Genomic DNA, 115,343 nt, shown 5'->3' on the forward strand with positions numbered 1-115,343 from the left:
TGTTGAGGCCGAGCTGCGGGCAGCGTTAGGTGTGAGCGTGGCCCCGTTCGGCTCTGACCCGGCCCTGGGGCGGTTGAGGCCCGCGTGCTCACCAAGATCTACTGCGCCGGCGCTCCGGCCAGGGTGGCCAGCACGCTAGAGAGTACCGGCCCCGGCCCGCCCCCTGGAGCTCGCGCTCCGCGGTCGTGACGAGCACGTCAATGTCGATCGACCAGTATCCGTGGATGATCCGGTTGCGCAGGCCGATCGGTCGATGCCAGACAATCTCTGGATGGGCGTTGCGAAACTCCCGGGAGACTTTGTTTGCCGCTTCGCCGAGTACGGTGTAGTTCCACATCAGCGCGTCGGTCCGCAGCGGATCCGCGGCGATCCCCTCGGTGCTCAAGTTTCCGATGACTTGGTGTATCCGTGACACGGCGTCCCGCATCTCATGAAGGAAGAGATTGTCAGGCCGCGGCATAGAGAGTTTCTGCGTCATTGAGGACCTGTTCTCGGATTAACGGGTGCAGGGAGCGGCGGGAGACCAGGTCCACCGGCCGTCCGAAGAGGGCGGCGAGTTCATCGGACAGGTCTTCGATCTCCCAACCGAGGCTCCGGCCGGGCTGAAGCTGGTAAAGCAGGTCGATGTCGCTGGAAGAACTGGCCTGGCCGCGCGCAACCGACCCGAAAACATCCAGGGTCGCGATGCCGAAGCGCTGACACAACTCGCCAAGACGCTTCAGATCACCGTCGGAAAACTCAACGATTGTAATGCATCCAGTCTACGAAGTACTCCATCAAACTGTCATTGCGCATCCGACACCGTTTTCACCTCGCGCAGCACCCGGGCGGGCACGCCGCCCACTACAACGCCCGCGGGCACATCCCGGGTTACCACCGCTCCGGCGGCCACGATCGCACCGGCCCCGATGCTCACGCCGGGGCAGACGACGGCGCCCGCCCCGATCCACACGTCGTCGCCGATGCTGATGGGGGCCGGCAGCAGCGTGCCGCGCTCGGCGACCGGCTCGGCGTGATTGAGGGTCGCCAGCACCACGCGGTGGCCGATCAGCACACGGTCTCCGATGGTGATGCCGCCCTGATCTTGGAAGCAGCAGCCGGCGTTGATGAAGACGTTGCGTCCGATATGAATGTTGCGGCCGAAATCCGTGTGGAAGGGCGGCACCAGGCCCAGTGTCCGGTTCACCGGCGTACCGGTCAGGCGCGCGAAGAGCTCCTGAACCTCGGCAGGGGAGTGGTAGGGCCCGTTGAGTTCGGCCGTCACCCGCAGAGCCTCCTGCGTCGCCCGTCCGGCGACCGTGGCGAGCGGCGAGCCACTGGGGATCGGCAGTCCTGCGGCCGTGTGGGCCACAAGGTCCTGCGGGCCGAGGGCGGCGCCGTCGCCCGGCGCGTGTTCCGGCGACGCCGCCGCCCCCTGCGGTTGACCCGTGGATGCCATCCGCTCAGACCTCGAGCAGGACCTTGATCTCGCGGCGCTCGTCCATGGCCTTGTAGCCCTCGGCGGCGTCGTCCAGCGGGATGCGGGTGGTGAAGACCTTGCCGGGGTGGATCTCGTCGGCCTGGATGCGCTTGATCAGGTCGGGCAGGAAGCGGCGCACGGGTGCGGGCCCGCCGTGCAGGTGCACCTGGGAGAAGAACAGGCCCAGGCCCTCGATCTGCTGATCGTGGCTCACGCCGACGAAGCCGACGTAGCCGCCGGGCCGGCAGGAGGCGATGGCCTGGTCCATGGAGACCTGGTTACCGACGGCCTCCACCACGCCGTGGGCGCCGTAGCCGTCGGTCAGCTCCTTGACTTTGGCGGCGCCCTCCTCGCCGCGCTCCGCGATGACGACGTCGGCGCCGAACTCGCGGGCCAGGGCGGCGCGGTCCTCGTGCCGGGAGAAGACGATGACCTTCTCGGCACCGAGCGTCTTGGCGGCCAGCACCGCGGAAAGGCCCACGGCGCCGTCACCGACGACGGCGATGGTCTTGCCGGGCCCGGCCTCGGCGGCTACCGCGCCGAACCAGCCGGTGCCCAGCACGTCGGAGGCGGCCAGGTAGTCGGCCAGGCGGTCGGGGTCGTCGGGCTCGCCGCCGGGCACGGCCACCAGCGAGCCGTCGGCCAGTTCCACACGCATGTACTGCGCCTGGGAGCCGGTGTAGTGGCCCGCGTTGGCGCAGCGGGACGGGTAGCCGGCCTGGCAGATCTCGCAGGTGCCGTCCGACAGCATGAAGGAGCCGATCACGAAGTCGCCGACCTTAAGGGTCTTCACCTCGTCACCGGCCTCCACGATGGTGCCCACGTACTCGTGTCCCATGGGGCGGTTCTCCACGGGCTCCAGGCCGCGGTAGGGCCACAGGTCGGAGCCGCAGATGCAGGCGGCGGCCAGCTTGATGACGACGTCGGTCGGCTTGACCACGCGGGGCACCTCCACGTCCTCGACGACGACGTCGCCGGGGCCGCGCATGATCACGGCGCGCATGGTCTCGGGCAGGGCAGTGGCAGTCACGAAAACTCCTCGATTCGGGATGATGCGGGGCGAACAGCCCACGCCGGTTGTCCGTTGCAGCCCAGACTAAAACCGAGGGCTCCAAGACGCCAGGTATTGGCAGGGCCGGGCAACACGCCATGCCGACTTGCCGGCTGTTTTCGTGCGCGGAGCGGCCCGGCGCCCTCAAGGACGGCGCGCTGCCCGCCGTCAGCGCGGCAGCGGCAGCACCAGGGGAGTGCCGGTGACCGGATCCGGGCTCACGTGCACCGCCAGGCCGAACACATCCTCAACCAGCTGCGGTGTGATCACCTCCCGCGGGGCCCCATTGGCCAGGATGCGGCCCGCACGCATGGCAATGATCCGATCGGCGTAACGGCACGCCTGATTCAGATCGTGCAGCACCGCCACGATCGTGGTGCCCAGCTCGGTGTTCAGTTCCCGGCACAGCTCCAACACGTCCACCTGGTGGGCCAGGTCCAGGTAGGTGGTGGGCTCGTCCAGCAGCAGCACGTCGGTGCGCTGGGCCAGCGCCATGGCGATCCACACCCGCTGTCGCTGTCCGCCCGACAGGGAGGCGACCCGCCTGCGGGCCAGAGTGGTCACATGCGTGCGCTCCATCGCCGCCGTCACCGCCTCGTCGTCCTGCCCCGACCACTGGTGCAGTAGGGACTGGTAGGGGTAGCGGCCGCGGGCGACCAGCTCATGCACGGTGATCCCCGTCGGCGCGATCGAGGACTGCGCCAGCATGCCCACTCTCCGGGCGAAGGACTTGGGGCGGATGTCCGTGGCGTCCTTCCCGTCGAGCAGCACCTGCCCGGAGTCGGGGGCCAGCACCCGGCTGAGTGCGCGCAGCAGCGTGGACTTCCCGCAGGCGTTCGGCCCCACAATCATGGTTACCGCGCCCGGCTCGACGCGCACACTCAGGTCGGATATGACCGGGTGCTCGGGGTGGTAGGACAGGCACAGGCCCCGGGCCCGGAGCTCGCCCCGGCGCGGGGCGGGCTCAGCGGCGGCGAACCCGGTGGTCGCGGCGGGAGCTCCGCCGCTCGCGGTCGGAGTCACTTCACCGTGGTGCTGACGGAGTCCAGGACGAAGCGGGCCGCCGTCGGGCCGGCGTTGAGGAAGAAGGGTTCTTCCTCCACCTGCACGACCTGGTCGGCCTGCACCGCCGAAAGCGTCGGCCACAGCGACATGCCCGTCAGCTCGGCGGGGTCCCCGCCCTGCACGCCGAACAGGATCCAGTCGGCGTCGGCCTGGTCGAGCTGCTCCTCGGAGATGTCGACGGAGGTGTCGTCGGTGAAGGTCTGGGTATCCGGGCGGGCCACGCCCATGTCGGCCAGCACCGAGCCGGCGAAGGAGACGGCGCCGAAGATGCGGGTGCGGTCGCCGTTCTTGCGCAGCAGAGACACGGTCACGTCGTCGGTGATGTCCTGGCCGGCGGAGGCGGCGTCGGCATGGAAGGCGTCCAACCAGGCCTGTGCCGTCTCCGGCTTACCCAGGGCGTCGGCCAGCAGCAGGAAGTCCTGCTTCCAGTACTGGCCGGTGCCCTGCGTGGCCACGGTCGGGGCGATCTCGGTCAGGGAGCCGTACAGGGACTCGGCGTCCTTGCCGGCGATGTTCATCAGGACCAGGTCGGGGGACAGGTCCGCGATCGCCTCCACGCTCGGCTCGGTGCGCGAGCCGACGTCGGTGACTGCCTCCAGGGCGTCGACGTGGTCGGGGAAGGCGGCGGGCAGGTAGTCGGGGACGGTGCCGGCCCCGTCGCCGGAGGTGGCGCCTACCGGCACGATCCCCAGCGTCAGGGCTGCGTCCAGCTGGCCGGTGGAGATGATCACCACGCGCTCGGGGGCGGCGTCAATGGTGGTCTCGCCCAGGAAGTGGGTGACGGTGCGGGGAAAGACGTCGTCGCCCTGACTGGAGCCCATGCCCTGGGGAATGGTGGTGGGGACGGCGGCGTCGGCCGCGGAGGAGGAGGCCGTATCCGTGGCCCCGGCCGCGGCGGAGGCAGATCCGGTGGCGGTGGAGGTAGTGGCGCCGGAGCAGGCGGTGATGACGGGGATGGCGACGGCGGCGCCGAGCGCGCCCAGGGCGGTGCGGCGCGAAAGCAGAGAACTCATATGCTGAGGCTATCCTAAGGTGTGCTTCTTTTTTCAAGCCGTGTCCGCTCCGCGGCGCCTCGGGCCGTCCTGGAACTCGGCCTGGTGCTGGCCGGTGCCGGAACGCTCGTTGCCCTGTGCCTGCTCAGCCTCGTCGTCGGCTCCCGGCCGCTGGGGGTGGCCGAGGCGTGGGACGGGCTGCGCGCCCACGACGACACAGTCGCCTCCCTGATCGTCTGGCGCCTGCGCCTGCCCCGCACCGCCCTCGCCGTCGCCACCGGCGCCGCCCTGGCCGTCGCCGGGGTAGTGATGCAGGCCCTGACCCGCAACCCGCTGGCCGAGCCCGGCATCCTCGGGGTGAACGCCGGCGCCTCCCTAGCAGTGGTGCTGTCCGTCTGGCTGGGCGGCATCACCACCGTCTCCGGCTACCTCTGGTTCGCCTTCGCCGGCGCGGCACTCGCAGCCGGGCTGGTTCAGCTCATGGCCCACCGCAGCCGTGAGGCCGGCCCGACCCGCCTGGTGCTGGCCGGAATCGCCCTGGGCGCCAGCCTGAACGCCATCACCGGCACCATCACCATGTATGACACCAGCGCCTTCGACTCCTACCGCTTCTGGGTGGTGGGTGCCCTCGAGGGCCGCGACGCCGCCCTGCTGGCCTGGGTGGCCCCATTCCTGGCGGTGGGGCTCGCCCTTGCCCTGGCCTCCGGGCACACTCTCAACATCCTGGCGCTGGGCGAGGAGCAGGCCACTGCGCTCGGCGCCAGGCCGGGGCGGGCCCGACTGCTCGCCCTGACCGCGATCACCCTGCTGTGCGGGGCGGCGACGGCGGCGGTCGGCCCCATCTCCTTCATCGGGCTGGTGGTGCCCCATGCGCTACGGCTGATTCTGGGCGCCGACCAGCGTCGCCTGCTGGCCGCCTCTCTGCTTGCCGGGCCGATCCTGCTGCTGACCGCGGACATCGTGGGGCGCGTCCTGATCCGGCCCGACGAGCTGGAGGCGGGGGTGGTCACCGCCTTCATCGGCGGACCCGTGCTGCTGGCCATGGTGCTGCGACGCGGTGAGGTGACCCGGTGAGTGCGGCCCCGCGTTGGGCGGATCGCTCCGAATCCCCGGATGGGGCGGCCGCGCCGCCCGACGGCGTCGCCGCCAAGCGCTCCAAATCCCCGTACGCAGCCGGGCCGCCGGCCGACCGCCTCCTGCTGCGCCCGGGTGCGGGCAGCCTGCTGGTGCGCCGCCGCGCCCTGGCTGTGGCGGCGGTGCTGGTGGCGGTGGCCGCAGCGGCCGGCGTCTACACGCTGCTCACCGGCGCCTACACCCTGTCCGCTGCCGACGCGCTGCGCGTCCTGGCCGGCGGCGGCAGCGACCTGGACCGGTTCATCGTGCTGGGCCAGCGGCTGCCCCGCGTCATCGCGGCCGTCCTGATCGGTGCCATGCTGGCCATCTCCGGCGCCGTCTTCCAAAGCCTGTCGCGCAATCCGCTGGGCAGCCCCGACATCGTCGGCTTCACCACCGGCGCCACCACCGGCGGCCTGCTCGTCATCCTGGTCTCCGCCGCCTCCTCCACTGCGACCATCGCCCTGGGCACCACCGCCGGCGGCTTCGCCACCGCTGCCGTCGTAGTCGCGGTGGCCATGCGCCGTGGGGGCGCCGGCGAGAACCTGGTGCTCGCCGGCGTCGCCCTGTCCCAGACGCTCTCCGCGCTCAACGACTACCTGCTCTCGCGCGCCACCATCCAGGAGGCCGAGGTCGCCCGCGCCTGGCAGTACGGCTCCCTGAACGCCATCACCTGGACACAGGTGCGGCCCCTGGCAGCGGCGGCCGCCGTGCTAATCCCATTGGCGGCCTGGGTAGGGCGGCCCGCCGCCGTCATGGAGCTGGGTGACGACGCCGCCGCCTCCCTCGGGATCGGCGTGGGGCGGGTGCGCGCCGCCATAGTCGGCTACGGGGTCGTGCTCGCGGCCCTATGCGTTTCCGTGGCCGGGCCCATCGGATTCCTGGCGCTGGCCGCGCCCCAGCTGGCGCAGCGGTTGGCCCGGACGGCGGGGCTGACACTGTCCGTCTCCGCCGCCATGGGTGCCGCGCTGCTTGTGGTCGCCGATCTGCTGGCGCAGCGACTGCTGGCCCCCTTCCAGATTCCGGTAGGGCTGCTGGCGGCCGCATGCGGCGGGCTCTACCTCATGTGGCTGCTGGGGCTGCGGGCACCAGGCGGACCTGGGCGGCCTTGATCACGGCCGTCACCTGGCGGCCCGGGCGCAGTCCCAGCTCCGCGACCGCCGCCGCCGTAAGCAGGCCGCGCAGGAGCTGCCCGTCGCCCAGTTCCAGCACCACCGCCATCAACCCGCCGTTGCCGCTCACCTCGCGCACCGTGGCGCGCAGGGTGTTGCGGGGGCTGCCCGCCGTCGCCCGGCTGATTTCGGGGCCGTCTGCGGGGCTGGGGTAGACCGCGACCGCCTCGGGCGGCAGCAGTGCCGCCGCCGACCGGTCGAGGTGGAAGCCCGCACGGTCTGCAGCCTCTTCCAAGGGGGCGGCCACCACCTCGGTACCGTCGCCCAGGCGAAGGACCGGCTGATCCGGGGTGCCGGTGAGTGTGCCGCGCAGCAGCGTCGTCCCGGTCAGCCGGGCGGTGAAGGCGGTCGCCGGGGCCGCCAGCACCCGGGCGGCGGGGCCGGACTCGACCACCCGCCCGCGGTCCAGGACGGCTACGTCGTCGGCCAGGGCGGCCACCTCCACCACGTCATGCGTGACCAGCAGGACCGTCAGCGCGGACTGGGCAGCGCGGCGGGCCACCAGACAGCGCAGTTCCTGACGGGCGGCGACGTCGATCGCGGCGGTCGGTTCATCCAGCACTAGCACCGCCGGTCGGGTGGCCAGGGCACGGGCCAGGGCTACCCGGGCCGCCTGCCCGCCGGACAGCTCATCCCCGCGTCGCGCCGCCAAGTGCGTGGCACCGACCGCGGCCAGCTCCGCCGCCGCCAGGTCCCGGGCGGCAGCGCGAGAGGCGCCCTGGCACCGTGGGCCGAAGGCGACGTTGTCCAGCACCGACAGGTGGGGAAACAGGCCCGGTGCCTGGGCCAACAGGGCTACCCCGCGCCGCCCGGCGGGCACGAACCCGTCCGGGCCGTCCACCACCCGCTCACCCAGGCGGACCTCCCCGCCGGTGGCGTCCAGCAGGCCAGCGAGCACCTCGCATACGGTCGACTTGCCCGAGCCGTTGGGGCCGATCAGGGCCAGGGTGCGGCCCGCCGGGATATACAGGTCCACGGCGACCTGGCGGGCGGCGGAGGTGAAGTGCACGTGCACGGCCCTCCCGCGCGGGGAGGCAGCCGCGGCGGATGCGCTCGGAGCCGACGCCCGGGGCGAGTCGCTGCCAGTAGCGTTGCCTGCCCGGGGGGCGGCGGGGGTGCCGTCTGGGAGGTGGGCGGCTGTGCTGGTGGGGCCGGCACCTTGGGGGTGGGACGGCGTCGTGCCTGGCGGACCTTGCAGACGCTGACGAAGGCGCCGGCCAAGCACATCCCAGCGCACGCCGGTGGCGCCCACCACCAGGAACGATGCGGCGATCAGCACCACCGCCAGCGCCAGGGCGGTCGGGGCGTCGGACTCCCGCTCCAGGTAGATCGCCAGCGGCACGGTCCGGGTGACGCCCTCACGCGAGCCGGCGAAGGCGATGGTGGCGCCGAACTCGCCCAGGCTGCGCCCCAGTGCCAATGCGGTGCCGCGCGCTAGGGCCGGGGCGGCCAGCGGCAGGGTGATGCGGGTGAGCACCGTCGTCGGGCCGGCTCCGAGCGTGCGGGCGATCGTCTCGGGGCGGGTGTCGCGCGAGCGCAGGGCCGCCTCCAACGTGACCACCAGGTAGGGCATGGAGACGAACACCTGGGCGATCACCACGGCGGTCGTGGTGAAGGAGACCTGTATGCCGAGCCCGCCCAGGAGCGGGCCGAGTAGGCCCCGCTTGCCCAGCGTGGCCAGCAGGGCCGTGCCGGCCACCACCGGCGGCATGGACATGGGCAGCACCGCCAGCACCCGGGCCACACGCACGCCGGGCCACTCGTGGGCGAGCACGACCGCCAGCGGCACCCCCAGGAGTACCGAGACGAGTGTGGCCAGGACACAGGTGCGCAGCGACAGGCCCAGCGCCAGGCGGGCGGACTGCGAGCCGAGCAGGGTGGGCAACTGGGCCCAGTCCACCCGGGTTCCCAGGCCGACAAGGGGCAGCAGGGTGGCGCAGGCACCGATTAATGCCAGGAGCACAACGGTCGTCGGCAGGCGGGTGCGGGCGGCCCGGGACCGGGCGGTAGCACTTCCCCATGCGGTCCTGGTGCCGGATGCGGTTCCGAGCCGGGTCACTTGGCCGCGGGGGCGCCGAAGCCGTACTTGGCCAGCACCGCCTGCCCGGCGTCGGACAGGACCAGGTCGACGAATGCCTGGGCGGTATCTGGGACCGCGGTATCCCGCGTGAGCGCTATCGGGTAGTGGTTGACGACGTCGTTGTCGGGAAGGGCGATGACCTCGACGGCGTTGCCCGCATCGGCGGCGTCGGTGGTGTAGACGATGCCGGCGTCGGCCTCCCCTGAGGCGACCTTGCCGCGCACGTCGGTGACCTTCTGCTCCTCGGAAACCGGGTCCAGCGTCACGCCTAGCCGGGTGGCGAGCGTTCGGGTGGCCTCCCCGCAGGGCACTTCCGGTGCGCAGATGACCAGGTCGGCCCCGTCCAGGGTACCGTCGTCAATGCCGGTGACGCCGGCGGGGTTGCCAGCCGGGACAATGAGCGTAAGCACGTTGGTGGTGAACTCCGACTGGTCCGCGACCAGGGACTGGGCGGCGGCGTCGTCCATGGTGGAGTTGTTGGCGGTGGCGAGCACGTCGGCTGCCGCGCCCTCGGACAGGGCGGATACCAGGTCTTGCGAGCCCTGGAAGTCGAAGACTACGGAGACGCCTGGGTTGGCCCGCTGGAAGTTATCGGCTATCTCCTCGAAGGCGTCCTGGAGCGAGGCTGCGGCGAAGACCACGACCTGGTCGTTAGCGCCCGCGTTGGTTGCGGTGGCGTTGGGGGACTCCGTGCTGGAGGACGGCGAGCCGATGGCGCCGCAGGCCGTGAGCGACAGGGCTGCGGTAAGCACGGCGGTGGCCAGGGCGGTGCGGCGTGTGGCTGAGGCCGAGGCTCTGCGACGTGACAGGTGCATGTGGGCGTCTCCTTCGAATCGTGGTGCGAGGCCTGGGCCCCACCGGCGAGGCTACCGGCAACCGCTGCGTCCCACCTTCACCGAGACCGGCACTTGTTACATGCCGAGACCGGTAGATATAACCGCCGAGGTCGGTAGACGTAACGTCTACCGACCTCGGCGTAGGAGACAGACACAGACGACTAGGCACCCTGGGAGGGGGTGAGGTCGTCGGCGCCCTGGTTACCGGTGCCCTGCGTGCGCACCGGCTGCCAGCCGCGGCGCGGCCGCACGGTTGCGGTGGCGCCCGGGCGGGAGCGGTAGACCACGTATGGCCGGGTCACGTAGCCCAGCGGCGCGGAGACCACGTGGACGAGCCGGGTGAAGGGCCAGACGGCGAACAGCAGCAGGCCCGCCACAATGTGCAGCTTGAACACCATGGGCACGTCCGCCATCAGCTCCGGGGCCGGGTGCAGGGCGAAGACCGACCGGAACCAGGGGCTGATCGTCTCCCGGTAGTCGTAGCCGCCGTCGGCGCCGCCCAGCAACTGCGTGGACAGCGTCGCCCACGCGCCCAGGCACACGGGCACCGCCAGCAGCACGTACATGAAGATGTCGTTCCGCGTGGTCGCCAGGCGCACCGACTTGACCACGATGCGCCGGTAGAGCAGTCCCGCCAGCCCCACCAGGGTCATCAGCCCGGTAATCGAGCCGGGGATCCCGGCCATGAGGTGGTAGACGTGCTCGGGGATACCGGCCGCCTCGGTCCAGCTCTTGGGTATCACCAGGCCCATGAAGTGGCCCAGCGCTACCAGCAGGATCCCGAAGTGGAACAGGGGAGACGCCCAGCGCAGGATGGCCGACTCCTGCCACTGGGAGGAGCGGCTGGTCCACCCGAACTGGTCGGTGCGGTATCGCCATATCAGCCCCGCCACCAGCAGGATGAAGGACACATAGGGCAGAGCGGTCCACAGGACCGCGGACTCGAAGGTGCTCATGACTGCTCCTGTGTGGTGAATGCAGACGGGAAGCCGACGGGCGTCGTCGGCGGCATGGTCGGGAAGGGCAGCGTGTCGGTGACACCCACCGTCTCGGTGGGTGGGCCGGCGGCGACCAGGGCACGCACCCGCTGCGCGGTGGCCTCATCCACCGGCTCCAGGGTGGCGACGACGGCGTCGAGCAGGCGGGCGTAGGGGGAGGCTGCGTCGGCCAGGGCCCGGCGCAGCACCTCCAGGCCGTCCCGGTGCGAGGACAGCAGCACGTCGGCTATCTCATCCCCGCTGCGGGCGCTCAGCTCCAGCACCACCGGCAGGTAGTCGGGCAGTTCGTCGCGTTCGAGCTCGTAGCCCGCAGCGGCCAGGGCCTGCTTGAACGCCAGTAGCGCGGCGCCCCGGTAGCGGGTGTCGCCGACGGCGTAATAGCTCAGGTACAGGCAGCAGCGCCGGCGCCTGTCGAATACCTCCACATAGTGCTCGGCCAAGGCGCGGGTGCCCCGGCTGCGCGCCTGCGCCACGAACGCCTCCAGTGGCGCGCGGACCGCCTCCGGCAGCCCAGGGGCGTCGGTCACGGCTGCGGCGACGGCGTCGAGCCGCTCGGTGAAAATGCCCTCAGCCGGGTAGTCGAGCAGCAGGGAGACGCTCATATGGACGATCGCCCGCGTGGCGGCGTCGACCCTCACCGCGGCCACCGGCGGCGCCACGTCTTCACCGGTCTTCATCGCCATGTCAGCTGCCCTCGGCTCGGCCGGCCTGGCCCACCCCGACGCCGGGGCCGGCGGACGGAACCGGGGAACGGCGCACGGTCGGCAGCGGCAGGCTCACCGGGCCGCCGACGCCCTGGGATGTGGCGGCGGAGCCGCAGGCGGCGGGGGCGCCCTCACCCAGCAGCGTGCGCACATCCTCACCCATGGCGGTCATGCCGCGCGGCACCTCCGGGCTGGCGGTGGGGATGACGTAGCGGTCGTCGTACTTGGCGATGGCCAGCAGCCGGTACATGGCCTCCAGCTCCTGTCCGCTCATGCCGACGGCGGCGGCGATGGCTGGGTCGGCCTCACGTCCCAGGCGCACCTGCCGCATGTGGGAGCGCATGGCGGCGAGTCGGCGCAGCACCAGCTCCACCGCGTTGGTGTCCCCGGCGGTGAACAGGCCCGCCAGGTACTCCAGGGGGATGCGCATCTCGGACACGGCGGTCAGCAGTACCCGGTGGTCCTCCCCGTCCAGGCCGGCGGCGGCGACCTCGTCCACTACCGGCGACAGCGGCGGTATGTACCAGACCATTGGCATGGTGCGGTACTCCGGGTGCAGCGGCAGTGCCACCCGGTAGGTGGAGATCAGGTCCCACACGGGGGAGTTCTGGGCGGCCTGCACCCAGGAGGCGGGCACGCCCGCATCCCGGGCCGCCCGCACCACCTCCGGATCGTGGGGGTCCAGCAGGATCTCCCGCTGTGCCGGGTACAGGTCCCGCGGGTCGGCGACGGCGGCCGCCTGGGAGACCCGGTCGGCGTCGTACAGGAGCACCCCCAGATACCGCAGCCGCCCCACGCAGGTCTCGGAGCAGACGGTGGGCTGGCCGGCCTCCAGGCGCGGGTAGCACAGGGTGCACTTCTCGGCCTTGCCGGTGGCGTGGTTGAAGTAGACCTTCTTGTACGGGCAGGCGGACACGCACATGCGCCAGCCGCGGCAGGCGTCCTGGTCCACCAGCACGATGCCGTCCTCGCTGCGCTTGTACATGGCCCCGGAGGGGCAGGCGGACACGCAGGTCGGGTTCAGGCAGTGCTCGCAGATGCGCGGCAGGTAGAACATGAAGGTCTGGTCGATTTCGGTGGCGACCTTCCGGCTCATGCCCGCCACGATCGGGTCCTCGGGCAGCGTCTGGGTGGAGCCGCCCAGGTCGTCGTCCCAGTTGGGGCCCCACTGGATCGTGGGCAGGTACTCGCCGGTCAGCTGGCTCTTGGCGCGCGCCACCGGAATGTTGGGGGAGTCCTTCGGGGCGGACAGCAGCCGGTCGTACTCGTAGGTCCACGGCTCGTAGTAGTCCTGAACGCCCGGCATGTCCGGGTTGGCGAAGATCTGCGCGAGCCGGCGCAGGCGCCCGCCGGAGCGGGGCCGCAGCCGACCGGCGGCGGTGCGCTCCCAGCCGCCGCGCCAGCGCTCCTGGTCCTCCCAGCCCTTGGGGTAGCCGACGCCGGGGCGCGTCTCGACGTTGTTGAACCACATGTACTCGGTGCCCTCGCGGTTGGTCCACGCCTGCTTGCAGGTGACCGAGCACGTGTGGCAGCCGATGCACTTGTCCAGGTTCATCACCATGGCGATCTGGGCCATCACCTTCATCAGAAGGTCACCTCCTGGTTGGTGCGACGACGAATGAGGGTGACCTCGTCGCGGTTGTTGCCGGTGGGGCCGATGTAGTTGAAGGCGTAGGAGAGCTGGGCGTAGCCGCCCGCGAAGTGGCTGGGCTTGAGCACGATGCGGGTCAGCGAGTTGTGGGTGCCGCCGCGGCGCCCCGAGGTCTCGGTCAGCGGCGTGTTCATGGTGCGCTCCTGGGCGTGGTGCATGAACACTGTGCCCTCGGGGATGCGGTGGGAGACGACCGCGCGGGCGGCCACGATCCCGTTGCGGTTGTAGGCCTCGACCCACTCGTTGTCCCGCACACCGATCTTCTCCGCGTCCGCCGGGCTCATCCAGATGGTCTGCCCGCCCCGGCCCAGGGTGAGCATGTGCAGGTTGTCGTAGTACTGGGAGTGAATCGCCCACTTGTTGTGGATCGTCAGGTAGCGCACGGCCACCTGCACTGCGCCGTCGGGGGTGGTGCCCACCTGCCCGGGTGCGGCCTCCCCGTAAAGGGCGGCGAAGTCCAGTGGCGGGCGGAAGGTCGGCAGCGACTCACCCATGTCCCGCATCCAGTCGTGGTCCAGGTAGTAGTGCATGCGGCCGGTGAGCGTGTGCCAGGGCTTGGCGTGCTCCACATTGACCACGAAGGCCGAGTAGCGCCTGCCCCGTGCTCCGAGCCGGACCACTCCGGGGTGGTGATCACGGGCTGCGGCTTGACCTGGGTGTCGGCGAAGGTGACCTGCTTGCCGGCCTCCTCCTCGCTCAGCTCCACCAGGGGAGTGCCGGTGCGCCGGGACAGGGTCTGCCAGCCCTGGGTGGCCAGGTGCCCGTTGGTGGCGCCGGACATGTGCATGACGGCGTCGCCGGCCCGGATGGGGGTATTGATCAGTGGGCGGCCCGCCGCCGCGCCGACGCCGGTGCCATGGGCACGCCGCAGTCGCTCCATCTCCCGCTCCGGGTGCAGCATGATGCCCTTGATGGGGATGCCGGGGGACTCCACGAGGGGGCCGACGGCGTCGAACTTGTTGCGGATCTGGGTGTAGTCCCGCTCGATCGGCACCAGCTTGGGCATGGTCACGCCCGGCACCCACGCCTGCGGCAGGGCGGAGGTGTCCCCGTGCGGCATGGTCATGGCGTCGGGGGTGTCGTGGGTCAGCGGGGCGGCGACGACGTCGGTCTGGGTGCCCAGGTACTTGGGCGCCCAGGCGCTGACCAGCTCGGCCAGCTGCTGGTAGATGTCGAAGTCGCTGCGTGCCTCCCACGGCGGGTCGATCGCCAGGTTGAAGGAGTGGATGAAGGGGTGCATGTCCGTGGTGGACAGGTCGTACTTCTCATACCAGGTGGCCGCCGGCAGTACGACGTCGGAGTGCAGCGTCGTGGAGGTGTTGCGGAAGTCCGCCGTCCACATCAGGTCCAACTTGCCCTGGGGCGCCTCCTCCCGCCAGGTCATGGACACCGGGCGGCGTCCGGCGGGGGTCTCGACGGCGTTCACGTCGCCACCGGAGCCGACCATGTGGCGCAGGAAGAACTCGGTGCCCTTGGCGGAGGAGCCGAGCAGGTTGGTGCGCCAGGAGGCCAGGATGCGGGGGAAGTTCTCCGGGGCGTCCGGGTCCTCGCAGGCGAAGCGCAGCTCGCCCCGGGTCAGCTGGTCGACGACGTAGTCCTTGGGGTCCATGCCCGCGGCGGCGGCCTGCTGCCCAGCAGCAGCGGGTTGCGGTCGAAGGTCGGATAGGAGGGCGTCCAGCCGCGCCGCATCGCCTCCACCAGGGTGTCCGAGGCGGTCTTGCCCGCCAGGGTGCCGGCGCCCAGCGGAGAGGCCAGCCGGTCCGCCGGGGTATCGTCGTAGCGCCACTGGTCGGTGGTCAGGTACCAGAAGCCGGTGGAGATCATCTGCCGCGCGGGCCGGTGCCAGTCCAGGGCGAAGGCGAACTGCGACCAGCCGGCGATGGGGCGGACCTTCTCCTGGCCGACGTAGTGGGCCCAGCCGCCGCCGTTGACGCCCTGGGTGGCGCACATGGAGGTCAGCGCCAGCAGGGTCCGGTAGATCTGGTCGGCGTGGTAGTAGTGGTTGATGCCGGCCCCCATGACGATCTGGGAGCGGCCGCCGGACTCGATGGCGTTGACGGCGAAGTCCCGCGCCACCCGGATGGTGGCCGGGCCCGGCACGCCGGTCAGCTCGGCGGCCCAGGCGGGCGTGCCCGGGACGGTGGCGTCGTGGTAGTCGGCCGGCCACTGGCCGGGCAGGCCGGGACGGGCCACCGCGTAGTCGGCCAGCAGCAGGTCGTAGACGGTGGTGACCAGCCGCCCGTCGGGCAGGCGGGTGGCGGGTACGCCCCGCCGGGCTACGCCGCCGCCGACGCTGCCGGTGGGGGTCTGCGAGCCGGGCAGGTCGAAGCGGGGCAGCAGGATCTCCGTCGGCTCGACGACGACGCTGCTTGCCGGGGCGGGCGAGCCCGCGGCGTCGGCGGCCTGGGAGGATGGGCCCGCCGCGCCGTCGTCGGCGAGGTCGGCGATGGACATGATCGGGTCCACGCCCTCCATGAGCAGGTTCCACTTGCCCTCGCCCTCGGGGGTGAAGCGGTCGGCCAGCGTGCCGCCGGGGTCGGCGGGGCCGCGCTCGCGGTCCCACACTAGCGGCCGGAACTCGCCGCGGGGCAGGTCGTCGGCCACCCCGGCCACGCCGTCGGCGGTGACGAAGCGGCCCGGAACCGTCCCGGAGCCGTCGGGGGCGGGCACCAGCTCCACCAGGAACGGGGCGTCGGTGTGACGGCGCATGTACTCCAGGAAGAAGGGCTCGCGCCGCCCGACGTGGAACTCGGACAGGATCACGTGCCCCATGGCCATGCCCAGCGCCCCGTCGGTGCCGGGGGCCACCCGCAGCCACTGGTCGGCGAACTTGGTGTTGTCGGCGTAGTCGGGGGAGACGGCCACCACCTTCTGCCCGTGGTAGCGGGCCTCAGTCATGAAGTGCGCGTCCGGGGTGCGGGTCAGCGGCAGGTTCGACCCCCACATGATCAGGTACTGGGCGTTGTACCAGTCGCCCGCCTCCGGGACGTCGGTCTGGTCTCCGAACACCTGCGGGGAGGCCGGCGGCAGGTCCGCGTACCAGTCGTAGAAGGACAGCATGGTGCCGCCGATCAGCTCGTGGAAGCGGGCGCCGGCCCCGTAGGAGATCATCGACATGGCCGGGATGACGGAGAACCCGGCGCACCGGTCCGGCCCCCAGGTGCGGATGGTGTGCACGTAGGCGGCGGCGATGAGCTCCATCGCCTCGTCCCAGCCGACCCGCACCATTCCGCCCCGCCCGCGCGCCGACTTGTAGGCGCGGGAGGTCTCCGGATCTCCAGTGACCTCCGCCCAGGCGGCCACGGCATCGCCGTCGTGGCGCTGCCGGGCGGCGCGGAAGGCGTCCAGCAGGACGCTGCGCACATACGGGTAGCGGATGCGCGTGGGGGAGTAGGTGTACCAGGAGAAGGCGGCACCGCGCGGGCAGCCGCGGGGCTCGTACTCGGGCATGTCCGGCCCGGTGGTGGGGTAGTCGGTGATCTGCTTCTCCCAGGTGATCACGCCGTCGGTGACGTACACCTCCCAGGCGCACGAGCCGGTGCAGTTCACCCCGTGGGTGGAGTGGACCATCTTGTCGTGGCTCCACCGGTGCCGGTAGAAGGAGTCGGCGTCGCGCCCGCCTTCGAGGAACAGCCGGCGGGCGTCTGCGGATGGTTCTCCCCGGCGCAGGTAGGAGCCCAGGGCGAACAGTCCCGGGGCGTTCTCAACCCTGGCGTCGGGTCCGGGGACGATCGGGGCGGTGGGTGTACTCATCGCGGGTCCTTGGCGGGGTGGCTGGAGGTATGGGCGGAACTTGAAGCGGTGTGATGAGTCGGCCGGGCCGCCGATCCGGTGCGGCCGCGGCGGTGACACGGCGTCGTCGTCGGGAGTGTCAGCCGGGCCGCTTGGCGGAGGGTCGGGCGTAGCGGATCCAGCAGATGACGGCGCACACCACGCAGAAGACGGCGCAGCCGTAGAAGAATGTGGAGGTGGACATCAGAGTCAGGGCGATGCCGACCAGGAACGGCCCGAGTGCGGCCACGGCGGCGGTGAAGCCGATCGCCCCGCCCGCCTGGCGCTTGGGCATGATCATGGGCATCTGCTTGAAGGTGGAGGCGTTGCCCACCCCGGCGAAGAAGAACATGGCCAGCAGGCCGATCATGAATACGGGGAAGTCGCCGGCGTCGTCGGCGGTGGCGACCTGCCAGCCGCAGAAGGTCATGGTGACGGCCATGCCGACGGCGGAAACGAAGGTCCAGATGGCGCCGCCGAAGCGGTCGCACAGGGGACCCCAGGCGAAGCGCAGGAAGGATCCCAGCAGTGTGCCGATGAAGGCGTAGGAGGCGCCCTTGGGCAGCTCGGCGGCGGCCAGTGTCTGGGCCAGCGGGGAGGAGGCGCCGTAGTTGTTGTTGATGATGTTGGCGGTCTGCGCGGCGAAGCCGGAGAAGATGCCGAAGGTCATGATGTACAGGACCGTCATCAGCCAGGTGTCGATGTTGCCGAAGATGTCCAGTTGCTGGCTGATATTGGCCTTGACCGGCACGTCCTTGATGTAGGCGAAGGCCAGGGCGGCGGCGATCAGGGACCACGGCAGGAAGAAGACGGTGGCGTTGAAGACCCGCGGGGCGCCGTCGGCGTAGGGGGCCACCCAGGTGAGCCCGAGCAGGCTCGTGCTCATCAGGAACGGGGCGGCCAGCTGGATGACGCTCATGCCCATGTTGCCCAGTCCGCCCTGCAGGCCCAGCGCCGTGCCGGACAGGCGCTTGGGGAAGAAGAAGCCGGTGGAGGGCATGTAGCCGGAGAACGTGGCGGCACCGATGCCGCAGGTGAAGGACAGCGCCAGCAGGGTGGCGAAGGAGGTGGCGGGGTTCTGCACGGCGAAGAACCAGCCGAGCATCGGTAGGACGTACAGCAGGGAGGACCAGCCGATCATCTTGCGCGAGCCGATGGTCGCGGGGAGGAACATGTAGATCAGGCGCAGCCCCGCGCAGGACAGGCCCGGCATGGAGGTGATCCAGTAGATCTGGTTCGTGGTCAGCTCGAAGCCGATCTCGTTCAGGCGCGGGGCGACGGCGCTGGGCAGGAACCACACCGTGAAGCCGAGCATGAGGGAGAAGGTGGTGATGGCCAGGGTGCGCCAGGCGATGGACGCCGACCAGCCGTCCGGCTCCTCCGGGTTCCAACCGGTCAGGACGCGGCCGGAGGTATCGAGCTGACTCATGGTGCTGTAACTCCTGTGGGTAGGGGGTGAGTAACCGTGAGCTGTTCCGGGTGAACCGGTTTGCGCGTGGGCGGGGCGTCCCTGCCTGCGCGGTCAGGACATGATCGCCTGAACTGGGCGTTCCTCATTCGTCGGGGTCGTGGCTGGCTTGATTTCGCGGTTCTCCGACCTCATGTTTTTTCCGGAGAGGACCGTAATAAGCAAGTCTGATGTGAGCTAATAGGCATCCGGTGCGAGGCGGGTGTGGGAGTATCCGTGCTGGTCGAAGGGGTTTTGGCCGGGTTCTCGGGCTACCGTGTCCGGCATGAGTCAGCAGACAGCGCCCACTTCCTCCGGCATGCCCACGGCGTCGGCCTCAGCCGCCCCCGCAGATGCTCCCGTGCCTCAAAAGGGGCTGCATCCGCTGCCCGCACCTGTCAAGGGCGCCGTGATTACCGTCTCCGACCGTTGCGTGAGCGGTGAGCGGGAGGATGTCTCCGGTCCCCTGGCCGCGCGGCTGCTGCGAAAGCACGACGTCTTGGTCGACGCCGTGAAGGTGGTGCCCGACGGGGTGGAACCGGTGCGCGCCGCCATTGAGGAGGCCATTGCTGCCGGTGCGCGCGTGGTGCTGACTGCCGGCGGCACCGGCGTCACCCCGCGTGACCTGACCCCGGAGGCCACCGCCCCACTGCTGGCGGTGCGCTTGGAGGGCGTCGAGGCGCAGGTCCGCGCCTATGGGTTGACCCAGACTCCACTGTCAAGTCTCTCCCGCGGGCTCGTGGGGGTCACCGGTCGCGACGCCGACGGCGTGCTGGTGGTCAACGCGCCCGGCTCGCGCGGAGGAGTCAAGGACACCATCGCCGTGGTGGGGCCCCTGGTTCCGCACGTCCTGGAGCAGCTCGGCGGCGGCGACCACTGACCGCCCCACCCCTCCTGTCCCTGCCCCGCCCCGCCCCGCCGAGACCGGCACCAGTAACACACCGAGACCGGCACCTGTGACGTGCCGAGACCGGCACTTGTGACGTGCCGAGAGCGGCACTAATGACCTGTGCGTTTGAGGTGCGCGATCCGGGCGGCCGACTGCACATGGCGGGAGAACTGCATGGGCTGCCTGACAATCATTCCGCGGCGCGCGTGCGCTCGCGTTTGGTTCGAAGCCCACTGACCGGGCGGCTCTCGCATGCGGTGCGGGGCAGCAGGGCGCGGAGCCTTTCTAGCGCTCGATCGGTATCGCGCACCTCGTCTGGCGAGAAATGCGCGATTTCGAACCCCTGATCGATGAAGGCGTCATCGCGTGCGGCTTGGCGGGCGCGGACGGCGTCCGGATCGTGACGTAGCTTTATCAGCCCATCCACTTCCGCCGCTCTCCGCAGGCTCTGCCAGCCGAGATCTGCGAAGAAGGTGGTTGTCTCGGTGTGCAGCGGCATCTGTGGAGTCGGTGCTGTGAGTCCATTCGCCAGGCAGATTCTGCGCAGCTCTGTCTCATAGGGCGATTGGCTCCAGGGAGTGGCGGCTTCAATGACGGCCCTGGCCCTCCGCACCCCGCGTTCGCCGCGGCGACGACTCAACCGATCCATGATTCGCGTTCGCAGCATACTCGCTTCCCGGTTGATCTCGGCGGCGCGATCCCAGGGACGGTTGATGGTGCGGTACCCCGGCTGTTTCGTGTCAGTAGGGGGAGTTAGAGCTCCGGTGGCGATCGCCATCAAGGAGTCGACGGCCACCAGGGCAGCATCCGGTTGGAGGTACCGGGCGCAGTCCTCGATGGTTCGTTCGAGTCCGGTCACACGTATTCCATCGATAGTGATGACGTCGGTGTCAGGAATCTGGAAATGGTGACGATGGAGCGCGCGGCTGGCGAGAGCGCGTCGACGGTCGAGCGGGCTCAGATCGCGGCTGGGTGGACGCGTAGGGTCGCGGCGTGTCGGCGGACGACGTAGTCCGTGGACATGAAAGGGAACTGCGAGGTGCAACGCGTCCGGGGCGTGCCAGGTATTTCCTCCGTGCATCAGTACGGCGCTTTCCAGAACTACCACACCGCTGAGTTCGTCAGTGCGCACCGTTTCCAGCATCACGGCGTGCATCGCGGTCTGTCGTTCCCAGGCTGCGGCGTCGGGAGGGAGATGGATGTACGCGTCGCGTCGAATCTGGGTGAGCTGCCCGGAGCGGACTTCGCTCTCCAGTAGGTTTCGCCCGACAATGGAGCGACGAATGAGTGTGGTAGGGATCACGGGGGACTCGTTGGTGGGGGTGGCGCCATTGCTCATGACGGAAGCGTGCACTAGATGTGCCTATTAACGCCATCTATCTCCGCGCGCCCTGTGGATAGGTATTTTTGAGGATGTCTTGAAACGTGTCTGTGGGCGGCGGTGCGGCTTCCTCGGCACGTTACTGGTGCCGGTTTCGGCACGTTACTGGTGCCGGTTTCGGCACGTTACTGGTGCCGGTTTCGGTGTGTTACGAGTGCCGGTCTCGGCGGGGAGGGGAGGAGGAGTAGGTGCGGATGTCCTCCCAGGTGTCCAGGTCGCGCGCGGCGCGGGCGAGGGCCTCTCCCCGTGCGGACAGGTCTACCCGAACCAGATCCATCCCGCCCAGCACCTGCCGCACCGCGACATCGCGCAGCGCCGCGCCCCCGGGTGCCACACGCCCCACCAGCGCGGCGGTCCGGTACACGCCCAGTAGGTACTGGACATGATCACCGTCGACCGCGCAGGCGCCGTCGGCTCCGGCACGTCCCTCCAGCGCCTCCCGCAGCAGCGGCAGGGCCCGCCAGGAATCCGGAGCATCACAGGTGACGACGGCGCTAAAGTGCTCGTCGACGACGGCGCCCGTCGGCCCGGACGGATCGCTTGCCGCTGCCTGCTCGACGGCGGCGAGCCGCGCCAGCCCGGCCGCGATTCCCGCCACCGGCCCGCCCAGCGGCGGCTCCTCCAGGGCCCGCAGAACTCCGGTCGGCACCGCCACCGCCGGCGGCGCCACCACAACCACTTGACCTGACGGCAGTTGCTCGCGCACGCGTTCAACCCCGCCCAGCACATGGTCGAGCAGGCGGGCACCGCGAACCATCACGTCCGGTTTCAACGCCCCTCCCAGGCGTCGCCCTGTCCCGCCGGCGAGCACGACAACATCCAGCCGTCCCCTCTCCGTCACCTGTTCTCCTGCCCGGCGTCCTCCGAACGCACCCAGTCGCCGGAGCGGCCCCCGGACTTTGACAGCACCTTCGCCTCGCGCAGCGCCACGGTCCGGTCCACGCCCTTGACCATGTCCACCAGCGCGAGTCCAGCGACCGTGGCCGCGGTCAGCGCCTCCATCTCCACACCCGTGCGGTCGGCGGTGCGCACCAGCGTCTGGATGCGCACGCCATCCTCCTCAATGCGCAGGTCCACAGCGCAGGCGTGCACCCCGATCACATGCGCCAGCGGCAGTAGTTCCGGAACCCGCTTGGCGGCTGCGATCCCGGCGATGCGCGCCACCGCCAGCGCGTCGCCCTTGGGGACGGCGTCTTCGCGCAGAGCCGTGATGATCGCGGGGGAGCAAGCCACGAAGGCGGTCGCGGTGGCCGTGCGGACGGTGGGCTGCTTGGCGGATACGTCGACCATGCGGGCGGCCCCGGAGTCGTCCAGGTGCGTCAGGCGGATGGGCTGGCCGTCCGCCGCTCCGCCGGGCGCGGCACCCGCAGCGGGCTCGGGAGGCGCGGTAGGGGCCGCGGCGTCGTCGGCGGTGGTGGACGTCTGCGCCCGGACAGGGGCGGGCTTGCGGCGGAACAGGTGCATGGGTCTCCTCGGCACGGTTGGAATCAGGCGGTTTTGTGCAGGGGCACGCGGTTACTGGGCCGGGTGCGGCAGCGGCCCGGCGGGCGCCGACAGCGCGAGCAGGCGCAACTGGTCACCGACGTCTACGCCATCGGCATCGGCCTCCACAACCGCCAACGCCTGTGCGGCGGGCAGCGAGGCGACCAGGTGGGACCCCGATCCCAGCCGGTGCGACGGCGCCACCCAGACGTCGCCGTTCTCCACGCCCGCGGGCCGCTGCTGCGGCGGCGCAACGAAGCGCACCGGCACATGCTGGCGGCGCCCCCGCGGGCTGTGCCAGCCGACGGCGGCACGGGCTGTCGCCATCGGCGCGCCGCCGTCCCGGGAGACGTTCAACTCGTGCCCGGCCAGGCGCGCCAGGGCGGGGGCGACGATCGTCGTGAAGGACACCAGTACGCTCACCGGGTTCCCGGGCAAACCGATCACCGGCACCCGGCGCCCATCCTGCGCGCGCACGGTGCCGTAGCCCTGCGGCTTGCCCGGCTGCATCGCCACCTTGACCGTAGCCAGTTCGACGTGGTCCCCGGCGGGGCCGTCTGCCTGCCCGCGGGCCGCGGCCAGGGCGGTGAATGGGTCGAAGGCCCCCACCGAAACGCCCCCGGAGGTGACCAGCAGATCGGCGTCGGCGGCCGCCGCGCGCAGGGTAGCGGCCAGCGCCGCGGGAGTGTCGGCGGCACGGGAGACGGTGCCGAGCCGGGCACCGTGCTCGGCCACCAGCCCCGCCAGCAGCAGGCTGTTGGAGTCCGGGATGGTGCCGGCGGCCAGGTCACGCCCCGCATCAGCCAACTCCGCCCCGGTGACCACGACGCCGACGCGCGGCCGCGGCACCACGCGCACCGTCGACCGGCCCACGGAGGCGGCGGCCGACACCGCGGTCGCCTTGAGCACGGTGCCCGCCCGCAGCACCTGGTCGCCCACGCCCACGTCCTCACCGGCACGTCGCACGTTATCCCCCGGGACGACGGCGGCGCGCACCTCTACGCGGGCCGGCAGCGGACCCGCGCCCGGCGCCTGGTCGGTGTCCTCCACCCTGACCACCGCGTCTGCGCCCTCGGGCAGCATGGCGCCGGTCATGATCCGCTGGGCCGTCCTAGCGGTCAGCGGCCCGGGCACCGTCCCCGCCGGCACGTCGCCCGCCACCGGCAGGGCAACGGGGGCGGTCGCGGCCCCGGCGACGTCCGCGGCGCGCACGACGTAGCCGTCCATGGCCGAGTTCGTCCAGGGCGGCACCGGTACTGCGGCCCGCACGTCCTCGGCCAGGACCAGGCCGTGGGCCCGCCCCAGCGGTACCTCGACCGGGGTCGGCGGCGTCAGTGCGGCGAGCACCCGGGCGAGGTATTCATCGGGCGGCAGCATGGGTTCGGTCATGACAAGATCCTTGAGGCGTGAGCGTGCAGTTGTGGGTCCGGGCTATGGGGCGGGGTTGCCAGGTGCGGGCGCCGACGCGTCGGGCGGAGGCGATGCCCCGACCGGAACATCATGCCCTGTCTGCGCGGCGGGGCAGGACTGCGCCGACCCGTAGGGCCTGTAACCTCCACAGGAGCCGTTCTCGCCGCCGCAATGCCAGGGGAAATGCCAGGGGAGCGGCGGGCAGGGCCGGCGACGCGAGTGACAGCGAAGAGGAGAAGAAGGTGTCCCAGGAGATCCATACCAATCCGACCCCAGAGCGCTCTGCCGCCTCCGGCGCCGGGGCCGCGGCGAGGGTGTCGACGTCCCGTCCTGCCCGGGTCGCGGGCACTGGGATCACCTCTGACCCGCTCGACACCGCCCGGCTTGCAGCCGCAGTGGCGGATCCGGCCGCCGGAGCCGTGGCCACCTTTGACGGCAGGGTACGTAACCATGACGGCGGGCGTGGGGTGAGGGCTATCCGCTACTCGGCCCACCCCAGCGCGAACGAGGTGATTACGGCAATCGCCACTGAGATCGCCGACCGGGAGGGACTGCGCGCGCTCGCGGTCGCGCACCGCGTGGGCGAGCTTGCCGTGGGGGAGACCGCGCTCGCCGTGGCGGTCAGTGCCGATCACCGCGCTGCCGCCTTCGGAGCGGTGCACGACATCGTCGAGGAGGTCAAGGCCCGGCTGCCCGTCTGGAAGCAGCAGATCTTCTCCGACGGCTCTAGCGCTTGGTCCAATCTGCCCTGAGGGGTGGGGCCTGCCCTATGCGCCGACTGAGGAAGCGAGGTGGGCTAACCCCCGCCGGCGAGGCTGCAGTCAGCCACCCGCGAAGGGCGGCAGCACGTCGACCCGGTCACGGTCGTGTAGCTCGGACAGTGAGTCGGCCGGAGCGGAGAGGGAATTGACCAGGTAGCTGGACACGCCGATTACCTTGGCCATCTCCAGTCCGCGCCCGGCAAGTAGTTCTCGCAGGCCCGCCAGCGTTGTGCCTGGGGGCAGCTCCAGCCGTTCCTCGGTACGCCCCGCCGCCTGCGCGGCGGCGGCGAAGTAGTGCACCTCAATGGCAATGGTGCCGACAGTGCTCGCGGAGGCGTTGGACAAGCTCATCTCCTTGTTGTTGCTGCTTGCGGCGTTGGCCGGGTCAACCGCCGATCGCTGACATCGTACGGGCGGGCAGCGTGAATCCGCTGTCACCTGCCTGCGGATCATCGGAGCCGTGCGCGCGGGGCTTGGCCCACGTGGCGGCCGCCCAGATGCGTATCAGCTCCTCGTCGTCGGCCCCGGCGCGCATGGGGCCGCGCAAATCGGTCTCCGTGCTCGAGAACAGGCAGGAAAGCAGGCGGCCGTCGGCCGTCAGCCGGGTGCGGTCACAGTCGGTGCAGAAGGGCGCGGTCACCGAGGCGATCACTCCTACCTGCCCAGCCGGGTACTCCTGCCCGTCCGGACCGACCCCCGCGGCAACTTCCCAAAGCGCTGCCGGACGCCGGTCTGGACGGCCCAGGGGGGTGAGGGAGAAGCCGGCCCGCTTCAGCACGTCAAGCACGTGAGCCGCGTCAACAACGTCCTCGGCACGCCAGGAACCACGTGGACCCAGTGGCATGTGCTCGATGAACCGCAGCCTCCACCCGCGCCGCAGGCACTGCGCCAGCAACTGCGGGGCACGCTCGGCGAGATCCGCAGGCAGAGCCACCGCGTTGACCTTGATCGGGTCCAGTCCGGCCGCCTGCGCCCCGGCGACGCCGCGCAGCACGTCCTCCAGCCGGTCCCGGCGGGTCACCGCCGCGTACTGCTCCGGAGCGAGGGCATCGATGGAGACGTTGACCCTGTCCAGGCCAGCCGCCCGCAGGCCGGCGGCCCGCTTGTCCAGGCCCAGGCCGTTGGTGGTCAGGCCGATGTCCGGTTTGGTACCGGTGCGGCGCGTACGCAGGGTGGACACCGCCGCGACGATCTCCTCCAGATCCCGGCGCAGCAGCGGCTCCCCGCCGGTCAGCCGAATTCGCTCCACCCCCAGTCGCTCCACGGCCAGGCGGGCCAGGCGGGCGATCTCGGCCGCGCTGAGCAGCTGCGGGGAGGGCAGCCACTGCAGGCCGTGTGCCGGCATGCAGTAGGTACAGCGCAGATTGCAGCGGTCGGTCACCGAAATCCTCAGATCGCGCACGGTGCGCCCGAAACGGTCCACCAACTGTGTGGGGACGGCTTCGGGCGCGAGGGTGACGGGCGGCGCGCTCATGCGGGGGATGGTAGTCAGCCGACGCGTACGATCTCCACGCGGGCGAAGCCGTTCTCCGCCTCCAGCAGCGTGTGCTTGACGGCCATGGGCAGCTGGTCGATCTGCGCCAGCAGCGGTGTGGGCACATGTGGTGCGAGCAGGTCGAAGCCCTCACCCACTCCCAGGGAGGAGACCGCGCCGAGGACCGCCGGATGACGCAGCCGGTGGGGGATGGGGCGCACGTCCAGGCACATGCGCTCGGCCTCCACTGCCCCGCAGCCGCAGCTGCTGTGGGAGTGGGTCTCCTGGATCGGGATCAGCTTTGGGTCTTCGCTCACGGATACCTCCTGATTAGTTCTTCAATCGTGCTGGCAGACGCCTTTGCGCCTTAGGCCACGGTGTGCGCGCGGACTTCGGTCGCGCTCCCGGAACCGCGCGCGGCACGACCGATTGCCGGGAGCCCATACATTTTATTACGGTGTGCCACGTGGAAAACAAGGTGGCCTTAGCCGGTGGCACCGATAGCCGCCTAGGAGACGGGCGGCAGGCTCGCTCCGGACCGGGTGGGGCGTCCCGCCGAAACCGTCGGCGTAGTACCCAGATCCGGCGCAATGGCGTAGTGCTGGCCTGGTTCCTTGCTACGGCCGCACTCGCGGTAGGCGTCATCGGCGGGCCGCTGGCGGCATGGGGCACCTGGCTACCGCTGCATGCCTTGCTGCTCGGCGGCGTCGGCTCGGCCATCACCGTGTGGTCGGCCCACTTCGCCGACACCCTGCTGCACCGCCCCGCCCTCGGCGGCGCGGCCCTGCTGGACGCGCGCCTATACGCCCACAGCCTCGGCGCCATTGCGGTGCTGGTCGGCATCGCTGCCGGCCGTACCGCGGTGGCCCTGGCGGGCGTGAGCGTGGTGGTGGCCGCGGCCGCAGTCGGCGTGGTGGCGCTCGGTGTGCAGTACCGGCGTGCGCTCGCCCCCGCGATGGCGCCGTTGACCTTTCACTATCTCGCCGCCTTGACGGCCCTGGCCGCGGGCGCGGCGCTGGGGTACCTGGTCCACTGGGCGGACGGTCGCGGCGAGCTTCATCTGGCCGACGTCCTCTACCTCGCCCACACCACCACCATGCTGCTGGGCTTTGTGGGCATCACCGTGCTGGGCACGCTCACGGTACTGTGGCCGACCATGCTGCGCACCAGGATGGAGCCGACGGCGGCCCGCCTGGCCAGCCGGGGCCTGCCGGCGCTCGTGGTCGGCACCGCCACCACCGGCTGCGCGGGCCTGTGGCGCCCGGCGGCGGGCATTGGCGTGGCCGTGTACCTCGTCGGCGCCCTTACCGTGATCCTGCCGGCAACGGTGACGGCACGGCGTGTTAGGCCCACCTCCTTTGCCACCATGAGCGCGGCGGCCGCCGTCGGCTGGCTGCTGGCCTGTGCGGGCTTCATCGGCACCGGTGTCACCCTGGCCGCTGACGTAGCCGCCGCCCGCGATGTCATACACGACGCCCGCCTTGCCTTGGGCGGAGGACTCGCCCTGCAGATCGTGGCTGCCGCCCTGAGCTACCTGACCCCGGTCATGCTGGGCGGCGGACCGGCAGCCGCACGCGCAGCCAATGCGCTCATGGACCGTGGCGCCGCCTGGCGAGTGACGACGGCGAACCTGTGCCTCCTAGCGGCGGTCGCGGAGTCGCTGCCGTGGAGCGTGCGGCTAGCCGGAGGCGTGGCGGCGGGGCTCACGGTTGCCTACGTGCCGGTGGGGATCGTCCTGAGCGTGCGGCGGGCTGCTTACCGACGTACGGAAGGCGGCCGTGTGAGTGGCGCTGAATCACGCCCGACCAAGAATCCCGCCGTCGGACTGGACGGGAACCGGCGCAGCACGCAGGAGGACGCATGAGTAACGTTAGTGACGCTTACAGCCGGGAGGACCGCGCCGGGAACGCCGGGTCAAGAGCGGACCGGGCGGCCGTCACCGCCGGCACCGCCCCCGCTGTCGGCCGGGGCGGGCGCCTCCGGGCAGGCAGTGCGGACCCGGGCGCGACGCGCCTGGATCGCCGCGGGGCGCTTGTAGGCCTGCTGACGGTCGGCGGCACCGTGGCGGCAGGCGCAGCCGCTGCCGTCTGGCGGGAAGGCGGGGCGAGCCGGCGGCGCGATGACTCCGTTGCGGCCACCGGCCGGACCACGCGCGTGACCGTGGGTGTCGAGGGTATGCGCTTCGTGCCTGACACAGTGGAGGTTCCCGTAGGCGACCGGCTGGAGGTCACGCTGGACAACACCGGCGACCAGGTCCACGACTTGGTGCTCCGGCTCGCTGACGGCACCACCGCCTCCACCGGGCGGGTGGCTGCGGGGGAGCGCGGCAGCCTTGAGGCCGGCGTGGTCACAGGCCCGCTGGAGGGCTGGTGCTCCATCGCCGGGCACCGCGCCCAGGGCATGGTCCTGCAGGTCACTGCCTCGGGGCGGAGCACCTCGTCTCCGTCGGCTGCCTCCGCGGCTCGCGGGGCCGTCCCCGACTATGCCGCCACCCTGCCCGACGACGTGGCCGCCTTCGATGCCGCCCTGGCACCGGCCGAGCCGGTCACCGTCCACGAGCACACCTTCACCGTCACCGAGCAGAGCATGTACGTGGGCGGCGGTGTCACCCAGCGGCGCATGACGTACAACGGGCAGGTGCCCGGCCCGGTGCTGCGCGGAAAAGTCGGTGACACCTTCCGTATCACCCTGGTCAACGACGGCTCCATGAGCCACTCCATCGACTTCCACGCCGGCGTGGTCCCGCCGGATGAGGTGATGCGCTCCGTCGGCCCCGGTGAGTCCCTCGTCTACGAGTTCGAGGCGCAGCGCTCCGGAATCTGGTTGTACCACTGCTCCACCGCACCGATGAGTGTGCACCTGGCTTCCGGCATGTATGGCGCCGTCATCATTGACCCGCCCGGGCTCGCCGAGGTCGACCGCGAGTACCTGCTGATCCAGTCGGAGATCTACCTCGGCCCCGAGGGAGGCGAGACCGACGCGGACAAGGTGAGCACCAAGACCCCCGATCTGCTGGCCTTCAACGGCACCGCCTTCCAGTACCGCGACCGGCCGCTCGTGGCGGCTCCGGGGGAGCGGGTGCGCATTTGGGTGCTGGATGCAGGGCCTTCGCTGCCGACGGCGTTTCACGCCGTCGGGTTACAGTTCGACCAGGTCTTCAGCGAGGGGGCCTGGACACTCGGAGGACCCGAGGAGATCGGTGCCGCCTGGTCCGGTGGCGGGCAGGCACTGGGGCTTCAGCCCGCACAGGGCGGATTCGTCGAATGCGTTCCCCCCGCCCCGGGTACCTACACGCTCGTCAGCCACGCCTTCGCCGATATGGAGAAGGGCGCCATGGGGTATCTGAGGGTTACCGCTTGAGCGTGTGGTCTCCGGTGTGTCCGCAGGAGGGACCTCCGTGGGCTGCGAACGATACGTGGCAGCCGTCGGGGCGCAGCGGGGACAGCGTGAGGTGGGCGGCGGCACCCTTTGCCCGGGGCGCGGCCTCGGACTCGGCGCCTGCCCGGCAGCGGGCGTAGCGCTCGTTGAGGAAGCTCTCGTGCATGACGCACACCAGTGGGTGGGGCGGGCGCGAGGAGGTCACCAGGGGGCAGGCCTTGAGCACTAGCTGCTCGCCGTCGAAGTCGGGGGCGAAGCCCATAAGTGACAGGTGCTGCGCCAGGGCCGTCAGCTGCGTCTCGGGGCGCCCCGCCTGCGGGACTGGGCTCGCCGGATCGGCGGGAGTCAGCTGTGCCCAGCGGCGGCCGATTGCCTTGGCGCGTTCCCGCGCCTGCTCGCCGTCCCCGAGTTGGTCGATAACGGCGTCCAGCAGGGCCAGGTAGGACCCGGCCACTCGCGCCGGGTCTGGGCCGGCGGGAGCGTACTGCAGGGCGGGGCGTCCGCGACGCCCGGTGGGGTTGGTGGATGCGTTCACGAGGCCCGCCTCCACCAGGGCGTCCAGGTGCTCGCGAACCGTGTTGTGGTGCAGATTCAGGGTGCGGGCCACATGCGCTGCGGTCAGCGGGTGCGAGGCGTGCTCAATCTCCTCGAGTACCCGACGACGCGCTTGGGACAGCTCGGCCCGCACTGACAGATCTGCCCAGGCGGGACGGGGAAGGGGCGCCGCTGGGACCGAGGGGACGGACATATGCATAGGCTAACGTCTGTTCGGGCCGCCGCGTGGGCAAACGACTTGCCGAACGTGGCGCGTATCCCGTCCTGTCCGGGTTTCAGCGTCGGCGTGGCGTCGTCGGGTCCTCGGCCTCCAGGGCGGGGGCGAGCAGGCGCCGGAAGGAGTCGACCCGGGCCCGGCGCCGCCCGCGCTCCGCGGGCTCCAGCGCGGAGTCGGCGGACCAGTCGTCCAGGGCGCACTCGATCACGCCGGTCTCGTGCGTGCAACCGCGCGGGCACTCCTCTGCGACCTCGGTCAGGTCCGGGAAGCCACGCAGCACGTCCGCGCTGGATACGTGCGCCACCCCGAAGGAGCGCACCCCGGGGGTGTCGATCACCCAGCCGCCGCCGGGTAGCTCCAACGCCTGCAGGTTGGTGGAGGTGTGGCGGCCGCGACCGGTGACCACGTTCACCTCCCCGGTGACCCGCTCCGCCCCGGGCACGAGCGCGTTGATGAGCGTGGACTTGCCCACGCCGGAATGACCGACGAACACCGAGGTGCGGCCGGTGATCAGTGCACGGACCGCCTCGACGCCCTCACCGGCGCGGGAGGCCTCGGCCCGGCTGGAGGGATCCAGGCGCGTGGCCACCGAGCGCACCCCCAGCGGCTCGTACAGCCCCAGCAGCGCATCGGCGTCAGCCAGGTCCGCCTTGGTCAGAATCAGCAGTGGTTCCATGCCCGCGTCATAGGCGGCCACCAGATACCGGTCGATCATGCGCGGGCGCGGCTCCGGGTCCGCCAGGGCGGTGACGATCACCAGCAGGTCGGCGTTGGCCACCACCGGCTTCTCCGTGCCGGCCGCGTCCCCGTCCTCCGCGCTGCGGCGCAGCAGAGTGCGGCGCTCCTCGACGCGCACCATGCGGGCGAGGGTGTCCTTGCGGCCGGAGGTGTCCCCGACGACGGCGACCCGGTCCCCGACCACGACCTTCCCGCGTCCCAGCTCGCGGGCCTTCATCGCCGTGATGTCGCCGCTGCCGTCGGCGGTGAGAGCGGGGTCCTCCAGGCGGATGCGGTAGTGACCGCGGTCGATGCGGGTGACCATGCCGGGCACGGCGTCGGCGTGGGCAGGGCGCTGCTTGGTGCGCGGGCGTGAGCGCCTGCCGGGGCGCACCCGTACGCGCGGATCGTCGGTGCCGATGTCGCGGCGGGCCATCAGCGCGCCTCCTCGGCGGCATCCGTCACATCCGCCGGTTTGGGCACGTTATTTATGCCGGTCTCGGCATGTAACAAGTGCCGGTCTCGGTGAGTGGGGGAGTGCCCGTCCAGCAGGCGGGCCCACAGGCCGGGGAAGTCGGGCAGGGTCTTGGCGGTGCAGGCGATGTCGTCCACCTCCACGCCGCTCACCCCCAGGCCGATGACGGCCGCGAAGGTCGCCATCCGGTGGTCGGCGTAGGCGCGCAGCCGGGCCGGGTGTAGGCGCTGCCCGGCGGGCAGGGAGGCGACCTCCAAGCCGTCAGCGGTCTGGCGGGCCCTCCCGCCGACCCGGTTGATCTCAGCCTCCAGCGCCGCCAGGCGGTCCGTCTCGTGCCCGCGCAGGTGGCCGATGCCGTGCAGGCGCGAGGCGTGCCCCTGCGCCGAGGCCAGGGCCGCCAGCGCGGCCACCGTGGGGGTCAGCTCTCCGACGGCGGACAGGTCGGCGTCGATCCCGCCGAGCTCACCGGTGCCGATGGCAGTCAGTGTGAGTGAGCCGTCCGCCTCACGGACCTCCTCGACGGCGCCGCCCAGGGCGGGCAGCAGCCACCGCCAGGCGTCCCCTGCCTGGGTGGTGCGCTCCGGCCAGTGGCGTACGCCGACGCGCCCGCCGGCCACCAGCGCCGCCGCCAGGAATGGGCCGGCGTTCGACAGGTCCGGCTCAATTGAGACCGCGCCACCCCGCGGCGCGCTCGGGTGCACCGTCCAGGTGCGAGCGCCCACGGGCGCGTCGGCGTCCGGCTCGTCCACGGCGATGCCGCGTCCGCGCAGGAACTCCACGGTCATGGCCACATGCGGCAGGGACGGCACCGGCCCGGTGGGGGTGACGGCCAGCCCGCCGGGCAGCAGGCACCCGGCCAGCAGCAGCGCGGACAGGAACTGGGAGGAACCGGAGGCGTCCACGCTCACCCGGTGCGGGGCCTCGGGGCGGGCCGGATCGGCGGGGCGCCGCAGGCGACCGTCACCCGGACCCACCCGTGCTGGCAGGAATCCGGGCTCACCCAGATAGGCGACCTGCGCGCCAAAATCCTCCAGGGCGTCCAGGAGCGGGGCCAGCGGGCGCCGGCGGGCGGCGGCGTCGCCGTCGAAGACCACGGGCGCGTCGGCCAGCGCGGCCAGCGGTGGGATGAAGCGCATCACCGTCCCGGCCAGGCCGCAGTCGATGCGGGTTACGCTGTCGGCACCGGCACGGGCCGGGAACGGGCGCGGCGCGGGCGTAACTCGCAGGGCCCCGTCGGCCAAGGCACCGGGCTCATCAGGAAGTTCCTCGAAGCGGGCCCCCAGCGCCGTCAGGGCAGTACGCATGAGCTCGGTATCGCGCGAGCGCAGGGTGCCGCGCAACGTCGTCGGGCCATCCGCCACTGCCGCCGCCACCAGCGCCCGGGCCGTAAGCGACTTCGAGCCCGGCAGGTCCACGACGGCGTCCAGCGGGCCGGCGGCGGTAGGCGCAGCCCAGGGGCGGGACGCGGGCGGAGGAACGGCAGCCACCTCGGTCACAGCGCGTCGACGATGGCGTTCAGGGCCGCGCTCGGGCGCATGGCGGCATCGGCCAGGGCCGGATCGGGCAGGTAGTAGCCGCCCAGCTCGACCGGGTGCCCCTGCACCGCCACCAGCTCGGCCTGCACCTGCTCGTTAACCGCACCCAGCTGCTCGGCCACGGGCGCAAAACGGGTCGCCAGTTCGGCGTCGGCCGTCTGCGCCGCCAGCTCGCGCGCCCAGTACAGGGCCAGCCAGGCGTGGGAGCCGCGGTTGTCGATGCCGCCCAGGCGGCGGGCGGGGGAGCGCTCCTCCTGCAGCAGCGTGGTGGTGGCCTCGTCCAGGGCATCGGCCAGCACCGTGGCGCGCGCGTTCCCACTCACCTGCGCCACGTGCCGCAGCGCCTCCGCCAGCGCCAGGAACTCACCCAGGGAGTCCCAGCGCAGGTAGTCCTCTTCCAGCAGCTGGCGCACGTGCTTGGGTGCGGAGCCGCCGGCGCCTGTCTCATACAGGCCGCCGCCGTTCATCAGCGGCACCACCGACAGCATCTTGGCGCTCGTACCCACCTCCAGGATGGGGAACAGGTCGGTGTTGTAGTCGCGCAGCACGTTCCCGGTCACCGAGATCGTGTCCTCACCGCGGCGCGCCCGCTCCAGGGACAGGCGGGTGGCTGCCACCGGGTCCAGGATGCGGATATCCAGGCCGGCGGTGTCCTCGTCGGCCAGGTAGCGCTCCACCAGGGAGGCGATGGTGCGGTCGTGGGCACGCTCGGGGTCCAGCCAGAAGACGGCCGGCGCCCCGGTGGCGCGCGCCCGCACCACGGCCAGGTGCACCCAGTCGCGTATGGCCGCGTCCTGAGCCTGGCAGGCGCGCCAGATGTCCCCGGCCTCGACGGCGTGGGTCAGCAGCACGGTGCCCGCCGGGTTGCCCGTTCCGGCGGTGACGACCACCTCGACGGTGCCGTCGGCGGGGATCAGGAAGGTCTTGTCGTGGCTGCCGTACTCCTCGGCCTTGCGGGCCATCAGCCCCACGTTCGGCACCGAGCCCATGGTGCGCGGGTCCAGGGCGCCGTTGGCCTTGCAGTCCTCGATGACGGCCTGGTACACGCCCGCGTAGGAGGAGTCGGGGATGACGGCCAGGGTGTCGTCCATGGAGCCGTCGGCGTCCCACAACTTGCCGCCGGCCCGGATCATGGCGGGCATGGAGGCGTCGATGATCACGTCGGAGGGCACGTGCAGGTTGGTGATGCCGCGAGTGGAGTCCACCATGTTCAGCCGCGGGCCGGAGGCTAGTTCCGCCTGCAGGCTCGCCCGGATCTGCTCGCCCTCGGGCAGGTCGTCCAGCCCCGCCAGGATCGAGGCCAGCCCGTCTTCGGCGCGCAGTCCGGCGGCGGCCAGCGCCTCGCCGTAGGTGCTGAAGGTCTGGGGGAAGAAGGCGCGCACCGCGTGCCCGAAGATCAGCGGGTCGGAGACCTTCATCATGGTGGCCTTCAGGTGCACCGACAGCAGCACGTCGTCGGCCTTCGCCGCTGCGTTCGCCCCCGCCAGGAACTCGTCCAGCGCCCGCGCCGACATGAAGGTGGCGTCCAAGACCTCCCCGGCGGTCACCGGCAGTGCCTCACGCAGCACCACCGGCTGCCCGCCGTCGGCCGGAACCAGCCGAATCTGGACGGTGCCCGCCTCCGGAACCACCACGGAGCGCTCGTTGTGACGGAAGTCATCGGCGTCCATGGTGGCCACGCGCGTCTTGGAATCCGGGCTCCACGCGCCCATGGAGTGCGGGTGGGTGCGCGCGTAGGCCTTGACGGCCTGCGGGGCGCGGCGGTCGGAGTTGCCCTCGCGCAGCACCGGGTTGACGGCGCTGCCCTTGACGGCGTCATATGCCTCGCGCACCTGCCGCTCGGCGTCGGTGGCGGGCTCGTCGGGGTAGTCGGGCAGGTCGTAGCCCTTCTCGCGCAGCTCGGCGATGGCGGCCTTTAGCTGCGGCAGGGAGGCAGAGACGTTGGGAAGCTTGATGATGGTGGCGGTGGGGTCCTGCGTGAGAGCGCCGAGCCGGGCCAGGTCGTCGTCCACCAGCCCGAAGGCGGCCAGAATGCGGCCCGCCAGGGAGATGTCCGCGGTGCCCACACTCACGTCGGCCGCCCGGGTGAAGCCCTTGATGATCGGCAGCAGGGAACGGGTCGCCAACATGGGCGCCTCGTCGGTCAGCGTGTAGATGATGTCGGGCGTCCCGGCGGGGGCGCTGGAGGCGTTCTGGGCGGTCACCGGTTGTATTCCTTCATGTTCCTCGAGGGCGTGTGTGGGCCTGACCCGGGGGCCGGCGGCGGCCGACGGGCGTGTCCCAACGACGAGGTTAGCGCGACGCGGCGGTGCCTCGCGCCGGGACCACCGGCTCGTACTCGGCGCGCACCTGCGCCTGTGCTGCCGCGATCGCTTCCCTGAGCCGGCGGCGATTGTTCCACCGCCAAGCCAGGGAGGGGCGCCCCTCGCGATCAACCGCGGACAGGGCCAGCCCTGCGCCGACGGCGGCGGACCGCATCAGCCCAGACAGCGCTTCCTTACGCTCGTCCTGGCTCTCGACGGCCCAGACCGGGTTATTGACCAGTGCCAGCGGGACGTTGAGGACGGCCAGCACCGTGGCGCAGGTACGCGGCGCCCGACCGGTGGCCAGCCCGAGTCCGGCGGCCACGCTCACCGCTCCGCTGACGCGGGTGAGTAACTCGGCGTCAGAGTGCAGCACGGGCGGGACCCCGGCCTTCTCCAACCAGGGCTGCACCCGCTCGAACTTATCCGCATGCCGTTTGGGGCGGGCGAGGGCGTCAATGCCATCGGCGATGAAGGGGGCGGCAAGAGCCGGGCGGGCAACGGTGCGCAGAAGATCCATGTCACCCATCCTCGCGCACCGCGCCGCCCGTTGCCAGTAGTCCGGCCGAGGTAGCCGGCGGAGGTAACCGGGAATGCGCGGACGTCTCTCACCGTTAGGGTGCCTGATGAATGTTTCCCCAACCAGCTCAGTCCCGGGGCCTGCGCCCATCACCGATACGGGTGGTGGACTCGGCCTGCTGCCGGACGCGGTGTTCGCTATGAGACCACTCGCACATGGGGTGGAGTCGCGAAGCACTTCCGGCGGGGGCGGGCTAGGCTCGTGGACGATGATGACGGACTCAGACAAACTCAGCCCTGCGGATCCGCCCGGTGGTATCACCCAGACGCCCGCGGAAGCCGGCTCCGACGAACTCGACCGTGCTCCGGCCGACGAGTCCGACGCGGCTCGCGCGGCCCGTTTCGAGGCCGATGCCCTGCCGTATCTGGATCAGCTTTACGGTGCGGCGCTGCGTATGACGCGCAACCCGGCTGACGCCGAGGACCTGGTCCAGGACACCTACGCGCGGGCCTTCGGTGCCTTCCACCAGTACCGGCCCGGGACCAACCTCAAGGCCTGGCTCTACCGGATTCTGACAAACACATTCATCAACACCTACCGCAAGAAACAGCGCGAGCCACTGCAGTCCGACGCCGACTCGGTTGAGGACTGGCAGCTGCATCGGGCAGCCTCCCACGACTCTGTGGGACTGCCCAGTGCGGAGAACCTCGCCCTGGACGAGCTGCCGGACGAGGAGATCAAGACGGCACTGGGAGAGCTCAGCGAGGACCGGCGTCTGGCCGTGTACCTCGCCGACGTTGAGGGATTCTCCTACAAGGAGATCGCCGACATCATGGGCACCCCCATCGGCACTGTCATGTCGCGCCTGCACCGTGGGCGGCGGCAACTGCGTGAGCTGCTGGCGGATCATGCCAGGCAGCTGGGCTATATCAGCGAGGAGAAGAAGCACTAATGGGTGAGAAGATCCCCACCGAACCCTGTTCGTGCTCCGAGGCACGCGCTCACCTGGAGCGGTTCCTCGACCACGAATGCGACCGCGATCTGGAGGCACGGCTGGCAGAGCACGTCGCCTCCTGCGAGCACTGCTCCCGCCAGGCCGACGCCGAGCGTCACCTGCGTGAGCTGGTGCGCTCCCGCTGCGCCGAGCAGGCGCCCGCCTCCCTGCGGGCGCGCGTGCTGGGCCAGCTATCGGCCGCGCGCATCACCACGGCGGGTGCCGCGGTCACGTCAGTGGCTGTGGCGGCTGTGGCCGCCGAGAGTCTCGAGCGCCGCTGACTCGTGCAGGCCGGGCGGGCGCGTGCAGCCAAGCCCCGCCAAGGCGTCGGTTGTGTCAGCGCTCACCGGCGCAGCCGAATTGCTCGGCTGGCAGTATCGGGGCGCGGTATGCGAAGATACCCGGAGTTCCGTGCCCCTCGGGGCGGATAAGAACCACCAGACATCAGGAGGCAGGAATGAGCAAGCGCGGTCGTAAGCGCCGTTCGCGCGCTAAGAACAGCGCCAACCACGGCAAGCGTCCCAACGCCTGAGCCGGGTTGCGCGAACCCCCAAGTATTTACGATCGGCCGACCACCCAAGCGGTGGTCGGCCGATCGTCATTCCGGACGAGTCCCCGGTGCAGGCCGACGAGCCCGGGCGGCGGCCGCGCGCCAAACGGCACTTCCCGCCTAAACCGCTCTAAAAGACGGAGCGCCCTGGTTGCCCTTGCGGTTCATCGCGGCGCGGGCACTCCCAGCCACTCGTACCAGCCGCGGTGCAGAACCAGCCAGGCCAGCAGTCCGTAGCCCGCCTGGCCCGGGTGCCGGCCCCCGTCGGAGACGACGTCCGAGAGCCACTGGTCGTGGTTGCGCAGCGGCTCGAAGGTCTCCACGTACGGGATACCGCGGCGCTGGCAAACTTCGCCGACTGCCCGTGACAGTGCGGCCGTGCCATCGGGGTCAGCGGTCGGCAGTGGCGGCGGACCTACTACGAAGCACGCGCGGTGCTCGCTGGTGGCCGTGTCTAGTACGTTCGCGATGGCCAGGCGGGAGCGGGCGTGGGAGACGCCGGCCAGCACGTCTGCGACTCCCAGGCCGATAACTAGCCGGTTGACGCCGGAACTGGTGGTGCGGCGGGCCACCTCGCTCTGCCAGCGCTCTGCAAGCCGGGCAGTCGTCTCGCCCGGAACTGCCAGCGTGTTCCACATGATGCCGAGCTCGCGGGGGGTGCGTGCCATTACCCGGCCGGTCCATCCCAGGGCGCGGGCATCCCCGTAGCCGGAGACCAGTTCGTCGCCAATGAAGCACAGGCTCGTTTCGTCCATGGGCACCCGCTCAGCTCCTTCCCACACGGCAGTTGCACGCCGGTGAAGTCGTCCTCGGGCGCTTGGGTCCCGAGCAGGATCCATCCTGCCATTGCCGACGCCGACGGCCGCGCACCACCTACGCCGCGTCCAGGTGATACCGTGCCAGCACTATGCGACGACACGCTCGCCGGGCGCACGGACGCCCCACCCGCTCCGGTGCCGAATCAGACCACCCTCACCCTGAGTCCACTCGCCTGTGTGCCGGGGGCCGACCGTGAGGGAGTGGCTCATGATCGCCGTCGGCGTGCTGCTGACGGCCGGAACCGCCCTATTCGTCGCCGGGGAGTTCTCCCTGGTGGCCCTGGATCCCTCTACGGTGGAAACCCGCGCCGTCGCCGGCGACCGGGGCGCCACCAGGGTCCGCCGGGCCCTGAGCCGGCTGTCCACGCTGCTGTCCGGTGCGCAGGTCGGTATCACCCTGACCACGATCCTGCTGGGGTACACCATGCAGGCGGCGCTGGCGACGCTGCTGACGGGCCTGATGTCCACCTGGCTGGCGCAGTCCGTGGCTACAGGCGTAGCGGCGACTGCCGCCCTGGTCATCGTCAATGCCTTTTCCATGGTGGTGGGTGAGCTCATCCCCAAGAACGCCACCCTGTCAGACCCGATGGCCGCCGCGCGCGCCGTCACCCCCTTCCTGACGGCCTTCACCACGGCACTCAGGCCGGTCATCGCGGTTCTCAACGGCACCGCCAACCGGGTGCTGCACCGGATCGGGATCGAACCCGCCGAGGAGATCAGCGGCACGCGCTCAGCCTCCGAGCTGGCTGCACTAGTGCGGCACAGCGCCGCGGAGGGCGTCCTAGACGTCTCCACCGCCACGCTGCTGACGCGCTCCATTGGTGTGGGCGAGCTGACCGCAGTCGACGTCATGACCGACCGGGGCCGCCTGCGCGCCCTGGCCGAGAACGACACCGCCGCCGACGTCGTCGCCCTGGCGCGCACCACCGGCCATTCCCGCTTCCCCGTGATCGGTGATGACAGCGACGACGTGCTCGGCATCGTGCACCTGCGCCGCGCCATCGCCGTGCCCTACGGCAAGCGGGCGGAGGTGCCGGTGACGTCCTCCTCCCTGATGACCCCCGCCCCCCGGGTGCCGGAGACCATGCCACTGGCCTCGCTGCTGGTGGAGCTGCGTGACACGGGCAGCCAGATGGCGCTCGTGGTAGACGAATACGGTGGCACCGCCGGCGTGGTCACGCTCGAGGACGCCGTGGAGGAGATAGTCGGTGATGTGGCCGATGAGCACGACCGGCGTCGCTCCGGCGCCCACGCCGATGCGTCGGGGGACTGGCGCGTGCCCGGGTGGCTGCGTCCGGACGAGCTGGCCGACCGTGCCGGCGTGTTCGTTCCCGACGACGGCCCCTACGAGACCCTGGCCGGGCTGGTCATGACCGAGCTCGGTCGTATCCCGGAGGTCGGCGACGCCGTGACCACGCCGCAGGCAGTGCTCACGGTGCAGGCCATGGAGGGGCGCCGCATCACCCGGCTGCGCGTGCATCCCCTGGCCGCACCTGAAAGCGTCGGCATGGAGCAGGGTGAGGCGGACGCGACCGCCGGGGGAGCGGAGACGGGGAAATGAGTACCTCCCTCGCGCTGCTCCTGACGGTGGCGCTGCTGGCCGGAAACGCGTTTTTTGTGGCTGCGGAGTTCGCCGTCACCTCCTCGCGGCGAGCCCGGCTGGAACCGCTGGCACAGGCCGGGGACCGGCGCGCCGCCACCGCCTTGTGGGCGCTACAGCATGTTTCTCGCATGCTCGCGACCGCCCAGCTAGGAGTGACCGTCTGCTCCACCGGCCTGGGTGTGGTTGCCGAGCCGGCCATCGCCCACCTGCTGACCCCCCTGCTCACCCGGGTGGGCGTTGGCGCCGTCGGGGCGCATGCAATCGCCGTGGTGGCGGCCCTGGTGATTGTGGTTTACGCACACGTCGTCATCGGGGAGATGGTGCCCAAGAACCTTTCAATCTCCGCGCCCGAGACTGCCGCCCGGTGGATCGTGCCGACGCTGGTGCGCCTGTCGCGGGTGCTCGGTCCGGTGATCACCGGCCTGAACGGCTTCGCCAACGGGGTGCTGCACTTGTGCGGCATCGAAACCAGGGAGGAGGTCTCCGCGGCCTTCAATGCCGCTGAGGTTGCCTCCATTGTGGAGCGCTCCACCGCGGAAGGGGTCCTGGACGACGAAACCGGGCTGCTTTCCGGCGCCCTGGAGTTCTCGGAGGAAACCGCCGGCAGCGTGATGGTGCCGGTCGGCTCACTGGTTACCCTGCCCACAGGCTGCACGCCCAAGGACGTGGAGCACGCGGTGGCTGCTACGGGCTACTCCCGTTTCCCGGTGGTGAGACAGCCCCAGGTCACCGCTCCCGGCTCCCGGCCCGGCCAGGCGCCGACCGGCGCGCCCGCGCAAGGCCGAGACGCGGACAGGCCGGATGCGGGAATCCTCGGGTACCTGCACCTGAAGGACGTGCTGTACGCCGATGAGGCGGAACGGGCGCGGCCCGTGCCCCCGTGGCGGGTACGCGCGCTCGTGCCGGTTCATGCCGATGACGAGGTTGAGGACGTACTGGCCTCAATGCAACGCTCCGGCGCGCACCTGGGCCGCGTCCAGGACGAGTCCGGCACGACGCTGGGCGTGGTATTCCTGGAGGACATTCTCGAGGAGCTCGTCGGTGAGGTGCATGACTCAATGCAGCGGGAGGACCATCGCCGCCGTGACCTGGGGCAGGGATGATCCCGCAGGAGATGTGACCGTCGTCCTGGTAATGGCGGATCACGGCTGGTTAAAGTGCACCGGTCGGTCGCGACGGCGGCCGCGAGCACTACCTCTGGAGGCACTGCGTGGCCGAACAGCCCATGACGCGGCGGCAACGTCGTGACGCAGAACGCGCTGCGGAACGCGAGCGGGAGCCCGGCGCACAATCCGCTCCACCGGTGTCACCGGCTCCCGCGCCGCAGGAGCTCACCCCGGCTCCCGTCCAGGTCGATACCTACCGGAGCCCATCCGGCGTCGGCATGGGCGCGCGCCAACCCGGGGGCCGTCGGTACAGCTACGCGGGAACAGTGGGGCGGCTGGGCGTGCTGGCAGTCCTAGCCCTGGTGACTGTGGTGGCTCCTTTGACTCTGAGCCTTCCCACCGGTCCGCAGGCGGTCGCCGCCCTGGGTGCCAGCAGCACGAATCCGACCGGCGTGGGAACCACCGACCCCTCCTCCTCGATCGCGGCCGCAGTACTCGGTTCCGACGCCGATGTCGATACCGACTCCGAGCTGTCCAACGTGCCCGACGCCGCCACCCTGGCCCGGATCCGCGAGGCGTATGAGAATGCCTCCGCAACTTGCGCCGCACAGACCTCCGGCGCCTCCGGCGACACTGCGGCATTCAACTCCGCCCCGGAGCTGTTCTACCCCATGATCGAGGGCACCTACACGGTCTCGTCCCCGTACGGCTACCGGCTGCACCCGACCCTGGGATACATGAAGCTCCACGCGGGACAGGACTACGCCGCCTCCGCCGGCACTCCCATCTACGCGGTCGCCGCCGGCACAGTCGTGGAGGCCGGCATGTCAGGCAGTACCGGCACTGTCACTATCGAGCATGAGCTCGACGGCGAGACCTGGTACACCAGCTACCTGCACATGTATGAGGACGGCATTTACGTATCCAAGGGGGACCAGGTAGAGGCGGGCCAGCTGATCGCCGGCGTCGGCTCCACCGGCTACTCCACGGGCCCGCACCTGCACTTCGAGGTGCGTACGGCCAACAACACCGAGGACTCCTCGACCGTCGACCCAGAGGAGTGGCTGGCGGAGCACACCGCCGTCGAGCTGACCACGGACTGCGCCTGACCGCTTGCACCCACCGCCCTGCAGCCATCCGAACGAGCCGCACAGGAAGCCGATAATGTCACCCTCTTACCGTTGCGCCGTCGTCGCCCACCGGGGCGGTGGCGGGGAGGCTCCGGAGAACACCTGGAGCGCCGTAGAGCACGTGGCCGGGCTCGGCCTGACCTGGATGGAAACCGACCTGCGGGCCACCGCAGACGGCGTGGTCGTGCTCTCCCATGACGCCGACATGGCGCGCACGACGGGGGACCCCCGACGCATCGCAGAGCTGACGTGGGACGAACTGGCACGAGTAGACGCCGGCGATGGGCGCGCCCCCGTGCGCCTGGACGAGGCACTGGCCGCCCACCCCGGCATCCGCTTCAACGTCGACTTGAAGGACTCCGGCGTCGTGCAGCCTGCACTCCAGGCGGTACGCGAGGCCGACGCCCTGGAACGGGTGCGCTTCGCCTCCTTCTCCGCCCGTCGCCTGGCGGTGCTGCGCCGCCAAGAGCCGCGGGCAACTACCTCGCTGGGGGTGGGTGACGTGGCCGGGCTTATGCTGCTCAGCGAGGCGGCCGTGCCGGTGCCGCACACGCGCTGGGCCTGGACCAACGGGCGGGTCGACGCCGTCCAGGTCCCCCTCCGCTTCCACCGCGTGCCCGTGGTCACTCGCCGCTTCATCGCCCAGGCTCACACCGCCGGGCTGGAAGTGCACGTGTGGACCGTAGACGACCCCGAGCAGATGCGCTCGCTGGCCGCGCGCGGAGTCGACGCCATCATCACCGATCATCCCGCCCTCGCGCTGGAAGTACTCGGCTGACGCACGGCGCCCGGGCGCGCCGTCACCCCCGGTGGGTGCCGCATGATGCCAAGGCTGTGACACTGCGGTGGTTGGGGGTGAGAATCAGGGCATGACCGCGCCCAGTCCTCCGCCGCACGCCTCCACCCAGCACGTCGCCTCCACCCCGATCGCCGTCCCAGCCGGGCAGACCGGGCCCCGCGTGGATACCTCCGCGGGAGCGGTGCGCGGGGTATGGCGCAGCATCGTCTCCGCTCCCGATCGGATCGGCCCCGCCGCCCGGTACGAGCGCTCCGCAGCCTTCTACGGCATCCCGTACGCCGAGGCGCCGACGGGGGACCGGCGCTTCCTGGCGCCCGTGCGCCGCAAGCCCTGGAGCGGCGAGCGCGCCGCCGTCCTGCCCGCGGCCACGCCACAGCGCGGTTCGATCTTCGCCGACCCGGCCATCCCCGAGCCGAGCGTGCCCGGCGACGACTTCCTCACCCTCAACGTCTTCACCCCCGCGCCGGGGGCCGAGGACGCAGGCCTGCCGGTGCTGGTGTGGATCCACGGCGGCGGCTGGACCTCCGGCTCCCACAACTCGCCCTGGTATGACGGCGCCGCCTTCAACCGCGACGGCGTGGTCACCGTGTCGGTCGCCTACCGGCTCGGTTTCGACGGGTACGGATACATCCCCGACTCCGACGCCCCCTACAACCGGGCGGTTCTGGACCAGGTCATGGCCCTGGAGTGGGTGCGTGACAACATCGCCCGCTTCGGTGGCGACCCCGCCAAGGTGACGATCGGCGGGCAGAGCGCCGGCGGCGGCAACAGCCTGGCGCTCCTGTCCGTGCCGCGCGCCCGGGGTCTGTTCCGCGGCGTGATCTCCGAGTCCGGCGCAGTCACGGACCTGCCGGCCGCACGCAACGCGGACAATGCCGCTCGCATGGCCGCGGCCCTCGGCGTAGAGGCGACGCTCGCGGGGTTCCGGTCCTGCAGCTATGACGATGTCTTCGCCGCGCAGAACGCCCTGGACGCCGTCGAGGATCGCGCCGACGACGGCGGTGCCGCTGCAGCCGGACCGGACCCCGTCGGTGCGGTAGCCGGGGTGCTGGCGGGCATCGGCAAGCCCGATACGGGTATCCCATTCAGTCCGACCGTGGACGGTGAGATCATCAGTGCCCCGATCCGCCAGGCCCTGCGCCGGGGAGACGGGGCGCAGGTCCCGATCCTCGCCGGCTCGACCACGCACGACTTCGCCTTAGCCGGCATGGCATACGCCGAGGCGATGGCCGGGCGCAACCCGCGCGAGGTGCTGGTGGCCGGCGGCATGAGCGGGTCGATGGCTGACCGGTTGCTTGCCGCGCACCCCGAGCATGCCGACGCCCCGCACATGGTGATCGGCAACCTCATCTCGGACGCGACCTTTCATATCCCGCTCGCCGGGTGGTTCCTGGTCCGCGCCGCGCACGCCGAGGCGGCGGGCACGAGTGCCACCGGCGCGGCCGGTCGGGCCGAGTCAGGTGCGGGCATCCTCGGCGGTGGGCCGGATACCGAGGAAGCCGCCGACAGCTACGCCTACGACTTCAGCTACTGCGGTGGGAGTGCGGGACTGGCTACGCACTGCATGGAGATCCCCTTCGTCTTCGACTGCCTGGGCGAGCCCTACTGTGAGCACACGCTCGGAGCGTCGCCGCCGCAGGCGCTCGCGGACGCGATGCATTCGGCCTGGGTGAGTTTCATCGAGACCGGTGAGCCCGGCTGGGAGCCTTGGACGGGGCGAAGTATCGGCCGGCGCTTCGGTGACAACCGCTCCGGGGAGCTGACCGTGGCCGCGGACCGCGTCATCTTCGATACCGACCGAGACCTCGCCGCCGGCGCGCGCTGATCGCAGTGCAGTAGCGTGCGGGGAACGCCGAGGCCCGGCCCTGACGTACAACAACCCGACCTGTCTTGTGCCTATTTGGCTTGCCAGCGAGAAACGTCGCGGGCACAATAGAGGGGAGCCACCCGGTGGCATACGGATGGCTCCCCGACGCAGGCGGTTCAGTTGAGCCACCTGCCGAGGGCATCCACAAGGACACCAATGGCCCGGATCAGTTGAGCGAGTGATTCGAACAGTTCGCTCAGCTTCCGGGCTATTCCCTTGTCCTTGTGGACTTTGGCATGTCGGCCTTTCGGCTTGGACATGGCCCCCACCTCCCTCCTGGCTCCTACCTTCTCGGCCAAGGACATTGAGTGTTCCGAGAGGAGGTGCCGGAGAAGGCATGTTCAGCGTAACAGCGGCCACCAACGCGCGACGATGCCTTGAGCTGCCAAGGACTCAGAGGCATTCTGTTACAGCGTCCCTCAGGATCGACGAAGCCCCCGCCGACTCGGGATCGGGCGGGGGCTTCGGCCTGGTGCCCCGGACAGGATTCGAACCTGCGATCCTTGGACCGGACGGTGAGCTACCCGCATGTCGCGGTACGGTCTCGGTAACAATCAGGGATAGGTGGGATGGTGCCCGGCCGGGCGCCCTCCCACCCCGGCTCGCCGACGCACCACCGCCAGCAGGCCCGCAGGCCGGGGCAGTCAGACGCCCCGCACCTGCTGAGGACAGGCAGGACCGACCTGCGGTCCCCAAGACAGGAGCACCACCTTGCGCTACGCAGCTACCAGCGGCGGAGAACTGATCAGCATCGAAAAATACGCGGCTAGTCCCAACACACCCCAGGCGCTGACCTGCCCGGGCCAGGCACCCGACGGCAGACCCTGCCGCGCCACCGCCTGGGCCAAGGCACTGAACTCCCCGTACGTCCGACCCCACTTCGCCGCCAAGGAACACATCACCGACTGCGACGAGGGAGAAGCCGCGGTACGAGCCAGAAAAGGCCACCGCGACGGATCCACAACCACCCGCACCCGCCATGAGGGGCCGACACTGCTGCTCATCACGCCCAGCTCCACACCGGGCAAGGACACCAGGACGCCCACTACCCGCACCAAGGCCTCCGGACGTCCCATGGCCACAGCCATCACAGGCCCCGCCAGCAGACGATCCGCCCCCACCGCGAGAAAAGTCCCATTGGCGTTGCTGCTCGCCCGCGCCCTCAGCGGCCGCCTCGACCCCGAAACAACCCTTGCGCTGCCCGACAAGACCAGAGGGCCGGTCAGCCGACTCCTGATCCCCGCAAACACCCTCACCAAAGACCACGACGGTCTGCACGCGTGCTTCTACGGCCGAGTCACCGACTACGCCGAGAACACCGCAACGCGCAGTGTCTTCCTGAACCTCAAGCCCCGGCCCGGCACCAGCCGAAGAAACACTGCCGGCTTTATGATCCGTGAGGACCAGGCCCCCAGCGTCCAGGACAACCTCGACGCCAGCATCGGTGACCTCGTAGACCACCACGTCATCGTCATCGGCGCCCTGCGCGTATCCGCCAACAGGGGCAGTCTCTACATCGTCCTCGACGACACCGACTCCATCGCCTACCAGCGCTGACAGCTTCACGGCCTGCTTATGAACAGGGAAGGGCTCATTGCAATGGCCGGATCGACGAAGCCCCCGCCGACTCGGGATCGGGCGGGGGCTCGGGGCCGGTGCCCCGGACAGGATTCGAACCTGCGACCTTCTGCTCCGGAGGCAGACGCTCTATCCACTGAGCTACCGGGGCCCGAGGCGTGACTGTACCAGCGTTCGGGCGCTGGACGGAAACTGGCGTCCTGTGGTGTTCGCCGACGTGTACGCCCGGGTGTTCACCCGTTACCCGTAAGTGTGAGCACCACCAGCGCCAGATTGAGCACGATGATGAGCGTCGCCGCCGCGCGGGAGGTCCAGCGCAGTAGAGCGCCGTCGCGCCACCGTCCCATGACCTGCTCCGAGCCGGTGGCCTGCATCAGCGGCACGATCGCGAGCGGGATCCCAAAGGAAAGCACCACCTGGCTGAGCACGAGTGCCCAGGTGGGCTCGGCCCCTACGGCGATGATGATCAGCGCGGGCACAAGCGTGACCGCTCGGCGCGCCAAAAGCGGTACGCGGATATGCAGCAGGCCCGCCATGATCTCGCTGCCGGCATAGGCGCCCACCGACGTCGATGCCAGCCCGGACGCCAACAGTCCAATGGCGAACACGACGCCTACGGCCGGCCCCAGTGAGGCGGTGATGGCGGCGTGCGCCCCCTCGATCGTGTCGGTGCCGTCTGCGCCGGACAGGGCGGAGGCGGCCAGTAGCAGCAGGGCAATGTTGACGCCGCCGGCCAGCGCCAGCGCCCAGATCACGTCTACGCGCGTGGCGCGGATAAGCCGGCCGGTACGCGTCTGCCCGGAGGAGGCGCCGTCGCCATTGGGGGTACCGCCGGAAGTGGCGGGTGCGCCGTCGTCTGGAATTGGGGTGGCGCCGTCGGCCTGGCGTTCGGCGTGCCCCTCACCGATCTCCTCGTGGTGGTCGCGCACCAGGGAGGAATGCAGGTAGATGGCGTGTGGCATGACGGTGGCGCCGAGCATGGAGGCGGCCACCAGCAGGCTGCCCGATCCCTGCAGGCGGGGGATGAGGCCGGCGAAGGTCTCGCCCCAGTCGGGTGGGGCGATGAGCAGCCCGCCCACGAAGCCGATCGTCACTACCACCAGGAGCGCCACCACGGCCCCCTCGAAGGTGCGTTGGCTGCGGCGCTCCTGCAGGGCCAGCAGCAGCATGGAGACGGCGCCGATGATCACGCCGCCGGTCAGCAGCGGGATGTTGAACAGCAGGTGCAGGGCGACGGCGCCGCCGATCACCTCGGCCAGGTCAGTGGCGGCGGCGACCAGCTCCGCCTGTGCCCAGTAGGCCAGGCGCGGGCCACGGCCGAGCCGGTCCCCGAGCACCTGCGGCAGCGAGCGGCCGGTGACGATACCGAGCTTGGCGCTCTGGTACTGGATCAGCACAGCCATGGCGTTTGCCAGTACCAGCACCCACACCAGCGTGTAGCCGTAGCGGGCGCCGGCGGTGATGTTAGCCGCCACGTTGCCGGGGTCCACGTAGGCGACCGCGGCAACGAAGGCCGGGCCCAGCAGGGCCAGCAGCCGGTGCCGGGGCGGGCGCGACTTGGGTGCGTGCTTGCGCACGATGTCGTCGACGGCGTCGGGGGTGTTGCCGGGAACGGACACGGTCGACCTCCTCACATGGTTTCGGGTAGCCGAAACTCTACTACTTTGTGGGGGCGCTTGCGCCGGCAGGCGTGGTGAGGCGGTGTCGACTGGCGCCTGTGCGCAACTCGTGCCGGTCTCGGCGCTTCGAGTCGGATTGCTGGGGTGTCAACGTGAGTCGCCTCGGGGTGGTCGATAGACCTCTTGACATACGTGAATCTTCACGTATATTTGTACGGGAGATTCGACGTACATTGGGGGTCGTCATGGAACCGGTTCCTCTCGCCGTGGTGCCGCAGCCCGGAAATGCCCGAGATGCCGAGAAGTTCGTGGGGCGCGTTGCGGTCAGTGACCGCGCCCGCAAGCGGCTGTTGGCGGGGGTGAATCTCCTGCTCACGGACCCCAGGCGCATGGGCAAGACTTACTGGCTGCACACATTCGCTGCCAGGGAGGCGGCCTTCCGGCCGTACTTCATCGACTACGAGGGCGTGGGGACTACGGATCGCTTCCTCGCGGTGACCGCAGAGGGGCTGCGTGGGAACCCGGAGCTGCCGGTGCGGGTTCGCGAGGTCCTCAAAACGGTGTTCGACCACGTCGATACTGTTGGTGTTCCCGGATTGACTCTCAAGACCTACCACCGCCAGACCCCGCCGCTGGACCTGCTCACCAAGATCCTTGCAGCGCTGGACCAAGGCGATGACTCAGCCATCCCGCTGATCCTCATGGATGAGGTACCCATAGCAGTCGACAATATTGCACGCAACGAAGGTACGCAGGCGGCTAAAGAGCTTTTGCAGACTCTGCGTCGGCTCAGGCAGAAGTACACCCGAGTGCGCTGGATCGTCACCGGCTCTATCGGCTTCCATCACGTGCTTGAACAAGCGGGGACTACCAGTGGCGATATTAACGACCTGGAGGCGCTGCACCTCGGGCCCATGCCCGATGCTGAGGCGCGCGAGCTAGCGCAAGCGCTTCTCCGTGGCATTGAGCAGATGCCTTCCGATCGTGTTGTCGCTGAGCTGGTAGAGGTGGCGGGAGGTGTCCCCTTCATAATGCACGCCGTTGCCCGCAGCCTTGATAGGGCTGGGGGAACGCTTGGGCCGCAGGAGGTCAGGGAGGCCTTCGAGGACATCATTGATGATCCGGACGACTTCCGGCATCTGAAACACTTCGAGGAGCGGGTGCGCGTGTACTACGGGCAGAACGCGCGGCTCGCCGCGCGAGTGCTCAGCGCTACGGCTACGGCCGCACCGCGGGCGTGGGTTCCACTGACTGAGGCCCTGGAAGACGATGCCTCGGAAGAGCTGGATGAGGTTGTTGAGCTGCTGTGCAGCGACCATTACCTTGAGCGTCGCGGCTCGCGTGTGCGCTGGCGTTATCCGGCATTCGCCTACATCTGGGCACGTAAGCACAATCTCCTGGAGCGTCCATGACCACGATCTCCCGATACACCCCCTCCACTATGCCCGGTGAGCAGCTCGAGCGCCTGTTCGTGGCGCGCGAGCGGATCCTGGCCCGCCTCGTGGAGCGCGTGGAGGCGCTGGGAACTACTCCGAGCCCGCATCACACCCTCCTGGTTGGGCCGCGGGGGGCTGGCAAGACGCACCTCATCGCCCTGGTTGCACATCGCGCCCGCCGCCTGACCGAGGGCGGCCAACGAATGCGCATAGCGTGGTTGCCCGAGGACCCATGGACGATCGCGTCCTACGGGAGACTACTGGCGGCCATCCTTGACGCGGCGGGTGAGGAGGCCGACTCGCATCTCAGCGAAGACCAGCTCGATGCGCAACTGCGCGCCTCGCTGCGTACCAACGGCCCGGTACTGCTGCTCATGGAGAACGTGGACCAGGTTCTTAATGCGATTGGCGACCTGGGTCAGCAGCGCCTGCGGAATCTCTTCCAGACCGAATCCGGCATCCTCTTGATCGGTTCCACGACGACGCTGGACCGGACGCTCGCCGATGAGGCCTTCCCCTTCTTCGACTTCTTCGACACGATCCGCCTTGAGCCATTCTCTGCCCAGGAGGCCCAGGACATGCTGCGGGCTCTCGCCCACGAGGGCGGGGACAGCGCGCTGGAGGAGCGGCTGGAAGAGCCCGACGCCGTCGCGCGTATTCATACCATTTCGCATTTGGCGGGTGGTCAACCACGGTTGTGGGCACTGCTCGGCAGCGTGCTGACAGTGGACCAGGTGGATAACATCACCGACCTTCTGCTCACCCGCTTCGACGATCTCACTCCCTATTACCAGGAGCGGCTCGCACGGCTCTCGCCGCAGCAGCGGCTCGTCGTCGCCGAACTCGCGACGGCCGACAGGCCACTGCCGGTCAAGGCGATTGCCGAGCGAGTAGGTGCGGATCAGCGCAGCGTGGCCAAGTCGGTAAGTGATCTCGTGGATCAGGGCTGGCTCGCCGCGGTCTCAACCCCGTTCGCCCATCTGCTCGACCGGCGCAGGACCTACTACGAGCTGGCCGAGCCGCTGGCTCGTCTCGCCTTCCAGATCAAGGAGTCCCGTGGTGAGCCGCTTAAGCTCATTATTGAGTTCCTGGTCAACTGGTTCGATGCCGAGGAGCTGCAGGCATCGAGTGAAACTGAGTACGCCAGCGCTGCGATGGAAATGATCGACCAGGATGAGACGCTCAGCCTTGTGCGCGGCCTGACGAGCCTTCCGGCTGTGCGCCGCCCTTCGCTCGCCCTTCTAGGCCGGGTTGAGGATGCACTTGCTGCTCTCGCCGGCGGAGATGCCGAGCCGGTTATGAGCCTGCCAAGCACGCTGCGGCAGGCAATAGAACTGCGCTATGGCGAGGAAGACGGCATCACTGACATGCGACTGATGCTGCTTGAGCGGGCGCTGACGGAAGTGGGGAATGTTCCGCAGGCGGACTCGCAGGCGGCATGGCTGTCTCGCGCTGAACGGCTCGACGTCGAGGCGCTGTCTCCGCAAAGCCGCCTAATGCATATGCGTTGGCTGGCCGCCGGCTGGCGTCTGGATGAGGCCGACGCGGCACTCTCTACGATTCCGCCGGGGACTGAGCATGTTGATGGTCAGGAGGCGCTCGCTGCCGCGTACCAGGCCTCAGGGCGGGTGATCGAGGCCGTCAAGTTGTACGAGCAGGTAGTTCAGGACCGCCTGCAGCTGCTGGGACCGGACCACTCCGACACCCTGGCCAGCCGCAACAACCTCGCTTACGCCTACAAGGAGGCGGGCAGGCTGGAGGAGGCTATCGAACTGTGCGAGCAGGTCCTGCATGACCGCCTGCGCATCCTTGGCCCCGACCACCCCCAAACCTTGACCAGCCGCAACAACCTCGCCGCCGCCTACCAGGAGGCGGGCAGGCTGGAGCAGGCTATCGAACTGTACGAGCAGGTCCTGCAGGACCGCCTGCGCATTCTGGGACCCGACCATCCCCACACCCTGGCCATCCGCAACAACCTCGCCGCCGCCTACCAGGAGGCGGGCAGGCTGGAGGAGGCCATCGAACTGTACGAGCAGGTGCTGCACGACAGCCTGCGCATCCTTGGCCCCGACCACCCCGACACCCTGGCCATCCGCAACAACCTCGCCGCCGCCTACCAGGAGGCGGGCAGGCTGGAGGAGGCCATCGAACTGTACGAGCAGGTCCTGCAGGACCGCCTGCGCGTCCTGGGGCCCGACCACCCCGACACCCTGGCCATCCGCAACAATCTCGCCTACGCCTACCAGGAGGCGGGCAGGCTGGAGGAGGCCATCGACCTGTGCGAGCAGGTGCTGCACGACAGCCTGCGCATCCTGGGACCCGACCACCCCCAAACCCTGATCAGCCGCAACAATCTCGCCTACGCCTACCAGGAGGCGGGCAGGCTGGAGGAGGCCATCGACCTGTGCGAGCAGGTGCTGCACGACAGCCTGCGCATCCTGGGACCCGACCACCCCCAAACCCTGATCAGCCGCAACAACCTCGCCTACGCCTACCAGGAGGCGGGCAGGCTGGAGGAGACTATCGACCTGTACGAGCAGGTCCTGCAGGACCGCCTGCGCATTCTGGGACCCGACCACCCCGACACCCTGGACAGCCGCCACAACCTCGCCTACGCCTACCACTTGGCAGGGCGTCCGGAGGACGCCGAGAAGCTGCTGGAGCAGTGGCCCTCCGGGAGCTGACGCACGCCCTCCCGGGCGCCCGGCGGCATGACCGAGCCATATAGACCGGTCTGGGTGCGTTACTTGTGCCGGTTTCGGCGGGTCGGGGCGGTGCCGGTACGCTGGCGCGCGTGACCCCCGAAGAGCTCGCCGAAGCGATCCGCAACGTCCTCCTCGCCGCCGCCAGCGACGGCAGCCTCGCCCTGCCCGTGGAGGAGGTGCCGGTCCCCAAGGTCGAGCGCCCCCGCTCCCGCGAGCACGGCGACTGGGCCACCAACGTCGCCATGCAGCTGGCCAAGAAGGCCGGCACCAACCCGCGCGCCCTGGCCCAGTTGCTGGCCGAGCGCGTGGGCGCCCTGGACGGCGTCGCCTCTGCCGAGGTCGCCGGCCCCGGCTTCCTCAACATCCGCCTGGACGCCGCCAGTGCCGGCGAGCTCGCCCGCACCATTCTCAACGCCGGCACCGCCTACGGCACCAACGACTCCCTGGCCGGCCAGCACATCAACCTCGAGTACGTCTCCGCCAACCCGACCGGCCCGGTGCACCTGGGCGGGGCCCGGTGGGCCGCCGTCGGCGACTCCCTTGCCCGCATCATGGCCGCCTGCGGTGCCGAGGTCACCCGCGAGTACTACTTCAACGACCACGGCACCCAGATCGACCGCTTCGCCCGCTCCCTGCTCGCCGCCGCCCGCGGCCAGGAGACCCCCGAGGACGGCTACGGCGGCTCCTACATCGGCGAGATCGCCGCCCGGGTAACCGCGGACGAGACCGCCGCCGGCCGCCCCGACCCCGCCACCCTGCCCGACGCAGAGGCCACTGAGGTGTTCCGCGCCCGCGGCGTCGACCTCATGTTCGCCGCCGTCAAGGCCGAGCTGCACGCCTTCCGCACCGACTTCGACGTCTTCTTCCACGAGGACTCCCTGCACACCTCCGGCGCCGTCGACCGCGCCATCGGCCGCCTGCGTGAGCGCGGCGTCATCTTCGAGGCCGACGGCGCCACCTGGCTGCGCACCACCGACTTCGGCGACGACAAGGACCGCGTCCTGATCAAGTCCGACGGCGACCCCGCATACTTCGCCGCCGACGTCGCCTACTACCTGGACAAGCGCGCCCGCGGCGCCGACTGCGCCATCTACCTGCTGGGCGCCGACCACCACGGCTACATCGGCCGCATGATGGCCATGTGCGCCGCCTACGGCGACGAGCCCGGCGTCAACATGCAGATCATCATCGGCCAGCTGGTCAACCTAGTGCGTGACGGGCAGCCGGTGCGCATGTCCAAGCGTGCCGGCACCGTGGTCACCCTGGAGGACCTGGTCGACGCCGTGGGCGTGGACGCCGCCCGCTACGCGCTCGCTCGCTCCTCCATGGACTCCATGATCGACATCGACCTGAACCTGCTGGCCTCCACATCCAACGACAACCCCGTCTACTACGTCCAGTACGCCCACGCCCGCATTCGCTCGGTGGCCCGCAACGCCATCGAGCGGGGCGTGACCCGCGAGGCCGGCTTCGACCCCGCCCAGCTGGACACCCCCCACGACGCCCAGCTGCTGGGTGTACTCGCCCAGTACCCGGCCATCGTCGCCCAGGCCGCCGCCCTGCGTGAGCAGCACCGCGTGGCCCGCTACCTGGAGACGCTCGCCGCCGCCTACCACACCTGGTACGGCGCCACCCGCGTCACCCCGCGCGGTGACGACCCGGTCGACGCCGGGCACGTCGCCCGCCTGTGGGTCAACGACGCCGTCGGCCAGGTCATCGCCAACGGGCTCGGCCTGCTGGGCGTGAGTGCTCCGGAGCGCATGTGATGAGCGCCGTACCCGCGGGCGAGGCCCCCCTCGGCGCCCTGGTCGCCCCCGATCCCGAGGCGCGTCCGGACCTGTGGCCATGGTCTGCCCGGCGCGGCGCCGACGGCGCCCTTGAGATCGGCGAGCGCAGTGTGGGGGAGATCCTCGCCGACGCCCCCACTCCAGTGTTTGTCCTGGACGAGGCCGACCTGCGCGGCCGCGCCGCCACCTGGGCCGCCGCCATGGCCGAGGAGTTCTGGCCCGACTACGGCATGAACGGCGGCCAGGCCTACTACGCCGGCAAGGCCTTCCTCACCACCCGCGTGGCCCGCACGGTCCTGGCCGAGGGCATGGGCATCGACACCGCCTCCGCCGGGGAACTGGCCGTGGGCGTCGCCGCGCTGGCCGCCGTCGACGGCGAGGCCGCCACCGCCCACGCCACTCGGCTGGGCCTGCACGGCAACGGCAAGACCCGTGCCGAGATCCGCACCGCGCTCGCCCACCGGGTCGGCCACCTGGTCCTGGACTCGGTCGAGGAGATCGAGCTGGCGGCCGCCGCCGTGCGGGAGCTGCGCGAGTCCGGCCACTACGCTCCCGAGGAGACCGGCTCGGTCATGCTGCGCCTGACCACCGGCATCCACGCCGGCGGGCACGAGTACATCTCCACCGCCCACGAGGACCAGAAGTTCGGCATCTCCGTGGCCACCGGTGCTGCGCTCGAGGCCGCCCGCGCCGTCGTCGCCGCACCCGAGCTGGACCTGCACGGGCTGCACTCCCACATCGGCTCCCAGATCTTCGACCTGGCCGGATTCCGTGAGGCCGTCGGCGTCGTGCTGCGCCTGCGCCACCAGATCGCCGAGGACACCGGCGTGGTGTGCGAGGAGGTGGACCTGGGCGGCGGCTACGGGATCGCCTACACCGGCGCCGACCCCGTCGCCCCGTCCCCGGCGGACATCGCCCGCACCCTGGCCGAGGCGGTCCGCGACCTGTGTGCCGAACTGGGCGACGCCGTCCCACATGTTTCCGTGGAACCGGGCCGCTCGATAGCCGGGCCGGCCATGGTCACCCTGTACACGGTGACCGGGCTCAAGCATGTGGAGCTGGGGGAGGGGACCGCCCGCCTGTACGTGAGCGTAGACGGCGGCATGAGCGACAACATCCGCCCTGCGTTGTACGACGCCGCCTACACGGCCCTGGTGGCCAACCGGCGCCCCGACCCGGGGGCTGGGCTGGTGCGGGCGCGCGTGGTCGGAAAGCACTGCGAGAGCGGCGACGTGGTGGTACGCGACGTGGACCTGCCCGCCGACCTTGCGGTCGGAGACGTGCTGGCGGTTCCGGCCACCGGCGCCTACGGGCGCTCCATGGCCAGCAACTACAACCTGTTCACCCGGCCCGGCGTCGCCTGGGTTGAGGACGGTCGGCAGGGCTGGGTGCTGCGCCCGGAGACCATCGCCGACCTACTCGCCCTGGAGAGGGACTAAGCCGACGGTCCTGCCGGGTCGAGTGCGCTCAGCCCCTGCGCGCGGGCGGCGGCCAGGCGCGCGTTATGGGTGAGGACCGTGACCGGGTCGCGCGGGTCATTCAGGATGAGGGCTGTGGCCAGGTGAATCGCATCCAGGGAGGCTAGGGATCGGACCGGTTCGCTCGTGCGTGGCCTCTCGGATGAGACCTTCACGCAGCAGACGCTCGTAGGGAGTCTCCTCGGGATTGATCGGTACCAGGCGGGCGACTGGGCGCCCGCGGTCGGTGATGGTGACGGGATGCCCGGAGGAGACGACGTCGGCCACGATCCGCCCGGAGAGTCGTTAAGGGAAGACCCCTACTCCCTGAGGAGGAGGCGTAGGGGTCGGAATTCCACCCCGGGGACGTACTGCGTGAGTGAGATATTCCTTACGGTCGGGTTATGGACATGACGCGCTCTTCCCTGGAGACCCCGCCCCGGCGTGGGGGCGCTATGACGAGCCTGTGGATCACCGCCGCGGCACCGTCGGGCGGGGAAGCGACGGCATGCTGGCGGTCTGGGCGCTGGCGACCTGCATACTGGTCGGCCTGCTGCTGGTGGTAGCCATCACCCCGTCCCTGTACACCGCCTCGGGGCTAGCGCTGAGCCTGTCGGCGCTGGCCGGCTGGAGTGCACTAAGTGCGAGGGTGGTGCGGGGCCTGCGCTGAAATCTGCCCCGACCGATCTCGGCACGTAACGTCTACCGATCTCGGCGTGTGGAGGGAGAGGGAAGTGAGCGAGAGGAGGTGACGCCGTCGCTCACCAAGCCGGAGAGGCACCAAAGCCCTGGCGCCGCCTATGCTGTGCCGAGTCATGCTCGCCCGCCCCGGCGAGCCCGTACGCACTCGAGGTGGTTCCCGTGAAACAGCAGGCAGCCCAGGAAACGGCACAGTCGATCCCGCCGGCCGCGCCGCGGCCGCAGCGCCCCACGCTGCGCGTCGGCGTCCTCGGTTCCGGCACCGTCGGCACCCAGGTGATCCGCCTGCTGCTCGAACAGGCGGACGACTTCGCCGCCCGCTCCGGTGCCCGCCTGGAGATCACCGGCGTCGCCGTGCGCGACGTGGACGCCCCCCGAGACGAGGCCGTCCCGCGCGAGCTGCTCACCGACGACGCCCAATCCGTGGCCACCTCCAACGACATCGTCGTCGAACTCATCGGCGGCATCGAGCCGGCCCGCACCCTCATCCTGGCGGCCTTCGCCTCCGGAGCCAGCGTCATCACCGGCAACAAGGCCCTGATCGCCGCCCACGGCCCCGAGCTGTACGCGGCCGCCGCCGCGGCGAACACCGACTTCTACTACGAGGCCGCCGTCGCCGGCGCCATCCCCGTGGTCTACGCCCTGCGCGAGTCCATGGCAGGCGACCGCGTCACCAGCGTGCTCGGCATCGTCAACGGCACCACCAACTACATCCTGGACGAGATGAGCACTAAGGGCCTGTCCTTCGACGCTGCCCTCGCCGCCGCCCAGGAGCTCGGCTACGCCGAGGCCGACCCCACCGCCGACGTCGACGGGCTCGACGCCGCCGCCAAGGCCGCCATCATCGCCTCCCTCGCCTTCCATACGCGTGTCGGTCTCGACGACGTCGAGGTCGAGGGCATCCGCTCCATCACCGCCGACGACATCCGCGAGGCCCACGCCTCCGGCTGCGAGCTCAAGCTGCTGGCCATCGCCCAGCGCCGCGAGGACGAGCTGGCCAACGGCATCTCCGTGCGCGTGCACCCCGCCCTGGTGCCCGCCGACCACCCACTCGCCAGCGTCCACGGCGGCTTCAACGCCGTCCTGGTGGAGGCCGAGGCCGCCGGACGGCTCATGTTCTACGGCCAGGGCGCCGGCGGCACCCCCACCGCCTCCGCCGTGCTCTCCGACGTCGTCGCCGCCGCCGCCCACCGCGTCAACGGGGGACAGGCACCCCGCGAGTCCAGCTACGCCGACCTACCGATCCTGCCCCCGAGCAGGCGCTCACCCGCTACCAGATCCAACTGCGGGTGGCCGACGCGCCCGGCTCGCTGGCCGCAGTCGCCCAGGTATTCGGCGACCACGACGTCTCCATCAACTCGGTGCGGCAGGCCAGCTACGTAGACGTCGGCGACGAACTGGCGTTGGTAACCATCGTCACCCACGCCGCCCCGGTGGGCAGGCTTGAGGCCGCCGTGGACGGGCTGCGCGCCCAGGACCGCGTCGCCGAGGTTGTCTCCACCCGCCGCGTAGAGGGGCTGTGAAACCACATGCGACTGGCCAACGAGTGTGCGGCGGTGCGCGTGCCCGCCACCACCGCGAATATGGGCCCCGGCTTCGACTCCTTCGGGATGGCCTTCACCTACTACGACGAAGTTGAGGTCCGCCCGATCGTGGGCGCCACCAGTGTCACGGTAAAGGGCGTGGGGGAGGGCACTGTCCCCACCGACGACTCCAACCTGGTGGTACGGGCCCTGCGCGCAGGCCTGGACGCCGCCGGCGCACCCCAGGCGGGCTTCGAGATGCACTGCCTCAACCGCATCCCCCACGGCGGCGGCATGGGCTCCTCTGCAAGCGCAGCCGTTGCCGGCCTGATGCTCGCCCGTGGCCTGCTGTCCGACCCCGAGGCGCTGCCCGACGAGGAGGTATTCCGGATCGCCACCGGTTTTGAAGGCCACCCCGATAACGTCGCCCCAGCGGTATTCGGCGGCGCCACCGTCGCCTGGATCGAGGCCGACGGCACACCCCGCTCCGCGCCCATGCCGGTGGACGCGACCCTGGCAGTGAGCCTGCTGGTCCCGCCGTCTACCACCAGACTGAGCACCGAGGAGGCCCGCAAGGTCCTGCCCGCCTCCGTGCCGCGCGCCGACGCCCTGTTCAACACCTCCCGCGCCGCCATCCTCATGCTCGCCCTCGCGGGGCGCCCGGACCTGCTCATGGCGGGAACCGAGGACCGACTTCACCAGGAGTACCGGCGCGGCGTGCTGCCCGCATCCATGGCGGTGATGGACTCCCTGCGCGAACAGGGCTACCCGGCGGTCATCTCCGGTGCTGGCCCCACCGTGCTCGTCCTGGCGGATCTGTCTCAGCAGACCCGCTTCACCCTGGAACGGCACGGGTGGACGGTGCTGCGCCCCGGCATCGATCTGACCGGCGCCCAGCTGGTGGAGCCGTCGGCGCGATAAGGGCAAAGGAGACTAAACGGGAGAGGGTTCACATGCATCGGTATACCGATGCATGTGCAATGCCATCGGGTGGTCTGCTACTGTTTCCCCGGCGGCGAGCCGAAACGAAGCGGCGCGCCGCATGCGCACCAGGCTGAGGCCGCAGGCCCTGCCACGGTTCCTCGTCGGTGCACGACTTCATCCCGTGACATTCCGGGACAGTCCCAGATACATCTGCCACTTCAGGCTGATGTCCACACCGTTAGGACACTCGTGACCGAGATCTCCAGCGCTCGCCCTTCGCTGTCCACCATGCGACTGGCTGAACTCCAGCAGCTCGCTTCATCCATGGGCCTAAAGGGCACCTCACGTATGCGGAAGAGCGAACTAATCGCCGCCATCCGCGAGAACCAGAAAGACGCACCCGCGGCCGCGTCGGCCCCGGCCGCGCAGGCTCCAGAGCAGGGGCCCGGGAAACAATCAGGACAGAGCGAGCCATCCGCACCGGCGCGCCGCCGCGGTCGGCCCGCGCCCGCCGCCGATGAGGCCGTCGAGTCCGAATCTGCGCAGGAGGAGACGGGCACTGCGGCAGCGTCGGTCGGCCGCTCCGCCCCGGCCCGCTCCCGGCGCCGTGTGACTGCAGCGGCCGGTGCTCCCAAGGACGCCCCGGCGGCTGCGGATGCGCCCCTGACCCTCGACCTGCCCCAGCACGCCACCTCGGCCCAGGACGGTGCCCAGGCGCCCGCGCACCCAGACCGGGCCGCAGCGCAGTCAGGGCCCGCAGGTGCCCGTGACGGATCCCGGCGTCCCCGGCGCCGAGCCCAGTCGTCCCCCGGCGCTCCTGAGCGCCGCCACGGCTTCGAGCTGCCTGGTGCGGACCACACTGACGCCAAGGCGGCACTCATGCGGGACCTGGCCGACGCCACCGGCACCCCCGCGGTAGAGCCGAGCGAGCGCCGTCGCCGCGGCGCCAGCGACTGGGACGAGCAGGTGGACGAGGACACCCGCGGCCCACGCCGTCGGCGCGGCCGCAAGCGCCGGGACCGGGACGGCCGAGGCGACTACGACGGCAACCAGGACCGGGGGCAGCAGGCCCGCGAGGAGGAGGTCCTGCTACCGGTCGCCGGTATCCTCGACATGGCTGACCACCAGCACGCCTACCTGCGCACCTCCGGCTACCTGCCCGGCCCCAAGGACGTGTACGTCAGCGGCCAGCAGATCAAGGAGAACGGTCTGCGCGCCGGCGACGCGATCACCGGGTGGGTACGCGAGAACGGCGACAACAACGTCGGCCCCGGCGGGGGCTCCGGCCGCGGCCGCCGCCAGAACCGCGCCAACCGCTTGAAGTACAAGCCGCTGGTCTCCGTGGAGACCATCAATGGCATGGACCCCGAGCGGGCGGGGCGCCGTCCCGAGTTCACCAAGCTCACCCCCCTGTACCCCCAGGAACAGCTGCGCCTGGAGACCACCCCGAAGGCCCTGACCCCACGCGTAATCGACCTGGTCTCACCCATCGGCAAGGGCCAGCGCGGCCTGATCGTCTCCCCGCCCAAGGCCGGCAAGACGATCATCCTGCAGCAGATCGCCAACGCGATAGCCGTTAACAACCCCGAGGCACACCTGATGGTGGTGCTGGTCGATGAGCGCCCCGAGGAGGTCACCGACATGCAGCGCACGGTCAAGGGGGAGGTCATCGCCTCCACCTTCGACCGGCCCGCATCCGACCACACCACCGTCGCGGAGCTCGCCATCGAGCGCGCCAAGCGGCTGGTCGAGCTGGGACAGGACGTGGTGGTGCTGCTCGACTCCATCACCCGCCTGGGACGCGCCTACAACCTGGCCGCACCCGCCTCCGGGCGCATCCTGTCCGGTGGTGTGGACGCCAGTGCCCTGTACCCGCCCAAGCGCTTCTTCGGCGCCGCCCGCAACATCGAGAACGGCGGCAGCCTGACCATCCTGGCCACCGCCCTGGTGGAGACCGGCTCGAAGATGGATGAGGTCATCTTCGAGGAGTTCAAGGGCACCGGCAACATGGAGCTGCGACTGTCGCGGCAGCTGGCCGAGCGGCGCGTCTTCCCCGCTGTCGACGTCGCCGCATCCTCCACGCGCCGCGAGGAGCTGCTCATCGACCCGGCCCAGCTGAAGATCATGTGGCGGCTGCGGCGGCTGTTCTCCGGACTGGAGCAGCAGCAGGCCCTGGAGCTGGTGCTCGGCAAGCTCAAGGAGACCCAGTCCAACGCGGAATTCCTCATGGTCATCTCAAAGACCACGCCGCAGGGCACCTCCCTGGCGGACGCCGACGACGATTCCAAGCTGGCCTGACCCGCCACGTCCGCTCACCTCGCCCACCGCTACCGTGCTGCGTCTCACCCGGTGCGCGCGTTGTGGGGGCCGAGGTGGGCTGGCAGAATATCCGACCGGCCTCCGGTTCACCCGCGCATCCGTGTGGGACCCGGGACCCCTAGTCATAAGGAGTCACCTATGAAGCAGGGTATCCACCCCGAATACGTGCCCACCACGGTCACGTGCACCTGCGGCAACAGCTTCGAGACCCGTTCCACCGTCACCTCTGGTGAGATTCGTGTGGACGTGTGCTCTGCTTGCCACCCCTTCTACACCGGCAAGCAGAAGATCCTCGACACCGGTGGCCGCGTGGCCCGCTTCGAGGCCCGCTACGGCAAGCGCAAGAAGTAATCCCGTAGCGCTTCGTCAGCGACTACTAACGACCTTGGGGTGCGTCCCACGACCGCACGATGCGCGTGGGACGCACCCCAAGGTCGTAATCTGTGCCCTGATCAGTCCGCATATCCCCTCCGGGCCGGAGAAAGGTGAGTTGTGAGCGTCGAGGACTTCTCCGCCGTTCAGCCTCTGCTGGAGGAGCACACCGCGATCGAGCAGGATATGGCCGACCCCGCCACCGCCTCCGACCCCGGAGCCATGCGCCGCCTGGGTCGCCGCTATGCCGAGCTGGGCCGCATAGTAGAGGCGTACCGCGCCTGGAGTGCCGCTGCCGCGGACCTGGCCGACGCCGTCGAGCTGGCTCGCGATGACGCGGACTTCGCTGCCGAGCTGCCTGCACTGCGCCAGGCCGAGCGGGACGCCGCCGCGCGCCTGCGGGAGGTGCTCGCCCCGCACGACCCAGACGACGCCCGTGACGTCATCATCGAGGTCAAGGCCGGCGAGGGCGGGGAGGAGTCCGCTCTGTTCGCCTCCGACCTGGCCCGCATGTACACCCGCTACGCTGAGCGCATGGGTTGGGCGGTGGAGGTTATGGACGCCACCGACTCCGAGCTCGGCGGCTACAAGGATGTGCGCCTGGCTATCAAGGCGAAGAGCGCCGTCGAGCCGGCCGACGGCGTGTGGGCGCACCTGAAGTACGAGGCGGGCGTGCACCGGGTACAGCGCGTACCCGTCACGGAGAGCCAGGGCCGCATCCACACCTCCGCCGCCGGCGTGCTGGTGATGCCCGAGGCAGACGACCCCGGTGAGCTGGAAATCGATCCGAACGACCTCCGCATTGATGTCTTCCGCTCCTCGGGACCGGGCGGTCAGAGTGTAAACACGACCGACTCCGCCGTGCGCATCACCCACCTGCCCACCGGGATCGTCGTGTCCATGCAGAACGAGAAATCCCAGTTGCAGAACAAGGAGGCGGCCATGCGGGTGCTGCGGGCCCGGCTGCTTGCCGAGCGCGCCGCCGCCCAGGCCGCCGAGGCCGCCGCCACCCGCCGCTCCCAGGTGCGCACGGTCGACCGGTCCGAGCGCATCCGCACCTACAACTTCCCCGAGAACCGCATCGCCGACCATCGCACCGGCTATAAGGCCTACAACCTCGATGCCGTGCTCGACGGCGACCTGGGTCCGGTCATCGACTCGGCCATCGCCATGGATGAGGCCGAGCGCCTGGCCGCCGCCGGCGAGCAGCCGTGAGTGCACTCGACCGCTACGCGCTGCGGCGTACGGTGCGCGAGGCAGGACAGGCCCTGGTCCGCGCCGGGGTGGCCTCGCCGGAGGTTGACGCCCGGCTGCTGGCCGAGCACCTGCTGGGCGGGCCGGTGCTGCTCGCCGACGGCGCCCCGGAGGACTTCGCCGCCGCGTACGCGCAGCTCGTGGAGCGACGCGCCGCCCGCGAGCCACTGCAGCACATCTTGGGCGTGATGTGGTTCCGGGGACTGGAGTTGGCCTGCCGGCCCGGTGTGTTCATCGTCCGCCCCGAGACGGAGGTGGTTGCCGGGGCCGCCATTGATGCCGCAAGGGCTATCGCTCCGGGGAGGAGGCCGGCGTCGTCGACCTGTGCACCGGGTCGGGTGCCATTGCCGCCGCTGTGGCCCGGGAGGTGCTCACAGCTCGCGTGTGGGCGGTTGAAATAGCCTCCGACGCCGTCGCCCTGGCGCGGGAGAACTGCGAGCGTCTGGCGCCGGGCAGGGTGGAGGTGATCCACGGCGATGCCACTGATCCGGCCGTGCTGGCCGAAATGGACGGGCGAGCCGATGTGGTCGTCTCCAACCCGCCGTACGTGCCCGCCGGGGCGGTGGAGGACACCGAGACGGCTGAATACGATCCCCACGTCGCCCTTTACGGCGGGGAGAGGACGGCCTGGAGACTCCGGTCGCCGTCGTCGCCCGGGCCGCTGCCCTGCTGCGTCCGGGCGGGGTGCTGATCATGGAGCACGACCCCGGGCAGTCCGCGCCGCTGCGGGCCGCCGCCCGAGAGACCGGATTCGCCGCGGCCACCACCGGAGTAGACCTGACCGGGCGGGAACGCTTCCTGCGGGCAGTACGGTAGGTCGACCGGTCGCAAGCGTTGCGGCTCGGCTCAGGGGAGCCCTGCCAGACCCCGTCTCGTGGGACCTGGAACCGCCGCTCGGCTTACGGCACGATTCTGCGTGCCGGCAGGCAAGAACCGTCTTCGCCACGGTCACCCGAGCCGGTAACACCACGCGGCCGGGGCTCACCCGGCCCGAACCACAAGTGCAGGAAAGAGCACCCCTTATGACCACCATCCTCGCCATTGGAGCCACCGGACAGGTCGGACGCGTCGTCGTCGACGAGGCGTTGCAGCGCGGCGTGGGGGTCCGGGCCCTCACCCGTAACGCCGCCCGCGCCCGCCGCTCCCTGGCCGTCGTCGCCGAGATCGTCGAGGCGGCCGCCACCGACACGGAGGCGCTGCGCCCACTGCTGCAGGATGTCGACGCCGTCGTACTCACACACGGTACCGACAACGACGGTAAGGGCGGCGCCACCTTCTACGACGTGGTTTGCGCCGTCATCGACGCCCTGGGGGACGGGCCGACCCACATCAGCCTGATGACCACCATGAACGCCTCCCACTCCGCCCGCGCCGGAGCCAGCAGCTACGGGTTCGTGGAGTGGAAGCGCCGCGCCGAGCGGCTCGTGCGCGCCTCCGGCCACCCCTACACCATCGTGCGCCCCGGCTGGTTCGACTACCAGGGCCCCGCCGACCGCCAGATCGACCTCAAGCAGGGCGACCTGGTCACCGGGCAGCCCGGAGTCGACCGACGTCACATCGCCCAGGTACTCCTGGAGGGCGCCCTCAACCCCTCCGGCGCGCGCCGCACCGTGGAGGTATTCAGCAAGGCCGGCGTCCCGGTCACCGACTTCGAGGCCCTGTTCGCCGCGACGCGTGCGGATGAGGAAGGTGTGATCGACGGCGTGCTCGACACTAACAACGTGCCGCTGGCCAGCGAGCCGCAGCGCGTCCAGGACGACCTCGCCCGACTTGGCAAGTGATGGGGCTAAGAGAGGCACTCATCAAAGCGGTTCCGCCCCGCAGCATCGTCGCAGGCGTACCGGCGCGAGTAATCCGCGAGAAGTAGCCGCACTGCCGGACGGCACAGACGCACGGACTCAATCCGAACCACCCTGAGAAAGTGAGAACACTGATGCCTACCGAACTCGAGCACAAGGATGCCATCCGCGAGGTCATCGACCGCTTCTCCAACCTGGAGGTAGACGTCGCGGAGCAGTCCAAGCTGTTCACCCCGGACACGCACGTCGTGGTCTACACCGCCGATGGCTCGAAGATGATGGAATTCGATGGCGCCGACCAGCTCGTCGAGCTCTTCGGAGCCGCCATGGCCGGCGTCAAGACCTCCTTCCACATCAACGGCCAGCAGGTCATCACGCTCGACGGCGACACCGCCACCGACGTCCACTACGGCCAGGCCCTGCTCGTCCAGGAGCAGGACGGCAGGGACGTGCTCCTGTCCCACTCCATCCGCTACATCGACACCCTGGTCCTGCGTGACGGCAACTGGCGTATCAGCCGCCGCGAGCAGCACTTCGTGATCTCCGAGACGCGCGACTACTGACCTGCGGCTCTTGGCGTTGACGGCTGAGCCCGCCTCCCGAATGCGGGGGCGGGCTCAACCGTAGCTTTGGCTAAAAGACGGTGGTGCGCGCTCCTTCAATTCAAGACTGCTCGCTTGGTGGGCTGCGCTAGGGCGGGGTTACCGGTTCTTCCGGTGTGGGGGTGTGCGCGGTGGGGCGAGATACTGCCTGACTATCCGTCACCGAAACACGCCAAGAAACTTGACCAAGCCCGAGAGCCACCAAGGGGTGATTGTCATGATTCGGGACAAACGGCTTCGGCGGCGCCGGCGGCCGCGAGCGAAACGTTGGAATCATGCGGGCGCCGAACCACCCTCGGCGGGTGTTAAGGCTCGTTTGTCCCGACTGGTGACACTCTCCGTCACAATCCACAGCGATTTGCGGGCCGATGGCAAGCCGGTTGTTTCCAGCACGCCTGCAGACAGCCCGGCATCCTACCCACATGTTGTCCCGCCATCCCTCCGCACCCGAAAACAGGAAGAGGCTGTCAGCTACGCCGGTTGGGCGTTAACAACGCTACTTAACGTTTAGCTGTATACCTCAGAGCCCTTCAGCAGACCGTTAACAGGCGTTGTTAACCCCGAAATGGCGTAGCAGATGGCCCCACCGTCGGCCCTTGGAAGGCACAGGCAGTCAACCCCGGCGCGGTGAACTGACCCGGCTACGGACGGCGGTGGGAAATGTCCGAGATCGGCATAAAGGACTCTGAGACGGCGAGTGTTACCTGGCAGATCGTTGATATTCCGCGCTTTCGTCGGCTGCGATGCCGCCGAGCGGCGGCGTTTATGCCGATCTCGGACAGTTACGGGGAGTGGCGTAGTCTCCCCAGGCGGAAGTTAGGTATTCTCCAAAGCCCGAGCCGCTCCTCGTAGCCAATCTCAGTCGATGGCTCCATCAGAGGGTAATAACGCCTCATTCTGTGGTAGCAGCGTCGGCGCCTTCTGCGTAGCGGCCTCGGCCGCATCCCATAGGTAAGCCGCGTTGTCACCGCACATATAGGTCCTCTGCCGTGGCCAGAACCGACTCCCGGAAGTAGGGGTTACGAAGAGAATCTGTGGTCACTAGGTCTACGGAGCGGCCCGTCGCCCGCTCCAAGGCCTCCTACAGGCCAAAGAAATCGTCGAAGTGGCTGCCTCGGCGTCCACAGCTCTTGCAGGCCGACCTGAAGCAGACGGCGGAACACATCATCGTGGCCAGGTCGGGGTCCGCAAGGACTTCCGCGATCAGCATGGATACGGCAGGCTTGCTGGTGGGGCGTCGTGGGTGGATCTTCCTAGTGAATCTTGGTCGAGAATCTGGGCTCCCACGATGCCCCACCCGCAGCGCCTACGACGCCGCTGGAGGGACCCCCGCGCGAATTGCCACCACACAACGAGACTCACCACCTGTGCCTAGCGTTGTCGTGCGAATAACATAACGATAGTCTTGACTTAAGGGTGCATTTTTGTTTAACTGATTGCTGAATGTAGTCAGATGTGCACCAAAGGTGTGATGTATTGTGGGGGCAGTTACGGTGTCTTCGCTGCTTAAGCAGGTGTTAGAGGGCAATATTGGAAGGCGGTTGTTGTGGCAATTGCCGCATTTGTTGGTTGTGGCGTGTTTTTGTGTCCAGCGTCCTGTGTTGACTATTGCGTCTGATGTGTTGGAGTGGGCCGGATTTTCTGCGTTGCGTGTTTCGGAAGTTGCGAGTTGGGTTGCTGGGCGAGCTTATGTTCTCGGCGCTCTGGCGTTTGTTGTTTTGGTACTCGTTGCGTTACTTTGGTCGGTTGAGGGTGTTTCCACGGAAAGGCTTCTTGTAATTCTTAGCTGTGCCACGCTGCTGTTGTGGCAGGCTGCAGGCGCGCCTTGGCCTGCGGTTGTCGTTGTTGCTGCTCGGGTAATTATTACTTGGCTGTATTCGCGTTTGACGCGCGATGAGTCTCATTTTGCAATTACTGTAATTGGGTTGATGACTGTTATCGGGTCGCCAGTATTTACCTTTATGTCTTTGGTCTCGCCTGGTGACAGCGGTCATAGTCGTGAAATCGCTGTGCGCTTGAGTGGGCCGGTACGGGTGCAGCAAGTCCCGCTTGAAGCGCCATAGGGGGCTTTGGTTGTAGGTGTGCGTGCCCGTGTTGCTAATTCTGTCTATCTCAGCTCCAGCGGGGGGTGTGGATCGGTGGCAAATATTGATCTCGCGGCGAGCGGCGTGTTGTGAAACGTCGTCACTTCAACGGCTCGCAATTTTAATGTCGGTCGGTCCGTTCGTTCGTCATCGATTTCGAGAATCGGTCACGGCGCACCCGGCGATCTGCATGTGGTGGACCGGGCGTGGGATGATGATTCGTGTGTTTCGGTGGTCGTTCGTGTGGTTATGGTCGAGGGCCGGTCCAAGCATGCCTTCAAGCATTGGCTCTAGGACCTGCCCGAGACGCTCCGGGCTCTTCCGGTTTGAGGGTGTGGTGGTTCCGGCCGGGGGCTGCGGCGTGGGGGTGATGAGGTAGGTTTCGGGCTGATATGGACATGTTCAGGCTGACGAGGTCGTGCTCGACCGGCGCAGGTCGTTGTCGGGTGGGCGGGGACGTCGTTAGTCGGGCGGGGGCGCTCTCGCCGTTGGCGGGGCGGTCGTCGCCGACGCGGGATACACCTCCAGGACGCGGACAACCCGCGTCCTGGAACAACCGACCAGGCGATCCGGGCTGGCTCTTCGTGCTTGTGGGTGTGGCGGCTGGCGTGTTGCGGGGTGAGGGATCCGGTGAGCCTGCCGGTTCACCACGCCGCACTCGTCTGTCGGCAGCCCCGGCGTCCGGAGGTGGGTTCATCTGCAACGCCACTTCGGGGTTAACAACGCCTGTTAACGGTCTGCTGAAGGGCTGTGGGGCATACAGTAGACCGTTAAGTAGCGTTGTTAACGCCCAACCGGCGCAACAGACGCTTCAGCCCGACTCAACCACCACACCCATGAACCGGAAGAGCCGCGTTGGGCGGGAAGCGGAGGCTGGGAGCCGCCGCGGTGCGCGCCGTCTCGAGTCGACCGTCTAGGCTTGGCCCCGAGATGAACGACGCGATGAACTCCCTCTTCGGTGCACTGCCCATGCCCGGTTCCGGCTCGGAGACCACGCCTCCGCCGGAGGCCGCCCTGCCCTCGCTCGACCCGGCCGGCGCCGGCTGGGATGACGAGAGCTGGGCCGCCGTCGAGCCTCCGGACGAGGAGGACCTGGCCGCCTACGACCCCGCGGAGGAGACCTCCGTCCCGTCCGCCGCCGACGCGGCCGCCGTCGCCCCCACCTGGGAGGAGCGCCAGGCGGAGGTCTCGGCTCTTGTCGCCCGCGCTCAGGCCAACGCCGTGGCCGCCCGGACCCGCGCCGGCGTCGACGCCGAGGGCGCAGCGAACCGGACGGCTGGCCCCGGCGCCCTGCGCGGCTACGGCATCACCACCGACCCGGCGGGCCTGCTCACCGGCCTCAACCCTGCCCAGGAGCAGGCAGTCACGCACGCCGGCTCCCCGTTGCTGATCATCGCCGGCGCCGGCAGTGGCAAGACCCGGGTACTGACCCACCGCATCGCCTACCTGCTGGCCACCGGCCGGGCCCGCCCCGGCGAGATCCTGGCCATCACCTTCACCAACAAGGCCGCCGCAGAAATGCGCGAGCGCGTGGCCGGCCTGGTCGGGCCGGCGGGGGAGCGCATGTGGGTGTCCACCTTCCACTCCGCCTGCGTGCGCATCCTGCGCCGCGAGCACGAGGCCGCCGGGCTGCGCTCCACGTTCTCCATCTACGACGCCGCCGACTCCACCCGCCTGATCACCCTGATCGTGCGCGAGCTCGGCATCGACCCCAAGCGTTTCACCCCCAAGACCTTCGCCGCCCGCATCTCGGATCTGAAGAACGAGCTGATCACACCGGAGGAGTTCGCCGAGCGCGCCGTGACCTCCAACCCCTTCGAACGGCACCTGACCGAGGTCTACAGCGCCTACGCGCGGCGCCTGCGGGCCGCCAACGCACTGGACTTCGACGACCTGATCATGCGCACGGTCCAGCTGCTGCAGGCCAAGCCGGCGGTGGCGGAGATGTACCGGCGCCGCTTCCGCCACGTGCTAGTCGACGAGTACCAGGACACCAACCACGCCCAGTACGTGCTGGTGCGCGAGCTTGTGGGCGGGCCCGGCACCTCCGGCGCCGGCTCGCCCTTCCCGCCGGGTGAGCTGACCGTGGTCGGCGACTCCGACCAGTCCATCTACGCCTTCCGCGGCGCAACCATCCGCAACATCGAGGAGTTCGAGCAGGACTACCCCAGTGCGCGCACGATCCTGCTGGAGCAGAACTACCGCTCCACCCAGAACATCCTGTCCGCCGCCAACTCCGTGATCGCCCGCAACACCGGGCGGCGGGAGAAGAACCTGTGGACCGCCTCCGGCGACGGCCCCAAGATCATCGGCTACGTGGCCGACTCTGAGCACGACGAGGCGCGCTGGATCAGCTCCGAAATCGACCGCCTGGCTGACGAGTGCGGTATCCGCCCCCGTGACGTCGCCATCTTCTACCGCACCAACGCCCAGTCCCGGGCGCTGGAGGAGGCCTTCGTCCGCTCCGGCCAGCCCTACAAGGTGGTCGGCGGCACCCGCTTCTACGAGCGGCGCGAGATCAAGGACGCCATCGCCTACCTGCGCGCCGTCGACAACCCCGACGACGACGTCTCCATCCGCCGCGTCCTGAACGTCCCCAAACGCGGCCTGGGAGACAAGGCGGAGGCCGCCCTGGCCGAGCACGCCGCCCGCTACGCCGTCTCCTTCGGCACCGCCGTGGCCGACGCCGCCAGCGCCCCCCGCCCGGGGAGGGCGAGGGCACGGAGCCGCCCGTAGTCGTCGGGCTGACCACGCGCGCCACCCGGCAGGTGACGGGCTTCCACGAGCTGCTCACCTCCCTGCGGCACGGCCGCGACGCTGGCGACGGCGTGGCCGACATCCTCGACGCCGCCCTGGACGCCTCCGGCTACCTGGCGGAGCTGCGCGCCAGCGACGACCCGCAGGACGCCAGCCGCGTGGAGAACCTGGCCGAGCTGCACGCCGTCGCCTCCGACTTCCAGGCCGCAAACCCCGACGGCACGCTTGCCGACTTCCTCGAGCGGGTGTCGCTGGTGGCCGACTCCGACCAGCTGCCCCCGAGCGCCGATGCCGCCGACCAGGCCGAGGCCCAGGCCCGCGAGCAGGGGCAGGTCACCTTGATGACAGTGCACACCGCCAAGGGGCTGGAGTTCCCGGTCGTATTCGTAACCGGACTGGAGGACGGCACCTTCCCGCACTCGCGCTCACTGGCGGAGGAGACTGAGCTGGCTGAGGAGCGGCGCCTGGCCTACGTGGCCGTTACCCGCGCCCGTGAGCGCCTGTACCTGACCCGTGCCGCGGTGCGCTCCGCCTGGGGCAGTGCCACCGCCATGCCCCCCTCCCGCTTCCTCGACGACGTCCCCGAAGACACGATCGAGTGGAAGCGCATCGCCTCCTCCATGGATGCCCTGCGCGGCGGCGGCACCGGCTGGGGCGCCTCCTGGGACGAGGGCGGCTTCGGTACGCGCCGCGGTAACGGGCTCGGCAGCGAGGAGGCCCACGACGACGACGGCGACTTCGCCCCCGCCATTGGCTCCGGCCGCCGCACCCGCACCGGCAAGCTGGGGCGGGTGGAGACTCCCAAGGACCGGGCAGAGGCCCGACGTGCCAAGCGCCTGGCGGCGCGCGGCAAGCCGGTGCGCCTGGGCACGTCCCAGTCCGGGGCGGAGTCCGCGGAGGCCGCCCTGCCCGCGGCCGTGGCCGGGTTGCGGGCCGGGGACCGGGTACGTCACAAGACCTACGGGGAGGGCAGCGTCATCGCTATCGAGGGCACAGGCCGCTCCACGGTCGCCCGCGTGGAGTTCATGATCGACGGGGCCCGGGCGACCAAGCGCCTAGTGCTGCGCCTGGCACCCGTCGAAAAGGTCTAAGCGGCGGTCCTCCCGTCCGGTGACATGCCGCCCGGCGGAACCTCTGGCGCAGGGCCGTGATGCTAGGGTGATCAGGTTCACCCGGAGCACGGCCGTGGCGAGAACTCCCCGGCGGATTCGGTGCTGAGACAGATCCGAGCTGGAGCCCCACTTAGGAGTATCTGTGGCCTCATGGAGTGATTCCTGCATCTGGTGGCACGTCTACCCGCTAGGCTTCACCGGCGCGCCGATCCGGCCCACGCAGGCCGAGCGGGCACTCACCCCGCGTCTGGACGCCCTGGAGCCGTGGCTGGACTACCTGATCGAGCTGGGAGCCAACGGCCTGGCCCTGGGGCCGATCTTCACCTCCGAGACCCACGGCTATGACACGGTCGACTTTTACTCCATCGACCCGCGCCTAGGGGATGACGCCGCCTTCGACCGGCTGATCGCCGCCTGCCGGCGGCGCGGCATCAACGTCATGCTCGACGGCGTGTTCAACCACGTCGGCACCGGCCACCCCCGCTTCCGTGCCGCCCTGGCCGAGGACGCGGCGTCCCAGGAACTGTTCCGCCTGGAGCACACCGACGCCGGCGTGGTGCACCAGGACTTCGAGGGGCACCGCGGCTTGGCCGCCCTCAACCACGACTCTGACGCCGTAGTCGAGCTGGTGACCGACGTGATGCGCCACTGGCTGCGCCGCGGGGCCATGGCCTGGCGGCTGGACGCCGCCTACGCAGTGCCTCCGGAGTTCTGGGCCCGGGTGCTGCCGCGCGTGCGCGAGGAATTCCCCGAGGCCTGGTTCATGGGCGAGGTGATCCACGGAGACTATGCGGACATCGTGGCCCGCTCCGGCATGAACTCGGTGACCCAGTACGAGCTGTGGAAGGCGATCTGGAGCTCACTGCTGGATGAGAACTTCTTCGAGCTCGACTGGTGCCTTAAGCGGCACAACGAGCTGCTTGCCGCCTTCACGCCCCTGACCTTCGTCGGCAACCACGACGTCACCCGCATCGCCAGCAAGATCGGTGACGCCAAGGCCGCCCTGGCGGTGGTGCTGCTGTTGACAGTCGGCGGCATCCCGTCGATCTACTACGGGGATGAGCAGGCCTTCCGTGGCGAGAAAACCGAGCGCCTCGGCGGCGACGATGAGGTGCGTCCGGTCTTCCCCTCCGGCCCTGAACAGCTCTCAGCCCTGGGCGCGCCGATGCTGTGCCTGCACCAGGACCTGATTGCGCTGCGCCGTCGTAACCCGTGGCTGACCACGGCCACCACCGTGACCCGTCACCTCGACAACCGCGCCTACAGCTACGAGACGGTGGGCCCCGGCGGGCAGCGCCTCGCCGTCGAGCTGCGCCTGGAACCAACTCCGGGAGCCGTGGTGACCGCCCCCGACGGGCAGGTGCTGCGGGTTGGTGAACAGGCATGAGCAATGGCTTGGTACGGGGCGGGCACTGGCACTGACCGCGGTATTTTTCGGAGCGGCGCATATCACCAACCCGGAGGCGAGTGCTTTCGGCGCCGTGGCGATCATGCTAGAGGTGGGCATCCTGCTGGGCGCCTGCTACCTGGTCACGCGCCGCCGTGGGCTGCTGCGCCGCCCGCGCGCAGGCGCAAAGACTCAGCGCCGTAGCGCAGAGGGGTTAGCGGCTTTTCCGGCCGGTGGGTGTCGGGCTGAGGAGGGGCGGCTGGCATGCCGGTCCCGGTGCCTGTTGGGACGGAGTGTCCAAATCGATGACAAACACCGTCCATAACCCGTGAGAGCCGATGCAGCGCCCGCACGATTCCAACGTTTTGTTAGCGGCTGCTGTTGCCTCCAACCCCGTTTGTCATCGATTTGGACACCTCAGCCCGGCTCAGGCTTCGGCAGCCGCCCGCGCGGCGGGCGTGGTGGCCGCCATGCGCAGCACGTGCAGCGCCGTTTGCTGCAGTTCACCAAGAGTGAGGTGCTCGCCGCTGGCGTCGTCCGGGGAGTATCCAGCCAGTACGGCGTCGTCATGGCCGTCCGCACGGGTGGATGACCAGGTGACGCCGCCGGGCATGAGCACGTCCACGCCCGCGCGCACCCGGGTGGCGGAGTCCTTCAGCTGCGGGAAGAGCGGGTCCGGCGCGTAGCGCATCCACCAGTCGGTCATCACATTGCCCTGGTAGTCCCACTCGCCGCGCAGGATGGTGGTGACCAGGTCGTAGTTGTAGTGGGCCCACTGGCCATTGACCTTGTTGTAAGAGGTCATGATGTTGAGCGGGTCCGACTCCTGCACACAGATGCGGAAGCCGCGCAGGTAGATCTCCCGCAGCGCCCGCACGGACACGCGCGAGTCGTTGTAGATGCGGTTGGTCTCCTGGTTGTTGGCCGCGAAGTGCTTGGGGCAGGCCGACACCCCCTGTGACTGGATGCCGCGCACGACGGCGGCCGCCGCCAGCCCGGTCAGCAGCGGGTCTTCCGAGTAGTACTCGAAGTTGCGCCCGCACAGCGGGTCGCGGTGGATATTCATGCCCGGCGCCAGCAGCACGTCCGAGCCCTTGCGGAGCATCTCCTGCCCGTGCAGGGCGGCCAGCTCCTCCAGCAGTGGTGCATCCCAGGTGGAGGCCAGGGCGGTGCCGCAGGGCAGCAGGCTGGCGTAGGCGGACACGCGGATCCCGGATGGGCCGTCGGTGGTGATTACCGGGGGAATACCGAGTTCTCGCAGGTGCTCGGTCAGCCCGCCGAAGGCGCCGGCATTGCCGGGTGCGCCCAGCGGGGAGTTCATCTCCACATCCCCGTAGGCCAGCTGCGCCAGGTCCTCCACACCCAGCTGAGCCACGAAGTCCTCCATGGTGGCGCGCCCGGCTACCACGTCCGCGAACCGGATGCCGACGTCGCCCGTGGGCGCAATGGCCTGTGGCAGGCGCGCCAGGATGCGCTCGCGCAGATCGACGGTGGTCGTGGGGACGGCCTCCCAGCCGATCTGCACCCGGCCGTCCGCGTCGCGTGTCACAGTCATGCGGTCGAAGGGAGCGTCGGGGGAGGGGGCGAGCGCCTCCTGTAGCTGCTCGACCACCTCGGTCTCCTCCACGACTACGGCGCCGACCTCGATGGTCTGCCGCACCGAGGTGCCCACGTGCACCGGGTAGGTGCCCGCCTCCACCACCCAGGCGTGGGCGTGACCGGTCCGGCCGTCGTCGTCGAAAGCGGCCAGGCGCTCGCGCGGGAAGGAGAGCGTCACCTCCAGGGCCTCGCCCGGGGCAATCATGCCGGTGCGGGTGAAGGCGACCAGTTCCCGGGACGGGCGCGGCAGCGCCGCCTCGGCGGGCGCGCCCCGGTAGGCCTGAATTACGGTCGACCCGGGGCGCGGACCGCTATTCTGCACCTGCACGCGTACGGTGACGTCGCCATCGCGGGTGGGGGAGGCGTCCTCCAGGCGGGCTCCGGACAGTGCGAAAGAGGTGTAGCCCAGGCCGTGCCCGAAGGGGAACAGCACCTTCTCGGGGGCGAAGGTCTCGAAGTAGCGGTAGCCGACGAACACGTCCTCGGCGTAGTTGTTGAACTCCTCATTCCCGAAGTTCGCAGCCGACGGGTAGTCCGTGTAGGTGCGGGCGATGGTGTCGGTCAGGCGCCCGCCCGGCTCCGTGGCCCCGGTGAGCACGTCGGCGACCGCACGGCCGCCCTCCATACCGCCGGGCCAGGCCAGCAGCAGGGCGGACACACCCAGTTCCTCGGCCCAGGACAGGTCCATGACATTGCCGGAGTTGACAATCACCACCGTGCTCTCGAAGTGCCCGGTGACGCGCTCCAGCAGGGTGCGTTCGGTGTCAGTGAGGTAGTAGCCGCCCGGCTCTAGCACATTCTCCCGGTCCTCACCCGCGGCCCTGCCGATCACGACGACGGCGGTGCGGGCCCGGGAGGCGGCCGCAGCGACCAGCTCCTGGCCCGCCTCCATCTCCGGGTAGAAGCGCGGCCAATTGCCCCACTCCTCGGTGGGCGGCTCCTGCGCGTTGCACCACTGCCGGTAGGTGGAGGCCAGCTCCGCGTCGACGCTGACTCCGCGCTCAACCAGGCTGCCGAGCAGATTGGTGGTGTATACGGGGTTGACGTCACCGCCGGAGCCATAGCCGACGGCGAACCAGTCGATTTGCACACGCCCGAAAACCGCTACCGGCTCGGCAGGGGACAGGGGCAGCACGCCGTCGTTGGTGAGCAGGACGGTGCCCTCGGCGGCGGCCCTGCGGGCCAGCTCGGCCAGGCGGGGGTCATAGTAGCGGTCGGAGTCGTGGTCGGCGGCAGCGGAGGTGTTCAGGTTCTGGGCGACCTCGCTGGTGGTGTTGGTGGTCATGGCTGATCGTCTCCGTAAAAGTACATGCAGGTCGTGTGGGACAGCGGTGTCAGGTCAAGCCTAGCCGTTCGCGCCGTCGGTGTGTCGGGCATTATCGGTACCGTCTGCGGCGAGCTCCTCCTCGAGCTGCTCCAGACCGGTCTTGGTCGACAGCGGGATCGGCCTGAACAGGGCGGCGACTGCAGCCGCTAGCAGCAGCATCGGGGCCAGCGCCAGCAGCACGGGAGCCAGCGCGTGATGGTAGGCGTCCACCACTGCGGCGCCCGTGGCGGCGTTCAGGTTCCGGGCAATCGCCGGAGTGATTGAGGCGGCTGCCTGTGAGTCGAGGCCGAGGGAGAGCAGGGAGGCGGTCAGTCGGCTGGTGAACAGCACCCCAACCACCGTGTTGCCGATCGAGACCCCGATCTCCCGGAAGAAGTTGTTGGTGGAGGTGGCGGTGCCGAGCATGCTGGCGGGCAGCGCATTCTGGATGACGAGGACGCTGAGCTGCAGGAACATCCCGATGCCGATTTCCAGTATGAACACCGCCACGCCGGTCCAGGCCACGTGGGCGTCGGCGGGTAGCAGACCCAGCATGGCCATTCCGGCCGCGGCCACCAGCGAGCCCACGATCGGGAAGGGCTTGTAGCGCCCGGTGCGGGTAACCAGCGTGCCCGACAACAGCGATCCGGTGAACATTCCGATGCTGCCCGGCACAAGCAGCAGGCCAGACACGGTGGCAGAGACTCCGTGGACCATCTGCAGGTAGGTTGGCAGGTAACCGTTCATGCCGAACATGCAGGCGGCCATGAGCACCGAGACGACGGTGGCGATGACGAAGGTGTGATTGGTCAGCACCTGCAGCGGCAGGATCGGGTCGGTGGCTCGTCTCTCCACCGGGACGGCGGCGGCCCAGGCAGCCACGGTGACGCAGATCAGCCCGACCATCACCGGGTTGTTCCAGGCGTACGTGGTCCCGCCCCAGGTGGCGATGAGCACGATCCCCGCGGCGCCGATGCTGGTCAGTGTCAGCCCGGCCCAGTCGACGCTGAAGCTGCCGACGCGCCGCGGCATGCGCAGCGCGATGGCCACCGCCACCCAGGCGAACAGACCAAAGGGCAGGAAGAACCAGAAGATCCAGCGCCAGCCCAGCCAGTCCGAGAGCCATCCCCCCAGAAGCGGGCCCAGGATGGCGGCAATGCCGAACATGGCGCCCATGGGTGCCATGTAGGTGCCGCGTACACGCGGCGGGATGATGTCGCCGGTGATGGCCTGGGAGCAGATCATCAGGCCGCCACCTCCCAGCCCCTGCACGAAGCGGAAGATAGTAAAGGAGAACATGTCGGCCGCCAGGCCGCACAGGGCCGAGCCGCCGACGAACAGTGCGATGGCCAGCAGGTAGAGCTGCTTGCGACCCACCAGGTCGCCGAGCTTGCCGTTGATCGGCATGGCCAGCGTCTGTCCGAGCGTGTAGGCGGTGATGGCCCAGGACATGTGCGCCACGCCGCCCAGGTCGCCGATGACGGTTGGCAGCGCTGTGGCGATCACCGTGTGGTACATCGCGGTGAGGAACTGAACCATCATTAGGCAGATGTACACGACCCAGAATCGCCGGTCGGGGCGGAAGGTCATGCCCGCGACGGTGCCGGAGATCCCCTGCGAGCCCGGCTGCGGGCTCACATGTGCGTCTTGCGTGGGGGTATTGCTCATAACCTCGCGTCTCTCCTCACGGCGCGCCAAGTGGGGAGCGGTCCGGAGCCGGGAACGGCGCGTCGCGCAACAAATTTTGCCAAACGGACGGGATCGCTGGGAAATGCCCGCGGAGAGGTATTGGGCACCCCAAGTGCACCGGCGCCGCCAAGCGCGGAGCTGGTGATCGGACTATGTACCATCCACCTGCGCCCCCGGGAACGGTTGCTCCCGGACTAGCCCCGTTCCACGACCAGAAGACCTCATGACCTTTCTTGCTCCGCTCGTGACTGTGCGCACTGACCAGGACGCCTGGTGGCGCGACGCCGTCATCTACCAGATCTATCCGCGCTCCTTCGCCGACTCCGACGGCGACGGCCTCGGTGACCTGCCCGGCGTCACCTCGCATATGGACCACCTGGCCGCGCTGGGGGTGGATGCAATCTGGCTGTCGCCCTTCTACCCATCTCCGCAGGTTGACGCCGGCTACGACGTGGCCGACTACTTCGGCGTGGCCCCCGAGTACGGGACGCTGGATGACTTCGACGATATGGTGGCCGCTGCTAGCGCCGTCGGCATCAGGGTTGTCATCGACCTGGTGCCCAACCACTCCTCTGACCAGCACGCCTGGTTCCGTGCCGCGCTGCAGGCGGGCCCCGGCTCGCCGGAGCGCGAGCGTTATATCTTCCGCCACAACCCGGACGGGCCGCCGAATAACTGGGGCAGCCTGTTTGGCGGCCCGGCATGGTCTCGGGTCGAGCCGCTTACCGGCCGGAGGGAGGACCGCGGCTGGTGGTACCTGCACCTGTTCGCCGCCGAGCAGCCCGACTTTAACTGGGACCATCCCGATGTACGCGGGATGTTCCGTGAATTCCTGCGTTTCTGGGCTGGGCGCGGGGTGGATGGCTTCCGCGTGGATGTCGCCCACGGCCTGGTCAAGGCTCCCGGCCTGCCCGACGACGCTCTGGGGGAGGACCGCTGGCGCGGTGCCCCCGTCGGCGATGAGCGGCCTAAGACCGCTGACAACGGTCCCATGTTCGACCAGCCCGGCGTACACGACATCTACCGTGACTGGCGCAGCGTGCTCAGCGGCATACGCCCGGACATTCTGCTGGTGGCAGAGGCCTGGGTGGATCCGCCCGAGCAGATGGCCAAGTACGTCCGCGAGGACGAGATGAGTCAGGCCTTCAACTTCAACCACCTCAAGTCCCCCTGGCGTGCCGCTGACCTGCGCCGCGTCATCGACACCTCAATGGCCGCCAACGCCGCCGTGGGCGCGCCAACCACCTGGGTACTGTCCAATCACGACGTCGTCCGCCACGCCACCCGCTTCGGATTTCCCCCGGGGAGGGAGCCGGACGACGGTATCGGCGCCGAGGATCCGCAGCCGGACATCGCCCTGGGGCTGCGCAAGGCCCGCGCCGCCACGCTGTTCGCCCTCGGTCTGCCCGGAAGCATGTACATGTTCCAGGGGGAGGAGCTGGGCCTGCCCGAGCACACCACCATGGAAGATGCCTGCCGCCAGGACCCGGCCTGGCTGCGCACCGGCAAGCGCACGCGTGGGCGCGACGGCTGTCGTGTGCCGCTGCCCTGGGCCGCCGATGGACCCGCCTGCGGCTTCAACGCCACCGGACGGACCTGGCTCCCGCAGCCGGAGGGCTGGGGCGCCTACGCCCCGGCCGTACAGGCGGCTGATCCCGACTCCACCCTGGCCATGTACCGGCGTGCCATCGCCGCCAGGCGTGAATGGCAGCTGGGGAGAGGCGGGGTCGAATGGGTGGCGGGCCTGCCCGAGCAGGTGCTCGCATTCCGCAACGGTGAGGTCATAGTTGCGATCAACATGGGAGATGAAGAAGTCCGATTGCCGCGGGCGGGCACCGTACTGGTGCAGTCTTGGGACGGGCAGACGGGCGGGCGCCTCGACGCCATCACCGTTCCCGCTAACGCGGCCCTGTGGCTGGCTGCCTGAGCGGCCTCCGCGCTGACGAACGGTCCGTCAGGCCACGCCACAGGTGCCCCGGTTCGGTTAATCCGGAGTAGCGCTCGATAAGCCTCGTATTCGGCCTGCCCGCTCTCATTCGGGATGCGGTTCCCCGGTTTGGACTGCCCCGGTGTGCAACCGGGGCAGTCCAAACCGGCGTGAGCGCTGCAAACTGACGCGAGCACTCCAAACGGCTAAGCCACCTCGCTGATGGCGGCCAGCAGCTGCTCAGGCAGGCCGGCCGCGCGCAGGCCGCCAATGAGCGCACCTCCGGTCGCACCGGAGGAGACCACGCCCCAGGCCCGGTCCTTGGCCGGGTAGGACATCTGAGCTGGTTCAAGGATCCGGAATACCTCGTCTGCCAGCGACGGCGGCCTGGTGCTCACGCCCGAAAGCTCGAGCACGACGCCGTCGGCCGGACGCACCGCGCCCAGGGAGACATCCAGGCCAGCACCAAGCGTGAAGCCATCGGCAGGGCGTTCCTTGAGGGGGACCTCGGCGCCGTTCACACGGGCCGTGGCCCGTCCGCCGGTGGACAGCAGGTGCACGGTGATCTCCCGCTCGCCTGGCACGGTGCCCTCCGGACCGTCCTGGATGATCTCCAGGCGGGCCGAGCCCGCCGCCTCGTCCCAGGCCAGTGTGAAGCGGGTGCGCACCACGGCGTCGGGACCGGGCTCGGGAGAGCCGTCGTCCTCCTCGAGCACGAACTCGCCGTCGGCCCCCGGCACCACGAGCACGGAGAGGTGACGCGGGTTGTCGCCGGCCGCCTCGGTGAGGTCCCCGGCGCCGACGACTACGGACCCGGCGCGTGCCAGGACGGGCACCTGCTCTAGGGGACGGGAGAAGGTGAGCACGCGGCCATCGGCGGCAGCGGCGTCGTAACGACGTCCGGTGGGCAGGTCGAACCAGGTGCCCTGGGGCAGCCAGGCCTCCTCCTGGGCCAGGCGCGCGGCCGGGTCAGCGGGGCGCGTGACAGGCATGACCAGCAGGTCCCCGAAGAGGAACTCATTGCGGTTGTCGTAGGAGCCCATGCGCGTCGGGTAGTCGTGGTAAAGCGGCCGCACCGGGCCGGTGCCGTCGGTGTGTGCCAGCCGGGCCCACGTGTACAGGTAGGGCACGAGCCGGTGCCGCAGCCGCAGGTATGCGTTCATGGTCTCCCGGGCGTCGCGGGAGTAGCGCCACGGCTCCTTGGAGTTGAACACAGAAGTGGTGGAGTGCATGCGGTTGATAGGGGAGAAGCAGCCCAGCTGCACCCAGCGGGCTGCCATCTCATCATCCTTGGCCCCGAGCATGTGCCCGCCGATGTCATTGGACCACCAGTAGTAGCCGATGTTGGCGGAGGTGGCGGTGAACTCCGGCTGGAAGCGCAGCGACTCCCAGGAGGTTACCGTGTCCCCGGAGAAGCCGATCGGGGTGCGGTGGCTGGAGGCGTCGGCGAACCGGGAGAAGGTGATCGGACGACGCCGATAGCTGGTCTGGCCGGGGCCGCTGCGCTCGCGCCCGGAGTCGAGGTAGTGGACGTGGTTGAGCATCCACAGCGGGTCCAGCCCCGGAATGTCGGTAGCGCCTCCCTGCTGCCAGTCCAGCCACCAGAAGTCGACGCCCTGCGCCTCCAGGGTGTGGTGGGCGTGCTCCAGGTATGCGGCGGTGAAGGCCTTGTCGCCGATGTTGAAGGGGATATCCGCACCCGTTGCGGGATCCATACCCAGGGCGCGGGCCGTGGGCGCGTAGGCGTCCTCGTGACGGCGTATGCCGGCGGCGGGGTGCAGGTTGAGTGTCACCTGCATGCCTCGCTCGTGCAGGGCCGCCAGGAAGCACTCAGGGTCCGGGAACAGCGCCCGGTTCCAGGTGTATCCGGTCCAGCCATTGCCGATTGCCGGGTCGATGTCCACCAGGTGCCAGTCCATGTCGACCACGGCCACGGAGAAGGGCAGCTGCTCGGCGGCGAAGCGGTCCATTAGCGCCAGGTAGGACTCCTCGGAGTACTTGTGGTAGCGACTCCACCAGTTGCCCAGTAGTGCCCGCGGGATCAGCGGGGTGGGGCCGGTCAGCGCGAAGAAGTCGCGCAGGGCCGCCCGATAGTCCTGCCCGTAGCCGAAGAAGTAAAGATCCTGGTCCGGTGCCCGGCCGGAGGCGGCGTCGGAGTGCGGACGCGGGCGCACCCACTCGTCCTCCTGAATGAGCAGGGAACCGGAGTCATCAATAACCGAGTGCCCGGTGATCGACAGCAGGCCGGGCTGAACTGCGGTAGCACCATCCACAGTGTCGAGCGTGCGCACGGTGCCCCCCAGGTTGGTGCGGTAGAGCTCATCCGGGTCCCACCGGTCGCCGTGGCGCCAGGTGCCGCCATGCACGCCGATGACGGCGGTGCGCAGGGTGACACTGAGACCGGAGTCGGAAAAGCCGCGCGCCGGCAGGTAGGTCAGATGCAGGTGCTCGGTGATGATCTCGACGCGGTCCTCGCTGCGGCGGACTTCAAACTGCGGCACTGGGCCCAGATCGCGGGAGACCACCAGCTGGGTGGCGGCGTCCACGAAGTTGCCGTTGTGGGAGTACTCCATGCGGATCAGCCGCGAGGTCAGCACCGTGAAGCGCCAGTCGGGGCCGGCGACGACCGCGCCGGGGCGGGCGGGGGCGGGGCGGGGACGGTCCGAACCGGAGGAGAGGGGAGAGGTCATGGGTGGCCTTTCAAAGCGTATTTCGAGTCCGGAAGGCGGCCAGTCCGCCAGCAAGTTTTGCGATAAACGTTAGGTTAGTGCACCGCCGCGGCCCGCTCGCTGGCGGGCTCGTCCTCGCGAATCCTCGCCCTGTTTTACGGGCGGGTCAGCGGGTGCCCGAGGACGTCTCCGTGGTCGGCTTCGACGGGCTGGACCTGGCCCGCTACGCCGACCCGCCGCTGACCACCCGTCAGCCGATAAGGGACAAGGCCACTACCGCCGTCGCCTTTCTGCTGGATGAGCTGGGCGACGGTGATGGCGCCCCGCGGCAAACCGTGCTACCGGTCGCCTGGCAGGAGGGCAGGACACTGGGGCCGGCGCCGAGCTGATACCGGAAGGTGCCGATAGAACCCGAGGGGCTGCCTCACTCGCGTCGCTTGCCTTCGACATCGTCGTGCTTCAGCTTCATGGCGCCAGCGTCGAGGATGCCGATGATGGGGGCGACAAGGAGGACAAGGGGGATGTTGTCGGCACGTCCCAGAGCCGCGAAGACGGCGCAAACCACAACGGCAACGATGAAAGTTGCCAGGACATGCCGTGCAAAATGCGGCTCGGAGCGTTTTGACCCGCTGCGCTTGGAACCGCCTCCGGTGCAGCCTTGTGACCTGGACATGATGAGTTCTTCTCTCGCGGGCCGCGATGCTGTCACGACCACGTTGGTATGACATGAATCATAGTTCACCGAGGATGTGGGCGCGCAGGGCTAGGGCGGCAGCGCCGGTGGCCCATTCTGCCCGGTCGTGCTCGCGCACGACCACATCGAGCGGAGTCGCACTGGCACGGCGTACCGCGGCGATCCCCTGCTGCACCTCGTCTTCAAAGAGCGTGGCGATGCCGGCGCGCTCGCCCGCAACCACCACGACCTCGGGCAGGGTGAACGCCGCAGCCATGCCCAGCAAGCGCCCTAGCCTGCGCGCGTAGGAAGCGCATAGAGACACGGCGTCGCCGTCCCCCGCGGTCGCCAGCTCGACGATGTCCGCCGCTGGCAGCCAGTCGTGGCCGCGCTGCACCCAGGTGTGTTCGATTGCTTCATTGGTCAGGCAGTCCATCGCCGCTGCGGCGCTGGCCGGCCGAGCGCCGTCGGGTACCGGCACCGTGCCCAGCAGACCCATCTCGGCGTCGGCGTTGGTCACGACCTGGCCGTCTACTACCAGTCCATGGCCGACGCCCGCACCCACCGTGAGCAGGCTGAAGCGGCCGTGTACCCGTCCCACTCCGAACCAGGCTTCCCGCAGCGTCAGTGCGGTCAGGTCGTTGCCGATAATGGTCGGCACGCCCAGCCGGGCCTCAACGAAATCGGCCAGAGGCACTCGGTGCCAGCCGTAGAACACGGCCTCATCGACCGTGCGCCCGTCGCGCGCGGTGCCGCCCAGGCTGATCCCCAAGCAGGAGGGCGGCGGAGCGTCCGCGGAAGCGCCGGCGAGATCGGTGAGCGCGGCGGCCAGCTCGGTGATGATTTCTGCGGGGGAGTGGCCCGTAAGCGGGCGGCGCACGGTGGCGAGAACGCCCAGGCGCAGGTCTGTCAGGACGGCCGTCAGCAGGTTCGTTGACAGGCCAACTCCCACCACGGACTCGGCGCCGGCGCGTACCTCCAGCGGAGACTGCGGCCGACCGGTGTCGGCCACCTGCAGCGTGTGCGTGGTGAGCAGTCCGGCATCCACCAACGGCGTCGTCAGACGGGTGACCGAGCCGGGGGAGATGCCAACTATGCGCATGATCTCGGGGCGCAGCAATCGTCCGTAACGCAGCAGGGCGAGCACGATCTCGCGCTGGGTGTCGCTGAGAGCGGTCCAGGGCGATGTGGGTGATTCGGTCCCGGCCGGGGCGCTTGAATCGGCCATGACCCCATCATGCCCGACTCTGGGGTGATGCTCGTGGCCGGTGGGCTTGCGCACAGGTTTCTTCTGGTGCAGAATAATCTGTGTTGCCGCCGACCGGTGGCACTCCCACCCCCACCTAACCTCAGCAAGGATGCACGGAGGTAGCCATGAGAGCACTGAGCAGGCGCTCCTTCCTCGCCGGTACGGCGACGGCGGCGGCGCTCGCGGCCACGGGCGGCACCCTCGCCGGCTGCTCGTCCGGAGACGGCAAGGTCCACCTGGAGCTGTTCCAGTTCAAGAGCGAGGCCATCACACTGTTCGACCAGATCTGCGAGGACTTCAATGCCGCCAACCCGGACATTGTCGTCACCCAGAACTTCCAGGCCGACAACATCACTTCATTGCGTGCTCGCCTGGTCAAGGGCGACACCCCGGACTTGATCACCATCAACGGCGACTACAACTACGGGGCGCTGGCGGACACCGGCATCTTCTACGACTTCAACCGCACCGACCTCCTCGACGGCGTGAACCCGTCCATCGCCTCCATCCTGGACACGCTCGGCACCGGTGGCGAGGGTCAGACCAACGGCGTGGCCTTCGCGGACAACGGCTCGGGCATCATCTACAACAAGGACGTCTTCGACTCCGCCGGCGTCGAGCCGCCGACCACCTGGGATGAGCTCATCGAAATCTGCGACGAGCTCACCGCCCAGGGCATTGATCCCTTCTACTGGGCCATCAAGGACAACTGGACCGGGGCGCCCGCCTTCTCCTCCCTGTCCGGCTCCTACCTAACCGACGGCGTCGCCGCGTGGTACGACAAGCGCCGCGACCTGGACTCGGGCACCTCCTTCGCCGAGCTCAGTCCGGTGTTCGAGAAGATGCACCAGGCGGTCCAGTACGGCAACGCCGACAAGGCCGCCCTGGGCTACAACGACGGCAATCAGGGCTTCGCTCAGGGCAAGGCGGCCATGTACTGGCACGGCACCTATGCCATTCCCGCCATCCGTTCCTACAACCCGGACATCAACCTGGGTACCTTCGCCACCCCCGCCGACAACGCTGCCGACACCAAGGTCGTCTCCGGCGTCGACGTGGCCCTGACCATGGGGAGAACCCCGCTCACCTGGAGGAGAACCTGCGCTTCTTCAAGTACCTGATGGACGAGGCGAATATGACCGCCTACTGCGACGAGCAGGTCGCCTACCCGACCCTGACGGCACTATCCGCCAGGACCCCGCCCTGGAGGGGCTCCAGCCCTACTTCGACGCCGGGCGCGTGGCCACCTACTCCGACCACAACTTCCCGCCGGCTATCACCCTGAACGCCTATATGCAGCAATACCTGTTCAACGGCGACCTGGACCAGCTCATCACCACCCTGGACGCCCAGTGGAACAAGGTTGTCCGTCGCATCAACGAGACAGCCTGAGGCAGGAGGACCGAATCACCATGACCACGCAAACCGCCACCGCGCCGCGGGTCGGCGACCCGCAGGCGGCACCGGGCAAGATCCGGGACAACCAGGCCAAGAAGGTCGACCCGGCCTTCATCTGGATGCTCGTCCCGGCAGCTCTCGTCTTCACCCTGCTGCTGACGATCCCGCTGCTGACGGGTGTCTTCTACACCTTCACCAACTTCAAGGGCTACGGCGACTGGCACTTCGTCGGCCTGACGAACTACAGGAACCTGTTCTCCGATGACATCATCTGGGGCTCGTACCTGTTCACCTTCAAGTACGCGATCGTCGCCTCCGTCCTGACCAACATCATCGCCCTGGGCCTGGCCCTCATCCTCAACTCAAAGATGAAGGCGCGCACCTTCTTTCGCGGCGTGTTCTTCGTGCCCTACATCCTGCCGGTGCTGGTCGTCTCCTACATCTTCAGCTACCTGTTCACCAACAACCTGCCCCAGATCGGGCAGGCGCTGGGATGGGAGTGGCTGAGCACCTCGCTGCTGGCCAATGAGGACCTGGCGTGGCTGGCCATCGTCGTCGTCGGCGTGTGGCAGTCGGTCGCCTACAACACAATCATTTACCTGGCCGGATTGCAGACCGTGCCCGAGGAGATCTACGAGGCCTCCGCCATCGACGGCGCCGGCCCGGTGCGGCGGCTGTGGTCCATGACCCTGCCGCTGATCATCCCCTACCTCGGCATCAACATGGTGCTGTCATTCAAGGGTTTCCTCGGAGTCTTCGACCAGATCGTGGCCCTGACCTCCGGCGGTCCGGGCACCGCCACCCAGTCCATCTCCTACCTGATCTTCAAGAACGGCTTCCAGGGCGGCGAGTACGCCTACCAGACGGCGAACGGCGTCATCTACTTCCTCATTGTGGTGGCGCTGTCCTTCGCCCAGCTCCGCTTCACCCAGAGCCAGGAAAGGGTCTGATCCGCCATGACCGCCACAACAGCCAACCTAGACAGTCCCCGCCCCTCCGAAAGCCGCCTGGGCGCGGCCGATCCCGAGGTGTATCGGGTGCGCCGCGCCTCCAGAGGCGTATTCGGCCGCACCAACTGGTGGACCACCCTGCTGGCGATCGTGCTCAGCCTGACCGTGCTGGTGCCGCTGTACTTCACCGTGGTCACCGCGTTCAAGACCCCCGAGGAGCTGGCCACCTCCGGCTGGGCGCTGCCCCGATCCTGGAGCCTGGACAACTTCGCTACGGCATGGGAGATGACCTCCTACCCCAGGCGGGTGCTGACCTCCGCCATCATCACCGTCGGCGCGACCGTGTTCACCCTGCTGTCCAATTCCATGGTCGCCTACGCGCTGGGTCGCAACATGCACCGCCCGTGGTTTCGTCGCCTGTACTACTACTTCGTGGCAGCCCTGTTCGTGCCGTTCCCGATCATCATGCTGCCGGTGGTCAAGGAGACCGCCCTGCTACACCTGGACAACGAGGCCGGCCTGATCCTGCTGTACGTGGTCTACGGCCTGGCCTTCAACATCCTGATGTACACCTCCTTCATCAAGTCCATCCCGGAGGAGCTGGAGGAGGCGGCCGCCATGGACGGCGCCAGCCGCTGGACGATCTTCTGGCGGATCATCTTCCCGCTGTTGTCGCCCATGAACGCGACCGTCGGGATCCTGACCTGCCTGTGGGCCTGGAACGACTTCCTGCTCCCGCTGGTGATCCTGACCGACCAGTCCAAGGCGACCCTGCCGCTAGCGCAGTACGTCTTCCAGGGACAGTTCAACACGAACTACCCGGTGTCCTTCGCCTCCTACCTGATGGCGATCGCCCCGATGTTCCTGGTGTACGTGGTGGCGCAGCGCTGGGTCATCTCCGGAGTCATGCGCGGCAGCCAGAAGTAGGGGAGAGGACATAGGCTCTTCCCAACCCCGCCGAGACCGGCACTAGTGACACGCCGAGATCGGCACTTGTAACACACCCAGACCGGCACTAATGACGTGCCGGGAACGGTTTCAACGGTTCCTCCCCGGGGCGCGGCATGCCGTCGTCCCGCGCCCCGGGGAGGAACCGCAGCTCCACCACCCAATCTGGAAGGCCACTGCCATGAGCTATCCGCCATTCATCGTCAGCTCCCGCCACGTCGGAGACGACGCCAACTGGTGGCGCCGCGCCGTCGTCTACCAGATCTACCCGCGCTCCTTCCAGGACACCGACGGCGACGGCTACGGCGACATCCCCGGCATCACATCCCGCCTGGACCACCTGGACGCCCTCGGCGTCGACGTCGTCTGGCTCAGCCCCGTCTACCGCTCCCCGCAGGACGACAACGGCTACGACATCTCCGACTACGAGGACATCGACCCGATGTTCGGCTCGCTGGCGGACCTCGACGCCCTGATCGCGGGCCTGCACGAGCGTGGCATGCGCCTGGTGATGGACCTGGTGGTCAACCACACCTCCGACGAGCACCCCTGGTTCTCCGCCTCCCGCAGCGCGAAGGACAATCCCAAGCGGGACTGGTACATCTGGCGGCCCGCCCGCGCGTTCCCCGGCCTGAAGCCGGGGGAACCCGGCACCGAGCCCACCAACTGGGGCTCGTTCTTCTCCGGGCCCGCCTGGCAGTGGGATGAGGGCACGCAGGAGTTCTACCTGCACCTGTTCTCCGTCAAGCAGCCCGACCTGAACTGGGAGAACCCGCAGGTGCGCCACGTCGTCTACAACATGATGGGCCGCTGGCTCGACCGTGGGGTGGACGGCTTCCGCATGGACGTGATCAACCTGATCTCCAAGACCTATCCGCTGGTCGACGGCCCCCGCCCGGACGGCGCCCTGTACGGCGACGGCGCGGCGCTGGTCGCCAACGGGCCGCGCGTGCACGAGTTCCTGCACGAGATGAACCAGACGGTCTTCGCCCCGCGCAGCCGGCACATCATCACCGTCGGCGAGACCCCCGGCGTGAACACCGCGGAGGCCTCCCGCTACACCGACCCGGCCCGTGGCGAGGTGGACATGGTCTTCCAGTTTGAGCACGTGGGCCTGACCGACGGGCCCGGCGGCAAGTTCGATCCACAGCCACTGGACCGCGTGGCCCTCAAGCGCAACCTGGCCGGCTGGCAGGCCGCACTGGCTCCCGATGTCGACGCCGCCGGCCGCGTCACCGCCGAGCACGGCTGGAACTCCAACTACTGGGACAATCACGACCAGCCGCGCGCCGTCTCCCGCTTCGGCGACGACGACCCTGCCTGGCGGGAGACGAGTGCCAAGACCATCGCCTCCATCCTGCACCTGCACCGCGGCACCCCCTACGTCTACCAGGGGAGGAGCTCGGCCAGACCAACACTGTCTTCGCCGGCATCGACTCCTACCGGGACCTGGAGTCCATCAACTACTTCCGCGAGCGCACCGGCGTCGGCGACGACCCGGACGCACTGCTAGCCGGACTGGCCGTCAACTCCCGCGACAACGCCCGCACCCCGGTGCAGTGGGACGCCTCCGCCAACGCCGGCTTCACCACCGGCACCCCCTGGATCGATGTCGCCCCCAACTTCGGGGAGATCAACGCCGCCGCCCAGGTGGGCGTGCCCGGCAGCGTCTTCGAGCACTACCGGGCGCTGATCGCGCTGCGCCACCACGACGACGCCGTCGCCTTGGGCACCTTCCGGCTCCTGGATGCTGACGCCGCCGACTCCTGGACGCTGCTGCGCGAGTATGTGGGAACAGATGGTGAGCGCGAGCAGGTCTTGCTGGTCGCCTCGTGTACGCGCGCCGGACTGGAGACCGGGCCCGGTTCCGCCCTGCGTGGTCGACTGGCGGCCGAGGGACTGGACCTGGGGGAGTGGAACGATTCCGAGCGCGTGCTTATGGCCTCCTTGCCGGTGGAGGAGGCGGCCGCCTCCGGCACGGGGATGCCCGCGCGCCTGGCGGGCTGGGACTCCGTGATTCTGCGCCGTCGGCTTTAGGTACTCGAGCCGCGCATGCGGCTGGGCCGGGACGTCAGCCACCAGCAGCATACGGAGACCACCGCCATCAGGGCCAGCACCCACAGGGGGCCGCGGGCTAGCTCCCACACGAACACCGTGCCGAACACGGGTGCCCGCTGCGTGATTGACAGCACCGCGCCGGCGCCGACGAGCGCCAGCACCGGAACGCTCACCTGCCAGCCGGCCAGGTTCGCGGCCACCGCCACCGCCGCGCCTGCACTGCCGCCCAGGGCGAAGGACGGCGCCAGCAGCCCGCCGGTGGCGCCCGCCCCAGCGTGATCCCGGTCAGCAGCGGCTTAAGGATGACGACACCTGCCAGCCCCACCAGCGCGGCGCTGGTCGTGGGGGAGACGAGTGCCGCCTCCAGGGCGTCACGGCCGTTTCCGGGCAGCACCGGCAACCACAGGGAGGCTGTACCCGTCAGCAGGCCGACAGCCCCGATGCCCAGGGGAGCGCCCAGGTGTCCGGCAGCCGGTGATCCTTGAACCGGACCCACAGCGACCGTGCGCCCGCACCCAGCAGTGCCGCTAGCCCCGCCACCGGCAGGGCTGTCATTAGGGTGGCGGAGTCAGGCCCGTCGATACTCACCGCAAAGGTGGGCCGCCCGCCCGAATGCAGCCAGGAGACCACCGTGGCCAGCAGGCTCACCGGTATGGCCAGCCACACGCCTCGTCGGCGCATACCCGCTGGCATAGTGATCTCGACGGCGAAGGCAGCCCCGCCCAGGGGCGCGTTGTACATGGCCGCCAGCCCCGCGCCGGCCGCCGCGGCCACCAGGGTGCGGGCCGGATGCGGCCCCAGGCCGAGGCGGGAGGCGACTCGAGCGGCGACCGCGCCGGCCATGAGCCGGGGCGCGCCCTCACGTCCGACCGAGTTGCCGGCGCCGACGGTGAGCACCTGCAGCACGCCGTCGGCGAAGGGGCGCAGCAGGCCCATGCGACGGCTCGCCCGGCCGGAGACGTCCCCAACCGCCGCCTCAACGCCCAATACGCCGCCGGTGGACCGCTCCCACCACCACAGGCCGCCGGCCGCCAGGCCGCCGACGGCCGGGGCCAGCACTCTCCGCCAGGCGGCGGCTGCCTGCACGCGCTGGGGGAGCGCGCCCTCGCCGACCCCGTAGAACAGCCACTCGAAGCCCTCCAGCAGGAGGGCCATGGCGATGCCGATCAGGCCCGCGGCTACGCCCGCCAACAGTGCGGCTACTGGCAGGCGCGCAGCGCCGGTGCGCGAGTTGGATGAGGATGCGGATCGGCGTGGAGTCACTGTGCGACCCTACCGGCAGCCGAGCAGCCGTGGATCCAGGTATTGCCCCCGCGCAGCGCGGTCAGTCCCTGTCCTCGGCGGAGGCTGCCCGCGACACCGTCTCGCCGAAGTCGGGGACGTCCGCCGGCGCCATGACTCCCAGGTCCTTGTTGACCAGGCCGATGGCGCCGCGCAGCCCCATCCACCACTGGTGCAGGGGGCGACGCGCCGTCAGGTCGAGTTCCTCATCCATGTGTTCCAGGCGATGATGCGTGATGCGTCCTTCTACCAGGCCCACGTAACTGGAGTGGTAGGTGCCGGCGTCCAATTGGTCGGAAAGCAGCTCCAGGGCGTGCGCCACCAGCTTGGTGGCCATGATCCGGTCGAAGGCAGTCGGGTCCCCGCCCTGCTGCAGGTGACCGATCTGCGCCTGGCGCACGTCGTACAGGCCCTCGCTCTCCTCGGAGAAGATCTTCGCCAGTACGTCCAGGGTGTAGTTCTCGCTGGCCCGCTCGTTGCGGATCACCAGGTAGAGCTTGCGGCCCGAGCGGAAGGACTCCACCATGCGAGCCGAGTCCTGGGCCAGCTTCTTCAGCGTCAGCCCCTCCTCGTTGAGGTACACCCGTTCCGCGCCGGTGGCGATACCGCTCATCAGGGTCAGGTAGCCGCAGCGGCGCCCCATCGCCTCGGCCACGAAGCAGCGGCGCGAGGCGGCCGCAGACTGCTTGATGGCGTCCAGCGCCTCCACCGCACTGTTCAGGGCGGTATCGGCGCCGATGGACAGCTCCGAGCCGGGCAGGTTGTTGTCGATAGACGCGGGCACGCAGATCATGGGGATCTTGAAGGCCGGGTAGCGGCCGCGCTCTGTGACCAGCTTGTGCGCTGCCAGGTAGGCGTTGAACCCGCCGATGATGAGCATGGCGTCGATCTGGTGGGACTCGATGGCCCGCCCCAAGGAATACAGCTGCTCGATGGTGGGGATGTCGCGCCGGGTACCCAGCTCGGCGCCGCCGTCGCCGACCCAGCCCTCGACGTCGTCCCAGGACAGCTCGCGCACATCCCCATCCAGCAGGCCCGGGAAGCCGCCGTGTACCCCGAGCATGGTGAAGCCGTGGTCCAGGCCCAGGCGCACAGCGGCGCGTGCCGCCGTGTTCATGCCCGGTGCCAGCCCACCCGCGTGCACAATTGCCACTCGCCGGGAGCGTCCCGCCTGCGGGTTCAGGGCGTCCCCGGCCGCCGGATCCAGGGCCGGCGGGGTGGACATGGTCTCGAAGATGCCGAGCATCTGCTCAAAACTCGAGCCGCGCGCGGCTACGGCGCCCTGGTAGTCGCCGGCTGCTACCAGGTCCTTGACGGCGCGGGTGGCGCGGACCTGCTCCATCATGGGCAGGCGCCGGATACGGTTGCGCCGTTCGGCAATGATCACCGGCTCGCTCTCGGGCGTGGCCAGAACCACCTCGCGGGCCGCGGTGCAACCCAGCAGCGTGGACATCCAACGGTCATAGGCACTCGGCTTGCCACCGCGCTGGACGTGACCGAGGATCGTCACACGGGCCTCCTCTCCGAGACGCTCGGCCAGGACCCGCTTGACGTCGTCGGCGGTGATGGGGTTCCCGGACCGGTCGGTGGCGCCCTCGGCCACGATTACCATCGACTCCCGCCGCCCGGCCTCGCGGCCCTTGGACAGCTTGCGGCACATGTCCTCCTCCCAGCCGTCATCCGGCGGGAGCTCGGGCACGAGCACGTAGTCGCAGCCGCCGGCCACTGCCGCCATTAGCGCCAGGTAGCCGCAGTGCCGACCCATGACCTCAACGATGAAGGTGCGCTGGTGGGAGGCGGCGGTGGAGGAGATGTCGTCGATCGCCTCGAGGATGCGGTGCAGGGCGGAATCGGTGCCAATGGTCATGTCCGCACCCACCAAGTCATTGTCGATCGAACCCACGATGCCGGTAACCATCAGCACCGGGTGGGCCGCCGCCGTCTGCGCGGAGATGTCGCCACGCTCAACGAGCTCGGCCACCAGGGAGGGCCAGTTGTTCCGGAACTCGTTGGTGCCGGTCAGGGAGCCGTCGCCGCCGATCACGACCAGGCGATCAATACCGTGCTCCAGCAGGTTTCGGCAGGCCGCCAACTGGCCCTCGCGTTCGCGAAACTCCGCCGAGCGGGCGGTGCCGATGATGGTGCCGCCGCGGTGCAGGATGGATCCCACCGAGTCCCACTCCAGCTTGCGCACGCCCTCACCGCCGGCCACGGCCCCCGCCCAACCCTCCATCACCGCATACGGCTGGGCGCCCATGCGCAAGGCGGTCCGCACCACCGCACGTACTGCGGCGTTCATACCCTGCGCGTCGCCACCGGAGGTCAGCACTCCGATCCGCACGGGCTCACCGGCCGACGAGGCACCGGTATCCGCGTCAACCGCCGGTCCGGGCGAGGTATCGCGCTGCGTTTCACTAGACATGGTGAATCCTTCCGTGGACGTCCGCTGCCTGGCTCTGGACCTGATTCTAGTGTGGCCCCCGCCGCAGCGGTGGTCTTGGCCCAAGTCGTTCACGGCCTGTTCACCGGCCTCCTCCCGCCGGTGCCGCACGTGGGCGTGCACGAGCGCCGGGAGCGCTGGGCGGGCGGCGTCCGGCAGGCTCCGGTGGCGCCCCGTGTTTGACCTCGGTCCGCTCGCTAAGCCGCGTTAAGGTCGGCGGTGATCGTTCCGGCGCCGTCGGGACCGACATCGCGGGGCGCAGCACCAACAGGATGGAGAAGCGGGCATGAATCTTGGGCAACGGCTCGGCCGGCGGAGTTCGCGGGGCTCGGGCGGCTCTCCGGTGCGACGCGGCCTGCCGGATGACTGGCCGCTGGCCGCGCGCGCCGGGGCGGAGTCCGTGGTGCTCGGCTGGGGGCTTGTGGTGCTGCCGACCCTCGTCCTCTACCTGCTGTCATCCTCACGCGACGCCGCGGCGGCCCTCTCCCTGGGCGGCGTGCTGCGCACCGGCACTGGCTTGTGGAGCCTCGGATTCGGCGGCTCGGTCGGGGCCGGAGCGGCCGAGTACGGCACGCTGAGCCTGCCGCTGCTGGGGCTGACGCTGCTGCAGGCGTGGATCACGCGCGCGTGCGTGCGCCGCGCTCGGCCCAGCGGCCCGCGCGCGGGGGCGGTGACCGTTTGTGTCGCCGCGCTGACGGCGCTGGCCATCGTGGCTGCAACCCATCCGGCCGCCTCACGCACCGGGGCCGCCGTCATTGGCATAACGGTGCTCACCGCGGCGGTCACCGCCGCGCACCTGCAGCGCGTCGGCCGGGGTTGGCGGAAGGCCGCCGACCGGTGGGCGCAGCGACCGCAGTGGAGCGTCATGACCATGCGACTGTGCCGGGAGACGGCGCTGGCACTGGTCGTCCTGGCAGGCGCGGTAGCGCTGGTGGGGCTGATCGCAGGAGCGGGCCGGGTGTCGCGGCTGCACGACGCCCTCGTAGGCGGGGACCTCGCGGGAACGGCCGGGCTGGCGCTGCTGCAGCTGGGCTGGCTGCCCACCGGTTTGGTATGGGCACTGTCATGGGTGGCCGGCCCGGGCTTCGTAGTGGGCGCAGGTTCTGTCTTCTCGCCCACCCGCGTGCTGGCCGGAGCCGTACCCGCGCTGCCGCTGCTGGGGGACTGCCCACCGGGGCACTGGGCGCGGGCGGAGCGCTCCTGCCGTTCCTCATTGCGGCGGCCGCGGCAGTGGCGGCGTGGCGGCACCGGCAGGCGCTCCGGGAACTGCCCCTGCGGCAGGCGGCACTGACGACTTTGAGCGTGGCCCTGGTACTCGGTGCCGGCGTGCTGCTGGCGTGCCTGGCCGCGTCCGGTCAGGTCGGTCCTGGGCGCATGACCGAAGTGGGCCCGCGCAGCGGATATGTCGCTGCGATTGTGCTGCTCATGGTGCTCTTTGGAGTGGGAGTGGTGGCGGTACTGCCACACCCGCGCACCCGCGTGCTCACCGGTCGTGGGGTGCGGGCAACCGCGGCGGCAACGAGCGCTGCCGCAGACAATGCCCGGGAGCGACTGAGGGGGCATGCGGGGAGGCGGTAGGCTGACCCTGGCCGTAACTGGCGCGGGTGGGGCACCACCGGGAAGCGGCCGACCGGACACCGGTTACCCTCAACGGGGCGTCGCCCGCCTGGGCGTCCCGCCACACCGGCACAAGGAGCATTCGTGACCGCCCAGACCCCGTCGCCCTCGTCCGCCAACCCCGCCGCCGACTCTGCTGGCAACTCTGCCGTGCAGTCCGGTTCCGAGCGTATTCCGATCCGCCGCGCCCTGCTCTCGGTCTATGACAAGACCGGCCTGACCGAGCTGGCCGCCACCCTGGTCGGCCACGGCGTCGAGATTGTCTCCACCGGCTCCACCGCCGCGACCATCGCCGAGGCCGGCCTGCCCGTGACCGCGGTGGAGGAGGTCACCGGGTTCCCCGAGTGCCTGGATGGGCGCGTCAAGACCCTGCACCCGCGCATCCACGCCGGCATCCTCGCGGACCGCCGCAAGCCCGAGCACCAGGCGCAGCTCGCCGAACTCGAGGTAGCCCCGATCGACCTGGTCGTGGTCAACCTCTACCCCTTCACCCAGACGGTCGCCGCAGGCGCAGGCTTCGACGCCTGCGTGGAGCAGATCGACATCGGCGGTCCCTCCATGGTGCGCGCCGCCGCGAAGAACCACCCGTCGGTCGCGGTGGTGGTGGACCCCGCCCGCTACGAGGAGGTGGCCGACGCCGTGGCGGCCGGGGGCTTCGACTTCGCCCAGCGCCGTGCGCTGGCTGCGGCCGCCTACGCCCACACCGCGGCCTATGACGCCGCCGTCGCCTCCTGGTTCGCGCACCAGCTCGAGGCCGGGGCGGCCGAGGCTGACGCCGCGCCCGCCATGCCCGCCTACGTGGGGGACGCCTACACGCGCCTGAACCCGCTGCGCTACGGTGAGAACCCCCACCAGCGTGCCGCTGTGTACACCGCCGCCGACGCCGCACCCGGGCAGGGCGTGGCCGGAGCCCGGCAGTTGTCCGGTAAGGCCATGAGCTACAACAACTACACCGACACCGACGCCGCCGTGCGGGCGGCCTACGACCACGGCGAGGCCACCTGCGTGGCGATCATCAAGCACGCCAACCCCTGCGGTGTGGCCGTATCCGCCGCCGGCGACGTCGCCGAGGCCCACCGCAAGGCCCACGCCTGCGACCCCGTGTCCGCCTACGGCGGCGTCATCGCCACCAACGCCACCGTCACGGCCGCCATGGCCCGCCAGATCAAGCCGATCTTCACCGAGGTGATCGCCGCGCCCGCCTACGACGACGAGGCAGTGCAGATCCTGTCGACCAAGAAGAACCTACGCATCCTCGTTGTCAACCCGCCGGAGCGCGGCGGCTGGGAGGTCAAGCAGATCTCCGGCGGCGCCGTGATTCAGGAACGCGACGCCGTCGACGCTCCCGGCGACGCCCCCGCCGTCTGGGAGCTCGTGGCGGGTGAGGCAGCCGACGCCGCCACCCTGGCGGATCTGGCATTCGCCTGGCGTGCCATACGCTCCGTGCGCTCCAACGCCATCCTGCTGGCCCAGGACGGGGCCACCGTCGGCGTTGGTATGGGGCAGGTCAACCGGGTGGACTCCTGCAGGCTGGCGGTTGAGCGGGCCAACACGCTTGGTACCCGCATGACCGGGGACGCGGCGGGCGACGCCGTGGACGCTGCGGGCACCGGGGTCTCGGCCCCCGAGCGCGCTCGGGGGTCGGTGGCCGCATCGGATGCCTTCTTCCCCTTCGCCGACGGCCTGCAGGTGCTTATCGACGCCGGCGTGCGCGCCGTGGTTCAGCCGGGAGGCTCCATCCGCGACGAGGAGGTCATCGCCGCCGCCCGGGCCGCGGGCATTACCATGTACTTCACCGGCACCCGTCACTTCGCGCACTGACCCGGTGGGGCCCAATGCCCCGGTCGCCTACGGCGCGGGCGACCGTTGAGGGACTAAGGTAGCCGCCGTGACCGACCAGAACGGCGCAGACGGCGGATCGCCGTCGGAAGGCGAACGGGAGGGTGCACTGGGCGTGGGCCACGACGGGGGATCCAAAGCGGACAGCTGCCCCGAGCGGCAGCAGCCCTACCGCACGCTCGCGGTGGTCGCCGTGGCGGCCTGGCTAGCGGCCGTTCCGGTGCTCTCCTTACTCGGCTACCGGCGTCTGGCGGTGATCTGGTTGGCGCTGGAGGTGCTGGCCCTGGCGGTGATCCGGGTGCAGCGACCCGACGGAACCTGGATCGCGGCGCGCAGCCGGGGGTTTGACGTCGTGTTCGGGCTGCTGCTCGCGGTTGGCCTGTTCGCCCTGTCCTATTACGCAGGCCTGCCGCGGGTGCACTGACCGTGGGTGCACTGGCCCGTTCGGCGCTGCCCTCCCGCGCGTTCACCGTGCTGCCCACGCGCGTACAGCGCAGTGGCAGGCCCGGGGCCGGTGGCTTGGTCGGTGCTGCGCCGGGTCCCAGGCGGATGGCCAGGTGGAGGCCCAGATGGAGGCCCACTGTACGGTCCGACGGGGCGCAGGTGGCGGTGAGTGTGGCATCCTGCCGCCCAGTATGCGGTCCCGGACCGCCCGAATCCAGCCGGAAGGCAGTACATGAGCAACCCATCCCCGCGTCCCGACGGTACCTCCGGGCAGCCTGCCCCGGGGCCAGTGCGCAGGTTCCTGGCCCGAGGCGGCATCCTCGTGTGGGTACTCGCCGCTATCATCCTGGCCCTGCTACTCGGCTCCATCCAGATCGGTGGCAGTCACCTGGTACCGGTTCCGGTTGGTCGAGTCTTCTCCACCTTCTCCAACCTGTTCAGCCAGTTCCTGTCCTTCTCGATCCCGCTGATCATCATCGGCCTGGTCACGCCCGCCATCGCGGACCTCGGACGTGGCGCCGGCCGCTGGCTCGCCATTACCGCCGCCATCGCCTACAGCTCTACGCTGTTCGCGGGCTTCGTCACCTACCTGGTATGCGCGGCCACACTTCCCCGCGTCCTGGGTGGTACGACTCTGGCGGACGTGGAGGAGCCCGGCAGTGCCCTGGACACCTACTTCAGCGTGGAGATGCCCGCCCCGGTGGGAGTGATGACGGCCCTACTGCTCAGCTTCGTGCTCGGCATCGGGCTGTCGATGGTGCCGCGCGGGGTCATGCGCAAGGGATTCATCGAGTTCCGTGCCATCATCACCTCCCTGATCGAGCGGATCATCATTCCGCTGCTGCCACTGCATATCTTCGGCATCTTCCTGAACCTCACCTACACCGGTGAGGCCTGGGCGATTATGCGCACCCTGCTGCGGGTCGTCGTGGTCGTGCTGGTCCTGGAGGTGCTCATCCTGGGTGTCCAGTACCTGGTTGCGGGGGCCGTCGGCCGCAAGAACCCCGTGAGGGCGCTGGTGACCATGCTGCCTGCCTACCTCACCGCCCTGGGTACCTCCTCCTCGGCGGCCACCATCCCGGTGACCCTGCGGCAGGCCCGCAAGAACGGCGTGGCCGACGCCGTCGCCTCCTTCACCGTGCCGCTGTGCGCCACCATCCACCTGGCCGGCTCCACCTCAAAGATCTTTGCCTTCGCATTCGCTATTGCCCTGACCCAGGGCATCACGGTTTCCGCCGCACAGTGGATCGGCTTCATCTTCATGCTCGGCATCACGATGGTCGCCGCTCCGGGAGTTCCCGGCGGAGCCATCATGGCTGCTACCGGCCTGCTGTCCAGCATGCTCGGCTTCGACGACGCCCAGGTGGCGCTCATGATCGCCACCTACATTGCCCTGGACGCCTTCGGCACCGCCACCAATGTCACCGGTGACGGCGCTATCGCCATCGTTGTGGACCGGCTTGCCCACGGCCGCATAGGGCCCGAGGGGGAGCCGGAGAACACCCGCGAGCTGGCCTTCGACGGCATGAAGTACCTGGACCGGGTCAGCGTGGAGGGCGTGGTCAGCGCCGAGGAGCTGGAGGCCTCCGCCGCCGCCGCGGGCCCCAACGCCGTCAGCCGCTGACGCGCGGCCATGCCCTGCCGAGCAGGTGGGCTGTGCCGCGAAGACAGTAGCCTGCCCGCACACCGTGCCCTCTGATGATGTCGGTGCCCGCAGCCTCGTGCCAAGCCGTGGGGCTGCGGGCGGGGGCGAGCAGCCGGGTCCGTGAGCGCCTAGATGTGCAGAACCAGGCGCAAGGCGCTGAGGGCCGCGCCATCGTGCTAATCCCGCGGTGTAGCCCAGATCTCCTCACACGCCCGGGCCGCTCCGGCTATCGTCCCAGCCGCTCGACCTGGTCACGGCATAGGCTTGGTGTACCGGCCCTCAGGGGCCCCAACTGACTGTCTCTTGTCTCGAAGGAGTCCTTCATGGCCAACGCCCCCGTCAACATCACTGTCACCGGCGCTGCCGGCAACATCGGCTACGCGCTGCTTTTCCGTATCGCCTCCGGTGCCCTGCTCGGCCCCGACCAGCGCGTCAACCTGCGTCTGCTTGAGATCCCGCAGGCTGTCAAGGCCGCCGAGGGCACTGCCATGGAGCTGTTCGACTCGGCCTTCTCCACCCTCGGCTCCGTCGATATCTTCGACGACCCCAAGCAGGCCTTCGAGGGCGCCAACATTGCCTTCCTGGTCGGCTCCATGCCCCGCAAGGCCGGCATGGAGCGCTCCGACCTGCTGTCCGCCAACGGCGGCATCTTCGGTCCCCAGGGGGAGGCGCTGGGCGCCGGCGCCGCCGACGACATCAAGGTCCTCGTGGTTGGCAACCCCGCCAACACCAATGCGCTCATCGCAGCCTCCCACGCCGGCGACATCCCGGCCTCCCGCTTCACCGCCATGACCCGCCTGGACCACAACCGGGCCCTGGCCCAGCTGGCCGCCAAGGCCGGCTGCCACGTCTCCGACATCGACAAGGTCACCATCTGGGGCAACCACTCCACCACCCAGTACCCCGACCTGACCCACGCCACGATCAAGGGCGAGCCGGTCACCGACATCCTGGCCGACCGCGCCTGGGTCGAGGACGACTTCATCCCCACCGTGGCCAAGCGCGGCGCCGCCATCATTGAGGCGCGCGGTGCCTCCTCGGCCGCCTCCGCGGCCTCCGCCGCCATCGACCACGTCCGTGACTGGTGCCTGGGCACCACCTCCGCATGGACCTCCGCCGCGGTCATGTCCGATGGCTCCTACGGGGTGCCCGAGGGCGTCATCCCCTCCTTCCCCTGCACCGCCGAGGACGGGGAGTGGAAGATCGTCCAGGGCCTGGAGATCGACGACTTCTCCCGCGCCAAGATCGACGCTTCCGCCGCGGAGCTCGTCGAGGAGAAGAACGCCGTCGCCGGCATGGGCCTGATCTGAGATCTGCCAACCGTAGTGATGGGCCCCGCCTCCACACTGGAGGCGGGGCCCATGCCGTTCGGGTTACCGGGATGCAAGCAACCAAAGGCTTCGTGAGCGAGCTATTCGTTTTATACTCTTTATGCTTAATGCGCCCGGGTCTGGGCTGACGACGTGGTCAGCCAGGCGGTGACTCCGCCCCGACCCTCCCATAGAAACAGCGTCGTTTCGAGGAGAACACCATGCGTAATCCCGTTCTGTCCCGGCGGCAGGCTCTGGTGGGCCTGTCCACCACCGCAGTCCTGGCCACGCTTGCCGCCTGTGGTACCACCGGCACCGAGGAGTCCGGTGCCGGATCCGGATCCCGCTCCGACTCGGTGGTCGTCGGTGAGGGTGATGACAGCCAGGTCGACGTAGTCACCTGGTGGTCGGCAGGATCCGAGAAGGAGGGACTGGCCGCCCTCGTGAAGGTGTTCGAGGAACAGTTCCCGCAAACCAAGTTTGAGAACAAGGCCGTGTCCGGCGGTGGTGGTTCCCAGGCCAAGCAGAAGCTCGCCGCGGACTTGGCCGCCGGCAACCCGCCCGACACCTACCAGGCCCACGCCGGCGCCGAGATCCAGGCGGACATCGAGGCCGGCTACCTGCTGGACATCTCCTCCCTGTACGACGAGTTCGGTCTCAACGACGCCTTCCCCGAGACCCTCATAGACCGACTGAGGGACTCCGAGGGCGCGATCTACTCCATCCCCTCAAACGTGCACCGCAATAACGTGGTGTGGGCCTCCATCGAGGTCCTGAAGGCCTCGGGACTGGACCCGGACAGCCCGGCAACGGACATCGAAGGCTGGATCGCGGACATGGAGAAGGTTAAGGCGGCCGGTTACACCCCCATCACCATGGGCATGGCCTGGACCCAGCTCGGACTGCTGGAGTCCGTGCTCATCGCCGACCTCGGTGCCGACTCCTACTCAGGGCTGTTCGACGGGAGTACCGACTGGGCGGGCGACGAGGTGGCGGCCGCGCTCAAGCACTACGAGACCATCGTGGGCTTCACCGATAAGTCCCTGTACACCGAGGACTGGGAGCCGGCCATGCGGCCGATCTTCGAGAACCAGGCCGCCTTCAACGTCATGGGCGACTGGGCGGTGGCCGGCTTCGACACCGCGGGCCTGACCGCGGGTACCGACTACACCTACTTCCCGGTGCCCGGCACCGACGGCGTGTTCGACTTCCTCGCCGATGCCTTCGCCCTCACCGATGGCGGCCCGCACCCGGGTGGCGGCAAGAACTGGCTGCAGTGCATCTCCACCAAGGAGGGGCAGATCGCCTTTAACACCGTTAAGGGCTCCATCCCCTCCCGCTCAGACCTGACCGAGGAAGAGAAGGCGCAGTTCTCCGAGTACCAGCGCTCCGCGATGGACTCCTTCAGCCAGGACACGATCGTCTCCTCCATCGCCCACGGCGCCGCCCTGCCGACCAAGGCGTCGGACGCGATGAATGATGCCCTGACCAAGTTCGCCCAGGGCGCCTCAGACGTCGCCACCCTGCAGTCCGAGCTTGCCGCGGCATACGCCTCGGTGGCCTGACCCGCGTGCTCGGGGCGGCGCGACTACTTGCCCCGCCCCGAGCACAGCGCCACTGTCAATCGCACTGGCAAATGCACAGCCAAATGCCGGTGGCGAACGCCACTGGATATTGTCTCACCCCACGCAGCGCGGGTGCGGGGAGACGAGTGCTGCCGCCCCGGCCGAGGCGACGCCAGCCGACAAACTTCAAGGAGCATCGTGAGCACTAGAACGACGTCGCGCCCCCGGCGGAGGAAGGCGAACTGGCGGAAGTGGGGGCCGGGGCTGCTGCTGATCTCGCCGTCCCTGGTCCTCATTGGCATATTCGTGTACGGCATGATCGGCGTGAACATCAACACCTCCCTGCTGGACACTCACACTGCGGCGCAGGTGTCGGGCAGGCGGTCCTCGCACGTCGTCGGCCTGGAGAACTTCGTCAACCTGTTCAAGAATCCGAACTTCCAGCACTCCTTCCTCAACCTGATTCTGTTCACCGTGGCCTTCCTGGCCGGAACCCTGGTCCTCGGCTTCCTGTGGGCGTGGCTGCTGGACAAGCCGATCAAGGGTGAGGGGCTGTTCCGGGCGGTGTTCCTGTTCCCCATGGCTGTGTCCTTCGTGGCCTCCGGCGTGGTGTGGCGGTGGCTGCTGAATTCCGCCCAGGGGGCACAGGCCTCCGGCCTCAACCGCCTGTTCGAAATGACGGGCCTGCGGTTCTTGGAGAACAGCTGGACGCAGCACACTACCTTCGGCATTCTCGCCATCGCCATCCCCGCGGTCTGGCAGCTGGCCGGTTATGTGATGGCCCTGTTCCTCGCAGGCTTCCGGGGAATCAACGAGGACCTGCGCGAGGCGGCGCGCGTGGACGGCGCCAACGAGTGGCAGCTGTACAAGTCGATCATCTTTCCCCAGCTGACACCGATCGCCCTGAGCGCCGTCATCATCATCGGACACATGTCGCTGAAGTCATTCGACCTGATCATGTCCATCACGGACCAGCGCACCTACTCCACGAAGGTGCCCGCCATTGACATGTTCAACTTCATGACCGACAACGACTACTCCAACGCCGCGGCAGTCGGCACGATCCTCCTCGTCATCGTCGCCATCGCCGTCATCCCGTACCTCATCCACGACGCGAAGGGCAGGTCCTGACATGGCCGTCGACGCCGCCGCTCTGACCGCCAAGCGGACCGTTACCCGGACCAGGGGTATCGCCTGGGGACAGGTGCTTCGTTACGTCCTGCTGCTGGCCTCGCTCGTCTTTGTGCTCATCCCCGTCTACGTCCTGTTCGTCACCTCCTTCAAGAACGGGGCGGAGGCCTCTCCGGCTACCACCTGGTACCTGCCGGACAGCTGGGACACCACCAACTGGACCAATGCGTGGAACGAGCTCAAGGGCGGCCTGGTCCGCTCCCTGATGCTGGTGATCCCTTCCTCCCTCATCTCTGCGATGCTGGGATCCGCCAACGGCTTCGTGCTGTCCAAGTGGCGCTTCCCCGGGGCGAACGTGGTGTTCACCCTGATCCTGTTCGGCATGTTCATCCCTTACCAGGCGGTAATGATTCCGCTGATGCGCATGGTCACCGGGGTTGGGCTGGGATTCGGCATCCCGACGCTGATCCTCATGCACGTGGTCTACGGCATTCCGATCTGCACACTGATCTTCCGCAACTACTACGAGTCGATTCCCGACGAGCTGATCGAGGCCGCCGAGGTCGACGGCGCCGGGATGCTGCGCACCTACTTCTCCGCGGTGCTGCCCATCTCCATCCCCAGCTTCGTGGTGGTCATCATTTGGCAGTTCACCAGCGCCTGGAACGACTTCCTGTTCGCCCTGTTCTTCGGCGGCGGGGCACAGTCGGGTCCGGTGACGCTGGCACTGAACAACCTGGCGCACGGTTCGATCATGGCCGACTACGGCGCCTCGATGTCCGGCGCGCTGATCGCCTCCGTCCCGACGCTGCTGGTGTACATCTTCCTGGGCAAGTACTTCGTTGGCGGCCTGATGGCCGGCTCCGTGAAGGGATGACGCGTTAAGCGCCCCGGCCCGCCCCACCCCGGCTCGCCCCGCCCACCCCGCACCCTCGCCGAGATCGGTAGACGTTACGTGCCGAGGTCGGTCGAATTGGCGAGCGCGCTACAGTCATCCACATGGCACATCGAGGCTCCCGCAGCTCCAAGCGTCCCTACGCGGCGGGCCACAGGCCCCTGGACATGGACCGCCTGGCCTCCGTGCCGCGTACCCAGGTCGGCCCCGGAGGAGCGGAGTTCACGGTGCGGCGCGTTCGTGGCGGGAACAAGGATTATCTCTGCCCCGGCTGCAACCGGACGATCCCAGCCGGCACCCCGCATGTAGTGGCATGGAGCAACGAATCGTTGTTTGGCCCGGAGCGCGGCTTGGAGGAGCGGCGTCACTGGCATACCTCGTGCTGGGAGCGGCGCCTGTGGTGAGAAGAACTTCCCAATCCCGGAGCAGCCGCACGAACCGGTTAGGCCAGTGGTTCGGGAGAGCGCTCCTCCCAGCCTGGTAACAGCCGATCCAGAGCGGTGCGCAGCGGCACGATATCGCCGTCGCGACCGCCCTCACCAATGGTCATGGGGACCGGTTCCTCCGCTGGGTCTACGCCGAACAGATGATCGCGCAGTCCCAGTGCCCGGGTAAGGATGTAGAAGCGCCCAGAGGTATCGATGCCCACCGACTGATCCTGACGCAGGTACCAGCCGGTCAGCGGTGTGCGCGCCGATCCGCCCCCGTATCCCTTGACCCGCAGCGGCTGCGCTGCCAGGCCCTCGGCCTTGGCGACGGCGAGGAACAGGGAGACGATCCGTGCGGCGCGCTGATGCTCGGCATTCTGCCTAGCCGTGAGCATCCGGGCCCGCTCGGCCGCGGCCTCCCGACGGCGTTGCGCCCAGTCTCCGGGCTCGGAATCACGCGGGGGCGCAGGTGACCGCTGTGCTTGCGGGGCGTCGGCGGAATTGGCTCGAGCGGGGGAGGGATCGGCGTCCTTGCTGTCCATAGCACCAGACTACGACGATGTGCCATGGTGTCTGTGGCGCGCTTGTCGCACACTAGAGCTATGCAGTCACCAAGCCCACCTCAGCAGCGCCCTTCAGAGTCTTTTGCAGCGCAGCCCCGGGACGGGCGCACCGCGCGGCTTCACATCAACCTTGATCCGACCTCCACCGAGCCGGTGTTCTCGCAGATATGCGCGGCGGTGAAGGCGGATATCGCGGACGGTCGGCTACCTGCAGGCAGTCGCCTGCCCCCTACACGTGCTCTCGCGGCCCAGCTGAGCATCGCCATAAACACGGTGGCGAAGGCATACCGTGAGCTCGAGGCGCAGGGCTATATAGAGGGCCGCGGGCGCCGCGGTACCTTCGTGCGCGACCCGTCGGGGGCTGCCGGGGATCGCGAAGTCATGCGCTTCGTCACCACCATGCGCTCCTTGGGAGTGCCGCTGGAGGACGCGCTGGAACAGGTGCGCCGCGCCTGGCCCTGACCGCCGGCCCGCCCGGCCCGGTGGCTTCCGCTGCAGAGCCGCCCCGCGCATTCACCGGGTGCGGGCCGCGGACCGCGGGTGCTCGTCCGGATCACCCTCAGCCTGCGGATCCGCAGTATCCTCAGCCTCGTCCGCCTCGACGTCGGCTGCGGCCTCTGCTTCGGATTCTTGCGCCGGAGCGCCGTCGGCCTCGGCTCCCAGCGCCTCGGTGATCACATCCGAGAAGACCGGAACCGGAGGCACCGCGTTGCCGAGGACGCCTCGCATCTCCTCCAGGTAGCCGGCAACGGAGTCCCGCTGGCGCTCCAGCTCCTCCACATCCCGCGCTGCCGCGGACTTCTCGGCGTCGGCGTCGGCCCGGGCGTCCTCGATCAGCTGCTTGGCCTGCTCGCGGGCCTGCTGCACAATCTCCTCCGCCTGCCGGGTCGACTCCTCAAGGCGAGCCTGGGCGGACTCATCGGTCTCGGCGCGCACGGCCTCGGCCCGCTTGAGTGCTTCTTCCAGTCGAGCCTCGGCATCGGCCGCCTGCGCCTGTGCCTGCTCATGCATCTGTGCGATACGGGTGCGCGTGGCCTCGTGCGCGGCCGCATCCTCCTGGGCGGCGGCCTCGTGCGCGGCCGCAACTTCCAAAGTGGCCTGCTGACGCAGCTCTGCGGCCTGCGCGCGAGCGGCCTCTGCATCAGCCTGGGCCGAACGGCGCAGCTCATCGGACTCGCGGCGTGCCGAGCTCAGCAGCTCCTCCGCCTCGGCGCGGGCCTTCTCAACGGTGAGCCGGGCCTCCTCCCTTGCTGCGTTAAGTGCCGACTCCGTCTGCTCGGAAGTGGAGCGCCGCAGCTCCTCGGCCTCCTGCGTCGCGGAATCACGCCGCTCGGTGGCCTCACGCTCGGAGGTCACGGCCAGCTGCGCCGCAGCCTTCTGCGCCTGGGCACGTACGACCTGGGCCTCACGCTCCGCAGTGGCACGGAGCTCGGTGGCGGCGGACTCGGCGTCAGCGGAAATCTGGGCTGCCCGGCGCTCAGCCGTGCCGACAAGCTCGTCCGCCCGGGCCTGGGCGTTAGCCAGCGTGGTGTCCGCCTCGCTCTTGCTGCGGGCGCGCAGCTCAGCGGCGTCGCGACGGGCGTCGGACAGGAGAGAGGCCGCTTCGGAAGAGCTGCGCTCGGACAGGTTCGCCGCATTGGCGCGCGTGCGGGTCAGCAGCGCATTCGCCTCCGCGTTCGCCTTGGACAGGACGGAGGCACTCTGCTCCTCGGCGCTGCGCAGCAATTGCTCGATACGTGACCCCAGCCCCGCATAGGTCGGTTTGTCGGACTCACGCAAGCGCCGCTGGGCCTCCGCGAGCTCACCGGCCAGGGTCATCGCCCGCTGGTCGAGGCTGGCGACCTCTCGGCGGGCATCCCGCAGCTGGCGATTGAGTGCCTCCAGCCGCTGGTCGACCTGCGCACGATCGTATCCACGCATGGTGATGGCGAACTCTTCGGTGTCCTCGGCCACGTCAACTCTCCTCCTGGGCCGGGTTGGGACGGCCCCACCAACACAGCGTAGCGCCTGCACAATCCGCGCGGAATCGGTAAATACTGCGGTTGTCCGGGGAGCCTCGCGGCCACCGCCGTAAATCCACGGAATCGACTTGTCAGTAGACTCGGCGGTGCCGCGATGACCGCGACGACTCGGCGCGTCCCGGCCCTGTGATCAGCGCGGAGCCGGACTTTGACCTAGGCTTCAGCTTATGGCGCAGCAGCCTGTGATCTTCGCCGGTAGCGGTGCGAGCCGGCGGCGCTCATGGGATTCTGGCGCACGGCCGCGTCCTTCGCCGTTACCGCGGCGTCGATGCGAGTCGTGCACGCCTGCCCGTCGGCTAGGCGGGTCCATGTCCACGAGTCCGAGGAGAAGCGCGTCGTGAATCGACGGATCCTGAGCGTGATCATTGCCGTTCTCGGCCTGGTCGCCATTGCCCTGGCAGTCTGCTCCGCCACCGTGTGGCGCCCCAGCTCGACTGCACAGGCGAGCCTCGCCCAGAACCCCGACCAGCACTACGTCGTCACCGAGCCGGGCGTACTGAGCCTCGTCGAGTCCGACGTGAAGGTCACCGCCACCGCCGCATCAGCCGATCAGCAGGTCTTCATCGCGGTTGGGCATGCGCAGGATGTCGACGCCTGGCTTGCCGCGGACCCCTTCATCTCCGTGACCGGCCTGCTGGACTGGAACACGCTCGCCTCCGAGGCGGTAACTACACGCTGTCCCGAAGACGCGGCGGTCCCCACATCCGCGGCCTCCGCGTCCGCCGAGGACGCGACCGCCGCGGCTACCGCCGCGGAGTCCGGGGCGACGGAGGGATCCGAGGGCTGCACCGACCTGGAGAACAGCGATGCCGATCCCGCTGACTCGGACCTGTGGATCACCTCCAAGACGGGCACCGGCTCGGCCACGCTCGAGCTGGACACCTCCGGATCCGATCTGGTGGTGCTGGTAGCCACCGACGGCGCCTCCAACGCCCCTCAGCTGTCGCTGTCCTGGCCGCGGCACGTGTCCACTCCCTGGCTCATCCCCGGCCTGGTGCTGGGCGGCATGCTGCTGCTGGTGGGCGTCTTCCTGTTCCTGATCGACATCCAGATGCGGCATGCGGACGAGCAGCGACGCGCCCGTGCCGCACAGCGAGCCGCACGCATGGCGCAGGCGGATTCGGTGGCTACTGTGGGCATCCCGCAGATCGGTGATCCGGACCGACCACTGACCCGCCGCGAGCAGCGAGACAAGGAACGTGCCGAACAAGCCGGTGAGGAGTGGGTAGACCCGCGCACCGGGGCCGTGTACCTCGGCGGGGTGGAAGCGCCTTCCGTTCCTCAGGCACCCGCCCCCGAGCCGGAGGACCTCGCGGCGGGGATCGACGCCGTCGGGGCCTCCGGTGCGGCCCGTGGCAGCGCCGTCGTCCCGGGGCTCGATGCCGAGGCCACCGCCGCTTACAGAGCCGGCCGTGAACTCGCCGACGACGTTCCGCTGGCACTGGCTACGGCGGAGGGGACGACCGACGCGGACGCCCCTGCGCAGTCGGCCGGAGACGTCGCCGCAGACGGCCCCGACGCTGCCCAAACGGCCGAGCTCGACGTGCTGGAGCCGGACGCACTGGCCGAGTACGAGAACACCGCGGAGGCTGAGCAGGCGGATGCGGACAGCCAGTCCGCGCAAGCCCTCTCCGGTGCCGAGGCAGGCGGCGAGGACCCCGCCGAAGACGACCGCGCCGACGACGGTGAAGACGGTACTGCCGATCCCCGCAATGAACAGTCCGACGAGGAGCACCACGCATGATCACCAGCCGCCGCGCCTTCATTACCTCTGCGACAACCGCAGTGACAGCCGTTGCACTTGCCGCGTGCTCGCAGGACGTGCCTAAGAACGCTGCCGACGCCTTCAGTCCGACGCCGCAGCCGGTGCTCGACTCCGAGCGGCTGACCACCATCCTCAAGCGCATTCAGACAGGGATGGACGCAGCGGACGCGGACAAGAATGCGGAGGCCCTGAAGGGATACCTAACCGGTCCCGCGGCCCGCATCCGCGGCGAGGAGTACAAGCTCGCAGCGGCCGCCTCGGACGACTCAGTGGTACACACCTTCACCACCGACAGCCAGGCGGGGACGGTGGCGCTGGCCACCGATTTCCCCCGCACGGTGCTGACCATCACCGATTTCGCCGAGGATGAGCAGGGTTACCTCCTCGCCCTCACGCAGGACTCAGCCAGGGAGAACTATCAGCTGTGGGGCTGGACCCAGCTCTTTGCGGGCGTCGAGATCCCCTCCACCTACGCCCCGGCCGTAGGCACCGAGCAGGTTGCGGCAGACGATTCCACCGGCCTGAAGGCCAGCCCGCAGGAGGTTCTGGACGCCTACGTAGATGCTCTCAACAACCCTGACGGCGACAATGGCAAGCTCTTCGCCGACGACATCCTGCGCCAGCGCATCGCCGCGGAACGCAGTGCCGACCTCTCAGAGGTAGGCGAGGTCAGTGTCAGCGCCAAGGTGGGCACCGACGGGTTCAAGAGCCTGCGCACGGCCGATGGCGGCGTCATCACCATGACTACCCTGAGCTTCGCAACGGAGTACAAGAAGACCGTCGCTGGGGCGAACCTCGCGCTTGACGGCAACGTGGGGGCGCTGATGGGCGAGGACCGGGAGGTCGTTGGTGCCGCCACAGCGAATTACGACGTCATGATCGCCTTCCTCATCCCCGCCGCCGATGCCGAGGCCAATGCCTCCGCCCTGGGAATGGACCTGGTACTCGCCTCGGTCTCGCGCGACGACTCCCAGGCGCCCGCAGAGGACGCCGAAGCCACCGACTGACGCCCGGGGCGAACGAGCACCGATCCGCACTTCGGGTGGGACTACGCTCCCAGGCGTAACGGAACAAGCTGTACTGACAGACTGCGGGCCCTGCCCGAGAAAGGCACACCATGAGCGTGTTCGGTGCCGTCGACCTGTCCGCCCTGGCCCCCAAGCAAGGGGCCTCACCGACTACGGCGCCGGTCAGTGGCGCACAGGGCGGTGCCGTCCTCGACTCAGGCGGCGCGGGAGACCTGGTCGTGGACGTGGACGCATCCAATCTGCGTGACATCGTCGAGGCCTCAGCGCGTGTCCCGGTAGTCGTAGTGCTGCACACGCCCCGTTCACAGGCCTCAACCGACCTGGCGGCGCTGCTGGAGCGACTGGCCGGAGAGTATGCGGGCCGTTTCCAACTGGCCCGCGTGGACGTGGACGCCGCGCCTGAAGTGGCGCAGGCGCTGCAGGCCACGGCCGTGCCCACGGTAATAGCGCTGATCGCCGGCCAGCCGGTGCCAATGTTCCAGGGCAGTGTCCCCGAGGAGCAGTTGCGCGCCGTACTCGACCAGCTGCTGGAGGTGGCCGCACGCAACGGCGTCGATGGCCAGGTCGCCGTCGATGCCTCGGCGCAGGCCGCCGTTCCCACCGAGCCGGAGGAGACGGAGGTGGAGCGAGAGGCCCGCGAGGCCATCGAGCGCGGCGACTGGGCTGCGGCAGAGGCGGTCTACGATCACGCAATCGCCAATGCGCCCGCCGACGACGAGCTGAAGGCGGCTCGTAACCAGGTCCGCATGCTCGCCCGTATGGACGGCCAGGACCCAGCCGAGCTGCTGGCGGCGGCAGATGCCCCCGGCGCGGGCCTGGACGCCCAGCTCGCCGGCGCGGATGCCGCTCTCGCTCTGGGAGATGTCAACGCCTGCCTGGGGCGGGCGCTGGAAGCCGTGCGCAGTCACAGCGGCGAGGACCGTGAGCAGGCCCGAGTGCGCCTGCTGGAGCTGTTCGAGGTCATCGGGACCACCGCCCCCGAGGTCGCCCGGGCCCGCCGCCAGCTCGCCACCATCCTGTACTGAGGTCGCCGCGACCCGCATGTTCATGATGTTATGCGGCTGACTGACTGCGTAAGTGGTGCCCGCATCGGTCAGGTGCCGTGGGCGCGGATCGTGACGCAGGCAACGCGCAGACAGACGACGGCGCCCGCCCCATAGCAGGGGGCGGGCGCCGTCACGCTAGTCCGGAGTCCGAGTCGGTGGCCGTCAGGCGATCGGCTGCGGCTCGATACCCCACACCTCGGCGTAGTCGCTGATGGTGCGGTCGGAGGAGAAGCGGCCGGAGCGGGTGATGTTCACCCAGGCCTTGCGCTGCCAGGCCCGCTGATCGGCGTAGTCGGCGGCCATGGCGTCCTTGGCCTCGCGGTAGGCGGCGAAGTCGCCCAGCACGTAGTAGACGTCCGCGTCGGCACCCTCCAGCAGGCTGCGGCGCAGGTCCGCGAACCAGCCGGAGCCGTTGTCATCCAGCGTGCCGTCGGTGAAGGCGTCCAGCACCCGCTTGAGCCCGGGACGGACTCGTAGGTAGCGTGCGGGTTGTAGGAGGCGCGCAGGGCGGGCAGCTCGTCCTCGGTAGCTCCGAAGATGTATGCGTTGTCATCCCCAACGGCGTCGAGGATCTCCACGTTGGCGCCGTCGAGCGTACCCAGGGTCAGGGCTCCGTTCATCATGAACTTCATGTTGGAGGTCCCGGAGGCCTCCTTGCCGGCCATGGAGATCTGCTCGGAGACATCCGCGGCCGGGATGATGTGCTCAGCGGGGGAGACGTTGTAGTTGTGGATGAAGACCACCTTCAGGGTCTGGGAGACCACCGGGTCGTTGTTGACCAGGTCCGCGATCGCGTTGATCAGCTTGATGATGGCCTTGGCGCGGATGTATCCCGGAGCCGCCTTGGCGCCGAAGATGAACACGCGCGGCGGCACCTGCAGCGACGGGTCCTCCTTCATACGGAAGTACAGGTCCAGGATGTAGATGGCGTTCAGGAGCTGGCGCTTGTACTCGTGCAGGCGCTTGATCTGCACGTCGAAGATTGCGTCCGGGTCGATCTCGATCCCCTCGCGCTCGGCCACCCAGGCGGCGAAGTCCACCTTGTTGGCGTGCTTGATCTCGGCGAGCCGGTCCAGCAGCGCGTCGTCGACGGCGTCGGTGTGCGCACCGAGCAGGGACAGGTCCTTGACCCAGGCATCCGAACCGGTCGCCTCATCCAGCAGCGCGGACAGCCGGGGGTTGCACTGGCGCAGCCAACGGCGCGGGGTCACGCCGTTAGTCTTGTTGTTGAAGCGCTCGGGCCAGATGTCGTGCCACTCCTTGAGGGTGTCGCGCTTGATGATCTCGGTGTGCAGCGCGGCCACGCCGTTGATGGAGTAGGAGGCGTAGCAGGCGATCCACGCCATGCGCACCTTGTCGCCGGACAGCGGAGCCATGTAGTCGATCCGCATCTGGTCCAGACCGCGCTCGGCCATGTCCTGGCGGAAGCGGCGGTCGATCTCGCGGACAATCTCGGCGATGCGGGGGAACAGGCGGTCGAAGATGGACATCTCCCAGGTCTCCAGGGCCTCGGCCAGCACCGTGTGGTTGGTGTAGGCGAAGGTCTTGGTGACGATCTTCCAGGCCTGGTCCCAGCCCAAGTGGTGCTCGTCCATGAGCAGGCGCATGAGCTCGGGAATAGCCAGCACCGGGTGGGTGTCGTTGAGCTGGACGGAGTTGAAGTCCGCGAAGCCGCTCAGGTCCTCACCATGGTGGGTGACGTAGTTGTCGACGATCTCCTGCAGGGAGGCGGAGCAGAAGAAGTACTGCTGGCGCACCCGCAGCACCTTGCCCTCGTAGGTGGTGTCATTGGGGTAGAGCACGCGGGAGATGTCGGCGGTGCGCTCGCGCTCAACGATGGCGTCGGTGAAGCGCTGGGAGTTGAAGGCGTCGTAGTCGAACTCCTCCATGGGCTCAGCCCGCCACAGCCGCAGCGTGACCACGTTCTTGGTGCCGTAGCCGGTGATCGGCATGTCGTAGGGGACAGCGCGCACGGTCAGGTCGTTGTAGCGGACGATTCGCTGCGCCTCCTCGCGGCGCACCACGAAGGGGTAGCCCTCCTCCATCCACGGATCGGGGTGCTCGGTCTGGAAGCCGTCTTCGAACAGCTGCTTGAACAGCCCGTAGCGGTACAGGATGCCGTAGCCGGCCACCGGCAGGTCCAGGGTGGCGCAGGAATCCAGGAAACACGCGGCCAGGCGGCCGAGCCCACCGTTGCCCAGAGCGGCGTCGGGTTCCTGCTCGAGGATGTCGGTCAGGTTCTGGCCGAAGGCGTTGACGGCCTGGGTGGCCTCCTCAACCAGCCCGAGGTTGGTCAGGTTGTTCAGCAGGGCGCGTCCCTCAAGGAACTCGGCGGAGAAGTAGTGCTCCATCCGGCCAGCGCGGTACTTCTGCTCGGTGGCGTACCAGTCGTCTGCGATGGCGTCGACGACGGCGGCGGAAAGTCCCTGCCACACCTCCATCTGCGTGGAGGCGCCGGCGGGGCGACCGGAGGCGGACCTGACCTGGGAGGGCACGGTCTGGACCAGGTTCTGCGTCATTCTTCTTCCCTTGTCAGACTACGGAGACCGCCGTTGCAAGAAGCACCTGCAACGGCTGAAAGAGTGTACATTGCGTTGGTTCGCTATTGGGGCGGGGACCGCACGCATGCATGCACCGGGACCATACCCGTCCCTACAAGGTCACGCGCCAGCTTTCTTGCTCACAACGGTGTGGGACTTAACGGCGACGTAGTCGAAAAGGCCCTTGATCCGCATGAAACAGGGCCTAAGGTCCATGCCTTGCTGGAGTGTGAGACGCGCCGGGCCATCCGGCCGGATGACCGAATGCGATGTCCTCCAGGCGCGATTGCTCGTCCCGGGACTGGAGCTGCCCGAGCGCCTGGGACTCTATCTGTACTGACCCGTGGCGCGCGGAGGACGGGTGGAAGATGAGGCGACCAACGCCGAGGGGCCCGGCGGCGTTTCAACGCCGCCGGGCCCCTGTCGCGGAGCGCGTGTGCTTCGCGACGATCTGCGGTTCAGTCGCGCGACGGCCGCAGGAAGATGGCACCCATCGGGGGACCCGCAGCCGCACCGAGGCGGGGCGGCCGTTCCAGGGCAGTTCCTCGGCCTCGACGTGCCCGAGGTTGCCCACGCCGGAGCCGCCGTACTCGGGGGCGTCGGTGTTGATGACCTCTTCCCAGCCGCCCGCGAAGGGCAGGCCCACCCGGTAGCCCTCGTGCGGGGTGCCGGCGAAGTTGACGATCACCGCCACCAGGTCCGAGCGCCCGTCCGGACCTGTGCCCTTGCGCAGGTAGGACAGGACGTTGTGGTCGCCGTCGCCCGCCTCGATCCACTCGAAGCCGCGGTGGGAGAAGTCATCGGACCACAGTGCGGGGGAGTCCTTGTAGAAGGCGTTAAGGTCGCTGACCAGACGCAGCAGGCCGGTGTGGCCCGGATCGTCCAGGATCCACCAGTCCAGGGAGTTCTCCGAGTTCCACTCGGCGCCCTGCCCGAACTCCTGCCCCATGAACAGCAGCTGCTTGCCGGGGTGGGACCACTGGTAGGCGTACAGCGCGCGTAGACCCGCCAGCTCCTGCCAGGCGTCACCCGGCATCTTGGACAGCAGGGAGCCCTTGCCGTGCACGACCTCGTCGTGGCTGAGCGGCAGGATGAACTGCTCGGAGAAGGCATACACCAGGGAGAAGGTCAGCTCCCCGTGGTGGTAGCGGCGGTTAATGGGCTCCTCGGCCAGGTAGCGCAGGGTGTCGTTCATCCACCCCATGTTCCACTTCAGGCCGAATCCCAGGCCGCCGTACTCGGTGGGAGCGGTCACGCCCGGCCAGGCGGTGGACTCCTCGGCGATCATGACCGTACCGGGGTTCTTCCGGTAGGCCGTGGCGGTTGCCTCCTGCAGGAAGTTGATCGCCTCCAGGTTCTCCCGGCCGCCGAACTGGTTGGGGTGCCACTGGCCCTCCTCGCGGGAGTAGTCCAGGTAGAGCATGGAGGCGACAGCATCCACGCGCAGGCCGTCGATGTGGAACTCGCCCAGCCAGTACAGGGCGTTGGCCACTAGGAAGTTGCGCACCTCGTTGCGGCCGAAGTTGAACACGTAGGTGCCCCAGTCAGGGTGCTCGCCGCGCTGCGGGTCCGGGTCCTCGTACAGGGCGGTTCCGTCGAAGCGCGCCAGCGCCCACTCGTCCTTGGGGAAGTGGGCGGGCACCCAGTCCAGGATGACGCCGATGCCGGCCTGGTGCAGCTGGTCCACCAGGTACCTGAAGTCGTCCGGGGTTCCGAATCTCGCGGTGGGGGCGTAGTAGCCGGAGACCTGGTAGCCCCAGGAGCCGCCGAAGGGGTGTTCGGCCACGGGCATGAACTCCACGTGGGTGAAGCCGGCGTCCTTGACGTAGGGGACCAGCTCGTCGGCCAGGCCCCGGTAGCCCAGGCCCTGCCGCCAGGAGCCGATGTGTACCTCGTACACGCTCATCGGCCCGGAGTGCGGGTCGGTGACCGCGCGGCGGGACATCCACTCCTCGTCGTTCCACTCGTGGAAGCGGTCGGTGACCACGGATGCGGTGGCGGGCGGCACCTCGGTGGCACGCGCCATGGGGTCGGCCTTCTGGTGCCAGGAGCCGTCCTGGAAGCACAGCTCGAACTTGTAGCGGGCGCCCACGCCCACACCGGGGATGAACAGCTCCCACACGCCGGAGGCGCCCAGGGAGCGCATGGCGGAGGCGGTGCCGTCCCAGTAGTTGAAGTCGCCCACCACGCGCACGGCCCGGGCGTTGGGCGCCCACACCGCGAAGGCGACCCCCTCGACGTCCCCCATGGAGCCGGAGTAGCGCTTGACGTGCGCGCCCAGCACCTCCCACAGCTCCTCGTGGCGCCCCTCGGAGATGAGGTAGGTGTCCATCTCGCCGAGAGTCGGCAGGAAGCGGTAGGGGTCGTCGACGGTGATGGTCTCCTCCCCGTAGGTCACCTTGATCCGGTAGTCCGGAATGGTGTCCCCGGGCACGACGGCGACCCACACGCCGTCCTGCTCATGCCGGGCGGGGAAGGAACCCTCCCCGGTGACCACGACGACGGCGTCGGCGAGGTGGCGCACGGTGCGGATGGTTACGCCTTCGGCGCCCACATGGGCGCCGAGCACCTCATGCGGGTTGTGGTACCGCGCATAGGCGACATCCGCTAGGACCCAGGGGTCTACCGGGACGGGCGCGGGGCCAGTGGCATCCGGCGGCGGGGCGTCGTTGGATTCGGGGGCGGGCTCGGGCTGGTGACGTCGGTCATGTTCTCACTCTCCCATGCGGTGACCGGCTGAGGGGGGACTTTATACCGGTGCAACCCGGCGTGGATGATGTGTCTTACGCGACTGTTGCCGGAAGCGTCAGACACTTGGGTATCAGTTGTTCAGCATCACCTCGATGCCATGAAGCGGGATTGAGATCCAGTCGGGACGATTGCGGGCCTCGTAGACGGCCTCGTACAGGGCCTTGTCGAGCTCGAGGGCCTTGAGCAGGGTCTGCCTGGCACCGGGGCCTGGCCGATCAGCGGTCTCGGCAGCAGCCGCAGCGGTTTCCACGGCGGCCCAGTAGCCCTCCAGGAAGGCGCCGCGCACGGCCGGCAGCCAGTCAGGATGTGCGGCATGACCGACTTCGGCCGCGTAGTCGAAGGAGCGCAGCATGCCGGCCACGTCGCGCAGGGGCTGGTCCGGGCGGCTGCGCTGGGCCAGTGGCCGCAGGGGTTCACCCTCGAAGTCCAGTACGTACCAGCGGTCCTCGTCGACGGCGTGCAGCACCTGTCCCAGGTGGTAGTCGCCGTGGACGCGAGTGGCCGCCTCCAACCGGTCCAGCGCCGAGAGCTCGGCCAGGACCGCCTCCACACGGTCGCGCAGCCGCGGCAGCCGGTTCTCCAGTTCGGGTACCTCATCCATGGCCCAATGAGCCCGCTCGCGCAGCGCCTGCGCCAGCTCGCCGGGGGCGGGTGGTGCAGAGCCGGCCAGCGACGCAGCCAGGCGCGCGTGCATCTGGGCGGTGGTGTCACCCAGGTCCCGGGCCAGGGTGAGCGCACGGTCTCGTCGCGGACCGTCGGCGTCGTCGGCACCCGCGAGCTCGCAGAACAGCTCGAAGCCGTCGTCGGCACGGGGCACGAAAGTGCAGGCCACGGCCGCGTCCGCCGTCAGC

89 protein-coding genes, 1 tRNA gene, 8 pseudogenes and 1 riboswitch (1 of these 99 running past the window's edge) are annotated in these 115,343 nt (G+C 69.4%); of the genes and pseudogenes, 54 read left to right on the top strand and 44 right to left on the bottom strand.

Translation table 11 applies throughout. The annotated features are described in order from the left end of the window. Window positions 1-88: 88 nt before the first annotated feature. From CWT12_RS04025 to CWT12_RS04050, 6 genes are all read right to left on the bottom strand, one after another. Window positions 89-478 (bottom strand): HepT-like ribonuclease domain-containing protein, encoded by a 390-nt coding sequence (locus CWT12_RS04025; protein WP_202616270.1) that lies wholly within the window; start codon window positions 476-478, stop codon window positions 89-91. Further along, window positions 447-704: a nucleotidyltransferase family protein gene (locus CWT12_RS04030; RefSeq protein WP_202616271.1), complete on the bottom strand. Its 258-nt coding sequence runs from the start codon at window positions 702-704 to the stop codon at window positions 447-449. The genes CWT12_RS04025 and CWT12_RS04030 overlap by 32 nt, the downstream gene beginning before the upstream one ends. Window positions 705-784: 80 nt before the next feature. Beyond that, window positions 785-1,438, bottom strand: a complete 654-nt coding sequence (locus tag CWT12_RS04035; RefSeq protein WP_161923803.1) for a DapH/DapD/GlmU-related protein — start codon at window positions 1,436-1,438, stop codon at window positions 785-787. Between the two features lie 4 nt (window positions 1,439-1,442). After that, a complete protein-coding gene (locus tag CWT12_RS04040) occupies window positions 1,443-2,462 on the bottom strand; it encodes a zinc-binding dehydrogenase (RefSeq protein ID WP_161925281.1) in 1,020 nt (339 codons plus the stop codon). A 216-nt stretch (window positions 2,463-2,678) separates the two neighbouring features. Beyond that, entirely contained in the window at window positions 2,679-3,437 is a 759-nt protein-coding gene (locus tag CWT12_RS04045) for an ABC transporter ATP-binding protein (protein ID WP_237564365.1), read from the bottom strand. A 92-nt stretch (window positions 3,438-3,529) separates the two neighbouring features. Then, complete coding sequence (locus CWT12_RS04050; RefSeq protein ID WP_161923805.1) at window positions 3,530-4,588, bottom strand: ABC transporter substrate-binding protein; 1,059 nt, start codon at window positions 4,586-4,588, stop codon at window positions 3,530-3,532. A 69-nt stretch (window positions 4,589-4,657) separates the two neighbouring features. Here CWT12_RS04050 and CWT12_RS04055 point away from each other — a divergent pair, with 69 nt between their 5' ends. Further along, window positions 4,658-5,641, top strand: a complete 984-nt coding sequence (locus CWT12_RS04055) for a FecCD family ABC transporter permease (RefSeq protein WP_237564366.1) — start codon at window positions 4,658-4,660, stop codon at window positions 5,639-5,641. A 122-nt stretch (window positions 5,642-5,763) separates the two neighbouring features. After that, window positions 5,764-6,792, top strand: coding sequence for a FecCD family ABC transporter permease (locus CWT12_RS04060; RefSeq protein WP_161925282.1), 1,029 nt, complete (start codon window positions 5,764-5,766; stop codon window positions 6,790-6,792). On the opposite strand, the gene CWT12_RS04065 is transcribed toward CWT12_RS04060, so the two are convergent. From CWT12_RS04065 to CWT12_RS04095, 7 genes and pseudogenes are all read right to left on the bottom strand, one after another. Then, window positions 6,743-8,815, bottom strand: coding sequence for an ATP-binding cassette domain-containing protein (locus CWT12_RS04065; RefSeq protein WP_237564302.1), 2,073 nt, complete (start codon window positions 8,813-8,815; stop codon window positions 6,743-6,745). The two genes, CWT12_RS04060 and CWT12_RS04065, sit on opposite strands and share 50 nt — an antisense overlap. A 92-nt stretch (window positions 8,816-8,907) precedes the next feature. Further along, the gene (gene modA, locus CWT12_RS04070; RefSeq protein WP_161923808.1) at window positions 8,908-9,747 is read right to left on the bottom strand and encodes a molybdate ABC transporter substrate-binding protein; all 840 of its coding nucleotides are present in this window, start codon (window positions 9,745-9,747) and stop codon (window positions 8,908-8,910) included. Window positions 9,748-9,929: 182 nt separating this feature from the next. Continuing rightward, complete coding sequence (narI, locus tag CWT12_RS04075) at window positions 9,930-10,724, bottom strand: respiratory nitrate reductase subunit gamma (RefSeq protein ID WP_161923809.1); 795 nt, start codon at window positions 10,722-10,724, stop codon at window positions 9,930-9,932. Next, a complete protein-coding gene (narJ, locus tag CWT12_RS04080; protein ID WP_161923810.1) occupies window positions 10,721-11,449 on the bottom strand; it encodes a nitrate reductase molybdenum cofactor assembly chaperone in 729 nt (242 codons plus the stop codon). Before narJ ends, narI begins: the two co-directional genes overlap by 4 nt. Before the next feature lies 1 nt (window position 11,450). Further along, window positions 11,451-13,055 carry a nitrate reductase subunit beta gene (gene narH / locus CWT12_RS04085; RefSeq protein ID WP_161923811.1) on the bottom strand — a complete coding sequence of 535 codons (1,605 nt, stop codon included), beginning with the start codon at window positions 13,053-13,055 and terminating at the stop codon, window positions 11,451-11,453. After that, window positions 13,055-16,874, bottom strand: a pseudogene (locus tag CWT12_RS04090) (nitrate reductase subunit alpha). Before CWT12_RS04090 ends, narH begins: the two are co-directional and overlap by 1 nt. Before the next feature lie 118 nt (window positions 16,875-16,992). Then, a complete protein-coding gene (locus CWT12_RS04095; RefSeq protein WP_161923812.1) occupies window positions 16,993-18,321 on the bottom strand; it encodes an MFS transporter in 1,329 nt (442 codons plus the stop codon). 337 nt (window positions 18,322-18,658) lie between these two features. On the opposite strand from CWT12_RS04095, the gene CWT12_RS04100 reads away from it, so the two are divergent. Continuing rightward, a complete protein-coding gene (locus CWT12_RS04100; protein ID WP_161925283.1) occupies window positions 18,659-19,219 on the top strand; it encodes a MogA/MoaB family molybdenum cofactor biosynthesis protein in 561 nt (186 codons plus the stop codon). 199 nt (window positions 19,220-19,418) lie between these two features. Here CWT12_RS04100 and CWT12_RS04105 read toward each other — a convergent pair whose 3' ends face one another. The 4 genes from CWT12_RS04105 to CWT12_RS04120 form a co-directional block, all read right to left on the bottom strand. Further along, window positions 19,419-20,567 carry a hypothetical protein gene (locus CWT12_RS04105; protein WP_161923813.1) on the bottom strand — a complete coding sequence of 383 codons (1,149 nt, stop codon included), beginning with the start codon at window positions 20,565-20,567 and terminating at the stop codon, window positions 19,419-19,421. Window positions 20,568-20,757: 190 nt separating this feature from the next. Next, the gene (gene mobA, locus CWT12_RS04110) at window positions 20,758-21,450 is read right to left on the bottom strand and encodes a molybdenum cofactor guanylyltransferase (protein ID WP_237564303.1); all 693 of its coding nucleotides are present in this window, start codon (window positions 21,448-21,450) and stop codon (window positions 20,758-20,760) included. Then, on the bottom strand, window positions 21,447-21,899 hold the full coding sequence (gene moaC, locus CWT12_RS04115) for a cyclic pyranopterin monophosphate synthase MoaC (protein WP_237564369.1): 453 nt from the start codon (window positions 21,897-21,899) through the stop codon (window positions 21,447-21,449). The genes mobA and moaC overlap by 4 nt, the downstream gene beginning before the upstream one ends. A gap of 225 nt (window positions 21,900-22,124) precedes the next feature. Beyond that, on the bottom strand, window positions 22,125-23,480 hold the full coding sequence (locus CWT12_RS04120) for a molybdopterin molybdotransferase MoeA (RefSeq protein ID WP_161923815.1): 1,356 nt from the start codon (window positions 23,478-23,480) through the stop codon (window positions 22,125-22,127). A 335-nt stretch (window positions 23,481-23,815) separates the two neighbouring features. Between CWT12_RS04120 and CWT12_RS13815 the strand changes: the two genes are divergently transcribed. Next, complete coding sequence (locus tag CWT12_RS13815; RefSeq protein ID WP_442862552.1) at window positions 23,816-24,253, top strand: molybdenum cofactor biosynthesis protein MoaE; 438 nt, start codon at window positions 23,816-23,818, stop codon at window positions 24,251-24,253. Between the two features lie 69 nt (window positions 24,254-24,322). Here CWT12_RS13815 and CWT12_RS04130 read toward each other — a convergent pair whose 3' ends face one another. Genes CWT12_RS04130 through CWT12_RS04140 form a run of 3 tightly spaced genes read right to left on the bottom strand, consistent with a single transcriptional unit; the run spans window position 24,323 to window position 26,053 of the window. Next, a complete protein-coding gene (locus tag CWT12_RS04130) occupies window positions 24,323-24,613 on the bottom strand; it encodes a MoaD/ThiS family protein (protein ID WP_161923817.1) in 291 nt (96 codons plus the stop codon). A gap of 34 nt (window positions 24,614-24,647) precedes the next feature. Next, complete coding sequence (gene moaA, locus CWT12_RS04135; RefSeq protein WP_161923818.1) at window positions 24,648-25,736, bottom strand: GTP 3',8-cyclase MoaA; 1,089 nt, start codon at window positions 25,734-25,736, stop codon at window positions 24,648-24,650. A gap of 14 nt (window positions 25,737-25,750) precedes the next feature. Further along, on the bottom strand, window positions 25,751-26,053 hold the full coding sequence (locus tag CWT12_RS04140; protein ID WP_161923819.1) for a DUF2249 domain-containing protein: 303 nt from the start codon (window positions 26,051-26,053) through the stop codon (window positions 25,751-25,753). Window positions 26,054-26,334: 281 nt separating this feature from the next. On the opposite strand from CWT12_RS04140, the gene CWT12_RS04145 reads away from it, so the two are divergent. Continuing rightward, the gene (locus CWT12_RS04145) at window positions 26,335-27,600 is read left to right on the top strand and encodes a hypothetical protein (RefSeq protein ID WP_237564304.1); all 1,266 of its coding nucleotides are present in this window, start codon (window positions 26,335-26,337) and stop codon (window positions 27,598-27,600) included. Beyond that, window positions 27,597-29,096, top strand: coding sequence for a multicopper oxidase domain-containing protein (locus CWT12_RS04150; RefSeq protein ID WP_161923820.1), 1,500 nt, complete (start codon window positions 27,597-27,599; stop codon window positions 29,094-29,096). Before CWT12_RS04145 ends, CWT12_RS04150 begins: the two co-directional genes overlap by 4 nt. Here CWT12_RS04150 and CWT12_RS04155 read toward each other — a convergent pair. From CWT12_RS04155 to CWT12_RS04175, 5 genes are all read right to left on the bottom strand, one after another. Beyond that, window positions 29,086-29,862, bottom strand: a complete 777-nt coding sequence (locus tag CWT12_RS04155; protein WP_161923821.1) for a helix-turn-helix transcriptional regulator — start codon at window positions 29,860-29,862, stop codon at window positions 29,086-29,088. The genes CWT12_RS04150 and CWT12_RS04155 overlap by 11 nt on opposite strands. 82 nt (window positions 29,863-29,944) lie before the next feature. Further along, window positions 29,945-31,039: a ribosome small subunit-dependent GTPase A gene (gene rsgA, locus CWT12_RS04160; RefSeq protein WP_161923822.1), complete on the bottom strand. Its 1,095-nt coding sequence runs from the start codon at window positions 31,037-31,039 to the stop codon at window positions 29,945-29,947. Next, window positions 31,039-32,574 (bottom strand): 3-phosphoshikimate 1-carboxyvinyltransferase, encoded by a 1,536-nt coding sequence (aroA, locus tag CWT12_RS04165; protein ID WP_161923823.1) that lies wholly within the window; start codon window positions 32,572-32,574, stop codon window positions 31,039-31,041. The genes rsgA and aroA overlap by 1 nt, the downstream gene beginning before the upstream one ends. Then, entirely contained in the window at window positions 32,571-34,817 is a 2,247-nt protein-coding gene (locus tag CWT12_RS04170) for an NADP-dependent isocitrate dehydrogenase (protein WP_272927766.1), read from the bottom strand. The genes aroA and CWT12_RS04170 overlap by 4 nt, the downstream gene beginning before the upstream one ends. Window positions 34,818-34,905: 88 nt before the next feature. Further along, on the bottom strand, window positions 34,906-35,436 hold the full coding sequence (locus CWT12_RS04175; protein ID WP_161923824.1) for a DoxX family protein: 531 nt from the start codon (window positions 35,434-35,436) through the stop codon (window positions 34,906-34,908). A 271-nt stretch (window positions 35,437-35,707) separates the two neighbouring features. On the opposite strand from CWT12_RS04175, the gene CWT12_RS04180 reads away from it, so the two are divergent. The 3 genes from CWT12_RS04180 (at window position 35,708) to CWT12_RS14650 (ending at window position 36,962) form a co-directional block, all read left to right on the top strand. Then, window positions 35,708-36,388, top strand: coding sequence for a sigma-70 family RNA polymerase sigma factor (locus CWT12_RS04180; protein ID WP_161925287.1), 681 nt, complete (start codon window positions 35,708-35,710; stop codon window positions 36,386-36,388). Next, window positions 36,388-36,711, top strand: coding sequence for a mycothiol system anti-sigma-R factor (rsrA, locus tag CWT12_RS04185; RefSeq protein WP_161923825.1), 324 nt, complete (start codon window positions 36,388-36,390; stop codon window positions 36,709-36,711). The genes CWT12_RS04180 and rsrA overlap by 1 nt, the downstream gene beginning before the upstream one ends. A gap of 176 nt (window positions 36,712-36,887) precedes the next feature. Next, window positions 36,888-36,962 carry a 50S ribosomal protein bL37 gene (locus CWT12_RS14650; protein WP_425425768.1) on the top strand — a complete coding sequence of 25 codons (75 nt, stop codon included), beginning with the start codon at window positions 36,888-36,890 and terminating at the stop codon, window positions 36,960-36,962. Between the two features lie 182 nt (window positions 36,963-37,144). Here the strand turns inward: CWT12_RS14650 and CWT12_RS04190 are convergent, their stop codons facing one another. Continuing rightward, window positions 37,145-37,735 (bottom strand): GDSL-type esterase/lipase family protein, encoded by a 591-nt coding sequence (locus tag CWT12_RS04190; protein WP_161923826.1) that lies wholly within the window; start codon window positions 37,733-37,735, stop codon window positions 37,145-37,147. A gap of 256 nt (window positions 37,736-37,991) precedes the next feature. Here CWT12_RS04190 and CWT12_RS04195 point away from each other — a divergent pair, with 256 nt between their 5' ends. The 5 genes from CWT12_RS04195 to CWT12_RS04215 all read left to right on the top strand — a co-directional run bounded on the left by CWT12_RS04195 (window position 37,992) and on the right by CWT12_RS04215 (window position 44,261). Beyond that, a complete protein-coding gene (locus CWT12_RS04195; protein WP_202616272.1) occupies window positions 37,992-39,359 on the top strand; it encodes a hemolysin family protein in 1,368 nt (455 codons plus the stop codon). Beyond that, on the top strand, window positions 39,356-40,504 hold the full coding sequence (locus CWT12_RS04200; protein WP_161923828.1) for a hemolysin family protein: 1,149 nt from the start codon (window positions 39,356-39,358) through the stop codon (window positions 40,502-40,504). Before CWT12_RS04195 ends, CWT12_RS04200 begins: the two co-directional genes overlap by 4 nt. Window positions 40,505-40,704: 200 nt before the next feature. Beyond that, window positions 40,705-41,616: a M23 family metallopeptidase gene (locus tag CWT12_RS04205; protein WP_237564305.1), complete on the top strand. Its 912-nt coding sequence runs from the start codon at window positions 40,705-40,707 to the stop codon at window positions 41,614-41,616. Window positions 41,617-41,671: 55 nt separating this feature from the next. Next, window positions 41,672-42,415: a glycerophosphodiester phosphodiesterase gene (locus tag CWT12_RS04210; RefSeq protein WP_161923829.1), complete on the top strand. Its 744-nt coding sequence runs from the start codon at window positions 41,672-41,674 to the stop codon at window positions 42,413-42,415. Between the two features lie 91 nt (window positions 42,416-42,506). Continuing rightward, window positions 42,507-44,261 (top strand): carboxylesterase/lipase family protein, encoded by a 1,755-nt coding sequence (locus CWT12_RS04215; protein WP_161923830.1) that lies wholly within the window; start codon window positions 42,507-42,509, stop codon window positions 44,259-44,261. Window positions 44,262-44,419: 158 nt separating this feature from the next. Here CWT12_RS04215 and CWT12_RS13385 read toward each other — a convergent pair whose 3' ends face one another. Further along, on the bottom strand, window positions 44,420-44,608 hold the full coding sequence (locus CWT12_RS13385) for a hypothetical protein (protein WP_202616358.1): 189 nt from the start codon (window positions 44,606-44,608) through the stop codon (window positions 44,420-44,422). A gap of 406 nt (window positions 44,609-45,014) precedes the next feature. Here CWT12_RS13385 and CWT12_RS04220 point away from each other — a divergent pair, with 406 nt between their 5' ends. Beyond that, complete coding sequence (locus CWT12_RS04220; RefSeq protein ID WP_161923831.1) at window positions 45,015-45,860, top strand: hypothetical protein; 846 nt, start codon at window positions 45,015-45,017, stop codon at window positions 45,858-45,860. A 99-nt stretch (window positions 45,861-45,959) separates the two neighbouring features. On the opposite strand, the gene CWT12_RS04225 is transcribed toward CWT12_RS04220, so the two are convergent. After that, window positions 45,960-46,032 (bottom strand) — tRNA-Arg (locus CWT12_RS04225). Window positions 46,033-46,114: 82 nt separating this feature from the next. Continuing rightward, entirely contained in the window at window positions 46,115-47,458 is a 1,344-nt protein-coding gene (locus CWT12_RS04230) for an Nramp family divalent metal transporter (RefSeq protein WP_161925289.1), read from the bottom strand. A gap of 287 nt (window positions 47,459-47,745) precedes the next feature. Here CWT12_RS04230 and CWT12_RS04235 point away from each other — a divergent pair, with 287 nt between their 5' ends. The 4 genes from CWT12_RS04235 to lysA all read left to right on the top strand — a co-directional run bounded on the left by CWT12_RS04235 (window position 47,746) and on the right by lysA (window position 54,867). Then, window positions 47,746-48,912, top strand: coding sequence for a hypothetical protein (locus CWT12_RS04235; protein ID WP_161923832.1), 1,167 nt, complete (start codon window positions 47,746-47,748; stop codon window positions 48,910-48,912). Continuing rightward, on the top strand, window positions 48,909-51,620 hold the full coding sequence (locus CWT12_RS04240) for an ATP-binding protein (protein ID WP_237564306.1): 2,712 nt from the start codon (window positions 48,909-48,911) through the stop codon (window positions 51,618-51,620). Before CWT12_RS04235 ends, CWT12_RS04240 begins: the two co-directional genes overlap by 4 nt. A 110-nt stretch (window positions 51,621-51,730) precedes the next feature. Beyond that, window positions 51,731-53,407: an arginine--tRNA ligase gene (argS, locus tag CWT12_RS04245; RefSeq protein WP_161923833.1), complete on the top strand. Its 1,677-nt coding sequence runs from the start codon at window positions 51,731-51,733 to the stop codon at window positions 53,405-53,407. Further along, entirely contained in the window at window positions 53,407-54,867 is a 1,461-nt protein-coding gene (lysA, locus tag CWT12_RS04250) for a diaminopimelate decarboxylase (protein WP_442862543.1), read from the top strand. The genes argS and lysA overlap by 1 nt, the downstream gene beginning before the upstream one ends. On the opposite strand, the gene CWT12_RS04255 is transcribed toward lysA, so the two are convergent. Both CWT12_RS04255 and CWT12_RS13820 read right to left on the bottom strand, forming a co-directional pair. After that, complete coding sequence (locus CWT12_RS04255) at window positions 54,864-55,061, bottom strand: hypothetical protein (protein WP_237564437.1); 198 nt, start codon at window positions 55,059-55,061, stop codon at window positions 54,864-54,866. The two genes, lysA and CWT12_RS04255, sit on opposite strands and share 4 nt — an antisense overlap. A 37-nt stretch (window positions 55,062-55,098) precedes the next feature. After that, a pseudogene (locus CWT12_RS13820) lies at window positions 55,099-55,173 on the bottom strand (type II toxin-antitoxin system Phd/YefM family antitoxin); the annotation flags it as partial. A gap of 178 nt (window positions 55,174-55,351) precedes the next feature. Between CWT12_RS13820 and CWT12_RS04265 the strand changes: the two are divergent. The 15 genes and pseudogenes from CWT12_RS04265 to CWT12_RS14510 all read left to right on the top strand — a co-directional run bounded on the left by CWT12_RS04265 (window position 55,352) and on the right by CWT12_RS14510 (window position 72,042). Beyond that, window positions 55,352-55,555, top strand: a complete 204-nt coding sequence (locus CWT12_RS04265; protein WP_161923835.1) for a hypothetical protein — start codon at window positions 55,352-55,354, stop codon at window positions 55,553-55,555. Between the two features lie 227 nt (window positions 55,556-55,782). Then, window positions 55,783-57,107: pseudogene (locus CWT12_RS04270) on the top strand (homoserine dehydrogenase). Window positions 57,108-57,113: 6 nt separating this feature from the next. Next, window positions 57,114-58,028 carry a homoserine kinase gene (gene thrB / locus CWT12_RS04275; protein ID WP_161923836.1) on the top strand — a complete coding sequence of 305 codons (915 nt, stop codon included), beginning with the start codon at window positions 57,114-57,116 and terminating at the stop codon, window positions 58,026-58,028. A gap of 252 nt (window positions 58,029-58,280) precedes the next feature. Continuing rightward, window positions 58,281-60,329, top strand: coding sequence for a transcription termination factor Rho (gene rho, locus CWT12_RS04280; RefSeq protein WP_161923837.1), 2,049 nt, complete (start codon window positions 58,281-58,283; stop codon window positions 60,327-60,329). Window positions 60,330-60,488: 159 nt separating this feature from the next. Beyond that, a complete protein-coding gene (rpmE, locus tag CWT12_RS04285; protein ID WP_161923838.1) occupies window positions 60,489-60,701 on the top strand; it encodes a 50S ribosomal protein L31 in 213 nt (70 codons plus the stop codon). A gap of 141 nt (window positions 60,702-60,842) precedes the next feature. After that, window positions 60,843-61,937 (top strand): peptide chain release factor 1, encoded by a 1,095-nt coding sequence (prfA, locus tag CWT12_RS04290; RefSeq protein ID WP_161923839.1) that lies wholly within the window; start codon window positions 60,843-60,845, stop codon window positions 61,935-61,937. Next, a complete protein-coding gene (locus CWT12_RS14655) occupies window positions 61,934-62,377 on the top strand; it encodes a hypothetical protein (protein WP_442862544.1) in 444 nt (147 codons plus the stop codon). Before prfA ends, CWT12_RS14655 begins: the two co-directional genes overlap by 4 nt. Further along, entirely contained in the window at window positions 62,332-62,667 is a 336-nt protein-coding gene (locus CWT12_RS14660; RefSeq protein ID WP_442862545.1) for a methyltransferase, read from the top strand. Before CWT12_RS14655 ends, CWT12_RS14660 begins: the two co-directional genes overlap by 46 nt. Window positions 62,668-62,669: 2 nt before the next feature. Next, a complete protein-coding gene (locus CWT12_RS14665; protein WP_442862546.1) occupies window positions 62,670-62,792 on the top strand; it encodes a hypothetical protein in 123 nt (40 codons plus the stop codon). Between the two features lie 206 nt (window positions 62,793-62,998). Continuing rightward, the gene (locus CWT12_RS04300) at window positions 62,999-63,757 is read left to right on the top strand and encodes an NAD(P)H-binding protein (protein ID WP_161923840.1); all 759 of its coding nucleotides are present in this window, start codon (window positions 62,999-63,001) and stop codon (window positions 63,755-63,757) included. Between the two features lie 152 nt (window positions 63,758-63,909). Continuing rightward, complete coding sequence (locus CWT12_RS04305; RefSeq protein WP_161923841.1) at window positions 63,910-64,338, top strand: nuclear transport factor 2 family protein; 429 nt, start codon at window positions 63,910-63,912, stop codon at window positions 64,336-64,338. A gap of 1,532 nt (window positions 64,339-65,870) precedes the next feature. Further along, window positions 65,871-66,440, top strand: coding sequence for a hypothetical protein (locus tag CWT12_RS04310; protein ID WP_161923842.1), 570 nt, complete (start codon window positions 65,871-65,873; stop codon window positions 66,438-66,440). A gap of 990 nt (window positions 66,441-67,430) precedes the next feature. Then, window positions 67,431-70,309 (top strand): annotated as a pseudogene (locus CWT12_RS04315) (UvrD-helicase domain-containing protein). A 163-nt stretch (window positions 70,310-70,472) separates the two neighbouring features. Then, window positions 70,473-71,717, top strand: coding sequence for an alpha-amylase family protein (locus CWT12_RS04320; RefSeq protein ID WP_161923843.1), 1,245 nt, complete (start codon window positions 70,473-70,475; stop codon window positions 71,715-71,717). After that, window positions 71,704-72,042 (top strand): CPBP family intramembrane glutamic endopeptidase, encoded by a 339-nt coding sequence (locus CWT12_RS14510; protein WP_337247907.1) that lies wholly within the window; start codon window positions 71,704-71,706, stop codon window positions 72,040-72,042. The genes CWT12_RS04320 and CWT12_RS14510 overlap by 14 nt, the downstream gene beginning before the upstream one ends. 102 nt (window positions 72,043-72,144) lie before the next feature. Here CWT12_RS14510 and CWT12_RS04325 read toward each other — a convergent pair whose 3' ends face one another. Both CWT12_RS04325 and CWT12_RS04330 read right to left on the bottom strand, forming a co-directional pair. After that, window positions 72,145-74,601, bottom strand: a complete 2,457-nt coding sequence (locus CWT12_RS04325; RefSeq protein WP_161923844.1) for a glycoside hydrolase family 3 protein — start codon at window positions 74,599-74,601, stop codon at window positions 72,145-72,147. A gap of 60 nt (window positions 74,602-74,661) precedes the next feature. Continuing rightward, window positions 74,662-76,290 carry an MDR family MFS transporter gene (locus CWT12_RS04330; protein WP_237564307.1) on the bottom strand — a complete coding sequence of 543 codons (1,629 nt, stop codon included), beginning with the start codon at window positions 76,288-76,290 and terminating at the stop codon, window positions 74,662-74,664. Between the two features lie 244 nt (window positions 76,291-76,534). Here CWT12_RS04330 and CWT12_RS04335 point away from each other — a divergent pair, with 244 nt between their 5' ends. Beyond that, the gene (locus CWT12_RS04335; protein ID WP_161923845.1) at window positions 76,535-78,238 is read left to right on the top strand and encodes a glycoside hydrolase family 13 protein; all 1,704 of its coding nucleotides are present in this window, start codon (window positions 76,535-76,537) and stop codon (window positions 78,236-78,238) included. Window positions 78,239-78,444: 206 nt separating this feature from the next. On the opposite strand, the gene CWT12_RS04340 is transcribed toward CWT12_RS04335, so the two are convergent. After that, a complete protein-coding gene (locus CWT12_RS04340) occupies window positions 78,445-80,928 on the bottom strand; it encodes a TIM-barrel domain-containing protein (protein WP_161923846.1) in 2,484 nt (827 codons plus the stop codon). A 77-nt stretch (window positions 80,929-81,005) separates the two neighbouring features. Between CWT12_RS04340 and CWT12_RS13830 the strand changes: the two genes are divergently transcribed. Then, on the top strand, window positions 81,006-81,296 hold the full coding sequence (locus tag CWT12_RS13830; protein WP_272927768.1) for a substrate-binding domain-containing protein: 291 nt from the start codon (window positions 81,006-81,008) through the stop codon (window positions 81,294-81,296). A 35-nt stretch (window positions 81,297-81,331) separates the two neighbouring features. On the opposite strand, the gene CWT12_RS04350 is transcribed toward CWT12_RS13830, so the two are convergent. Both CWT12_RS04350 and CWT12_RS04355 read right to left on the bottom strand, forming a co-directional pair. Then, the gene (locus CWT12_RS04350) at window positions 81,332-81,616 is read right to left on the bottom strand and encodes a hypothetical protein (RefSeq protein WP_161923848.1); all 285 of its coding nucleotides are present in this window, start codon (window positions 81,614-81,616) and stop codon (window positions 81,332-81,334) included. Window positions 81,617-81,638: 22 nt separating this feature from the next. Further along, window positions 81,639-82,808 (bottom strand): ROK family transcriptional regulator, encoded by a 1,170-nt coding sequence (locus tag CWT12_RS04355; RefSeq protein WP_161923849.1) that lies wholly within the window; start codon window positions 82,806-82,808, stop codon window positions 81,639-81,641. 146 nt (window positions 82,809-82,954) lie between these two features. Here CWT12_RS04355 and CWT12_RS04360 point away from each other — a divergent pair, with 146 nt between their 5' ends. The 5 genes and pseudogenes from CWT12_RS04360 (at window position 82,955) to CWT12_RS04375 (ending at window position 88,162) form a co-directional block, all read left to right on the top strand. Then, window positions 82,955-83,950 carry an ABC transporter substrate-binding protein gene (locus CWT12_RS04360; RefSeq protein WP_202616274.1) on the top strand — a complete coding sequence of 332 codons (996 nt, stop codon included), beginning with the start codon at window positions 82,955-82,957 and terminating at the stop codon, window positions 83,948-83,950. Between the two features lie 118 nt (window positions 83,951-84,068). After that, on the top strand, window positions 84,069-84,221 hold the full coding sequence (locus CWT12_RS13390; RefSeq protein ID WP_202616275.1) for a hypothetical protein: 153 nt from the start codon (window positions 84,069-84,071) through the stop codon (window positions 84,219-84,221). A gap of 20 nt (window positions 84,222-84,241) precedes the next feature. Then, the gene (locus tag CWT12_RS04365; RefSeq protein ID WP_237564308.1) at window positions 84,242-85,177 is read left to right on the top strand and encodes a carbohydrate ABC transporter permease; all 936 of its coding nucleotides are present in this window, start codon (window positions 84,242-84,244) and stop codon (window positions 85,175-85,177) included. Window positions 85,178-85,183: 6 nt separating this feature from the next. Continuing rightward, window positions 85,184-86,104 carry a carbohydrate ABC transporter permease gene (locus CWT12_RS04370; protein ID WP_161923850.1) on the top strand — a complete coding sequence of 307 codons (921 nt, stop codon included), beginning with the start codon at window positions 85,184-85,186 and terminating at the stop codon, window positions 86,102-86,104. Between the two features lie 202 nt (window positions 86,105-86,306). Then, window positions 86,307-88,162, top strand: a pseudogene (locus CWT12_RS04375) (alpha-glucosidase). Here CWT12_RS04375 and CWT12_RS14515 read toward each other — a convergent pair. From CWT12_RS14515 to CWT12_RS04385, 3 genes are all read right to left on the bottom strand, one after another. After that, complete coding sequence (locus tag CWT12_RS14515) at window positions 88,159-88,434, bottom strand: chloride channel protein (protein WP_337247920.1); 276 nt, start codon at window positions 88,432-88,434, stop codon at window positions 88,159-88,161. The pseudogene CWT12_RS04375 and the gene CWT12_RS14515 overlap by 4 nt on opposite strands. A gap of 169 nt (window positions 88,435-88,603) precedes the next feature. Continuing rightward, window positions 88,604-89,446, bottom strand: a complete 843-nt coding sequence (locus CWT12_RS14520; protein ID WP_337247908.1) for a chloride channel protein — start codon at window positions 89,444-89,446, stop codon at window positions 88,604-88,606. 61 nt (window positions 89,447-89,507) lie between these two features. Beyond that, complete coding sequence (locus tag CWT12_RS04385) at window positions 89,508-91,886, bottom strand: 6-phosphofructokinase (RefSeq protein WP_161923851.1); 2,379 nt, start codon at window positions 91,884-91,886, stop codon at window positions 89,508-89,510. A 304-nt stretch (window positions 91,887-92,190) separates the two neighbouring features. On the opposite strand from CWT12_RS04385, the pseudogene CWT12_RS04390 reads away from it, so the two are divergent. The 9 genes and pseudogenes from CWT12_RS04390 to CWT12_RS13835 all read left to right on the top strand — a co-directional run bounded on the left by CWT12_RS04390 (window position 92,191) and on the right by CWT12_RS13835 (window position 102,754). After that, window positions 92,191-93,482, top strand: a pseudogene (locus tag CWT12_RS04390) (cell division protein PerM). 3 nt (window positions 93,483-93,485) lie between these two features. Beyond that, window positions 93,486-93,583: riboswitch (ZMP/ZTP riboswitch) on the top strand. Window positions 93,584-93,605: 22 nt separating this feature from the next. Further along, window positions 93,606-95,342 (top strand): bifunctional phosphoribosylaminoimidazolecarboxamide formyltransferase/IMP cyclohydrolase, encoded by a 1,737-nt coding sequence (gene purH, locus CWT12_RS04400; RefSeq protein ID WP_161923854.1) that lies wholly within the window; start codon window positions 93,606-93,608, stop codon window positions 95,340-95,342. A gap of 133 nt (window positions 95,343-95,475) precedes the next feature. Further along, on the top strand, window positions 95,476-95,784 hold the full coding sequence (locus CWT12_RS04405) for a DUF3017 domain-containing protein (RefSeq protein WP_161925294.1): 309 nt from the start codon (window positions 95,476-95,478) through the stop codon (window positions 95,782-95,784). 309 nt (window positions 95,785-96,093) lie between these two features. Next, entirely contained in the window at window positions 96,094-97,428 is a 1,335-nt protein-coding gene (locus CWT12_RS04410) for a dicarboxylate/amino acid:cation symporter (RefSeq protein ID WP_161925295.1), read from the top strand. Window positions 97,429-97,772: 344 nt separating this feature from the next. Continuing rightward, window positions 97,773-98,759, top strand: coding sequence for a malate dehydrogenase (locus tag CWT12_RS04415; RefSeq protein ID WP_161923855.1), 987 nt, complete (start codon window positions 97,773-97,775; stop codon window positions 98,757-98,759). Between the two features lie 221 nt (window positions 98,760-98,980). Beyond that, window positions 98,981-100,324 carry an ABC transporter substrate-binding protein gene (locus CWT12_RS04420; RefSeq protein WP_161923856.1) on the top strand — a complete coding sequence of 448 codons (1,344 nt, stop codon included), beginning with the start codon at window positions 98,981-98,983 and terminating at the stop codon, window positions 100,322-100,324. Between the two features lie 198 nt (window positions 100,325-100,522). Continuing rightward, complete coding sequence (locus CWT12_RS04425) at window positions 100,523-101,455, top strand: carbohydrate ABC transporter permease (RefSeq protein ID WP_161923857.1); 933 nt, start codon at window positions 100,523-100,525, stop codon at window positions 101,453-101,455. A gap of 1 nt (window position 101,456) precedes the next feature. Continuing rightward, window positions 101,457-102,332, top strand: a complete 876-nt coding sequence (locus tag CWT12_RS04430; protein ID WP_161923858.1) for a carbohydrate ABC transporter permease — start codon at window positions 101,457-101,459, stop codon at window positions 102,330-102,332. 185 nt (window positions 102,333-102,517) lie between these two features. Beyond that, window positions 102,518-102,754, top strand: a complete 237-nt coding sequence (locus tag CWT12_RS13835; protein WP_161925296.1) for a hypothetical protein — start codon at window positions 102,518-102,520, stop codon at window positions 102,752-102,754. A 38-nt stretch (window positions 102,755-102,792) separates the two neighbouring features. Here CWT12_RS13835 and CWT12_RS04440 read toward each other — a convergent pair whose 3' ends face one another. Then, window positions 102,793-103,320 (bottom strand): hypothetical protein, encoded by a 528-nt coding sequence (locus tag CWT12_RS04440; RefSeq protein ID WP_161923859.1) that lies wholly within the window; start codon window positions 103,318-103,320, stop codon window positions 102,793-102,795. Between the two features lie 60 nt (window positions 103,321-103,380). Here CWT12_RS04440 and CWT12_RS04445 point away from each other — a divergent pair, with 60 nt between their 5' ends. After that, window positions 103,381-103,803 carry a GntR family transcriptional regulator gene (locus CWT12_RS04445; RefSeq protein WP_161923860.1) on the top strand — a complete coding sequence of 141 codons (423 nt, stop codon included), beginning with the start codon at window positions 103,381-103,383 and terminating at the stop codon, window positions 103,801-103,803. A gap of 51 nt (window positions 103,804-103,854) precedes the next feature. Here CWT12_RS04445 and CWT12_RS04450 read toward each other — a convergent pair whose 3' ends face one another. Continuing rightward, window positions 103,855-105,294: a hypothetical protein gene (locus CWT12_RS04450; protein WP_161923861.1), complete on the bottom strand. Its 1,440-nt coding sequence runs from the start codon at window positions 105,292-105,294 to the stop codon at window positions 103,855-103,857. Window positions 105,295-105,699: 405 nt separating this feature from the next. Here CWT12_RS04450 and CWT12_RS04455 point away from each other — a divergent pair, with 405 nt between their 5' ends. From CWT12_RS04455 to CWT12_RS04465, 3 genes are all read left to right on the top strand, one after another. Beyond that, entirely contained in the window at window positions 105,700-107,106 is a 1,407-nt protein-coding gene (locus tag CWT12_RS04455) for a hypothetical protein (protein ID WP_202616276.1), read from the top strand. Beyond that, window positions 107,103-108,134, top strand: coding sequence for a hypothetical protein (locus CWT12_RS04460; protein ID WP_161923862.1), 1,032 nt, complete (start codon window positions 107,103-107,105; stop codon window positions 108,132-108,134). The genes CWT12_RS04455 and CWT12_RS04460 overlap by 4 nt, the downstream gene beginning before the upstream one ends. Window positions 108,135-108,244: 110 nt before the next feature. Beyond that, entirely contained in the window at window positions 108,245-109,180 is a 936-nt protein-coding gene (locus CWT12_RS04465; RefSeq protein WP_161923863.1) for a tetratricopeptide repeat protein, read from the top strand. Between the two features lie 183 nt (window positions 109,181-109,363). Here the strand turns inward: CWT12_RS04465 and CWT12_RS04470 are convergent. From CWT12_RS04470 to CWT12_RS04480, 3 genes and pseudogenes are all read right to left on the bottom strand, one after another. Beyond that, a pseudogene (locus CWT12_RS04470) lies at window positions 109,364-111,720 on the bottom strand (glycogen/starch/alpha-glucan phosphorylase). A 479-nt stretch (window positions 111,721-112,199) separates the two neighbouring features. Then, window positions 112,200-114,379: pseudogene (gene glgB / locus CWT12_RS04475) on the bottom strand (1,4-alpha-glucan branching protein GlgB); the annotation flags it as partial. A 183-nt stretch (window positions 114,380-114,562) separates the two neighbouring features. Continuing rightward, window positions 114,563-115,343: the 3' portion of a maltokinase N-terminal cap-like domain-containing protein gene (locus tag CWT12_RS04480; RefSeq protein ID WP_237564309.1), read on the bottom strand. Its footprint extends 701 nt past the window's final position; only the last 781 of its 1,482 coding nucleotides appear in the window; the start codon falls outside the window, past its right edge — the gene reads right to left on this strand; it ends in the stop codon at window positions 114,563-114,565.

This window comes from Actinomyces sp. 432, from assembly GCF_009930875.1.
Taxonomy (GTDB): domain Bacteria; phylum Actinomycetota; class Actinomycetes; order Actinomycetales; family Actinomycetaceae; genus Actinomyces.

Excerpts from the sequence above, each read along its gene's own strand:
- CWT12_RS04025 (WP_202616270.1), bottom strand. The coding sequence starts at position 478 with ATGACGCAGAAACTCTCTATGCCGCGGCCTGACAATCTCTTCCTTCAT.
- CWT12_RS04035 (WP_161923803.1), bottom strand. The coding sequence starts at position 1,438 with ATGGCATCCACGGGTCAACCGCAGGGGGCGGCGGCGTCGCCGGAACAC.
- CWT12_RS04040 (WP_161925281.1), bottom strand. The coding sequence starts at position 2,462 with ATGCGCGCCGTGATCATGCGCGGCCCCGGCGACGTCGTCGTCGAGGAC.
- CWT12_RS04050 (WP_161923805.1), bottom strand. The coding sequence starts at position 4,588 with ATGAGTTCTCTGCTTTCGCGCCGCACCGCCCTGGGCGCGCTCGGCGCC.
- modA (WP_161923808.1), bottom strand. The coding sequence starts at position 9,747 with ATGCACCTGTCACGTCGCAGAGCCTCGGCCTCAGCCACACGCCGCACC.
- narI (WP_161923809.1), bottom strand. The coding sequence starts at position 10,724 with ATGAGCACCTTCGAGTCCGCGGTCCTGTGGACCGCTCTGCCCTATGTG.
- narJ (WP_161923810.1), bottom strand. The coding sequence starts at position 11,449 with ATGGCGATGAAGACCGGTGAAGACGTGGCGCCGCCGGTGGCCGCGGTG.
- narH (WP_161923811.1), bottom strand. The coding sequence starts at position 13,055 with ATGAAGGTGATGGCCCAGATCGCCATGGTGATGAACCTGGACAAGTGC.
- CWT12_RS04095 (WP_161923812.1), bottom strand. The coding sequence starts at position 18,321 with ATGAGTCAGCTCGATACCTCCGGCCGCGTCCTGACCGGTTGGAACCCG.
- CWT12_RS04100 (WP_161925283.1), top strand. The coding sequence starts at position 18,659 with ATGCCCACGGCGTCGGCCTCAGCCGCCCCCGCAGATGCTCCCGTGCCT.
- CWT12_RS04105 (WP_161923813.1), bottom strand. The coding sequence starts at position 20,567 with ATGAGCAATGGCGCCACCCCCACCAACGAGTCCCCCGTGATCCCTACC.
- moaC (WP_237564369.1), bottom strand. The coding sequence starts at position 21,899 with ATGGTCGACGTATCCGCCAAGCAGCCCACCGTCCGCACGGCCACCGCG.
- CWT12_RS04120 (WP_161923815.1), bottom strand. The coding sequence starts at position 23,480 with ATGACCGAACCCATGCTGCCGCCCGATGAATACCTCGCCCGGGTGCTC.
- CWT12_RS04130 (WP_161923817.1), bottom strand. The coding sequence starts at position 24,613 with ATGAGCTTGTCCAACGCCTCCGCGAGCACTGTCGGCACCATTGCCATT.
- moaA (WP_161923818.1), bottom strand. The coding sequence starts at position 25,736 with ATGAGCGCGCCGCCCGTCACCCTCGCGCCCGAAGCCGTCCCCACACAG.
- CWT12_RS04150 (WP_161923820.1), top strand. The coding sequence starts at position 27,597 with ATGAGTAACGTTAGTGACGCTTACAGCCGGGAGGACCGCGCCGGGAAC.
- CWT12_RS04155 (WP_161923821.1), bottom strand. The coding sequence starts at position 29,862 with ATGTCCGTCCCCTCGGTCCCAGCGGCGCCCCTTCCCCGTCCCGCCTGG.
- rsgA (WP_161923822.1), bottom strand. The coding sequence starts at position 31,039 with ATGGCCCGCCGCGACATCGGCACCGACGATCCGCGCGTACGGGTGCGC.
- CWT12_RS04175 (WP_161923824.1), bottom strand. The coding sequence starts at position 35,436 with ATGGATCTTCTGCGCACCGTTGCCCGCCCGGCTCTTGCCGCCCCCTTC.
- CWT12_RS04180 (WP_161925287.1), top strand. The coding sequence starts at position 35,708 with ATGACGGACTCAGACAAACTCAGCCCTGCGGATCCGCCCGGTGGTATC.
- rsrA (WP_161923825.1), top strand. The coding sequence starts at position 36,388 with ATGGGTGAGAAGATCCCCACCGAACCCTGTTCGTGCTCCGAGGCACGC.
- CWT12_RS04190 (WP_161923826.1), bottom strand. The coding sequence starts at position 37,735 with ATGGACGAAACGAGCCTGTGCTTCATTGGCGACGAACTGGTCTCCGGC.
- CWT12_RS04200 (WP_161923828.1), top strand. The coding sequence starts at position 39,356 with ATGAGTACCTCCCTCGCGCTGCTCCTGACGGTGGCGCTGCTGGCCGGA.
- CWT12_RS04210 (WP_161923829.1), top strand. The coding sequence starts at position 41,672 with ATGTCACCCTCTTACCGTTGCGCCGTCGTCGCCCACCGGGGCGGTGGC.
- CWT12_RS04215 (WP_161923830.1), top strand. The coding sequence starts at position 42,507 with ATGACCGCGCCCAGTCCTCCGCCGCACGCCTCCACCCAGCACGTCGCC.
- CWT12_RS13385 (WP_202616358.1), bottom strand. The coding sequence starts at position 44,608 with ATGTCCTTGGCCGAGAAGGTAGGAGCCAGGAGGGAGGTGGGGGCCATG.
- CWT12_RS04235 (WP_161923832.1), top strand. The coding sequence starts at position 47,746 with ATGGAACCGGTTCCTCTCGCCGTGGTGCCGCAGCCCGGAAATGCCCGA.
- CWT12_RS04240 (WP_237564306.1), top strand. The coding sequence starts at position 48,909 with ATGACCACGATCTCCCGATACACCCCCTCCACTATGCCCGGTGAGCAG.
- lysA (WP_442862543.1), top strand. The coding sequence starts at position 53,407 with ATGAGCGCCGTACCCGCGGGCGAGGCCCCCCTCGGCGCCCTGGTCGCC.
- thrB (WP_161923836.1), top strand. The coding sequence starts at position 57,114 with ATGCGACTGGCCAACGAGTGTGCGGCGGTGCGCGTGCCCGCCACCACC.
- rpmE (WP_161923838.1), top strand. The coding sequence starts at position 60,489 with ATGAAGCAGGGTATCCACCCCGAATACGTGCCCACCACGGTCACGTGC.
- CWT12_RS14665 (WP_442862546.1), top strand. The coding sequence starts at position 62,670 with ATGGAGCACGACCCCGGGCAGTCCGCGCCGCTGCGGGCCGCCGCCCGA.
- CWT12_RS04300 (WP_161923840.1), top strand. The coding sequence starts at position 62,999 with ATGACCACCATCCTCGCCATTGGAGCCACCGGACAGGTCGGACGCGTC.
- CWT12_RS04305 (WP_161923841.1), top strand. The coding sequence starts at position 63,910 with ATGCCTACCGAACTCGAGCACAAGGATGCCATCCGCGAGGTCATCGAC.
- CWT12_RS04325 (WP_161923844.1), bottom strand. The coding sequence starts at position 74,601 with ATGACCACCAACACCACCAGCGAGGTCGCCCAGAACCTGAACACCTCC.
- CWT12_RS04330 (WP_237564307.1), bottom strand. The coding sequence starts at position 76,290 with ATGAGCAATACCCCCACGCAAGACGCACATGTGAGCCCGCAGCCGGGC.
- CWT12_RS04335 (WP_161923845.1), top strand. The coding sequence starts at position 76,535 with ATGACCTTTCTTGCTCCGCTCGTGACTGTGCGCACTGACCAGGACGCC.
- CWT12_RS04340 (WP_161923846.1), bottom strand. The coding sequence starts at position 80,928 with ATGACCTCTCCCCTCTCCTCCGGTTCGGACCGTCCCCGCCCCGCCCCC.
- CWT12_RS04355 (WP_161923849.1), bottom strand. The coding sequence starts at position 82,808 with ATGGCCGATTCAAGCGCCCCGGCCGGGACCGAATCACCCACATCGCCC.
- CWT12_RS04360 (WP_202616274.1), top strand. The coding sequence starts at position 82,955 with ATGAGAGCACTGAGCAGGCGCTCCTTCCTCGCCGGTACGGCGACGGCG.
- CWT12_RS04365 (WP_237564308.1), top strand. The coding sequence starts at position 84,242 with ATGACCACGCAAACCGCCACCGCGCCGCGGGTCGGCGACCCGCAGGCG.
- CWT12_RS04370 (WP_161923850.1), top strand. The coding sequence starts at position 85,184 with ATGACCGCCACAACAGCCAACCTAGACAGTCCCCGCCCCTCCGAAAGC.
- CWT12_RS04385 (WP_161923851.1), bottom strand. The coding sequence starts at position 91,886 with ATGTCTAGTGAAACGCAGCGCGATACCTCGCCCGGACCGGCGGTTGAC.
- CWT12_RS04415 (WP_161923855.1), top strand. The coding sequence starts at position 97,773 with ATGGCCAACGCCCCCGTCAACATCACTGTCACCGGCGCTGCCGGCAAC.
- CWT12_RS04420 (WP_161923856.1), top strand. The coding sequence starts at position 98,981 with ATGCGTAATCCCGTTCTGTCCCGGCGGCAGGCTCTGGTGGGCCTGTCC.
- CWT12_RS04430 (WP_161923858.1), top strand. The coding sequence starts at position 101,457 with ATGGCCGTCGACGCCGCCGCTCTGACCGCCAAGCGGACCGTTACCCGG.
- CWT12_RS13835 (WP_161925296.1), top strand. The coding sequence starts at position 102,518 with ATGGACCGCCTGGCCTCCGTGCCGCGTACCCAGGTCGGCCCCGGAGGA.
- CWT12_RS04440 (WP_161923859.1), bottom strand. The coding sequence starts at position 103,320 with ATGGACAGCAAGGACGCCGATCCCTCCCCCGCTCGAGCCAATTCCGCC.
- CWT12_RS04445 (WP_161923860.1), top strand. The coding sequence starts at position 103,381 with ATGCAGTCACCAAGCCCACCTCAGCAGCGCCCTTCAGAGTCTTTTGCA.
- CWT12_RS04460 (WP_161923862.1), top strand. The coding sequence starts at position 107,103 with ATGATCACCAGCCGCCGCGCCTTCATTACCTCTGCGACAACCGCAGTG.
- CWT12_RS04465 (WP_161923863.1), top strand. The coding sequence starts at position 108,245 with ATGAGCGTGTTCGGTGCCGTCGACCTGTCCGCCCTGGCCCCCAAGCAA.